At 64.8% G+C, this 115,343-nt stretch carries 99 protein-coding genes, 1 tRNA gene and 1 other RNA gene (2 of these 101 only partly in view); 30 read left to right on the forward strand and 71 right to left on the reverse strand.

Translation table 11 applies throughout. The annotated features are described in order from the left end of the window. Window positions 1-859, reverse strand: the 5' portion of a protein-coding gene (gene selD, locus VGK27_02100) for a selenide, water dikinase SelD (GenBank protein HEY3488897.1). Its footprint begins 203 nt before the window's first position; 859 of the gene's 1,062 nt are visible here — the first part of the coding sequence; the start codon lies at window positions 857-859; its stop codon lies beyond the left edge, outside the window. Between the two features lie 325 nt (window positions 860-1,184). Here selD and VGK27_02105 point away from each other — a divergent pair, with 325 nt between their 5' ends. Together VGK27_02105 and VGK27_02110 are read left to right on the forward strand one after the other, a co-directional pair. After that, the gene (locus tag VGK27_02105; GenBank protein ID HEY3488898.1) at window positions 1,185-1,493 is read left to right on the forward strand and encodes a DUF485 domain-containing protein; all 309 of its coding nucleotides are present in this window, start codon (window positions 1,185-1,187) and stop codon (window positions 1,491-1,493) included. Between the two features lie 6 nt (window positions 1,494-1,499). Further along, complete coding sequence (locus VGK27_02110; GenBank protein ID HEY3488899.1) at window positions 1,500-3,365, forward strand: sodium/solute symporter; 1,866 nt, start codon at window positions 1,500-1,502, stop codon at window positions 3,363-3,365. Window positions 3,366-4,012: 647 nt separating this feature from the next. Here the strand turns inward: VGK27_02110 and VGK27_02115 are convergent. From VGK27_02115 to VGK27_02130, 4 genes are read right to left on the reverse strand one after another with little or no spacing between them, the layout of a single operon-like run. Continuing rightward, window positions 4,013-4,726, reverse strand: coding sequence for a 3'-5' exonuclease (locus VGK27_02115; GenBank protein ID HEY3488900.1), 714 nt, complete (start codon window positions 4,724-4,726; stop codon window positions 4,013-4,015). Window positions 4,727-4,737: 11 nt separating this feature from the next. Then, window positions 4,738-6,639, reverse strand: coding sequence for a DUF294 nucleotidyltransferase-like domain-containing protein (locus VGK27_02120; GenBank protein ID HEY3488901.1), 1,902 nt, complete (start codon window positions 6,637-6,639; stop codon window positions 4,738-4,740). Between the two features lie 53 nt (window positions 6,640-6,692). Continuing rightward, the gene (locus VGK27_02125; GenBank protein HEY3488902.1) at window positions 6,693-7,283 is read right to left on the reverse strand and encodes a GTPase domain-containing protein; all 591 of its coding nucleotides are present in this window, start codon (window positions 7,281-7,283) and stop codon (window positions 6,693-6,695) included. Then, window positions 7,283-7,765, reverse strand: coding sequence for a roadblock/LC7 domain-containing protein (locus VGK27_02130; GenBank protein ID HEY3488903.1), 483 nt, complete (start codon window positions 7,763-7,765; stop codon window positions 7,283-7,285). The genes VGK27_02125 and VGK27_02130 overlap by 1 nt, the downstream gene beginning before the upstream one ends. An 84-nt stretch (window positions 7,766-7,849) precedes the next feature. On the opposite strand from VGK27_02130, the gene VGK27_02135 reads away from it, so the two are divergent. From VGK27_02135 to VGK27_02155, 5 genes are all read left to right on the forward strand, one after another. After that, entirely contained in the window at window positions 7,850-8,761 is a 912-nt protein-coding gene (locus VGK27_02135; GenBank protein HEY3488904.1) for a GGDEF domain-containing protein, read from the forward strand. Beyond that, window positions 8,758-9,894 carry a Re/Si-specific NAD(P)(+) transhydrogenase subunit alpha gene (locus tag VGK27_02140; protein HEY3488905.1) on the forward strand — a complete coding sequence of 379 codons (1,137 nt, stop codon included), beginning with the start codon at window positions 8,758-8,760 and terminating at the stop codon, window positions 9,892-9,894. The genes VGK27_02135 and VGK27_02140 overlap by 4 nt, the downstream gene beginning before the upstream one ends. 301 nt (window positions 9,895-10,195) lie before the next feature. After that, on the forward strand, window positions 10,196-10,492 hold the full coding sequence (locus VGK27_02145) for an NAD(P) transhydrogenase subunit alpha (GenBank protein ID HEY3488906.1): 297 nt from the start codon (window positions 10,196-10,198) through the stop codon (window positions 10,490-10,492). After that, window positions 10,489-11,868 (forward strand): NAD(P)(+) transhydrogenase (Re/Si-specific) subunit beta, encoded by a 1,380-nt coding sequence (locus VGK27_02150; GenBank protein ID HEY3488907.1) that lies wholly within the window; start codon window positions 10,489-10,491, stop codon window positions 11,866-11,868. Before VGK27_02145 ends, VGK27_02150 begins: the two co-directional genes overlap by 4 nt. 28 nt (window positions 11,869-11,896) lie before the next feature. After that, the gene (locus VGK27_02155; protein HEY3488908.1) at window positions 11,897-12,805 is read left to right on the forward strand and encodes a pirin family protein; all 909 of its coding nucleotides are present in this window, start codon (window positions 11,897-11,899) and stop codon (window positions 12,803-12,805) included. A 60-nt stretch (window positions 12,806-12,865) separates the two neighbouring features. Here the strand turns inward: VGK27_02155 and VGK27_02160 are convergent, their stop codons facing one another. The 4 genes from VGK27_02160 to VGK27_02175 form a co-directional block, all read right to left on the reverse strand. Further along, complete coding sequence (locus tag VGK27_02160) at window positions 12,866-13,054, reverse strand: hypothetical protein (protein HEY3488909.1); 189 nt, start codon at window positions 13,052-13,054, stop codon at window positions 12,866-12,868. Between the two features lie 88 nt (window positions 13,055-13,142). Beyond that, window positions 13,143-15,572, reverse strand: coding sequence for a hypothetical protein (locus VGK27_02165; GenBank protein ID HEY3488910.1), 2,430 nt, complete (start codon window positions 15,570-15,572; stop codon window positions 13,143-13,145). A 13-nt stretch (window positions 15,573-15,585) separates the two neighbouring features. After that, the gene (locus VGK27_02170; GenBank protein ID HEY3488911.1) at window positions 15,586-16,227 is read right to left on the reverse strand and encodes a hypothetical protein; all 642 of its coding nucleotides are present in this window, start codon (window positions 16,225-16,227) and stop codon (window positions 15,586-15,588) included. Between the two features lie 61 nt (window positions 16,228-16,288). Beyond that, a complete protein-coding gene (locus tag VGK27_02175) occupies window positions 16,289-25,078 on the reverse strand; it encodes a putative Ig domain-containing protein (protein HEY3488912.1) in 8,790 nt (2,929 codons plus the stop codon). Between the two features lie 391 nt (window positions 25,079-25,469). Between VGK27_02175 and VGK27_02180 the strand changes: the two genes are divergently transcribed. Genes VGK27_02180 through VGK27_02190 form a run of 3 tightly spaced genes read left to right on the forward strand, consistent with a single transcriptional unit; the run spans window position 25,470 to window position 29,022 of the window. After that, complete coding sequence (locus VGK27_02180) at window positions 25,470-27,233, forward strand: thiamine pyrophosphate-dependent enzyme (protein ID HEY3488913.1); 1,764 nt, start codon at window positions 25,470-25,472, stop codon at window positions 27,231-27,233. Next, window positions 27,230-27,745 carry a 2-oxoacid:acceptor oxidoreductase family protein gene (locus VGK27_02185; GenBank protein HEY3488914.1) on the forward strand — a complete coding sequence of 172 codons (516 nt, stop codon included), beginning with the start codon at window positions 27,230-27,232 and terminating at the stop codon, window positions 27,743-27,745. Before VGK27_02180 ends, VGK27_02185 begins: the two co-directional genes overlap by 4 nt. Before the next feature lie 5 nt (window positions 27,746-27,750). Continuing rightward, window positions 27,751-29,022 (forward strand): AMP-binding protein, encoded by a 1,272-nt coding sequence (locus VGK27_02190; GenBank protein HEY3488915.1) that lies wholly within the window; start codon window positions 27,751-27,753, stop codon window positions 29,020-29,022. Between the two features lie 7 nt (window positions 29,023-29,029). Here the strand turns inward: VGK27_02190 and nifA are convergent, their stop codons facing one another. From nifA to VGK27_02205, 3 genes are read right to left on the reverse strand one after another with little or no spacing between them, the layout of a single operon-like run. Further along, window positions 29,030-30,664, reverse strand: a complete 1,635-nt coding sequence (nifA, locus tag VGK27_02195; protein ID HEY3488916.1) for a nif-specific transcriptional activator NifA — start codon at window positions 30,662-30,664, stop codon at window positions 29,030-29,032. Next, window positions 30,661-31,605, reverse strand: a complete 945-nt coding sequence (draG, locus tag VGK27_02200; GenBank protein HEY3488917.1) for an ADP-ribosyl-[dinitrogen reductase] hydrolase — start codon at window positions 31,603-31,605, stop codon at window positions 30,661-30,663. The genes nifA and draG overlap by 4 nt, the downstream gene beginning before the upstream one ends. Continuing rightward, window positions 31,583-32,371, reverse strand: a complete 789-nt coding sequence (locus VGK27_02205) for an NAD(+)--dinitrogen-reductase ADP-D-ribosyltransferase (GenBank protein ID HEY3488918.1) — start codon at window positions 32,369-32,371, stop codon at window positions 31,583-31,585. Before VGK27_02205 ends, draG begins: the two co-directional genes overlap by 23 nt. Before the next feature lie 231 nt (window positions 32,372-32,602). Between VGK27_02205 and nifH the strand changes: the two genes are divergently transcribed. From nifH to VGK27_02250, 9 genes are all read left to right on the forward strand, one after another. Further along, window positions 32,603-33,478 carry a nitrogenase iron protein gene (gene nifH / locus VGK27_02210; protein HEY3488919.1) on the forward strand — a complete coding sequence of 292 codons (876 nt, stop codon included), beginning with the start codon at window positions 32,603-32,605 and terminating at the stop codon, window positions 33,476-33,478. Between the two features lie 34 nt (window positions 33,479-33,512). After that, entirely contained in the window at window positions 33,513-34,955 is a 1,443-nt protein-coding gene (nifD, locus tag VGK27_02215; protein ID HEY3488920.1) for a nitrogenase molybdenum-iron protein alpha chain, read from the forward strand. Window positions 34,956-35,342: 387 nt separating this feature from the next. Beyond that, window positions 35,343-36,812, forward strand: a complete 1,470-nt coding sequence (gene nifK / locus VGK27_02220) for a nitrogenase molybdenum-iron protein subunit beta (GenBank protein ID HEY3488921.1) — start codon at window positions 35,343-35,345, stop codon at window positions 36,810-36,812. Window positions 36,813-37,307: 495 nt separating this feature from the next. Next, the gene (locus tag VGK27_02225) at window positions 37,308-40,067 is read left to right on the forward strand and encodes a bifunctional nitrogenase iron-molybdenum cofactor biosynthesis protein NifEN (protein ID HEY3488922.1); all 2,760 of its coding nucleotides are present in this window, start codon (window positions 37,308-37,310) and stop codon (window positions 40,065-40,067) included. 24 nt (window positions 40,068-40,091) lie between these two features. Further along, window positions 40,092-40,484 (forward strand): nitrogen fixation protein NifX, encoded by a 393-nt coding sequence (nifX, locus tag VGK27_02230; GenBank protein HEY3488923.1) that lies wholly within the window; start codon window positions 40,092-40,094, stop codon window positions 40,482-40,484. A gap of 392 nt (window positions 40,485-40,876) precedes the next feature. Beyond that, entirely contained in the window at window positions 40,877-41,140 is a 264-nt protein-coding gene (gene fdxB / locus VGK27_02235) for a ferredoxin III, nif-specific (GenBank protein HEY3488924.1), read from the forward strand. A 44-nt stretch (window positions 41,141-41,184) separates the two neighbouring features. Next, window positions 41,185-42,456, forward strand: a complete 1,272-nt coding sequence (gene nifB, locus VGK27_02240; protein ID HEY3488925.1) for a nitrogenase cofactor biosynthesis protein NifB — start codon at window positions 41,185-41,187, stop codon at window positions 42,454-42,456. A 30-nt stretch (window positions 42,457-42,486) separates the two neighbouring features. After that, window positions 42,487-43,560, forward strand: coding sequence for a homocitrate synthase (gene nifV, locus VGK27_02245; GenBank protein HEY3488926.1), 1,074 nt, complete (start codon window positions 42,487-42,489; stop codon window positions 43,558-43,560). Next, the gene (locus VGK27_02250; protein ID HEY3488927.1) at window positions 43,557-44,039 is read left to right on the forward strand and encodes a GNAT family N-acetyltransferase; all 483 of its coding nucleotides are present in this window, start codon (window positions 43,557-43,559) and stop codon (window positions 44,037-44,039) included. Before nifV ends, VGK27_02250 begins: the two co-directional genes overlap by 4 nt. Here VGK27_02250 and VGK27_02255 read toward each other — a convergent pair. The 7 genes from VGK27_02255 to VGK27_02285 all read right to left on the reverse strand — a co-directional run bounded on the left by VGK27_02255 (window position 44,011) and on the right by VGK27_02285 (window position 52,067). Continuing rightward, on the reverse strand, window positions 44,011-44,598 hold the full coding sequence (locus VGK27_02255) for a hypothetical protein (GenBank protein ID HEY3488928.1): 588 nt from the start codon (window positions 44,596-44,598) through the stop codon (window positions 44,011-44,013). The two genes, VGK27_02250 and VGK27_02255, sit on opposite strands and share 29 nt — an antisense overlap. A 111-nt stretch (window positions 44,599-44,709) precedes the next feature. After that, the gene (gene nifJ / locus VGK27_02260) at window positions 44,710-48,288 is read right to left on the reverse strand and encodes a pyruvate:ferredoxin (flavodoxin) oxidoreductase (protein HEY3488929.1); all 3,579 of its coding nucleotides are present in this window, start codon (window positions 48,286-48,288) and stop codon (window positions 44,710-44,712) included. A gap of 116 nt (window positions 48,289-48,404) precedes the next feature. Continuing rightward, window positions 48,405-49,028, reverse strand: a complete 624-nt coding sequence (gene recR, locus VGK27_02265; GenBank protein ID HEY3488930.1) for a recombination mediator RecR — start codon at window positions 49,026-49,028, stop codon at window positions 48,405-48,407. A 22-nt stretch (window positions 49,029-49,050) separates the two neighbouring features. Beyond that, window positions 49,051-49,362, reverse strand: a complete 312-nt coding sequence (locus tag VGK27_02270) for a YbaB/EbfC family nucleoid-associated protein (protein ID HEY3488931.1) — start codon at window positions 49,360-49,362, stop codon at window positions 49,051-49,053. After that, window positions 49,359-51,134 (reverse strand): DNA polymerase III subunit gamma/tau, encoded by a 1,776-nt coding sequence (gene dnaX, locus VGK27_02275; protein HEY3488932.1) that lies wholly within the window; start codon window positions 51,132-51,134, stop codon window positions 49,359-49,361. The genes VGK27_02270 and dnaX overlap by 4 nt, the downstream gene beginning before the upstream one ends. Before the next feature lie 48 nt (window positions 51,135-51,182). Beyond that, an RNA gene (ffs, locus tag VGK27_02280) (signal recognition particle sRNA small type) lies at window positions 51,183-51,282 on the reverse strand. 696 nt (window positions 51,283-51,978) lie between these two features. Then, window positions 51,979-52,067, reverse strand: a tRNA-Ser gene (locus VGK27_02285). A gap of 51 nt (window positions 52,068-52,118) precedes the next feature. On the opposite strand from VGK27_02285, the gene VGK27_02290 reads away from it, so the two are divergent. Beyond that, on the forward strand, window positions 52,119-52,847 hold the full coding sequence (locus VGK27_02290) for a TVP38/TMEM64 family protein (GenBank protein HEY3488933.1): 729 nt from the start codon (window positions 52,119-52,121) through the stop codon (window positions 52,845-52,847). On the opposite strand, the gene tadA is transcribed toward VGK27_02290, so the two are convergent. From tadA to gspE, 15 genes are read right to left on the reverse strand one after another with little or no spacing between them, the layout of a single operon-like run. Continuing rightward, complete coding sequence (gene tadA, locus VGK27_02295) at window positions 52,844-53,287, reverse strand: tRNA adenosine(34) deaminase TadA (protein ID HEY3488934.1); 444 nt, start codon at window positions 53,285-53,287, stop codon at window positions 52,844-52,846. The two genes, VGK27_02290 and tadA, sit on opposite strands and share 4 nt — an antisense overlap. 38 nt (window positions 53,288-53,325) lie before the next feature. Beyond that, window positions 53,326-54,174, reverse strand: a complete 849-nt coding sequence (locus VGK27_02300) for a DUF3106 domain-containing protein (protein HEY3488935.1) — start codon at window positions 54,172-54,174, stop codon at window positions 53,326-53,328. 14 nt (window positions 54,175-54,188) lie between these two features. After that, window positions 54,189-54,812, reverse strand: coding sequence for a zf-HC2 domain-containing protein (locus VGK27_02305; GenBank protein HEY3488936.1), 624 nt, complete (start codon window positions 54,810-54,812; stop codon window positions 54,189-54,191). 46 nt (window positions 54,813-54,858) lie between these two features. Further along, entirely contained in the window at window positions 54,859-55,431 is a 573-nt protein-coding gene (locus tag VGK27_02310) for an RNA polymerase sigma factor (GenBank protein HEY3488937.1), read from the reverse strand. Between the two features lie 3 nt (window positions 55,432-55,434). Next, window positions 55,435-55,965 (reverse strand): ferritin family protein, encoded by a 531-nt coding sequence (locus VGK27_02315; GenBank protein ID HEY3488938.1) that lies wholly within the window; start codon window positions 55,963-55,965, stop codon window positions 55,435-55,437. Further along, entirely contained in the window at window positions 55,962-58,127 is a 2,166-nt protein-coding gene (gspD, locus tag VGK27_02320) for a type II secretion system secretin GspD (GenBank protein HEY3488939.1), read from the reverse strand. The genes VGK27_02315 and gspD overlap by 4 nt, the downstream gene beginning before the upstream one ends. A gap of 21 nt (window positions 58,128-58,148) precedes the next feature. Beyond that, window positions 58,149-58,919, reverse strand: coding sequence for a hypothetical protein (locus VGK27_02325; protein HEY3488940.1), 771 nt, complete (start codon window positions 58,917-58,919; stop codon window positions 58,149-58,151). Next, a complete protein-coding gene (gene gspM, locus VGK27_02330; protein HEY3488941.1) occupies window positions 58,916-59,545 on the reverse strand; it encodes a type II secretion system protein GspM in 630 nt (209 codons plus the stop codon). The genes VGK27_02325 and gspM overlap by 4 nt, the downstream gene beginning before the upstream one ends. Then, window positions 59,542-61,011: a PilN domain-containing protein gene (locus VGK27_02335; GenBank protein HEY3488942.1), complete on the reverse strand. Its 1,470-nt coding sequence runs from the start codon at window positions 61,009-61,011 to the stop codon at window positions 59,542-59,544. The genes gspM and VGK27_02335 overlap by 4 nt, the downstream gene beginning before the upstream one ends. A gap of 3 nt (window positions 61,012-61,014) precedes the next feature. Continuing rightward, complete coding sequence (locus tag VGK27_02340; GenBank protein ID HEY3488943.1) at window positions 61,015-61,923, reverse strand: type II secretion system protein GspK; 909 nt, start codon at window positions 61,921-61,923, stop codon at window positions 61,015-61,017. Further along, entirely contained in the window at window positions 61,920-62,588 is a 669-nt protein-coding gene (locus VGK27_02345) for a prepilin-type N-terminal cleavage/methylation domain-containing protein (protein HEY3488944.1), read from the reverse strand. The genes VGK27_02340 and VGK27_02345 overlap by 4 nt, the downstream gene beginning before the upstream one ends. Then, on the reverse strand, window positions 62,581-62,976 hold the full coding sequence (locus VGK27_02350; GenBank protein ID HEY3488945.1) for a prepilin-type N-terminal cleavage/methylation domain-containing protein: 396 nt from the start codon (window positions 62,974-62,976) through the stop codon (window positions 62,581-62,583). The genes VGK27_02345 and VGK27_02350 overlap by 8 nt, the downstream gene beginning before the upstream one ends. Then, window positions 62,973-63,422, reverse strand: a complete 450-nt coding sequence (locus tag VGK27_02355) for a GspH/FimT family pseudopilin (GenBank protein HEY3488946.1) — start codon at window positions 63,420-63,422, stop codon at window positions 62,973-62,975. The genes VGK27_02350 and VGK27_02355 overlap by 4 nt, the downstream gene beginning before the upstream one ends. Then, window positions 63,419-64,642 carry a type II secretion system F family protein gene (locus VGK27_02360; GenBank protein HEY3488947.1) on the reverse strand — a complete coding sequence of 408 codons (1,224 nt, stop codon included), beginning with the start codon at window positions 64,640-64,642 and terminating at the stop codon, window positions 63,419-63,421. Before VGK27_02360 ends, VGK27_02355 begins: the two co-directional genes overlap by 4 nt. Window positions 64,643-64,664: 22 nt before the next feature. Further along, window positions 64,665-66,356 carry a type II secretion system ATPase GspE gene (gspE, locus tag VGK27_02365; GenBank protein ID HEY3488948.1) on the reverse strand — a complete coding sequence of 564 codons (1,692 nt, stop codon included), beginning with the start codon at window positions 66,354-66,356 and terminating at the stop codon, window positions 64,665-64,667. Window positions 66,357-66,468: 112 nt separating this feature from the next. On the opposite strand from gspE, the gene folE reads away from it, so the two are divergent. Beyond that, on the forward strand, window positions 66,469-67,029 hold the full coding sequence (folE, locus tag VGK27_02370) for a GTP cyclohydrolase I FolE (GenBank protein HEY3488949.1): 561 nt from the start codon (window positions 66,469-66,471) through the stop codon (window positions 67,027-67,029). 29 nt (window positions 67,030-67,058) lie between these two features. On the opposite strand, the gene VGK27_02375 is transcribed toward folE, so the two are convergent. The 8 genes from VGK27_02375 to VGK27_02410 all read right to left on the reverse strand — a co-directional run bounded on the left by VGK27_02375 (window position 67,059) and on the right by VGK27_02410 (window position 77,055). After that, window positions 67,059-67,502, reverse strand: a complete 444-nt coding sequence (locus VGK27_02375) for a hypothetical protein (protein HEY3488950.1) — start codon at window positions 67,500-67,502, stop codon at window positions 67,059-67,061. Window positions 67,503-67,640: 138 nt separating this feature from the next. Further along, window positions 67,641-68,504 (reverse strand): serine protease, encoded by an 864-nt coding sequence (locus VGK27_02380; GenBank protein ID HEY3488951.1) that lies wholly within the window; start codon window positions 68,502-68,504, stop codon window positions 67,641-67,643. 26 nt (window positions 68,505-68,530) lie between these two features. Beyond that, window positions 68,531-70,546, reverse strand: a complete 2,016-nt coding sequence (locus tag VGK27_02385; protein ID HEY3488952.1) for a PDZ domain-containing protein — start codon at window positions 70,544-70,546, stop codon at window positions 68,531-68,533. Between the two features lie 53 nt (window positions 70,547-70,599). Beyond that, window positions 70,600-71,991, reverse strand: coding sequence for a hypothetical protein (locus VGK27_02390; protein HEY3488953.1), 1,392 nt, complete (start codon window positions 71,989-71,991; stop codon window positions 70,600-70,602). After that, complete coding sequence (locus tag VGK27_02395; protein HEY3488954.1) at window positions 71,988-73,502, reverse strand: methyl-accepting chemotaxis protein; 1,515 nt, start codon at window positions 73,500-73,502, stop codon at window positions 71,988-71,990. Before VGK27_02395 ends, VGK27_02390 begins: the two co-directional genes overlap by 4 nt. Before the next feature lie 193 nt (window positions 73,503-73,695). Next, window positions 73,696-75,075 carry a hypothetical protein gene (locus VGK27_02400; protein ID HEY3488955.1) on the reverse strand — a complete coding sequence of 460 codons (1,380 nt, stop codon included), beginning with the start codon at window positions 75,073-75,075 and terminating at the stop codon, window positions 73,696-73,698. 36 nt (window positions 75,076-75,111) lie between these two features. Next, the gene (locus VGK27_02405) at window positions 75,112-75,423 is read right to left on the reverse strand and encodes a hypothetical protein (GenBank protein ID HEY3488956.1); all 312 of its coding nucleotides are present in this window, start codon (window positions 75,421-75,423) and stop codon (window positions 75,112-75,114) included. Window positions 75,424-75,666: 243 nt separating this feature from the next. Continuing rightward, complete coding sequence (locus tag VGK27_02410) at window positions 75,667-77,055, reverse strand: DUF3373 family protein (GenBank protein ID HEY3488957.1); 1,389 nt, start codon at window positions 77,053-77,055, stop codon at window positions 75,667-75,669. 50 nt (window positions 77,056-77,105) lie between these two features. Here VGK27_02410 and VGK27_02415 point away from each other — a divergent pair, with 50 nt between their 5' ends. Next, entirely contained in the window at window positions 77,106-77,720 is a 615-nt protein-coding gene (locus VGK27_02415) for a hypothetical protein (protein HEY3488958.1), read from the forward strand. 10 nt (window positions 77,721-77,730) lie between these two features. Here the strand turns inward: VGK27_02415 and VGK27_02420 are convergent, their stop codons facing one another. The 4 genes from VGK27_02420 to VGK27_02435 all read right to left on the reverse strand — a co-directional run bounded on the left by VGK27_02420 (window position 77,731) and on the right by VGK27_02435 (window position 83,377). Then, on the reverse strand, window positions 77,731-77,922 hold the full coding sequence (locus VGK27_02420) for a DUF2892 domain-containing protein (GenBank protein HEY3488959.1): 192 nt from the start codon (window positions 77,920-77,922) through the stop codon (window positions 77,731-77,733). 209 nt (window positions 77,923-78,131) lie between these two features. After that, the gene (locus tag VGK27_02425) at window positions 78,132-79,547 is read right to left on the reverse strand and encodes a sigma 54-interacting transcriptional regulator (protein ID HEY3488960.1); all 1,416 of its coding nucleotides are present in this window, start codon (window positions 79,545-79,547) and stop codon (window positions 78,132-78,134) included. Window positions 79,548-79,790: 243 nt separating this feature from the next. Continuing rightward, window positions 79,791-80,969: an acetyl-CoA C-acyltransferase gene (locus tag VGK27_02430; GenBank protein ID HEY3488961.1), complete on the reverse strand. Its 1,179-nt coding sequence runs from the start codon at window positions 80,967-80,969 to the stop codon at window positions 79,791-79,793. Window positions 80,970-81,004: 35 nt separating this feature from the next. After that, window positions 81,005-83,377, reverse strand: a complete 2,373-nt coding sequence (locus tag VGK27_02435; GenBank protein HEY3488962.1) for a 3-hydroxyacyl-CoA dehydrogenase NAD-binding domain-containing protein — start codon at window positions 83,375-83,377, stop codon at window positions 81,005-81,007. A 111-nt stretch (window positions 83,378-83,488) separates the two neighbouring features. Between VGK27_02435 and hemW the strand changes: the two genes are divergently transcribed. Genes hemW through VGK27_02450 form a run of 3 tightly spaced genes read left to right on the forward strand, consistent with a single transcriptional unit; the run spans window position 83,489 to window position 85,953 of the window. Continuing rightward, window positions 83,489-84,646, forward strand: a complete 1,158-nt coding sequence (hemW, locus tag VGK27_02440) for a radical SAM family heme chaperone HemW (protein HEY3488963.1) — start codon at window positions 83,489-83,491, stop codon at window positions 84,644-84,646. Between the two features lie 16 nt (window positions 84,647-84,662). Next, complete coding sequence (locus tag VGK27_02445) at window positions 84,663-85,169, forward strand: O-acetyl-ADP-ribose deacetylase (protein ID HEY3488964.1); 507 nt, start codon at window positions 84,663-84,665, stop codon at window positions 85,167-85,169. A 4-nt stretch (window positions 85,170-85,173) separates the two neighbouring features. Next, the gene (locus VGK27_02450; GenBank protein HEY3488965.1) at window positions 85,174-85,953 is read left to right on the forward strand and encodes a phosphatase PAP2 family protein; all 780 of its coding nucleotides are present in this window, start codon (window positions 85,174-85,176) and stop codon (window positions 85,951-85,953) included. Between the two features lie 69 nt (window positions 85,954-86,022). Here VGK27_02450 and VGK27_02455 read toward each other — a convergent pair whose 3' ends face one another. After that, window positions 86,023-86,640 carry a hypothetical protein gene (locus VGK27_02455; GenBank protein ID HEY3488966.1) on the reverse strand — a complete coding sequence of 206 codons (618 nt, stop codon included), beginning with the start codon at window positions 86,638-86,640 and terminating at the stop codon, window positions 86,023-86,025. 165 nt (window positions 86,641-86,805) lie between these two features. Here VGK27_02455 and VGK27_02460 point away from each other — a divergent pair, with 165 nt between their 5' ends. Next, the gene (locus VGK27_02460) at window positions 86,806-88,206 is read left to right on the forward strand and encodes an HD domain-containing phosphohydrolase (GenBank protein HEY3488967.1); all 1,401 of its coding nucleotides are present in this window, start codon (window positions 86,806-86,808) and stop codon (window positions 88,204-88,206) included. An 81-nt stretch (window positions 88,207-88,287) separates the two neighbouring features. On the opposite strand, the gene VGK27_02465 is transcribed toward VGK27_02460, so the two are convergent. The 5 genes from VGK27_02465 to VGK27_02485 form a co-directional block, all read right to left on the reverse strand. Continuing rightward, window positions 88,288-90,738 (reverse strand): CARDB domain-containing protein, encoded by a 2,451-nt coding sequence (locus VGK27_02465; protein ID HEY3488968.1) that lies wholly within the window; start codon window positions 90,736-90,738, stop codon window positions 88,288-88,290. Window positions 90,739-90,989: 251 nt separating this feature from the next. Beyond that, the gene (locus VGK27_02470; protein ID HEY3488969.1) at window positions 90,990-92,879 is read right to left on the reverse strand and encodes an ABC-F family ATP-binding cassette domain-containing protein; all 1,890 of its coding nucleotides are present in this window, start codon (window positions 92,877-92,879) and stop codon (window positions 90,990-90,992) included. 57 nt (window positions 92,880-92,936) lie between these two features. Continuing rightward, entirely contained in the window at window positions 92,937-94,142 is a 1,206-nt protein-coding gene (locus tag VGK27_02475) for an FAD-dependent oxidoreductase (protein ID HEY3488970.1), read from the reverse strand. A gap of 101 nt (window positions 94,143-94,243) precedes the next feature. Next, window positions 94,244-95,137, reverse strand: coding sequence for a DMT family transporter (locus VGK27_02480; GenBank protein HEY3488971.1), 894 nt, complete (start codon window positions 95,135-95,137; stop codon window positions 94,244-94,246). Between the two features lie 14 nt (window positions 95,138-95,151). Further along, complete coding sequence (locus VGK27_02485; GenBank protein HEY3488972.1) at window positions 95,152-95,895, reverse strand: hypothetical protein; 744 nt, start codon at window positions 95,893-95,895, stop codon at window positions 95,152-95,154. Between the two features lie 209 nt (window positions 95,896-96,104). On the opposite strand from VGK27_02485, the gene VGK27_02490 reads away from it, so the two are divergent. After that, window positions 96,105-97,766: an FAD-dependent oxidoreductase gene (locus VGK27_02490; protein HEY3488973.1), complete on the forward strand. Its 1,662-nt coding sequence runs from the start codon at window positions 96,105-96,107 to the stop codon at window positions 97,764-97,766. On the opposite strand, the gene VGK27_02495 is transcribed toward VGK27_02490, so the two are convergent. Genes VGK27_02495 through VGK27_02530 form a run of 8 tightly spaced genes read right to left on the reverse strand, consistent with a single transcriptional unit; the run spans window position 97,750 to window position 103,090 of the window. After that, window positions 97,750-98,469 carry an LrgB family protein gene (locus tag VGK27_02495; GenBank protein HEY3488974.1) on the reverse strand — a complete coding sequence of 240 codons (720 nt, stop codon included), beginning with the start codon at window positions 98,467-98,469 and terminating at the stop codon, window positions 97,750-97,752. The two genes, VGK27_02490 and VGK27_02495, sit on opposite strands and share 17 nt — an antisense overlap. Further along, window positions 98,466-98,834: a CidA/LrgA family protein gene (locus VGK27_02500; protein HEY3488975.1), complete on the reverse strand. Its 369-nt coding sequence runs from the start codon at window positions 98,832-98,834 to the stop codon at window positions 98,466-98,468. Before VGK27_02500 ends, VGK27_02495 begins: the two co-directional genes overlap by 4 nt. Before the next feature lie 22 nt (window positions 98,835-98,856). Next, window positions 98,857-99,291, reverse strand: a complete 435-nt coding sequence (locus tag VGK27_02505; protein ID HEY3488976.1) for a universal stress protein — start codon at window positions 99,289-99,291, stop codon at window positions 98,857-98,859. After that, a complete protein-coding gene (locus tag VGK27_02510; protein ID HEY3488977.1) occupies window positions 99,263-100,672 on the reverse strand; it encodes a DHA2 family efflux MFS transporter permease subunit in 1,410 nt (469 codons plus the stop codon). The genes VGK27_02505 and VGK27_02510 overlap by 29 nt, the downstream gene beginning before the upstream one ends. Then, complete coding sequence (locus tag VGK27_02515; GenBank protein ID HEY3488978.1) at window positions 100,669-101,133, reverse strand: DUF1003 domain-containing protein; 465 nt, start codon at window positions 101,131-101,133, stop codon at window positions 100,669-100,671. Before VGK27_02515 ends, VGK27_02510 begins: the two co-directional genes overlap by 4 nt. Before the next feature lie 10 nt (window positions 101,134-101,143). Continuing rightward, entirely contained in the window at window positions 101,144-101,941 is a 798-nt protein-coding gene (locus tag VGK27_02520) for a hypothetical protein (GenBank protein HEY3488979.1), read from the reverse strand. 23 nt (window positions 101,942-101,964) lie between these two features. Then, the gene (locus tag VGK27_02525; protein HEY3488980.1) at window positions 101,965-102,654 is read right to left on the reverse strand and encodes an SOS response-associated peptidase; all 690 of its coding nucleotides are present in this window, start codon (window positions 102,652-102,654) and stop codon (window positions 101,965-101,967) included. A 1-nt stretch (window position 102,655) separates the two neighbouring features. Further along, the gene (locus VGK27_02530) at window positions 102,656-103,090 is read right to left on the reverse strand and encodes a hypothetical protein (protein ID HEY3488981.1); all 435 of its coding nucleotides are present in this window, start codon (window positions 103,088-103,090) and stop codon (window positions 102,656-102,658) included. A 206-nt stretch (window positions 103,091-103,296) separates the two neighbouring features. On the opposite strand from VGK27_02530, the gene ilvA reads away from it, so the two are divergent. After that, window positions 103,297-104,505 (forward strand): threonine ammonia-lyase, encoded by a 1,209-nt coding sequence (gene ilvA / locus VGK27_02535; GenBank protein HEY3488982.1) that lies wholly within the window; start codon window positions 103,297-103,299, stop codon window positions 104,503-104,505. Between the two features lie 3 nt (window positions 104,506-104,508). Here the strand turns inward: ilvA and VGK27_02540 are convergent, their stop codons facing one another. The 5 genes from VGK27_02540 to VGK27_02560 all read right to left on the reverse strand — a co-directional run bounded on the left by VGK27_02540 (window position 104,509) and on the right by VGK27_02560 (window position 106,032). Further along, entirely contained in the window at window positions 104,509-104,817 is a 309-nt protein-coding gene (locus VGK27_02540) for a glutaredoxin domain-containing protein (protein ID HEY3488983.1), read from the reverse strand. Window positions 104,818-104,823: 6 nt separating this feature from the next. Further along, window positions 104,824-104,958 carry a hypothetical protein gene (locus VGK27_02545; protein ID HEY3488984.1) on the reverse strand — a complete coding sequence of 45 codons (135 nt, stop codon included), beginning with the start codon at window positions 104,956-104,958 and terminating at the stop codon, window positions 104,824-104,826. Between the two features lie 18 nt (window positions 104,959-104,976). Beyond that, on the reverse strand, window positions 104,977-105,408 hold the full coding sequence (locus VGK27_02550) for a putative toxin-antitoxin system toxin component, PIN family (protein ID HEY3488985.1): 432 nt from the start codon (window positions 105,406-105,408) through the stop codon (window positions 104,977-104,979). Beyond that, window positions 105,401-105,652 carry a type II toxin-antitoxin system prevent-host-death family antitoxin gene (locus tag VGK27_02555; GenBank protein ID HEY3488986.1) on the reverse strand — a complete coding sequence of 84 codons (252 nt, stop codon included), beginning with the start codon at window positions 105,650-105,652 and terminating at the stop codon, window positions 105,401-105,403. The genes VGK27_02550 and VGK27_02555 overlap by 8 nt, the downstream gene beginning before the upstream one ends. Window positions 105,653-105,855: 203 nt before the next feature. Beyond that, window positions 105,856-106,032 (reverse strand): hypothetical protein, encoded by a 177-nt coding sequence (locus VGK27_02560; protein HEY3488987.1) that lies wholly within the window; start codon window positions 106,030-106,032, stop codon window positions 105,856-105,858. A gap of 107 nt (window positions 106,033-106,139) precedes the next feature. Here VGK27_02560 and VGK27_02565 point away from each other — a divergent pair, with 107 nt between their 5' ends. After that, the gene (locus tag VGK27_02565; protein ID HEY3488988.1) at window positions 106,140-106,748 is read left to right on the forward strand and encodes an ORF6N domain-containing protein; all 609 of its coding nucleotides are present in this window, start codon (window positions 106,140-106,142) and stop codon (window positions 106,746-106,748) included. Here VGK27_02565 and VGK27_02570 read toward each other — a convergent pair. From VGK27_02570 to VGK27_02590, 5 genes are all read right to left on the reverse strand, one after another. Next, window positions 106,711-107,226, reverse strand: a complete 516-nt coding sequence (locus tag VGK27_02570) for a VOC family protein (protein ID HEY3488989.1) — start codon at window positions 107,224-107,226, stop codon at window positions 106,711-106,713. The genes VGK27_02565 and VGK27_02570 overlap by 38 nt on opposite strands. Window positions 107,227-107,382: 156 nt before the next feature. Beyond that, entirely contained in the window at window positions 107,383-107,802 is a 420-nt protein-coding gene (locus VGK27_02575) for a DUF393 domain-containing protein (GenBank protein ID HEY3488990.1), read from the reverse strand. A gap of 29 nt (window positions 107,803-107,831) precedes the next feature. After that, a complete protein-coding gene (locus VGK27_02580; protein HEY3488991.1) occupies window positions 107,832-111,029 on the reverse strand; it encodes an efflux RND transporter permease subunit in 3,198 nt (1,065 codons plus the stop codon). Beyond that, entirely contained in the window at window positions 111,026-112,198 is a 1,173-nt protein-coding gene (locus tag VGK27_02585) for an efflux RND transporter periplasmic adaptor subunit (GenBank protein ID HEY3488992.1), read from the reverse strand. The genes VGK27_02580 and VGK27_02585 overlap by 4 nt, the downstream gene beginning before the upstream one ends. Then, the gene (locus VGK27_02590) at window positions 112,195-113,610 is read right to left on the reverse strand and encodes a TolC family protein (protein ID HEY3488993.1); all 1,416 of its coding nucleotides are present in this window, start codon (window positions 113,608-113,610) and stop codon (window positions 112,195-112,197) included. Before VGK27_02590 ends, VGK27_02585 begins: the two co-directional genes overlap by 4 nt. A gap of 299 nt (window positions 113,611-113,909) precedes the next feature. On the opposite strand from VGK27_02590, the gene VGK27_02595 reads away from it, so the two are divergent. Further along, window positions 113,910-114,878, forward strand: coding sequence for a M48 family metallopeptidase (locus VGK27_02595; GenBank protein HEY3488994.1), 969 nt, complete (start codon window positions 113,910-113,912; stop codon window positions 114,876-114,878). Here the strand turns inward: VGK27_02595 and VGK27_02600 are convergent. Beyond that, window positions 114,865-115,343: the 3' end of a pitrilysin family protein gene (locus VGK27_02600; GenBank protein HEY3488995.1), read on the reverse strand. The gene runs 2,200 nt beyond the window's last position; the window shows 479 of its 2,679 coding nt (coding positions 2,201-2,679); its start codon lies beyond the right edge, outside the window; it ends in the stop codon at window positions 114,865-114,867. The genes VGK27_02595 and VGK27_02600 overlap by 14 nt on opposite strands.

The raw sequence follows: 115,343 nt of genomic DNA on the forward strand, positions 1-115,343 counted from the left end.
CCTTTCCGCCGAATCCGGCCAGCATCTCGCGCACCCCGCCCGGGATCGGCCGAAAGCCGAACCGACGATGCAGATAATCGGCCCCGGGGAAACGGCGGCCTGAAATCCTCGGCAGCGTCCGGGTCGGAAGAAGCTCCGGGACGCCGGGCAGCACGGGCACCGATCGCAGGTCGATCTCGGCCCGGAGCCCGCTGGCCTCGAGCACCTCGACCAGGTGCCCCAGCAATCCGTAGCCGGTGATGTCCGTCGCCGTGTCGATTCCCGCCTCGCGTCCTGCCTTCCCGGCGGCGGCGTTCAGCCGGAGCATCGACCGGACGGCCGCATCGGCGACCGCCTGCGACGCAATCCCCCACTTGATGCACGTCGTCACGATCCCCGTCCCGAGCGGCTTGGTCAGCACCATGGCGTCCCCCGCCTTCGCGCCGCTGTTGCGCCAGACGGCCTGCGGGTGGATGCGTCCCGTCACCGCCAGCCCGAACTTGGGCTCGGCGTCGCGCACCGTGTGGCCGCCGGCGATGCAGATGCCCGCCTCCCGCGCCTTGTCGGCTGCCCCGGCCATGACGTCGGCCAAAAGCGGAAACGTCTTTTTATCGCCGGGAAATGCCGCGATCGCTAGCGCATAAAGCGGTTCGCCCCCCATCGCGTAGATATCGGACAGGGAATTGGCCGCCGCGATGGCGCCATAGGTGTACGGATCGTCGACGATCGGCGTGAAGAAGTCGAGCGTCGACACCAGCGCCAGGTCGTCCGAAAGCCGGAAGACGGCGGCATCGTCGGCCTGCGCGTTGCCCACCAGAAGGCGCGGATCATCGGCGGGCGGCACGGCGGAAAGTATTCGGGCAAGGTCCCCCTGCCCCACTTTCGACGCTCAGCCGGCGCAGGAAGAGAGATGGGTCAAAAAGATTCGCTCCCGATCGCTCAAAATGCTTCCTCCTACGGAACATCGTTACATAGAGGGTACCACCGAACGGGACCCGTGGGGGACCCTATCGGAAAAGGCCAATGAAAACGGGATTATCTCCGCATACTGTATACAATAAAACCACGTTACTTTTCCACTTGACACCCCCCTTGCCTTCCGGTAAAAATGGTGCCATAGTTTTAAAGAGTAAAACCTCATTTCCCCGAAAGGAGGAACGGATGAACTCGAACACGCACCAACATTTCGATAGAGGAGGGAACCAATGAGCAAGAATGCCCACCAAATCCTCGAAGATCCCGAATTCCAGAAGCTGAAGTCACAGAAGGACACCATCTCGATCATTCTGACCATCCTCGAGCTGGTGCTCTACTTCGGGTTTATCGCCATCATCGCCTACAACAAGCCGTTCCTGGCGCAGAAGCTGTCACCCGACGCGGCCATGACCATCGGCATCCCGATCGCGATCGGCGTGATCATCCTGTCCTGGGTGTTGACCGGCGTCTACATCTACTGGGCGAACACCAGCTACGATGTCATGGTCAAGCGTGTAAAAGATCGGGTCGGGGGGTGACCAACTATGCAGCCTGAAGTCCAATCCGTCATCGGAACACTGAGCCCGATCGCTGTTGCCTGCTTCCTGATCTTCGTCGCGATCACGCTCGGAATCACCTACTGGGCCGCCAAGCAGACCAAGACCGCCAGCCAGTTCTACGCGGCGGGCGGCGGCATCACCGGCTTCCAGAACGGCCTCGCGCTTGCCGGCGACTACATGAGCGCGGCGTCGTTCCTCGGCATCGCCGGCCTCGTGTCCACCAAGGGCTACGACGGCCTCATCTACTCGGTGGGCTGGCTCGTCGGCTGGCCGATCGTCATGTTCCTCATCTCCGAGCCGCTGCGCAATCTCGGCAAGTACACCTTCTCCGACGTCGTCGCCTTCCGGCTGCAGCACCGCCCGATCAAGGCCGCGGCCGCCCTGGGCTCGCTGATCACGGTCATCTTCTACCTGATCGCCCAGATGGTCGGCGCCGGCACCCTTATCAAGCTGATGTTCAACCTGCCGTACGAGCTGGCGCTCGTTCTCGTCGGCACCCTGATGATCTGCTACGTCCTCTTCGGCGGCATGCTCGCCACCACCTGGGTCCAGATCATCAAGGCGTGCCTGCTGCTCGGCGGCGCCACGCTGCTGGTGTTCCTGGCCATGAGCAAGCTCGGGTTCAGCTACCCTGCGCTGTTCGACAAGGCCGCGTCCCTCTACGACACCCCCAGCCAGGGCTTCCTGGCGCCGGGCGGTCTCGTCACCAGCCCGATCGAGGCCTTCTCTCTGGGCCTCGCCCTCATGTTCGGCACCGCCGGCCTGCCGCATATCCTCATGCGCTTCTTCACCGTCCCCGACGCCAAGCAGGCGCGCAAGTCGGTGTTCGTCGCGACGGGCTTCATCGGCTACTTCTACATCCTCACGGTCACCATCGGCTTCTCCGCCGCGGTCCTTTGCGGCACGGATACCATGACCGGCAGAGACTTCATCATGTCGATCGACAAGGGCGGCAACATGGCGGCGCTCGCGCTGGCCGAAAACATCGGCGGCGGGCTGTTCCTCGGCTTCCTCGCCGCGGTCGCCTTCGCGACCATCCTCGCGGTCGTCGCCGGCCTGACGCTCTCGGGCGCCTCGGCGCTGTCGCACGACCTCTACGTCGGCGTCTTCCGCCACGGAGTCTCGAGCGAGAAGGAAGAGATGAAGGTCGCCAAGGGCGCCACGGTCTGCCTCGGCATCGTCGCAGTGCTCCTCGCGCTCGCGTTCAAGGGGCAAAACGTCGCCTTCATGGTCGGTCTCGCATTCGTCGTCGCCGCCAGCGCCAACTTCCCGGCGCTGGTCATGTCGATCATGTGGAAGCGCTTCACCACGGCCGGCGCGATCGCCAGCATCTACACCGGCCTCATCCTCGCCGTCGTCCTGATCGCCTTCTCGCCGACGGTCTACGAAGAAGTGTTCCAGGGCACCGCATCCAAGGCCGTCGTCGCCGCCAAGGCGCGCGTCGACGTGGTCGAGAAGATCGCCAAGGATCCCGCAAAGGCGCTGGCGGGCCTCCAGCCCAAGGTCGACAAGCTCCGGATCAAGGTCGCCAACCCGGCCCTCGCTCCCGACAAGCTGAAGGAAGCCCAGAAGGAGCTCAAGACCGCCGAAGGCGACATCCAGATGATCACCTCCAACGCGGTCGCCGCGGGCGTCGATGCCGCGAAGGCCAAGAAGGCCGAGGCCGACCTGGGCCTCAAGAAGGCCCCCTACAAGATGAAGAACCCGGGCGTCTACTCGATGGGCGGCGCGTTCCTCATGGGCATCCTCGTCTCCCTGTTCAAGCGTGAAGAGGAAGCCGAGATCAAGTTCGAGGCCGAGAAGGTCCGTACCTACATCGGCATCGGCGCCGAAGGAGCCGCAAGCCACTAAGCGCCGCCGCACCAACAGCAAGAAACGCCAACGGCCGGGAGGGCAACCTCCCGGCCGTTTCGTTTGCGCCCGCATCCGTATCCGTTCCCGGCTCCGCGCGCCCCGCGAGGGTGTCCTCCTCCGGGGTACGGCTTGTCGGCGCATCCCTGCGCCTCCTGCGCCTCGGGTCCACCTTGCGCCGCCATCCATGGCGGCTAAAACCGCAAGGTGGACATGCCCCCATCGGAGGTCACCCATCCCGGGGCGGCTGCGCCGGGGTTCGCATTCCGCGCGAACCACCTGCGGGGAACCTTTCCCGCAACCTCCGTTCGCCGCCCATCCATGGGCGGTTTCTCTGCCGTGCCCCTTGCTCCCGCCATCCAGGCTTCGCAAGGGGTACATGGCCGCTCAAGCGGAAAAGCTTCCCCGAAGGCTCAACCCAAGTTGCGAAATGCCGTGACGATGATCTGAGGGTACCGAGGCATCATGCTCCCGGGCATATGCCGAAGCGGGGGTCCCTGGACGGGGGCCTCTCTCGGCTCGCCGGGAGACAGGGATGCCGGAGGCGAGCCGAAGGGAGGGAGCCCCCGCGTGGCACTAGCCGGGGAGCATTGGGCCGAGCCATGGAAGTTCAAGCAAGGCGACGCCGCTCCGTGAGGATCAGGAAATCAGAAATTGGCGCGGCCGCCGGGGGAGAAGAGGTTTTCGCCCTGCATGCCCGGGTTGCCGATGCGCAGCAGGTCGTCGAGATCGCGGATGCCGAAGCCCTCGAGGATCGGGATGAAGCGCTGGAAGAGTTGCGCGGTGATGAAGGCGTCCGCCAGGGCGTCGTGCGCCCCTTCGCACGAGATCCCGAACCCCTTCGCCATGTCGTAGAGCCGAAGCCCGTTCAGGGGAGAGGAAAAGATGGGGTGCCCGGCCTGCCGGTTCCGCAGCCACCCATAGATCGAGAGCGTATCGACGACGGGATTGTGCAGGGGCCCGCCGAACAACCGCCGCGCCTCCCGGTTGAGGAAAGACAGGTCGATCGACAGGCAGTGGCCGACGAGGACGTCGTTGCCGCAGTAGCCGGTGAACGCCGCGAGCACCGAATCGATCGGCGGCTTCCCGGCAACCTGGGTCGGCGTGATGCCGTGGATGACGATGCTTTTCCCGTCGAGCGTGGCGCTCGGGCGGACGAGCTCGTAGAACGATCCGCCGATCTCGAGCCGCCCGCCGCTCATCCGGAGCGCGCCGATCGACACGATATCGTCCTTGCGCGGGTCGAGCCCCGTCAGCTCGGTGTCGACGACGACGTAGCGCGTGCCGGACACCAGCGCGGCCGTCGGCTGCGCGCCGCCCGGAGGCGCCTCCCTTCCCAGGAACCAGTCGAGGAATCCCACCTTCCCTGCCCCTAGATGATGAACGCCTTGTAGCGTTCCATCACCAGCTCCTGCACCTTGAGGATCACGCGGAAGGCGTTCTTGAGCGTCTGTTTCTCGAGGTTGGAGAGCGTTTCGAGATTGATGAAGTTGTCGATGGGCTTTCCCGCCTCGAGCTGCCGGAACTGGTTGTGGATCCGCAGGATCGTGATGAACTCGAAGGCGTACTCGAGCTCGTCGGCGTATTCGGACACGATCGTGTGCGAAGCACGGAGCGCCTTGATCCGCTCCAGCGTGGAGGAGACGCGGACCCCCTTCTCGAGCGCGAACAGGCGGGCGATGTCGACCAGCGGGGCGATCCCCTTGATCTTGAGGTTCAGCTCGTCCTTGTGCTCGCCTCCGCGCTCGACGACGACCGTGCCGAAGAAGCCGATCGGCGGCCGGTTCTTGACCAGCATGTTCGCGAGGAAGCCGAGGAAGGAGGCGTGGTCGGGCACCTCGAGGTTCAGGTGGTCGCGCAGCGATCGCGCCAGCGACTCGTCTCCGTAGAGCGGACGGAAGTCGAAGAAGATGAGCGACTTGAGCACCGCCTCGGGCGTCGGCTCGGAGACCCAGTTCGAGAAGTAGCGAAGCCACGTGGAGAGTGGCTGACACCACTCGGGATTGCTGGCCATGTAGTTGGCCGGGCACGCCTCGAAGCCGCACTGGATGAGCCCGTCACGTACGCGCCCGGCGAGCATGGTGAAATATCCGGCTGCGGCTGCGGCAAGCTCTGGGGTTTCGCAGTCGGCGTAGATGATCGCATTGTCCTGGTCGGTCCGGAACGTCTGCTCCTTGCGCCCCTCGCTGCCCAGGGCGAGCCAGCAGAACGGCACCGGGGGAGGCCCCAGCTCGGCCTCGACGATCTCGAGCACCTTCCGCACGATCCGGTCGTTGAGCTCGGAGATGATCCGGATGATGTTGGCCGCCCGGGCGCCCTCCCGCAGGAGGACGCCGATGATGTTGAGGAGCTTGCCCGAGACCGGCGCGAGCGCCTCGATGGTCTTCTGCTGCTCGATGTCCTCGGAGAACGCCAGCGGGCTGCGCCCCTGCAGGAGCATGAAGTCGTGGTTCGTGATCACGCCCTGGAGGACGCCGTCGCGCGTGACTGCGACGTGGTGGATGTTGTGCTGGAGCATCTTGAGGATGACCTCGAAGCAGTGGTCCTTGTCCTCGACCGTGACGACGAACGCGCTCATGATCGTCGTGATGGGCGAGTCGACCGGGTGCCCCTTCGCCACCACTTTCTTGCGGAGGTCGGTGTCGGTGACGATGCCCGCGGGTATGCCCTTCTCGTCGAGGACGATGACCGCGCTCTGCTTCTCGTCGACCATCCTCTGCGCCGCCTCGCGGACCGTCGCCGTCTTCTCGACCGTCGCGGCCGTCCGCGTGCAGATCTCGCCGACCTGCGTCGTGAACAGGACGTGGTCGCTGCTGCCGAGGAACAGGCTCTTGCCCTGGATCTCGCGCGAGGTCATGTCGGCATACTTGGTGAGGTGGAACTGGAGCAGATACTCCATGATGGTGGGGTTCGTGCCGAGCAGCTCGTTGAAGCGCTCCTTCGGGAGCAGGTAGCAGATCGTGTCCTGCACCGCCACGATCGTCGTCTTCTGCCGCTTGCCCATGAGAGAGACCAGTCCGAACGTCTCGCCCGGCTCCCGGTAATCGATCACGACCTCGTCCCCGCCCCCCTTTGGCCGGAGGGAGATCTTGACGACGCCCTTCTTGACGATCCGGAGCGCGTCGCTGACCGTCCCGTCCTGCTGCAGGATCACGGTTCCCTTCGGATAGAACTCGAGCGCGAGGCTGCCGGCCACCTGGCGCAGCAGGGCATCCTCGAGGAACTGGAAAGGGGGGATCTTCGACAGGAAGCGGATTGCTTCATCGACCATCATGGCATCACCCGGACGAACGCGAATTGAGATGGACTTGCCGCCCCGCGCGGGCGCTACTTTCCGCCCTTCTTGAGGTCTACCAGGATGAGGCGAATGATGGATTTGAGCGTCTCGAAGACACCGGCGCCCGTGATCGCGGCCGCCTCGAACTCGGGGACGTTCCGGTTGTTGAGCAGCGCGTGCAGCTCGGAGACGGAGGCGATATTGGGAAGGTCGCGCTTGTTGTACTGCAGCGTGAGCGGGAGCTTGTCGGGATCATACCCCTGCTCGCGCAAGTTGACGTGCAGGTTCTCGAGCGACTCGACGTTGGCGTCCATGCGCGTGAGCTGCGAATCGGCGCAGAACACGACGCCGTCGACGCCGCGTAGGATGAGCCGCCGGCTCGCGTCGTAGAACACCTGCCCCGGGACCGTGTAGAGGTGGAAGCGCGTCTTGAAGCCCCGGATCTCGCCGAGGGAAACCGGAAGAAAGTCGAAGAAGAGGGTGCGCTCGGTCTCGGTGGCGAGGGAGATCATCTTCCCGCGCGCCTCGGGGTTCATCCGCTTGAAGATGTACTGGAGGTTGGCGGTCTTCCCGCACAACCCGGGCCCGTAGTAGACGACCTTGCAGTTGATTTCGCGGGAGGAATAGTTGATGAACGACATTACTTGAAGAGGCTCTCGATGTCGGCTTCGGTCAATTCCTCGAGGGAATCGCCCTCGAGGTTGGCCTCGGACCCCGCCGCATCGGCCTGCGCGAGGATGCGCACCATCTCGTCGTTCGCCTTGCGCACCCGCAGCCGGACGAGCCCGACCGACGAGCGCTTGTCGAAGACGACGACGAGGATGAGCCGGTTGGCGATCACCGAGATGTGCATGTTGTCTTTCTCGCCCTCGTGGAAGAGGATCGAGAATTCCTTCTCGCCGATGAGGTTGGCCAGCCCCCCGGTCGCGGCGATGTTTCCGGCGGCCAGCGAGGCGATCGACGTCGAATCGAACTCGTCCGTCTCGCCCGCGGAAGCCAGCATGGACCCGTTCTTGTCGATCAGGAAGATGACCTTGGCGCAGGACTCGGCCAGGAGCCGCTTGAGCAGCGCGTGAAACGCCTCGTATTCCTTCTCGCGAAGAATGAAGTGACCCTGGGCCATAAGGAGAAAAGATATCATATAATCCCGGGGGCTTAAGCCGGAAAAGCAACGGCGGTCCGGCTTGAACTTCGATAGGATAGAGGCATGAGCTCGAACGGCGGCATCAGGTTCCCCGAAGACCCGGACGGCGGCTGGATCCACCGCGCCTTCGTCGCGATCGTCGACCGCCTCAACCGCGTGCCCGCGCCGGTCATTCTCGCGAGCGGTTATCTCTTCGTGGCAGTGCTGGGCGTCATCGACTATTTCACCTCGTCGGACCTGTCCTTCCTGATCTTCTACCTGGTCCCCGTCTTCGTCGTCACCTTCTTCGTCGGCAGCTGGGCCGGCACGATCCTGTCGGTCGCCTGCACCGCGGTCTGGTTCGGGGTCAACACCCGCGAGCTGATGGCGGACGCGGCCACGGTCATCCCCTTCTGGAACATCGCGCAGAAGCTGGCGTTTTTCTTCCTGATGACCTGGCTCCTGGGTGCCCTCAAGAAAGCCATGATGCACGTGCAGGCGCAGGCGCGGATCGACCCGCTGACGGGATTGCCGAACCGGCGCACTTTCCAGGAAGTGGCCGCCGCCGAGATCCACCGCTCCCGGCGATACAAACGGCCCTTCACATTCGCCTACATCGACCTCGACCGGTTCAAGTCCGTCAACGACACGCGGGGGCACGCGGAAGGCGACCGCCTCCTGTGCGCCGTCTCCGACACGCTCCGCGAGGCGTTGCGGGAGGTCGACCTGGCCGTGCGCCTGGGCGGCGACGAGTTCGCCCTCCTGTTGCCGGAGACCGATTACGCCTCGGCGCAGACCGCCGTGTCCAACCTCAGGGACCGGCTGATCCTGGTCATGGAAGCGCACGGATGGCCCGTCACGTTCACCATCGGGGTCGTGACCTATGAGGAGGCCGTCCACTCCGTCGACGAGATGATCGGCCTGGGCGACCAGCTGATGTACAAGGGGAAGCAGACCGGGAAGAACGTGATCATCCATCGCAGGATCGACGCATGAAGATCGTCGTCGTCCGCGAGATCGCTCCGTCGGAGCGGCGTGTCGCCCTCGTTCCCGAAAGCTGCGCCAAGCTGGTCAAGGCCGGCCTGCAGGTCGACGTCCAGGCCGGCGCAGGCGAAGCGGCCTTCTTCCCCGACGACGCCTATCGGAATTCCGGCGCAAAAATCGTCCCCGACGCCGCGTCGCTCCTGGCCTCCTCCGACCTGCTTCTCAAGGTTCAGCCTCCCGCCCTCGATCCCTCGACCGGGCTCCATGAATCCGACCTGATCCGCGAAGGGTCGATGCTCCTGGGCATGTTGCTGCCCGCGCGCCACCCCGACCTGGCGGGCAAGCTGGCCGCCCGGCGGATCACGGCGTTCGCCACTGACCGCATCCCGCGGATTTCGCGCGCCCAGTCGATGGACACCCTTTCCTCGATGGCCAACATCGCCGGCTACAAGGCGGTGCTGATCGCCGCCAACGCCCTGCCCCGCTTCTTCCCCATGCTCATGACCGCGGCGGGCACCGTGACGCCCGCTCGAGTCTTCGTGATCGGCGCCGGGGTCGCCGGCCTGCAGGCCGTCGCAACGGCGCGGCGCCTGGGCGCCGTCGTCGAAGCCACCGACACCCGCCCCGTCGCGAAAGAGCAGGTCGAAAGCCTCGGCGCGCGCTTCGTCGGCGTCGAGGCGGGCGCCGAGGCGCAGGATGCGGGCGGCTATGCCCGCGAGTTGTCGCCCGAGTTCTACCGGCGGCAAGGCGAGTTGATCGCCGAGCGGTGCGCCGCGGCCGACGTCGTCATCACCACGGCGCTGATCGGGGGCGTCAAGGCGCCGTGCCTGATCACCGCCGACATGGTGGCCGGGATGAAGCCCGGCTCGGTGGTCGTCGACCTCGCGGCCGAGGGGGGCGGCAACTGCGCGCTCACCCGCCCGGGCGAGACGGTCGTCAGGAACGGCGTCACGATTTTCGGTCCGGCGAACCTGCCCTCCGAATTGCCGTGGCACGCGAGCACCCTCTACTCCCGGAACCTCGCGGCGTTCGTCCTGGCGTTCTGGAGGGACGGCGCGTTCAACCTCGACCTCGAAGACGAGATCCTCCGGTCCGCGACGATCACCCACAACGGCAAGGTGCTGCTCCCTGGAGGCGACAGGTGATCGGGCGGAATCTTTCCTCGGGAACGATTCATCCCTCCCGGCGCATCGACTCGACGGCACATGACCAAACGCGATTTCCGGGGCGCAATTGCCCGGCCCCCTCCGTATCACCGGCGCGCAGCGGCTTGGGTGTCCTCGGACGGGGGCCTATGCTCCGAGCGGGTGTAGCCGCCAGGGATGGCGGCGCGAGGGGTATGGAGTCGCAGCGATGCCATGGATGGCTGAGCAAGACGTCCCCCGGGAGGGGATACCCGAGACGCGGAGTCGAAGGTGTCCAACTAATCCGGGAGGAACGCCCGACATGATCGCCGACCTCGAGACCGGATTGTACGTGTTCGTGCTCGCGACGTTCCTCGGGCTCGAGGTGATCCGCCGGGTGTCGCCGCTGCTGCACACGCCGCTCATGTCGCTGACCAACGCGATCTCGGCGATCACGATCGTGGGATCGATCCTCGTGGCGGGCAAGCAGGAAACGACGCTGTCGACCGTGCTCGGCACGCTGGCGGTCACCTGCTCGGCGATCAACCTCGTCGGCGGCTACCTCATCACATGGCGGATGCTCCGGATGTTCCGGAGAAGCGGGAAGGCGCCGAAATGATCGACCGCGCCCTTCCGCTCGTCTACCTCGCCGCCGCCGCTTCCTTCATCCTCGCGCTCAAATGGCTTTCGGCGGTGCCGACGGCGCGCCGCGGCGTGCTCGTCGGCGCGGGCGGCATGCTGCTGGCGGTCGGCGCGACGCTGCTCGAACCGGCGATCGTCGGCTACCGGTACATCGCGATCGCCTTCGCGGTCGGCGCCGCGATCGGCATCCCGATGGCGATGATGCCGATGACCGCCGTCCCGCAGCGGACGGCGCTATCGCACGCCTTCGGCGCCCTCGCCGCAGCGCTCGTCGGAACCGCCGAATTCTACCTGCGCGCGCCGGGCATCGGCCGCTTCGCGATGGGCGCCCTCGCGCTCGAGGTGTTGCTCGGAAGCCTCACCGTGACCGCGTCGCTGATGGCGTTCGGGAAATTGCAGGAGCTGCTGCCGACCCGCCCGATCGTCTGGCGCGGGCAGAACTGGCTCAACCTCTCGATCTTCGCGCTGGCCGCAGGCCTCGGCGTTTGGCTGGTGGCGCACCCGGAGGCGGCTTTATTGTTCCCCGCTTTCATCGGCCTCTCCCTGCTCTTCGGCATCCTCCTCATCCTGCCGATCGGCGGCGCCGACATGCCGACGGTGATCTCGCTGCTCAACGCCTACGCGGGGCTCTCCGCCGCGGCGATGGGATTCGTCCTGAACAACAAGCTGCTCATCGTCGCGGGATCGCTCGACGGCTCCTCGGGCCTCGTCCTGTCGATCATCATGTGCCGGGCGATGAACCGGTCGTTCGCCAACGTGCTGTTCGGCGGCTTCGGGCAGATCCGGGCGGCGAAGGCCGGGGTCGAGACGCGCATCGCGCGCAGCGCCGCTCCCGAGGACGCGGCCGAGATCCTCAAGGCGGCCGCCCGCGTCGTCGTGGTGCCCGGCTACGGCATGGCGGTGGCGCAGGCGCAGCACAAGGTGCGCGAGCTCTACGATCTCCTGACGAAGGCGGGCGTCACGGTCACCTTCGCGATCCACCCCGTCGCGGGCCGGATGCCGGGCCACATGAACGTGCTGCTCGCCGAGGCCAACATCCCCTACGACCGGCTGCTCGAGATGGACGACGCCAATGCCGAGCTTCCGCAGGCCGATGTCGCCCTCGTCCTCGGCGCCAACGACGTCACCAACCCCGCCGCGCGCACCGACAAGACAAGCCCGATCTACGGCATGCCGATCCTCGACGTCGACAAGGCGCGCACCGTGCTCGTGGTCAAGCGCGGCATGAGCCCCGGCTTCGCGGGGATCGACAACCCGCTCTACTATCTCGACAACACGTTGATGGTCTTCGGCGACGCCAAGGCGGTGGTCGGCGACATCGTCAAGGCGCTGGCCGGGGATGCCGGCCGCTGATATCCCGGGAACAAGGAGGAGGCAGACGATGACGACGATTCGCAGGATCGCGAAGGTCTGGAAAAGCAAGCCCACCATCGAGGGCGCGGGCGTTCATCTGAGGCGGGCGTTCGGCAACGAACAGGTGCCGCAGCTCGACCCGTTCCTTCTGCTCGACGACTTTCGGGGGGACGACCCCTCGAAATTCCTCCCGGGATTCCCGTGGCACCCGCACCGGGGCATCGAGACGATCACCTACGTGCTCGAGGGGAACGTCGAGCACGGCGACAGCATGGGCAACAAGGGCAACATCGCGCCCGGCGACGTCCAGTGGATGACGGCCGGCAGCGGCATCATCCATCAGGAGATGCCCAAGGGTAACGCACAAGGTCGGATGGGCGGATTTCAGCTCTGGGCCAACCTCCCGCGCGCCCACAAGATGATGGATCCGCGCTACCGGGGGATCACGAAGGCCGAGATCCCCGAGGCGGTTCTCGACGGGGGCGTCCGGGTGAAGGTGATCGCCGGGAAGATCGACGGCGTCCAGGGGCCCGTCCGGGACATCGTCACCGACCCCGAGTATCTCGACGTGTCCGTGCCCGGAGGCGCGACCTTCCGCCACGGCGTCAAGCGGGGGCACACCGTACTGGCCTACGTGATCGAGGGGGAAGGGTATTTCGACCCGGGCCGGGATCCTTACGACCGCGAGGCCGAGGGAGCCAACTGGTCGGATATGGAGCGAAAATGCCGCTGCGGGAACGGAACGCTGGTCCTATATGACGACGGCGACGAGATCGTCGTGACGGCCGACCAGGGACCGGTCCGCTTCCTGCTCGTCTCTGGAAAGCCGATCAGGGAGCCGGTGGCGTGGTATGGCCCGATCGTCATGAACACGCGGGAGGAACTGCGCGTCGCGTTCGAGGAGTTCTCGAACGGAACCTTCATCAAGCACAAGTGACGCACCGCCGCTGAATCCCCCCACCCGGAGCCCCGGCGTGCGATTGCGCCGGGGTCTTCCCTAGGAGGCCTTCCGAATCTGGCCGCCGAGGCGGTCCAGGATGCCTTCCAGGACGGCCTCTCCCCGCTTGAGCTCCTTGCGGGCCGTCCGGCTGTCGGTCCGGCCGATCTCGTGGATCAGGCGGGCCAGATCGTCGGTGAGGATGTCCCTCAGCAGTTCCACTTCGTGGTCGTACAGGTGAAGTTCCATGGCGTCCTCCTACCTCATTCGACGACGCGGGGGACAGGATCGTTTCTTCGGTCCGGGGGCACTGGAGTGTTGTTATTAACCCTTTTCCCTATTGCCCCGCGGGAGGCAAGACCGTGATGTCGCAAATGGAATTTACCGGATACGGTGCTTTCATAAATATGACTTCCGCCCCGCTCCACATCCGGTTGCCGCGAAGGATCGGAACCGGGTAGAAGAAACGGGTTTCGTCGTCAGCCAGCAACTGGTTTTTTATCGCGGTTCCGTCGTTGATGACACTGGGGCTGACACTGTATTTGAAAGCATAATCGGTCAGGATATAGCCGATCCGTCGATGGACTCCCGGCCCCAACAGGTTGGTATCGAAGAATGCGTAATTTGTCGGAGAGACTGGCTTCGGGTCCGTTACCGTCGAGACCGTGTAGTGATAGTTTGCAACAGTTTCCGGTTGGATGTCGACAGTTGCATTACGACCTGTGGCATCGAAGGCTGCCTGCGATCCTGAGTCGTACCACTGGCCAAATATGCAGATTTTGTCCGTATTGTTCAGGATATCCACCGGCGTCGGTTCCGAAATATCGCGGCGTCCGACAGCTAGCCATTTTGTTGCCGGATCGGTCGCACGGCGGTAGACCAAGTTGATGTAAACATCAGTTGCGTAAACCGGAATGGATAGTTCCGATAGATCGAATTGCAACTCGACCGATTGACCCCACGGCAAACTTTTTACCCCATTCTTTTCCGGCACCCGGAAATAGTAGGTCGATGCATCTGTCGGAAGGGTGTCCACGACCGGGGAAGCAAATGGATCGCTGGTCGCCTCGCGGTATTCCACCTCCAATTCGATAATCCCGTTCGGATCGACAAGGCCTCCGGGGATATTCGTCTTCGCGGCCAGTGTAAAGTTCGTGAAAATATTATCTGTAGCAATTGCGTAAACTCCGTTGGTCGGGGGAGAAATGTCGATATTGGTACCTAAGGTAGTCGCTATAGCATTTCCGACCGCCACAGCCGTGCCCTCGTTCCCGAGATATCCCTTGTAGACCAGTTGAAGGGTGACATCAGAGATACGAAACGGGAGCGGATTAGAGGAAAGGTCAAACGTTAAGGGTAAGGGATTGAGATTTGCGCCAGGGATGCTCGTCAGGTAAGGCAGTTGATAGACCCGGTACTGATAGTCGCCGGGAACGTAGCCGATCGTTCCATCCGGATTTTCCTGCAACTCGTGGTAGCGGACAACCAGATAAACATCCCCCCATGGCATTGCGTCTCCGTTTGAAGTCGTGTTTCTGGCTGTCACGCTGATACTTCGAAAGGAGGAAGTTTCCGGGACATACTGAACATCGATAGTGCCACGAAAGAAGTAACCAAGAAGTTGTGACGAATAAGCGATGGCTCTGGGTATAAGTACCTTAGCATAGTCATCATATACTCTATTGTCTAGATTATATTTCCAACTGCCAGGCTTGCCAACAAGTTTAGGATGGGGTGCCACGTAAGACTTGGCGGCCAATTTGTTGCTCTGCCCATTTATGTATACGTAATATGCATTGTCTATCTTGCCGTACCTGTTTGCAACCGGTTCTGCTCTTTCATATACATTGGATATATCCGGATAATTGAAAACAGATGACAATAGTGAACGATTACTATAGAAATTGGCATTGGAGAATTCTGAAAGCCCAACAGTATTAGATAGGGTGATCTCCGAATTATTCCCCGTATATTGATCCGCATCAAATAGACTTGCGATACCGTTGATAGTACCGGCAAAATATTGAGAATCTGCGGGGGAAAATTGAAGAGCTTTCGTAGCATTTGTTATTTTAGATGAAACGAAATCTTCATAATCGTGCGAATAAGGAGGATGAAAAGTATTCCGGGTATGATCCGGCACTGACATGTCTTCCAGAAGATGCATCACTTGGCCCAAGCCTTGAAAAGTGTAGGCAAAGTTAATGTCTCTGACTCCTTTATCTGTCGATATTAGGCCTGTAAAAAAATACTGGCGTGTTTTGGACCAGGACCAATCACCCCCTGGATTCAGGTCTAGAACATCATAATGTATTGGTCCCCAATTCAGATTATATATGAAATCTGAATTCTGCGGCCCTTGCGCCCAACGAATCGCGGATACAGGACAATGGCCTACGTCGCAAAACGAGAACCAGTCCGTAAAACCAGCATTGTCCAATGATGGTGGAATTGGATTGTGAAAATGATTCCGCGAACGTCTATAGGGAGGCCAACCTCCAACAAACGTGTCTGGCGGGTAGTCTTCCTCGCGGCCACCCTTTTTTAGCCAATCCTCAACCCGAACATTATTTAGTTGTTGTTTTACCCCGTCGCCAAACCCGAAACGGTCGCGCAAACAGTTATCCAAGGAAAATCCACCCAATGAGTTTTGGGCGATGTATTGATTTAAAAACTCATGCGTACCCATATTTAAAGCCATACATAACGACGTATTCAGCGATAACGACCAAAATAGAATGCACATAATTATTTTTTTTATAGGCATATGGATCGGCCCCCTATTTTTTCGGCAATTGGCTTTCTTCTTCCAGAAGGTATTTATTTAAAATTGGCGTCTTGTATCGGTATTTTTCATCAATCACCACTGCCGTCTCCCTTAGAATTTCTCCCCTCGTCCTCGTCTTAAGCCTAGGAAGTTTTATGACTCCAAAAACTACCTTGTAATATTTTTCTGTTGATCCAATTTTGCCCATATTGGGGTCCAACAAAACATTATCTTCTTTACCGAAACTTTCAGAAAAAAACCGCTCATGTTCGTCGCCACTAATGCCTGCATCCGACGAAAAGTTTCCCGGACGGAATTCATCCATATAACCCGGTTTGTTGAAGATAAACCTTACATAACTATTTATTGAAAACGGATCAATTATCGTCGTATAAGAAGGAATATAAAAAATACCATCCTTATCCGTAAACGTTTCCCTGACTTCAATCGTTTGGGTGATAGGCTCGAATCCTGCCGCTATCGTTTTTTGATATATAGCGACAACGGCGACCCCTTCCAGGGGCGCGTTTGTTTCCGCGTCAAAGATTTTTCCCTTGAAGGCGGGCTTGTGGTAATAGAGCCACGCATGCGACGGAACCGCCGCTATCAACATCAGGATCAGGAAAACGCCGAAGGCGGCTGCTCCACTTCGCATCTGGACTCCTTGTGGTGTGCCTATAACACTACGCGGGCAGCCCTTCGACTGCTCCGCCTATTTAGAACTGCTGGATCTTCCATACTCCGTCAGTGTAGTCTTTCACAATATATATGTAATAGGTCATCAAACTACCATTCTCCATCCTCCTGATTGCATATTCCGCCACATTGTTCTCTAGGGAGATCAGTTCGATATCCTGCATGTCTAGGGCGAATTGCGGCAGACTTTCTCCAATCGCCGTGAAAATATCCGTATATCGCCCCAGGCTATCGGTCACGAAAAAGCTTGCCGCCTTCATCGGATCGCTCAACGTCATCGCGGCCTTCATTCCATCCCACTTGCCGCGGAGCCGGGAATCCATCTGGAACGTCGAATACACCACGACGGTGATCGTGTCGCTATGCGGCTGTCCGTCCGGCCCCATTGCACTAGCGGTGACGGTGTAAGTTCCCTCCGCCGGGAGCAAGGCGCTGTATTCGCCTGAACTCCCGCCAGCGATCACCGGCACGGGAACCGGTCCCGAGACGTTGAAGGAACAGGCGTTGACGCTGAAGGAACCGTCCAGCGTCAACGTGACGTTTAGCGGCGCAAGACCCGACTGAGTGCTCGCCTTGATCCTGATGTAGTCTCCTTGCGTTGCGCTTACGTTGACCGTAGCGGTGGCCCTCAGGGCGATATTGTCGGACGCGATAATCTCGATAGTATTCGCCCCTGGCTGCAACGGCACATGGCTGGCGGTGAAGCGAGTGCCAACGATCGTGGCCGGCGTGCCGCCGATCATGACTCCCGTGTCGGCACCGGTGGAATTGATGACGGTCCCTGAAACGGTCACATCAGGCCCTACCACAGCAGAGTTGTCCGCGGGGGAATCGACCACAAGGTCGAGGGTGGGCGCCACGCCGCTGATGCTCCCCTTGCCCTGCGTCAGCTCCGCAAACCGGCCCGCGAACGCCTTGCGCAGCGTCTCGAGTGCCTGCACGCCGGCCACGGTGTTGTCTTCAGGTCGGGTCAGCAGGACAAACCCCACGTTGAACTGTTTCTGGGAAGTGGCCGCGCTCGGGATCCGGCCCCCTTCGGCCGCGATGATGTCGTCGATCGTGACGGTCTTCGCCGTGCCGGTCACCACGGCGCCCGGCTGCGGCAGGCGGGTCGGGTCGATGGCCGCGTTGTCGATCAGCAGCATCGGCGGCACCTGCTCCCTCGGAATCATCCCCATCAGGTACAGATCGAGCGAGCTGTAAACACTCATCGCGCCGGTAGACAGGAACGTGTTGTCCTTGTTGTCGCGCCATACATTGCCATACAGAAGCGATCCTTTGGTGTCGAACAGGTAACTCCAGTGCGTGTTATCCTTGCCGAGCAGTCCGGTGCTCAGGGGCCCGCCACCAACCGGCTGATAGCGGACATAGGCCCCAAAGCGGTGCATCAGCTCGTGGCTGACGACCGTTAAAGTTTCATCGAGTTTTGGCCCATAGGGCGCACCGGCCAATGCGGTTGCATTCCCGACCTCGATGATCCCCTGCAGTTTCCCGGGGCTCCCGTAAAAGACTGTGTTGTTGAAAGTCGGAAGGCCGATCCCCTGCGTGTCGTTCTTGACATCCAGGTAGAACCCTTTTGCCTCGGCCTCCGGCATGCCATAGTCGAAAGTTGAAAACACAACAAGAAAATCCTTGTCGCCTCGCGTCGAGAAATACTGTCGCGCGATGTCCTGGCGCGGAACATCGTTGATCGTGCCGTTGGGGTTTTTTGCATCGTAATTCCCCGCGAATTCCATCACCGCGACGTTGCCTGAATCGCCCAGGTCGAGGATCGTGGACTGCGTCCGGAACGTGCTGTCCGCGGTTGCGGAAGCGGCGCCGTAGGCGGTCGTGGATTTCACCTGGAAATGGTAGGTGGTCACCGGGGAAAGACCGGAAAGGTTCAGGACGTGGCTTGTAACCAATGAGCCTTCGGAAACCGAGCTGCCGTAGGAAACCGTCGTACCGTGATCGACACGACTATCGGCCGGCAGGTCGGTGGTCCAGGTGATCCGGGCGGAGTTCGAGGTCAGGTTAACCACTGCAACATTGCTGATGACCGGGAGGACCGGCTGAACCGACATCAGCGACACGTTCAGCGTCGTCGCATATCCTCCGGTGATGGTTCCCGAGATTGAAGCGGTAACATATCCGGGTTTCCCGACTATCCCGGTAAAGGGACCTTCTGGAAGATCGCTGATTAAAATATCTCCGTAGTAACTCGATAATACCGCCCGGACATGTCCCCCACTGTCCGTGATCCGAATGCCCGCTTCGGCAAGCGGGAAACCACCCTGGGTGCATATGACCGTCCCGGTCAAATATCCAAGGGAAGGTCTCAGTTGAGCGTTTAGGATGGTCGTGCGGCCGGTGGTTCCAACCCCGGAGAGGTTGCCTGCAAGAAAGTGTCGGTAGGCTTCGATCGCTACGGTAAACGGTCCGGGGGCGATAGGAACCCTGAAGACCCCGTATTGATCCGTCCAACCTAATGTTGTCAGGGTGGAATTGACATCCGCATAGATCACTGCATAGGGGATTGGCAATCCGGTTACCGAATCCGATACGGTCCCCGAAAGAATGGTCGTTTGCGGAACAAGAATTGCGTCGAGCATCGTCGTCACGTCCGAAACAACGGTTCCGGAAAGGGAGCCAGGAGAATACAAGGGGTCCTGGATCGTTCCGGTGAAAGCCCCGGGCGCAATATTGGGACAGGTATACCCCCCGGCGCTATCGGTCGTGGTCAAGCACCGGGATCCTGAAGCACCCTCTATGTAAATTGAAATACTGGATAATGGGAGGCATGTGGAATTGTCCGTAACGGTTCCTACGATTCTGCCGGGCTCTACCGCCATCTTGAGATTGGCTATGACTGTTTGACCGGATATGGCGTTTCCGGAAAAAACCACGACATAGTTGCCATTCAAGGAAACGGTTCCGGTGAATGCTCCCGCCGCTAGGTCGGATACGGCATAAGCTCCATTCACGTAGGCCATCGCCGTATGCGAAACCCCGGCGGAATCCGTAACCGTAACGACAGCCGAGATTACCGGCAAGCCCGTCGTCACTTCGGTAACTGTTCCGGCCACTACCCCCCCTGGGGCAAGATCCATATTTAGGTTGGTCACCTGCCCTGGGACAGAATTGCCGGAATAGAATTTGGTCCCATATCCGGACTTCGAGATGGTAACGGTGTACGGACCATAGAGAAACTCCCGAATATAGCCATCCGGTTCGCTACGAATCTCATCACGACAACCGTAGCCGTCATCGCAAACGATCACGGACACCCAAGCAAGCCCTATACCCGTTGTCGAGTCCCTGACGACACCTGTGATGCAATCCGGAATCGCCGAATTGGAATAGACATCGACTTCGAAGGAATCCATCGCGGTCAGGCCGCTGTTGTCCGTGACAGTGAGGGTGCCCATGAATGACCCCTCTGTGGCATAGACATGTGTGGGGGATATCCCGGTGCCCTTTCTGCCATCTCCGAAATCCCATGACCAGGATGTGATGGCGCCATCGGGATCATGGGAAAGGCTCCCGTCGAAGTTTGCAATAGTCCCGACCAGACCATAATCCGCGTATCCCGCATGTGCGATCGGGATTTGACTCGATATCATGGTCGGAACGATCGTCACCGTGGTGTTGTCCGTCTTCGACGCCCCGAAATAATCCGTTACGGTTAATTTCAGGGGATAGGTTCCCGTTGATGAATATGCATGGAACGGATTTTCGGAATCCGATGTGGCGCCATCGCCGAAATCCCACAGATAGGTCACCGGGTTGCTTTCCGGATCGTTCGTGCCGGCGCTGCTGAATGCGATCGGGCTGTTGATGGCATCTTTGTAAGGCCCGTTCGAGACAACGACCGGCGCCTGATTGGTGTTTCCGCCAGCCAAGGTCGTCGTTATGTCGGCGCCCAAGATGCCGGTGTAATTATTGCTGGTCGGAACCAGACGGATCTTTACGAAACCGAATCCTCTCATCGAAGGCAAGAGGCTGCTTGCATCGATCTGGTTCCATCCCATGGAAAGATTGACGGTCAGATAGCTGCCCGTTTGAAGGGTGTTCCCATTGGGACTATAGGCATACACGCGGAAAGCTTGTGGGGAAACCGATCTTTGATCGGACACATAGACTTTCAAGAAGAGCGAGGACAATTTTGATGCGTCTATGTTCGACTGGAAGTTCATGACCGCTTGGGTCGATGCGCATATTTTCAATTCGGCAGGCGCACTGATGAGGGCCGGGTTGGAATCGGGCATCGGATTTTTTAGGTATCGAGTCAGATCGCCGGGCATTTCAATGCCATCGCAATATCCGTACGGAATGGGCAGGCCATTATTATAAGTTTTCGCGGTATTGTCGGCGCTTGTGCCCGTCGGCACCGCGAGATTTATTGCGGTAGTCAGGAAATCGATCGATAGGCCGCAGGCATCGCCGACGCCATCATGATCCAGATCCTGTTGGTCGGGATTGTATACCGTCGGGCAATTGTCCCGGCTGTCGGGGATTCCGTCATGATCCGTATCGATTCCGATTTCAATATAATTTGACTTGCTCTTTGTATAAACCCCGCCCGTAGAATCGCTGACGGTGAACCCCACAGTGTATTTCCCTGGATTCTGGTACACGAAAACCGGATTCGGGGATGTATTATCCGTCGTCCCGTCCCCGTTGAAATCCCAGGCCCTGGAAACGATCGTTCCCGGCAGGACTGAAGCGTCGGTAAATTTCGCAGAAAAAGGCGCGACCCCGAAGACGGGCGTCCCAAAAAAGGTTGACGGGTTGTATTCGTAGGCGCCGATATCCACGGCACTTGAAATAATCCTGTTGTTTCCATCATAATCTTGGGTGGGAAGATTTGGGGTCAGATTGTAACCCCTATTGATCAAAGGCGAATTCTTGCTCAGCCGATAATCATGGCCCTTCTTGTTAGCAAATATCGCATCGCTATAATTGATATTCCCAACGATGTCGACATTGGCGTATGGCCAACAACTAATTTCAGCACTGCTTATCAGGTCAATGTTGTTATTATACCCCCTTAGCACTGATCCACATATATTATACAATAGACCAAGCCCCTTGTTGCCATTCAAATAATTATCAAATAAGTCTATGGACCCATTATTATCCTCATCCACGAGTATGCCGTTTGAGGAATTTTCACTAATTGTGTTGTTTATATATTTAATTTCGTGCGCAGATACGAATACGCCATTCCCTTCGTTCCCAACAATAATATTATTTGCAACGACGACATTATCCCAACCGTTCACAATAACCGCACCAGCACGGTTATTCCTATAGGATGGATAGGTATTATTATTTCTATTGTATGTATTATAACTGATCGTGTTGTTTGACAAACTAACGCGACCATTCCCTTCTTCCTCTATGTAAACACCTGGGCAAGTCATCGTAGAGTTAGATTTATTTCCTGTGATTGTATTGCCCGACACATCGATATTTCCGAATGCAAGCAAGTGAAGCGCACTATTCGGACTTCCTTCAATCATCGTAAAAACATTATTGTCAACTCGGATATTTCCGTTTTCTGCCCATAGAAGCCTGGATAGAACCGGACCGATGAATAAACCAGTCGAGTCGGAGTATACCGTCTCGTCAAGATGTGTCCCAATATCCATTATTGTATTATTGCGAAAATTAACATCTATTTTCGTTGGCAAAATGGAAACACCGGTCACATTCACGCCGTACCCTTTCTTTACGGTAATGCCTTCAATCGTAATTGAGTTGGCTGGAGAGGGAGTATCTGATGTGTTGGTAATCTTCAGCAGCCCAGTGTTGGACATCAATGTGTTCTGGCCGTCAATGACCGTATTTATCGGATTTAGATCCCTGGTTGAACACCCATTGTCATATCCTCCGAGGATCGACAGGCCATAATCGGAGGACGAGTCATAAGTAAATGGCTGATTCCCGTTGCTGGAAATGCGGTAAATTCCTGTTTTCATCCTGATTATATTGAATTTGTTGTTCGTTTCGGAGAGGGTGAGCGCCTGCTGAAATTCCGCACTGTTTGTCACGCAATGAAGCATTGTATAGACATCCAGGACCCCATCCCGGTCGCTGTCCTGCTGACCGGGATTGGGGTTGACGGTGAGTGTAAACGCTCGACTCGCCACCAAGCTATTACTATCGGATACCCGGACGCTGAAAGTGGCGGTGCCGACCATGATCGGGATGCCGCTGATGACACCGGTGCCGGAATCAAGATTTAGACCCGCCGGCATTGTTCCCGAAGCAATGCTCCAGACATAGGGGGCCAAACCGCCCGTGGTGACGATCAGGGGCTGGTTGTAGGCCGTATTGTCGTAGCCATCGGGCAAAACGGTTGTCGTGATGGAGAAAGACGGGTTGACGGTGAGTGTCAGCGACCGGCTCGCCGCGACGCTGTTATTGTCCACGACATGAACCGTGATGGTGCTACTTCCGGAACTGGCCGGCGTGCCGCTGATGATGCCGTCGCTACTCAACTCAAGTCCGGCGGGCAGAGTTCCCGAAGTGATGCTCCAGGAATACAGGAGCTTTCCTCCGTCCGCCGTAAGGCTCTTGGTGTAAGCGCTGCCGACATAACTGTCAGGAAGGCTGGCCGTGGTAACGACAAGCGCTGTCTTCACGCTGAGGATGTACGCCTTGTTCGCCGTGACGTTGTTGTTGTCCGCCACCTGAACGGTAATTATGGCTGTTCCAGCGGAGGTCGGCGTGCCGCTGATTGCCCCGGAACCGGCACTCAGGGAAAGCCCGTCGGGAAGGTTTCCGCTGGAGACGGACCAACGATAAGGCGTCTGCCCCCCGGTAACGGACAGCGTCTGGCCATAGGCTGTTCCGGCATATCCGTCCGGCAGATTTCCGGTAGTGATGGTCATCGGGTTGACATTGATCGTGATCGAGAGCGATTTTGTCGCCGCCTTGTTGTTCGCATCCTTGACCTGCACCGTGAATGTGCTTGATCCGGTCGTCGTCGGGGTGCCGCTGATGACGCCCGCGCCGCTCAACGAAAGACCGACCGGCAGCGACCCGCTGCTGATCGCCCATGAATAGGGTGCTTTGCCCCCTGTGGCCGCCAGTGTCTGGCCATACACGATGCCGACAGTCCCTGCAGACAAGCTGGCTATCGTGACGGAAGGGGCAGCGTAGATCATCACCGTCAACGACTGTGTGGCTTTCACACTGTTGTTGTCCGCGGCCTGCGCAATAAATGTGCTGCTGCCGGCTGTCGTCGGCGTGCCGCTGAGAACACCTGCGCTACTTAAGGTGATCCCCGCGGGAAATGAACCGCTGGTTTTGGACCAGACATACGGAGCCTTGCCGCCCGTGGCCGCCAGCGCCTGGCTGTACGCGGTGCTCAGGTAACCGTCCGGAAGCGACGAGGTTGTAACCGACGGCACGGCGTAGACCGTGATCGAGAGCGACTTTGTGTTCAGTGCGCTGTTATTGTCGGCGACCTGCACCGTGAAGGTGCTCGGCCCGGCTGTCGTCGGGTTTCCGCTGATGACGCCGGCGCTGTTCAACGAAAGCCCGGCCGGCAACGTGCCGAGGGTGACGCTCCATTTGTAGGGCGTCTTCCCGCCGGTGGCCGCCAGCGTCTGACTGTAGGCGGTACCCACGTAGCCATCCGCAAGGGTGGTCGTCGAAATCGTCGGGGCTGCGCTGATGACGATCGAAAGCGCCTTCGTCCCTTTCTTGCTGTTGTTATCGGCGACCTGGACGGTGAAACTGCTTGTCGCGACCGTCGTCGGAGTGCCGCTGATGATCCCCGTCGAAACCGCAAGCGTGAGTCCGGCGGGTAACGTGCCGACAGTGACGCTCCACACGTAGGGAGCCTTGCCGCCCGTGGCCGCCAGCGTCTGGTTGTAGGCGGTACCGGTGCTTCCCGACGGCAGACTCGATGTCGTAACCGAAGGCGCCGTGTAAACGGTGATCGTCAGCGACTTCGTCGCCTTCACGCTGTTGTTGTCGGCGACCTGCACCGTGAAGTTGCTTGGTCCGGCCGTCGTCGGCGTGCCGCTGATGACGCCCGCACTGCTCAACAAAAGGCCGGGCGGCAACGTGCCGGTGGTGACGCTCCACTTATAGGGGGTCTTCCCGCCGGTGGCTGCCAGCGTCTGGCTGTAGGCGGTGGCGATGTAGCCGTCCGGAAGCGACGATGTTGCGACGGACGGCACGGCGTAGATGGTGATCGAAAGCGACTTCGTCGTCGAGGCGCTGTTGTTGTCCAGGACCTTTACCGTGAAGGTGCTCGATCCGGCCGTCGTCGGCGCCCCGCTGATGACTCCGGTGCCGGTGCCCAGGGTGAGCCCGGCGGGCAACGTGCCAGTGGTGACGCTCCACTTATAGGGGGTCTTCCCGCCGGTGGCGGCCAGCGTTTGAGCATAGGCAGTGCCGATGTAGCCGTTGTCCAATGCAACCGTATTTATGGTCAGGGGCGGGGCGTTGACGACGATCGAAAGCGCCTTGGTCGCCGTGGTATTGTTGGCGGCTTTCACCTGGACGGTAAAACTGTTGGTGCCTGCGGTGGTCGGCGTGCCGCTGATGACTCCCGCACTGCTCAGGGTAAGCCCGGCCGGCAAGGTTCCCGCCTTGATGCTCCAGGTATATGGAGTCGTGCCGCCGGTGGCCGCCAGCGTCTTGCTGTACGCGGTTCCGACGGTGCCGGCAGCCAGACTGGTGGTTGTAACGCTCAGGGTGGCGGCGTATCCCGTTCCGGAAAGGAGAATGACCGAAAGGACCATCATAAGGATGAATCCGGTTCTTTGAATCCCCGGTTTGGTACGCAGGGGCCTGAGCGAACGCGTCATTTCAACCTCCAGCAGGTATCGGAAAATGAAAGGGGATTGTCAGGATGAAGGCATAGGCCCATGTTCGCTCCGTTACGGCTTCTGCAGGTTTACGGCATCAAACCAACGACCGACGGCGAATGGGACCAAACAGCTTTTACGGAAAGGATTGGTGACGGGAGGCTATCAAATACTTCATCTTTGTGTCAAATAACTTAGCGATTCTTGCTCGGGCATTCCCGGATGATCTCCGCGCAATGCGACCCATCCTGTACCCGGTTCCACGCCAAAGCGTATTTGACAGGTGCCTTCAAGTTCCTGGGCGGTGCCGCGGGTGCCGCGGGTGTTGGCAACCCGCGGGTCCGGGCGTATCATTGAAAGATCGTCCTGGCCGCAAAGGAATCCCGAAAACATGGCAGACTTTCTCTTGGGGAACGACCTCATCGCCCTCGCCGCGGTTCACGCCGGGGCCCATTCCGCCTATTCCTACCCGGGCACGCCCGCGAGCGAGATCCTCGGCGCCTTCCGCCGCTTCGCCCCCGACCGGTTCGCCCAGTGGTCCGTCAACGAGAAGGTCGCGCTCGAGCTGTCTACCGCCGAGGCAATCTCTGGCCGCAGCGTCCTGTGCGCGATGAAGCAGGTGGGGCTCAACGTCGCCGCCGACCCGCTCTTCAGCGTGGCCTACACCGGCGTCGCGGGCGCGCTCGTCCTCGTCTCCGCCGACGATCCGGGACCCCACAGCTCGCAGACCGAGCAGGACAGCCGCCTCTACGCCCTTTCCGCCCGCATCCCCGTCTTCGACCCGGCTAACCCGCGCGACGCCTGGGCGCTGACGCTGCGCGCCTTCGCGCTCTCGGCCCGGGAGAAGATCCCCGTGCTCCTGCGCCCCGTCATGCGCGTCTGCCACAGCCGCCAGGATTTCGACGTTCCCGCCGCCGCGGCGCCCGCGCCGGTCCCCGCCGCCTTCGTGCGCGATCCCGAGCGGTGGGCGGCGACGCCGAGGTTCCGCAGCGTCCTCCACGAGCGGCTGCTCGCAAAACTTTCGGCCATCGCCGCCGACGCATGGCGCGACGACGGCTTCGCCCCGAAGCACGACCTCGCCGTCGTCGCCTCGGGATACCCTTATGCCGTCCTGCGCGACGTCCTCGCAGCGCACCCGCTGCCGGTCGACCTGGTCAAGGTCGACATGCCGTTCCCGCTCTCGGGCGAATTCGCCGCGCGCCACCTCGCCGGCTACCGGCGGCTGCTCGTCGCCGAAGAGACGTTCCCGGTGATCGAAGACCAACTTCGCGACAGGGGAAAGGTATCCGGGAAGCACGACGGCGCGATGCCCGCCCGGGGCGAGCTCACCTTCGACATCCTGTCCGAACGGCTCCACGCCTTCGCCGGGAAGCCGGCGCCGAAGGCGGCCCGGGCCGAGCTTCCGGCGCCCCCGCCGCCCGCCAAGCCGCGCCTCTGCGCCGGCTGCGGCCACCGGCCGGCCTTCTACGCCATCCGCAAGAGCGCGCCTGACGGCATCTTCCCCGGCGACATCGGCTGCTACACGCTCGGCGTCAACCTCGGGGCGGTCGACAGCTGCATCTGCATGGGCGCCTCGATCACATTCGCTGAAGCGATGAAGCGGGCGAATCCCGACCGTCCGGTGATCGCGACGATCGGCGACTCCACCTTCTTCCACACCGGGCTCCCCGGGTTGCTCAACGCCCGCCTGTCGGGCGCGCCTGTCGTGCTCTGCATCCTCGACAACGGGACGACCGCGATGACCGGCTTCCAGCCCGTCCCCCACATGGCCGGGGCGGGCATCACGATCGAGGCCGCCGTGCGCGGGCTCGGCATCGATTTCGTCCGCGCGGCGGACCCGTACGACGTCCAGGGCGCAGTCGCGCTGCTGAAGGAAGCGCTCGCCCACGCGGAGGAAGCTTCCCATCCGGCCGTCGTGATCTTCCGGCGCGGCTGTGTGGCCCGCGAGCGGCCCGCCCCCCGCACCGCCCCCGTCCGCGTTACCGGAGCGTGCCGGAACTGCCGCATCTGCTACGAGCGGTTCGAGTGCCCCGCCCTTTCGGAGGATCCGGCCCTCGGCCGCGCCGTCGTCGATCGGCGGCTTTGCATCGACTGCGGGGTCTGCGTCGACATCTGCCCCTTCGGGGCGATCGCCGCCGGGGAGGACGCGCCATGAAGACGTTGACCGGGATCCTGTGCGGCCGGGGCGGACAGGGAATCGTCACGCTGAACCACCTGCTGGGAAACCTCGCCGCCCGGCTGGGGCATCGGGTCATCTCCGCCGAGACGCACGGGATGGCCATGCGCGGCGGCAGCGTCGCCACCTTCCTCAAGATCGGCCCCTTCGAATCGCCCTCCATCGCGCTCGGCAGCGCCGATTTCGTCCTCTCGACCGACGCCGGCGAGGCGCTGCGCAACGGCTCGTTCCTGGCGCCCGGCGGACTTTGCCTCGTCGACGACGCCGAGCCCGTCGCGCTGCCCCCGCAATATGCGTCCCGTTCGATCGACGCCGCCTCGCTGGCCGCCGAACGCTTCGGCAATCCGGTCCTCGCCGGCCAGATCCTGCTGGGCCGCCTGTTCGCCGCCTTTCCCGTGCTCTTCCCTCCGGAGCAGCTCCTCCCGCTCCTGTCGGGCGACCGGAAAATCAACGCCGACGCCATCCGGGTCGGCCTCGAAATGAAGGACTGACCGCCATGACCGATACCCTTTCCGCCCTGCCTCCGGGCCTCACCGACGCCCAGCTCGAAGGGCTCAACCGATCGCTCCACCGCATCGTCCGCCACAACGACTTCTACGCCCGCGCCATGCGGATCGAGGGCGAGATCCGCAGCTACGAGGATTTCGTCCGGCGCCCGTTCATGACCAAGGAGATCCTGCAGAAGGGCTACCCCTTTTCGTTCGCCTGCGCCGACCGGAAGGACTTCGCCCGGATGCACATGAGCAGCGGCACGACGGGCACCCCCGTGCTCAACCCGATGACCCGCCACGACGTCGACCAGTGGCGCGAGACGATGGGGCGCTGCTTCACGACCGCGACGTTGACCTCCGAGGACACGATCCAGATCACGCCCTCCTTCGGCCTGTTCAACGGCGGCTTCGGCTTCCACTACGGCGCCGAATCGATCCGCGCCTTCACCATCCCGATCGGGGCGGGCCGCAGCCACCTCCAGCTCCGCTTCATGGAGGAGCTCGGGACGACCGCGCTGGGCGCCATCGCCTCCTACCCGCTTCGCCTCATGGAGATCGCCCGGGAAGAAGGATTCGACTTCCGGAAAAGGACGCAGCTCCGCGTCGGCATCATCGGCGCCGAAGTGTGGTCCGACAGCATGCGGAAACGGATCGAGGATGTGATGGGGATCGAGACGTTCGACGTCATCGGGATGACCGAGACGGGCGGCGTGGGGCTGGGGATCGACTGCGTGCAGCACGACGGGATCCACGTCTGGGACGACCACTACATCGTCGAGATCATCGACCCGGAGAGCGGCGACGTCGTGCCCGACGGCGTCGAGGGCGAGATGGTGCTGACGACGCTCACCCGGGAAGGACTGCCGCTGGTCCGCTACCGGACGCGCGACGTCACCCGGATCGTCTCCCGAGGGCCTTGCCCTTGCGGCCTATCGACCGTCAAAGTCGCCCGGATCAAGGGGCGCAACGACGACATGCTGAAGGTCAAGGGCGTCAACTTCTACCCCTCCCAGCTCGAGGCCATCCTGATGTCGTTTACGGAGCTCTCGACCGAGTACCAGATCGTACTCGAGGAGAAGCACGGCAAGGGTATCGTCACGCTGATCGCCGAGACGCTCTCGGGCATCGACGAGGAAGTCGAGACCCGCATCCACACGCGGCTACGCGATTTCCTCGGCTTCCGGGTGACGCTTCAGTTCGTCCCGTTCGGCACGCTTCCCCGGTCCGACGGCAAGGCGCAGCGCGTCGTCGACCGGCGGGGCCCTTCCGGGAAGTAACCGACCGCTAGCCCGGAATCCCGAACTTCCGCATCCGGTAGCCGATCTGGCGCGGCGTGATGCCCAGCGCGCGCGCGGCCTTCGACCGGTTTCCCTCCGCCTTCGCGACCGCCTCTTCGATCATCTCCTTTTCCGAAAGCTCGAGCGCCGAGAGTCCCAGCGGATTCGCCGCAGGGACGGGGGCGCCCGGAGCGGGCAGCGGGCCGGGGCCGAACGCCGGCATGGGGAATCCGGCGCCCGCCACGGGTTGCGCGGCATAGCCGGGCCCGTTCAGGATGGACAGCGGCAGCTCGGCCTCCCCCGCCTCGTTTCCCGCCGCCATGACGACCAGATGCTCGATCGCGTGCTGCAGCTCCCGGATGTTGCCCGGCCACGGGTAGCGCAGAAGCCGGTCATAGACGGCGCGCGACAGCCGCACCGCCTTCCCGTTCTCCTGGTTGAAGCGGGCGAGGTAGAACTCGATCAGCGGCGGGACATCCTCGGGACGCTCCCGCAGCGGGGGCAAAAAAATCGGGATCACGTTCAGCCGGTAGTAGAGATCCTCGCGGAATTGCCCGGCGCGCACCGCTTCTTCCAATACCCGGTTCGTCGCGGTGATGAGGCGGACGTCGACCGAGATCGTCTCCGTCCCGCCAATCCGCTCGAACTGCCGCTCCTGGAGCACGCGCAGCAGCTTGATCTGGAAGGAGAGCGGCAGGTCGCCCACCTCGTCGAGGAAGAGGGTGCCGCCGTTCGCCAGCTCGAACCGCCCGCGCTTCTCGCCCACCGCCCCGGTGAACGCGCCGCGGGCGTGCCCGAACAGCTCGGTCTCGAGCAGCGTCTCCGGGAGCGCCGCGCAGTTGAGCTTGATGAACGGCCCCTGCGCACGCCCGCTGTTGTAGTGGATGAGCCCCGCGATCATCTCCTTGCCTGTCCCGCTTTCCCCCCGCAGGATCACGGTCGCGTTGCTCTTGCTGACCCGGTCCACCTGGCCGAAGACGGCCTGCATCCGGTCGCTTACGCCGACGATGTTGTCGAACCGGTAGCGCCCTTTCAGCTCCGACTTGAGGGAAAGGTTCTCGTCGAGCAGCCGCTGCTTCTCTTCGCGCACCATCTCGTTGATGCGGACCGCCTGCGCGATGCTGCCGGCGACGATTGTCAGGAACCTGAGGTCCCGGTCGAACGGGACGCGGTCCTCGAAGAGCCGGTCCGCGGAGAGGACGCCGACCACCTCACCGCCCACCTTGACGGGCACGCAGAGGAAGGTGATCGATCCGCGGTCGATCAGTTTGGCCCGCGCGCCTGTCCGGTCCAGGAACAGCGGCTCGTCGCCGATGGCGGGAATGACGATCGGGCTCCCGGTGGCCACGACGCGGCCGACGATCCCCTCCCCGACGGCGTAGCGGCCGCGGGCGATCTCCTCGGGCGCCAGTCCCTGCGCCGCGACGATCGACAGCTTCCCGCTCTCGGGCTCACGCATCAGGAAAGTGCCGCGCTCCATGCCCAGGAGTTGCGACAATAACTTGAGCACCCGGGAGCAGGTGACCTGCAGGTCGAGCGACTCGGTCAGCACCTTGCTGATCTCGTGGAGCGTCGTCAGCTCGAGCAGCTGCTGTTCGACGTCGCGCGGCGACCGCGTATGGTTGTTCGGAGACGCGCTCATCGCAAGGTCGCCTCGCGGAGCCCGGGCGACATCCGGAATAGCCGGGCAGCGCTGTCCTCGACCTCGGCACGTACCAACGGGTCGAGCGCCTTTCGCCAGCGGTCCGGGATCCCCTGCGTCCCGTAATAAGCGCCGGCGATCATCCCCGCGATCGCCCCCGTCGTGTCGGCGTCGCCCCCCTGGTTCACGACCCCCGTCAGGCAATCCTCGAACGCCCGCGTCGAAAAGAAGAAATGGAAGACGGTTTGCATCGTATGGACGACGTATCCGCTGGCTTCGCCCGAATAGCGCGAGAAGTCGAACTTCGGATGCGCGGCGACGAGTGCCTCCGCCTCCCGCTGCAACCGGCTCCGCCCTTCCCCCCGAAGAGCGAGGTGCACCATCCGGCCGGCGCAGAGGCAGGCGGCGTCGGAAAGCGGGTGGTTATGCGTCAGGTGCGCCTGCGCGATCACGGCCTGTTCGAGCAGCGCATCGTCGCCGAACGAAAGCAGCGCGGCCGGCGTCATCCGCATCAATGCCCCGTTGCCCGCGTCCCATTCGTTGAACGGCATCTCCGTCCAGCCCTTGAGCATGAAGTCGCGGATTCCCTTCCGGCAGGTGGCGCCGACGTCCGGCGGGTTGCCCCGCAGCCACGTCGCGAACCGCCCGGCGATTGCCTGCAGGTCGAACCCTCCCTTTTCCAGCACCGCCCGCGCGATGCAAAGCGACATCTCCGTGTCGTCGGTGATCGCTCCCGGCTTGAGCCGCAGCCAGCCGCCCCCGACGATCCGGTCGTGGACGCCATGCCTCTCGCGAATCTCCGCGGGCGTCATGAACTCGGTCGTCGCGCCGAGCGCGTCGCCGATCGCCACGCCGAGGAACGACGCGACGGCGCGATCGATCATGCCTTCCGGCCCGGCGGGAACGACCCGCCGACCCTCATCCCGTTCGGACAATGACATCGAAATCCCCTCCGATCACCATGACTTCTTCCTCGCCTTTCAGGAGCGCCCCCGGCAGCAGGTCGGCGCGGAAGAACACCTTGCACGACGGAACCTGAACCTCGAGCACCTTCGTGCCGAACTCGAACGCCCGCTCGAAATCCGGGGTGAACGAGTTGAGGTTGTTGAGCCGGAGACGCATTCGGTGCCGTTCTCCTTTATCGAGGACGCGATGCTCCGAGAAATCGTGGATCCCCCGGAACAGGATGCAGACGGGGGGCTCCTCCCGCCGCCGCAGCTCCTCCTGGACGAACTCGTAGAGCAGGTCGAACTGCGCCTGGATCGCGCTCGTCCGGGCGCTGCCGCGCATCCGGTCGGCGAGGTAGGCCGCGTACGTCGCGGAGTGGACGTCCCCGACCGCTTCCTTGTGGAATGTGGGCGGGATGCCGATCCGGCTCTCGACCCACCCCTTGAGCACCGCGCCCTCCAGCGAATTCGCGTCGAACATCCAGCCGCGCAGGAAGCGCAGGTAGCTGTTCTTCAGGCTTTTCCGCCCGAGGGCGGACGTCTCTTGCTCCCACTGGTGAAGCTGGAACGCGACGTCCATGTGGTCGAGGAACGCCTTCGCCCGCGCCTGCGGGTCCGGCATCGTCGCGAGCCGCTCGAAAAGGAAGCGGTGGGCGCGCCGCACCCCCTGGATCTCGATCGGCTTCGGGTTCGCGTTGAACTCCGGAGCGGCGATCACCCAGGGAGGCAGGTTGCACAGGTTCATCGTCAGCGGCTGCAATAGAATCCTCCGGCCCGGCGACCGCCGGGTATCGACCTTATTGTAGTCATTCCGGAACATATATGCGACCAAAGTGTCGCATTCCGAGAGACGCGGAATGGGGCGAATTCAGGGCAAGTCATTAATCACCCTACAAACAACATGTTACGTGCAGCCATAAAACATGGCACGCCCCTTGGAATGGAGAAGGCAAGAAAGAACATTTCCGACCACTCGACAAGGAGACTTCTCATGAGGCAGATCGCGATCTACGGCAAAGGCGGCATCGGCAAATCCACCACCACCCAGAACACCGTCGCGGGTCTCGCGTCGCTCGGCTTGAAGGTGATGATCGTCGGCTGCGACCCGAAGGCCGACTCGACCCGGCTCATCCTGCACGCCAAGGCGCAGAGCACCGTCATGGATCTCGTGCGCGAGCGCGGCACCGTCGAGGACCTCGAGGTCGACGACGTCCTGAAGGTCGGCTACGGCGGCATCCGCTGCGTCGAGTCGGGCGGCCCGGAACCCGGCGTCGGATGCGCCGGCCGCGGCGTCATCACGGCCATCAACTTCCTCGAGGAGAACGGCGCCTACGTCCCCGACCTCGACTTTGTCTTCTACGACGTCCTGGGCGACGTCGTCTGCGGCGGCTTCGCCATGCCGATCCGCGAAGGCAAGGCCGAGGAGATCTACATCGTCTGTTCCGGCGAGATGATGGCCATGTACGCCGCCAACAACATCGCCAAGGGCATCCTCAAGTACGCCACCTCCGGCAAGGTCCGCCTGGCCGGCCTCATCTGCAACGCGCGAAAGACCGACAAGGAGTTCGAGCTGGTCGATGCCCTCGCCAAGAAGCTCGGCACTCAGATGATCCACTTCGTTCCCCGCGACAACCAGGTCCAACGAGCCGAGATGCGCCGGATGACCGTCATCGAGTACTCCCCCGAGCACCCCCAGGCGCAGGAGTACCGGGAGCTCGCCCGGAAGATCAGCGAGAACAAGATGCTGGTCATCCCGACGCCATTGTCGATGGACGAGCTGGAGGAACTTCTCATGGAGTTCGGCGTCATGGAGGCCGAAGACGAAACGATCGTCGGCGTTGCCGAAGCGGCCACCGCCGCGAAATGACGAACCTTTCAAACTGGAGAACAGGAGTCGGGCCATGTCGGAAATAAAGAAGGTCGAAGGCATCACGAAGGAATCGACGCAGGAAATGATCGACGAAGTGCTTTCGATCTACCCCGAAAAAGCGCGCAAGAAGCGGGCGCCGCACCTGGCCCCCAACGATCCGACGAGCTGCAGCTCGTGCGTCAAGTCCAACCGGAAGACCGTTCCCGGCGTGATGAGCGCCCGCGGCTGCGCCTATGCCGGCGCCAAGGGCGTCGTGTGGGGCCCCATCCGCGACATGGTCCACGTCTCCCACGGGCCGGTCGGCTGCGGCTGGTACTCCTGGGGCACCCGCCGAAACCTGATGAGCGGGATCAACGGCGTCACGAACTTCGCGATGCAGTTCACCTCCGACTTCCAGGAAAAGGACATCGTCTACGGAGGCGACAAGAAGCTGAAGACGCTGCTTTCCGAAGCGCACGAGCTGTTCCCGCTGGCCAAGGGGATTTCGGTCCTCTCCGAGTGCCCGGTCGGCCTGATCGGCGACGACATCAACTCGGTCGCGAAAGCGTCGAGCAAGGAGCTCGACCTTCCAATCATCCCGTGCAACTGCGAAGGGTTCCGCGGCGTGTCCCAGTCGCTCGGCCACCACATCTCCAACGACACCATCCGCGACTACATCATCGAGACGCGCGAATTCGCCGAACCCGCGACGCCTTACGACATCGCCCTGATCGGCGATTACAACATCGGCGGCGACGTCTGGTCGGTGAAGCCGCTGCTCGAAGAGATCGGCCTCAACGTCAAGGCGACCTGGACCGGCGACGGCGAGATGGAGCGGATCGCGGCCACCCACCAGGTGAAGCTCAACATCATCCACTGCTACCGGTCGATGAACTACATGTGCAAGGTCATGGAAGAGAAGTACGGCATCCCCTGGATCGAGCTCAACTTCTTCGGGCCGACCAAGATCAAAAGCAGCCTGCGGGCGCTCGCGGAACGGTTCGACGACCGCATCAAGGAGAACGTCGAGAAGGCGATCGCGAAGTACGACCCGATGATGCAGGCGGTGATCGACGAGTATCGCCCCCGGCTGGAAGGCAAGACCGTGATGCTTTACGTCGGCGGCCTTCGCCCCCGCCACACGGTGAACGCCTACGAGGATCTCGGGATGACGGTCGTCGGTTCCGGCTACGAGTTCGCCCACGGCGACGACTACGAGCGGACCTCGCCCGAAATGCCCGAGGCCACCGTGATCTACGACGACGCCTCCGAGCTCGAGCTCGAGCACTTCGTGGAAACGCTCAAGCCCTCGCTGATCGGAAGCGGGATCAAGGAAAAGTACCTGTTCCAGAAGATGGGGATCCCGTTCCGGCAGATGCACAGCTGGGACTACTCGGGGCCGTACCACGCCTACAACGGCTTCCCGATCTTCGCCCGCGACGTCGACATGGCGGTGAACAGCCCGACCTGGTCGCTCGTCAAGTCACCGTTCTGATGGACACGGCCCGGCCAATGACTCCCCGGCTAAGCGCCACGCGGGGGCTCTTTTCGGCATCCATGCCTCCCGGCGAGTCTCAGAGGCCTCCGTCCAGGGACCCCCGCTTTGGCGTACGCCGGGGAGCGTGTGGCCGCGACACGCCTGACTGGGAGCCAACCCTGGAGCGAAGCGGCGCCGGGTGTCCCCGAACGGGGGCCTATGCCCCGAGCGGGTGTAGGCGCCATGGATGGCGCCGCGAGGGGTATGGAGTCGCAGGGAGGCCATGGATGGCCGATCAAGACGTCCCCCGGAAGGGGATACCCGGTGACGCGAAGCGCGTAACCGGCGACCACACGAATCGACACGGCGGCTGTTCAGCCGGTCGGACATGAGAGGAGTACGGAAATGGCGAACAACCTGGGACTGGAAGTGAAGCCGGTCACCGAATACACCGACGAGGAAATCTCGCGGGTCTCGGCCTGGATCAATACGGAAGAGTACAAGGAGAAGAACTTCGCCCGTCAGGCGCTGGTGATCAATCCGGCGCATGCCTGCCAACCGCTGGGCGCGCAGCTCGCAGCGCACGGCTTCGAGGGGACGCTGCCCTTCGTCCACGGGTCGCAAGGGTGCGCCTCTTACTACCGGTCGACCTTCAACCGGCACTTCCGCGAGCCGGCGCCTGCGGTCTCCGATTCGATGACCGAGGACGGCGCGGTGTTCGGCGGTCAGGCCAACCTCCACGAGGGGCTGGAAAACGCGCTCGCGCTCTACAAGCCGAAGATGATCGCCGTGTTCACATCCTGCATGCCGGAAGTTATCGGAGACGACCTGACCGCGTTCATCAAGAACGCGCGGAACAAGGGGACCCTGCCGGAGGACTTCCCTACTCCATATGCGAACACGCCCAGCTTCAGCGGTTCCCACGTCAACGGCTACGACGCGATGCTGTCGTCGATCCTGCAGACGCTCACGGAAGGCAAGTCGGTCGAGGGGCGCTGCACCGGCAAGCTCAACTTCATCGCCGGCTGCGACTTCAATACCGGCAATTACCGGGAGTACAAGCGGATCTTCAAGGAGTTCGGGATTCCGTATACCTTCCTGGCCGACATCTCGGAGACGTTCGACTCTCCCCTGGACGGCACCTACCGGATCTATCCCGGCGGGACAAAGCTCGACGAGGCCGCCGATGCGATCAACGGCAAGGCGACCCTTTCCGTCGCGCCGTACGCGACGACGAAGACGTTCGGGTGGATCAAGGATCACTTCGCGGGGAAGCACGCCGTCATCCCGACGCCGTTCGGCATCACCAAGACCGACGCGTTTCTCATGAAGCTGGCCGATCTGTTCGGCAAGCCGGTTCCCGAATCGCTCAAGGCCGACCGCGGCCGGGCGGTCGACGCGGTGACCGACGCGCACCAATACATCCATGGGAAGAAGTTCGCGCTTTACGGCGATCCCGACTACCTCGTCGGCTACGTCTCGTTCCTCCTCGAGATGGGCGCGGAACCGGTACACATCCTGTGCAGCAAGGGGAGCAAGAAACTCGAGAAGGAGCTCCAGGCGCTGCTCGACGCCTCCCCGTACGGGAAGAAGGGAAAGATCTACATCAACAAGGACCTGTGGCACCTGCGCAGCCTGCTGATGACGGAACCGGTCGACGCGATGATCGGCGACACGCACGGCAAGTTCGCCGCCCGCGACGCGAAGATCCCGCTCTTCCGCTTCGGCTTCCCGATCTTCGATCGCGTCAACAAGCCCCGCTACCCGCTGGTCGGCTATCAGGGCGTCCTGAACATGGTGACGGAGATCTGCAACAAGTTCATCGACATCAAGGACGACACATGCGACGAACGCTTCTTCGAAATGATGCGGTAGGCGGGCAGGCGGATCGGCCCATGGCTTCCCGGCTAGCGCCACGCGGGGGCTCCCTTCCCGGGGGACGTCTTGCCGCCCCATCCCTGGGTCGTCTGCGACTCCCTTCGGCTCGCCTCCGGCATCCATGCCTCCCGGCGAGCCGAGAGAGGCCCCCGTCCAGGGACCCCCGCTTTGGCCTACGCCTGGAAGCGTGAGGCCTCGGGATACGACCGAGGGCATTCGTAGGCGATTCAGACGAACAAGGTTCCGGTTTCCGGAAGCGCGACACAAGTACCGACCGCCTCCCATCAGGCGCGACACCCGGGTGGCCGACAGGCTCCGCGGTGTCCCCTGAAGGGGGCCTATGCCCCGAGCGGGTGTAGCCGCCAGGGATGGCGGCGCGAGGGGTATGGAGTCGCAGGGAGGCCATGGATGGCCGAGCAAGACGTCCCCCGAAAGGGGATACCGCGGAGCCCAAAGGACACACGGCGCTCTCGCGCTACGGAGGGTAGATAAATGGCGCGACCTGATTATTACGACGCTCCCGAGTGTGAGACGCAGGAAAAGGGCGCGCCCAAGTTCTGCAAAAAGTCGGAGCCGGGGGAAGGGACGGAGCGGTCGTGCGCGTACGACGGCGCCCGGGTCGTCCTGATGCCGATCACCGACGTCATCCACCTCGTCCACGGACCGATCGCCTGCGCGGGCAACTCCTGGGACAACCGGGGGGCGCGCTCGTCCGGCTCGCAGCTCTACCGCCGCGGCTTCACGACCGAGATGATGGAAAACGACGTCGTGTTCGGCGGCGAGAAGAAGCTGTACCGGGCGATCCTCGACCTGGCAGGCCGGTACGCGGGCCAGGTGAAGGCGATCTTCGTCTACGCGACGTGCGTCACCGCGATGACCGGGGACGATGTCGAGGCGGTGTGCGCAGCCGCGGCGGAAAAGGTCACGATCCCCATCATTCCCGTCAACACGCCCGGCTTCATCGGCGACAAGAACATCGGCAATCGGCTGGCGGGCGAGATCCTGTTCAAGCATGTCGTCGGGACGGCCGAGCCGGAATTCGTCACCCCCTACGACATCAACCTGATCGGCGAATACAACATCGCGGGCGACTTGTGGGGAATGTTGCCCCTGTTCGACGCGCTGGGCATCCGAGTCCTGTCGTGCGTCAGCGGCGATGCGAAGTTCGAGGAGCTCAGGTACGCCCACCGCGCGAAGCTCAACGTCATCATCTGCTCCAAGTCGCTCACCAACCTCGCACGGAAGATGAAGAAGCAATACGGAATGGACTACATCGAGGAATCGTTCTACGGGATGACCGACACCGCCAAGGCGCTGCGCGACATCGCGCGGGAACTCGATCTCGTCAACGGCGGCGAATCCGACACGACGATGCGCGACCGGGCCGAGGCGCTGATTGCCAAGGAAGAGGCGGCCTGCCGCGAGCGGATCGCACCCATCCGTGCCCGGCTTTCCGGCAAGCGCGCGGTGCTCTTTACCGGAGGCGTCAAGACCTGGTCGATGGTCAACGCGTTGCGCGAGTTGGGCGTCGAGATCCTGGCTGCCGGCACGCAGAATTCCACCCTCGAAGATTTCCACCGGATGAAGGCGCTGATGCACAAGGACGCCCGCATCATCGAGGACACTTCCACTGCCGGGCTTCTGGCCGTCATGGCCGAGAAGATGCCCGACCTGATCGTCGCCGGCGGCAAGACCAAGTTCCTGGCGCTCAAGACGAAGACGCCGTTCCTCGACATCAACCACGGCCGTTCCTATCCCTATGCGGGCTACGAAGGGATGGTCACGTTCGCGAAACAGCTCGAGCTGACCGTCAATAACCCGATCTGGCGCACGCTCAACGCCCCGGCGCCTTGGGAAAAAGGCACGGATCAATCCGGGGCCGAGGTGGCGATGGCCGCGAACCATGCCGAGACGCTGCTGGCCGAAGACCTCTCCCTTTCCCGCGTGAAAGTCTCGACCAAGGCGGCGACCGTCAACCCGCAAAAGAATTCTCCCGCGCTGGGCGCGACGCTCGCCTACCTCGGGATCGACGGAATGCTCGGGCTGCTCCACGGGGCGCAGGGCTGCTCGACCTTCATCCGGCTGCAGCTATCCCGGCACTTCAAGGAGTCGATCGCGCTCAATTCGACCGCGATGAGCGAGGATACGGCGATCTTCGGGGGATGGGAGAACCTCAAGAAAGGGATCGGCCGCGTCATCGAGAAGTTCAACCCGGGCGTGGTCGGCGTGATGACGTCCGGGCTGACCGAGACGATGGGCGACGACGTCCAGAGCGCGATCGTCCATTTCCGGAACGAGAATCCGCAATTCGCCGGGGTGCCGGTCATCTGGGCCGCGACCCCCGATTACTGCGGCTCCCTGCAGGAAGGGTACGCCGCCGCGGTCGAGGCGATCGTGTCCGCGCTTCCCGAGGGGGGCGAGACGATCCCGGGCCAGGTCACGCTGCTGCCGGGCTCCCAGCTCACGCCGGCCGACGTTGAGGAAGTGAAGGAGCTGATCGAGTCGTTCGGGCTGTCCGTGGTCGCCGTCCCCGATATATCGAATGCGCTCGACGGGCACATCGACGACATCGTGTCCCCCCTTTCGACGGGCGGCGTGACGGTCGATGCGATCAGGACGGCGGGACGCAGCGCGGCGACGGTCTACGTCGGCGACTCGCTGGCGAAGGCGTCGAAGAAGCTGTCGGATTCGTTCGGGACGCCGGCGTACGGCTTCTCATCGTTAACGGGCATGTCGGAAGTCGACCGGCTGATGGAGACGCTCTCCGCGATCAGCGGCAAGCCTGTTCCCGAAAAACATCGCCGGTGGAGAAGCCGCCTGTCGGACGCGATGGTGGATAGCCACTACCAGTTCGGCGCGAAGAAGATCGCGCTGGCGCTCGAGGCCGATCACCTCATGGGGATGACGCGCTTTCTGGCATCGATGGGCTGCGATATCCAGGCAGCGCTTTCGGCTACCCGGACACGCGGCCTCGACGGGCTTCCCTGCGACGCGGTCTCCGTGGGCGACCTGGAAGACCTGGAAACGGCCGCGATCGGCGCCGACCTGCTGGTGGCCAACTCCAACGGCCGCCAGGCCGCGGCGAAGCTGGGAATCAAGGCGCACCTGAGAACCGGCTACCCCGTGTTCGACCGGCTGGGCGCACACCAGAAGATGTGGGTCGGCTACCGGGGAACGCTCAACCTGCTGTTCGAGGTGGCGAACCTCTTCCAGGCGAATTCGTCCGAAGCTCAGAAGTTGGCGCACAACTGACAAAAAGGTCCCGAGGAGGACGCCATGAAAGTCGCATTCACGACCACAGATGGCTTCACGATCGATCAACATTTCGGACAGGCCGCGAAATTCCACATCTGGGAGGTCGGCCCGGACACGGCATCGTTCCTGCACGAAGTCGCAGTAATCCCGGTGGGCGACGACGAAGAAGATCGGATCACCGCACGGGCGAACGCAGTCGCCGGCTGTGCCATCGTCTACACGGTACAGATCGGTGGCCCCCCCGCGGCGAAACTGGTCGCGCGGAAGATCCAGCCGATGAAGACGGGCGAACCGGAGCCGATCGCCATGGTCGTCGCAAAATTGCAGGAAGTGCTCCGCGGCACCCCGCCCCCCTGGCTGCGCAAGGCGATGGCGGGCGCGACCGCCCCGTCGTTCCTCGAAGGCGAGGCGTAAGCGCGATGACAACCGTTGCGATCTATCGCTCGCCTCGCCCCACGTTTTCGTCCGGCCCTCTACCTCAAAGGGCCGAATCGCCGGTGACGGGGGAACAGCTCCCCTTCGGTACGAACGGGGGGCCTTCCGCGGCTGTTCCCGGCCGTTACCCGTTCGGCGCACGCCTCGGAACCGGGACCGTCTTCGCGACGCCCCGCGCAGGGATCGCGGCGGCGGAGCCGGAACTTCCCGGGAAGGGCGGCCGGGCCGACGCGCTTCCGGAAGCACCCGCGGCCATTTCTCCCCGATACCCGTGGGGGGCACGCCTCGGATCCGAAATATTGATCGGAAAGCGACATTCCCTCGTCGGCACTTGATATGCATCGGACAACGACAACCTGGAGGAATACGACATGGCTTACATCACGGGACTGACCAAGGACAAGAAAGAGTGGACGCCTCAATTCATCAAGAATATCGACGAGGAGCTGTGCATCGGCTGTGGCCGCTGCTTCAAGGTATGCGCGCATGACGTGCTCGGTTTCGAGGAAGTCGACGAAGACGACTCCGCGAAGATGTTCATGAAGGTCGAGAACGGCGGCAACTGCATCGGCTGCCAGGCGTGCGGCCGCACCTGCTCCAAGAAGGCGTTCACGTTCGAACCCGTCGTCGCATAGAAACGACGGAAAGATAACCGCAGCGGATTGAAAGGAGACATCTCATGGGCGGATTCGACAATAAAAAACATCCCTGCTTCTCGATGGATGCTGCGCACAAGTTCGCCCGGCTCCACCTTCCGGTGGCGCCCCGCTGCAACATCAAGTGCCTCTACTGCAACCGCAAGTTCGACTGCGTCAACGAGAGCCGCCCCGGCGTCACCAGCTCCGTGCTCACACCGCAGCAGGGGCTCGAGCGCTTCCTCGAGACGAAGCGGCTGATGCCGAACCTGGCGATCGTCGGCGTGGCGGGGCCGGGCGACGCGATGGCCAACCCCGACGAGACGTTCGAGACGTTTCGCCTGATCCGGGCGGCGGACGGTGAAGTCGATTTCTGCCTGTCCACCAACGGGGTTGGACTTGTCGAGCATCTGGAAAAGATCCGGGAGATCGGTATCCGTTACATCACGGTCACGATCAACACACGGAAACTCTCGACGGCGCGCACCCTCTACCCCTGGGCGCAGGACGGCGACGTCTACCTGAAAGGCGACCTCGCCGCACGTTTCATCCTCAACCGCCAGGAGGAGGCGCTCGAGGCGTTGAAGGACAGCGGCATCCACATCAAGGTCAACACGATCTGCATCCCCGGCGTCAATGACGGGGAGATCGCGTCGATCGCCCGCTACGTCCGGGACAAGGGCGCGGACATCCTCAACGTGATGCCGTTCATCCCGACGCCGGGGACGTGGTTCGAGAAGTTCCCGATGGTGAGCCGGGAGGCGCTCGACCGCATCCGCGACGAAATGAGCGAGATCCTCCCGCAGATGCGCCATTGCCGGCAGTGCCGTGCCGACGCGGTCGGGACCGTCCTCAACGAGAAGCCCGTGTTCTTCGACGCCGGCCAAACCATCCGGGAGATGCCGAAGGCCGGGCACGCGTCGGAAGGCGCTTCCGCGGCTACCGGAGAGGATACGGTCCGGGTCGCGGTCGCATCGGGCAACGGATACGTGGTCGACCTGCACTTCGGGCACGCGAACGAGCTGCTGATCTACGACGCGTCTCCCTCGGGCATCCGTTTCGTGGAACGTCGCAGCATCGACAAGTACTGCTCGGGCGAGACGTCGTGCGAGACGTCCGAGGACCGGTTGGAGCGGATGATGCGGGCGCTGGCCGATTGTCGCTGGGTGCTGGTCCTGCGGATCGGCGACGCTCCCCGGCGCACGCTCGAAGAGCGCGGGATCCGGGTCGCCATGACGTGCAACCGGATCGAGGACGCGATTCGCGAATCCTGTGGAATGGTCCCGGCGCAAGACGCGATCCGGGCAACCCCGTAGGCGCCGGGCAAGGACCGGGGAGGAATAGTCATGGATACGGATGGCGGACGGGTTTATCTCATCGACACGACATTGCGCGACGGGGAACAGGCGGCGGGAGTCGCGTTCTCCTTCGACGAAAAGATCCGGATCGCCCGCTTGCTCGATGCGGCAGGCGTGGACGAGATCGAGGCGGGCATCCCCGCGATGGGCGGGGGCGAGGCGAACGCCGTGGCGGCGATTGCCGCGATGGGACTCCGGGCGCGGGTTACGGCCTGGAACCGGGCGGTCGACGCCGACATCGACGCGTCGATATCCTGCGGCGTTTCCGCAGTGGCGATGGCGCTTCCCGTGTCCGACCGGCAGATCGCGGCAAAACTGGGCAAGGATCGGGGCTGGGTGCTGGCGCGCATCGGCGCGGCGGTCCGCTACGCGAAGCGGCGCGGGCTTTATGTGTCCGTGGGGGCCGAGGACGCCTCCCGCTCGGATCCCGCCTTTCTCATCGCGTTCGCCCTTGCGGCGCAGGAGGCCGGGGCCGACCGGCTGCGCTTCTGCGACACCGTCGGGATCCTCGACCCGTTCTCGATCCGCGAAAAGATCGCCGCACTCGTCGCGGTGCTGCGCATTCCGGTGGCAGCTCACACCCACGACGATTTCGGGCTGGCGACCGCGAACGCCCTGGCCGCGGTGCGCGGAGGCGCGACCTTTGTCGACGTCACGGTCAACGGAATCGGAGAGCGCGCCGGGAACGCGGCGCTCGAGGAAGTCGCGATGGGCCTGACTCGCCTTCTCGGGAAGTCTTCCGGAATCGAGACGACGAAGCTGGGATCGCTTTCCCATTACCTGACCCGCGTGTCGCATCAACCGATGCCGCCCTGGAAAGCGATCGTCGGAGAAAACGCATTCCGCCACGAGGCGGGAATCCACGCGGACGGGGTGATCAAGGACCCGGAAACTTACGAACCCTTTCCGCCCGAGTCGGTCGGGACCTCACGGCGAATCGTGCTCGGCAAGCATTCCGGGCGAAGTGCCGTGCATTACGTGTTCGGGGAGCTGGGCCACATTATAACGAACGTGGAAGCGGAGGAGATCCTGTCGATGCTGCGGAAGGAAAAGGTCGCATGAGCGGGAACATCCGTTTCGCGTCCCCGGGCGACGTTCCGGCAATCGTCTCCCTTCTCGGCGCGCTGTTTGCGCAGGAAGCCGATTTCACTCCGGACCCTGCAAGGCAGGGACGGGGCGTGAACCGGATTTTGGCGGACCCGTCGATCGGGAGAATCCTCGTGTGCGACCGGGGAGGAACGGTGGCCGGGATGGTCAGTCTCCTGTTCACCGTCAGCACTTCGGAGGGTGCCCCCGCCGCCTGGCTCGAGGACATGTTTGTGGCGCCCGAACACCGCGGGGCCGGCGTGGGCCAAGAGCTGCTGGAAGCCGCGCTCCTCTTCGCCGGGGCCGCTGGGATGGCGCGGGTCACCCTGCTGACCGATCGTTCGAATACGCGGGCGCAGCGGTTCTACGCCCGGAACGGATTCCGGGAATCGTCGATGGTCCCCATGCGCAGGGAAATACCGACCGTCAGCGGACAGGATCCCGGTAGCCGATGAACCGGTAGGATCTTTTCCCGAAGAACGACGGCCTGGAAGCCACGAGCAGGAGGCTGGCATTCTCCTTGTAGTCGGCCCTTCCGCTCACCCGCACCTGAACGCGGTCGCCATCGGCGAGCCGCACGGTCATGTAGTAGACGTCCCCGACGTCGTCAGGGGCGGAATGCAATCCGACGGCCATCCCCGCGACGGATTCCCCCTCGCCCCCCGGCCGGTCGACGGCCGACACCACCAGCAGAATGTAGAGCGCCAGCGCGGCCGACACCGCGAAGAAGGCCCACCAAGCGCGGCGTCCTGCGACCGGCATCGGCGCCGTCGGTACCGGCGCTCCACCCAGGATGTTCCGCTCTGCGTACTTCCCGGGCTCGCGATGGATTCGGTGCGCCATCGTCACGACGAAATGCTCGCCCCACTCGCGGTAGCGGTCAAGTTCATCGTCGTCGAGAACGACCGCAATATCGTGCCGGGGCACCCCGACCCCGGCGACGCGCAGGACGTAGTCGCCGTCGTGGTCGATCTCGAGCGTCGCGTAGTCTTCCTTGTAGTAAAGGACCGGCATCCGCCACCCCGTTTCGTGATCACGACGTGGGGCTATATGAAAAGGGCGCCCCCGGTTTCCCGGGGACGCCCTTTCGTCGTGTCAGCCTGCCTTGCAGCCCCTCATCGCAGGCTATTTGTTCTCTTCCCCGCCGTAGGTCAGCGCTGAGAGCTTCTGGTAATACTCGAAGCGGTGGGCGGCCCACTGGGTGGCCTTGCCCATCAGCTTCGCGGCCGCCTCGGGGTTGGACTTCCGGAGCACTTTCCACCGGTTTTCCCCATAAGCGAAGTCCTCGAAGGTGGTGCTCGGGGCACGGCTGTCGAGCTGGAGCGGGTTCTTGCCCTGGGCCGCCATCGCCGGGTTATAGCGGTACAGCGGCAGGTAGCCGGAGGAGACCGCCTTGCGCTGCTCGTCGACGGCGCGCGTCATGTCGATGCCGTGGGCGATGCAGTGCGCGTAGGCGACGATGAGCGACGGACCGTCGTACGCTTCGGCTTCGAGGAACGCCTTGACGCACTGGGCCGGATTGGAGAGCGAGACGGAAGCGACGTAGACCGTGCCGTAGGCCATCCCCATCATGCCCAGATCCTTCTTGGCGATCGGCTTGCCCGCGGCGGCGAACTGCGCCACCGCGCCCAGCGGCGTGGACTTGGACGCCTGCCCGCCGGTGTTCGAATACACTTCGGTGTCGAGCACGAGCACGTTGACGTTCTTGCCCGAGGCGATGACGTGGTCGAGCCCGCCGTAGCCGATGTCATAAGCCCAGCCGTCGCCGCCGATGCACCAGACCGACTTCTTGACCAGGTAGTCGACGATCGGCTGCAACTTCTTCGACAGGACGCTGTTGCTCTTGGCGAGGGCGTCCGCAAGCTTCGCTACCCGAAGGCGCTGCGCCTCGATGCCCGCCTGGGCGGACTGGTCGGCCGACTTGATCTCGGCGAGCAGCGGATGGATCGTCTTGAACGCCTTGTCGGCCGCCAGGGCGTCGACGAGCTCGAACGCCTGCTGGCTGAACTTGTCGACCGCCAGCCGCATGCCGTAGCCGAACTCGGCGTTGTCCTCGAACAGGGAGTTGGACCAGGCCGGCCCGCGCCCGTCGGCGCGCTTGGCCCACGGCGTGGTCGGCAGGTTGCCGCCGTAGATCGAGGTGCAGCCGGTCGCGTTGGCGATCAGAGCCCGGTCGCCGAACAGCTGGGAGAGCAGCTTGAGGTACGGCGTCTCGCCGCAACCGGCGCAGGCGCCCGAGAACTCGAAGATCGGGCGGACGAGCTGGCTGCCGCGCAACGTGTCGAGCCGCAACGTGGAGGCGTCGTTGTCGGGCAGCGACAGGAAGAAGTCGAAGTTGGCGGCCTCGGTCGCGCGAAGCGGCGGCTGGAAGTGCATGTCGAGCGCCTTGTGCTTCGGGTTCTCCTTGTCTTTCGCCGGGCAGTTGTACGCGCAGGCGCCGCAGCCCGTGCAGTCCTCGGGGGCGACCTGGATCGTGAGCTTCATCCCCTTGACCTCGGGGATCTTCGCGTCGACCGACTTGAAGGTGGCGGGGGCGCCCTTGAGCAGCTCGGGCGCGTAGGCCTTCATGCGGATCGTGGCATGAGGGCAGACGAAGGAGCAGATGCCGCACTGGATGCAGAGCTGCTCGTCCCAGACCGGGATGTCGACCGCGATGTTGCGCTTCTCGTACTGCGACGTGGCGGTCGGGAAGGTGCCGTCCTTCGGCATCGCGGAAACCGGGACCAGGTCGCCGTTGCCGGCGATAATCACTCCGGTCACGTCTTTCACGAACTTGGGGGCGGTCTTCGAGACGGCCGGCGGCATCTTGAGTCTGCTGGTCGCCTTGGCGGGGACCGTGACCTCGTGGATGTTCCCGAGCGCCGCGTCGACGGCCGCGTAGTTCATCGCGACGACCTTGTCGCCCGATTTGCCGTAGCTCTTCTTGATGGCATCCTTGATCTCGGCGACCGCCTGCTTGAGCGGGATGATGTTGGAGATCTTGAAGAAGGCGGTCTGCATGATCACGTTGATACGCGCGCCGAGCCCCAGCTCCTCGCCCAGCTTGACGGCGTTGATCACGTAGAACTTGAGCTTCTTGTCGATGATCTGCTTCTGGACCTCGACCGGCATCTTGTCCCACACTTCGGCCTGCTCGTAGGGCGAGCAGAGCAGGAACGTGGCGCCCGGCTTCGCCTTGCCGAGCATGTCGTACTTCTCGAGGAAGGTGAAGTTGTGGCACGCGATGAAATCGGCGTGGTCGATGAGGTAGGGCGAGGGGATCGGCTTCTTCCCGAAGCGCAGGTGCGACGTGGTGATCGTGCCCGCCTTTTTGGAGTCGTACACGAAGTACGCCTGGGCGTAGTTGTTCGTCGCCTCGCCGATGATCTTGATCGAGTTCTTGTTGGCGCCGACGGTGCCGTCGGAGCCCAGCCCGTAGAACATGGCCTCATAGGTACCGGGCGACGGGTTGCGGAAGGACGGATCGTAGACCAGGCTCGACTTGGTCACGTCCTCGTTGATGCCCACGACGAAGTGGTTCTTCGGCTTGGCGGCCTTGAGGTTGTCGAAGACGGCCTTGGCCATCGCCGGGGTGAACTCCTTGGAACCCAGCCCGTAGCGGCCGCCCACGATGGTGGGGTAGCCCTTGAAGACGAACTTGCCGTCGGCCATCGCCTCGCCGATCGCGGTGCGGACGTCGAGGTAGAGCGGCTCGCCCAGCGACCCCGGCTCCTTGGTGCGGTCGAGCACGGCGATCTTCTTGACCGTCTTGGGCAGCGCCTTGATGAAGGCGTCGATCGGGAACGGACGGTAGAGGTGGATCTTGACGACGCCGACCTTCTCGCCCTTCTTGGCGAGCGTCTCGACCGTCTCCTGGACCGTCTCGGCCCCGGAGCCCATGATGACGACCACGCGGTCGGCATCCTTCGCGCCGGAGTAATCGACGAGCTTGTACTTGCGGCCGGTCAGCTTGGCGAACTTGTTCATCTCTTCCTGGACGATGCCGATGGCCTTCGGGTAGAACGCGTTGACCGTCTCGCGGCCCTGGAAGTAGACGTCGGGGTTCTGCGCCGTGCCGCGCATCACCGGGCGGTCGGGCGACAGGGCGCGGGCGCGGTGCGCGTTGACCAGGTCGTCGTCGATCATGGCGCGCATATCGTCGTAGGTCAGTTCCTCGACCTTCTGCACTTCATGGGAGGTGCGGAAGCCGTCGAAGAAGTGCAGGAACGGCAGGCGGGCGCGCAGGGTGGACGCCTGGGCGATGAGCGCGAAGTCCATCACCTCCTGGACGTTGTTGGAGCAGAGCATCACCCAGCCCGTAGACCGGCACGACATGACGTCGGAGTGGTCACCGAAGATGGAGAGCGCCTGGGTAGCGATGGCGCGCGCCGCGATGTGGAAGACCGTGGAGGTCAGCTCGCCGGCGATCTTGTACATATTGGGGATCATCAGCAGAAGACCCTGGCTGGACGTGAAGGTTGCCGTCAGCGCCCCCGCCTGCAGCGCGCCGTGCACGGCGCCCGAAGCGCCCCCCTCGGACTGGAGCTCGGCGACCAGCGGCACGGTGCCCCAGATGTTCTTCACGCCTGCCGCGCTCTTGGCATCGGAGATCTCGCCCATCACCGACGAGGGGGTGATCGGATAGATCGCGATGACCTCGTTCGTGGCGTGGGCCACGTGGGCGGCAGCGGTATTGCCGTCGATCGTTACCATCTTTCTGCTCATTTCGGATCTCTCCTCCACGTTGCTGATGTCGGGAAACGGTCTTTGACACCGTCGCCGAATCCGGCAAGGATGCCACCCCCCCAGATCCCGTAAAAAAAACGTTGCGCCCGGCCGCGTCAGCTCCGGTCGTCGCCGGAGCGCGGGGACAGCTCGCGTCGGCCTCTCATGGCGCGGCCGACGGTGACTTCGTCGGTGTACTCGAGATCGGCGCCCACGGGCATGCCGTAGGCGATCCGGCTGACGGACAGCGGCAGATCCTTGAGCGCCGCCCCGAGATAAGAAGCGGTCGCCTCGCCCTCGGACGTCAGGTTGGTCGCCAGGATGACTTCGGCCACCCCGCCCTTCGCCAGCCGGTCAAGCAGTTCCTGGATGTGCAAATGCTCGGGCATGACCCCGTCGATCGGGGAAATGGCCCCGCCTAAAACATGGTATCGCCCCTGGTAGGCGCCGCTCTTTTCGATCGGGATGATGTCGGTCGGCCCTTCAACGACGCAGATCTGATCGTTTCTGCGCTCGGGGTCGGTGCACAGGGAACAAGGGTCTTCATCCGCGATATTGAAACAACGCGAGCATCTTATCACAGTGGTTGAAATTGACGCAATAGCTTCGCCGAGCTCGCGGGTGAACGGCGCGGGCATGCGCAGCAGGAAGAGAGCGAGGCGGGTGGCGGTCTTTTCCCCGATCCCGGGGAGTCGGGAGAGGAGGGCGATGAGGCGACGGAGAGGCTTCGGGTAGCTCATGGGATATCGGTCGGCGGATGATCTAGGGGAACATGCCGGGCGGCAGGATGCCCCCGGTGGCCTTGGCCATCTCGCCTGCGACCAGCGCGCGACTGCGCGAAAGCGCCTCGTTGACGGCCCCCCGGACCAGGTCCTGGAGCAGGGGAATATCGCCGCCGTTGGCGATCTCGGGGTCGATCCGGATCGACATGATCTCCATCTTCCCGTTGGCGACGACGGTCACCATCCCCCCGCCGACGGAAGCCTCGACGCTCATTCCGCCCAGATCTTCCTGGATTTTAGCCATCCGTTCGCGAAGTTGACCCGCCTGCTTGATCATGTCCTGGATGTTCACGTGTCTTCCCCCCCATCCTCGGTCTCGTCGGCCGCCCCTTCCTCCGCATCGGCGCCGGGCGGCGGCACGGGGATGGCCGGCACGGGCGCCTTCGGCGGCGTCGGGCGCACTTCGATCAGGTTGCCGTCGAATTCCCGCAGGAAATCCCGGACGGCCGGATCCTCGAATGCCATCCGTTCGAGACGTTTCGTGTCAGAGATCAGCTCGGCCGGCTCAACGTTTTTTTTTTCGCCCTCGGCCCCGAACCGAAGCGTCAGTCGGGTGCCCGCCACTTCTTCGACCGCCTTTTCGATCAGCGCGAGCTTGTCGGGATCGCGCACCATCGAAAGCAGCGCCTCTGCCCCCTCGATCATCAGGGCGTCCCCGTCGCGGTGACCGGCGAGCGAGCTGAGCAGGGCGACCAAGGGGACCTTTTTCTTGCCCTCGAGGTTGCGCTTGACCGCCTCCCATAGGTCGCCGGCCTTTCCCCCTGCGGGGCCGCGTGCGCCAGGGGCGGCCGGTGCCGGAGCGTGAGCGTGATGCCCCCCGGACGAGGAAGTCGTCGTCCCGGATACGTGCGCCGCCTCGGGATGCGGCGCGCCGGACGGGGCCGGCGGGAGACCGGCGGACGACGGGGCGACAACCGCCCGGACCGTGCGCGGGGGGGCGGCCGGTTGCCCGTCGGCCATATTCTCGGCCAGGAGCAGCGATGGGGCGTTGACCAGCCGGAGCAGCAGCAATTCGAACCCCAGCCGCGGGAACTCGGTGGCCACGACGTCTTTTTCGGAGCGGAAGGCGATGTCGAGCAGGAACATCCATTCCTCGCGGGAGCGTTCGGCCACCAGCGATTTCATCTGGGCCAGCGACGACGGGGCATGGCGCGACAGCAACGCCTCCTGGCCTGTGAACGCCAGCACGGCGGCGTCGCGCAGCACGTCGACCAAAGAGAGGTAGAGGAACTTGAGATCGGCGCCGCGCGACTGGAGCAGCGCGAACCGGCCGAGCGCACCCTCGGCGCCCTCGACGACCACCGACCGCACCAGGTCGATCGCCGCCTCGACCCCCACCAGCCCGAGGATCTCCTCGACCAGCGCCGAGGTCACCTTGCCGTTGCCCGATACGGCCGCCTGCTCGAAGATCGATTGCCCGTCGCGCATCGAGCCGAAAGCGTAGCGCGCGAGCAGCCGCAGCGCGTCTTCCTCGCAGTCGATCTTCTCTTTTTCGGCCATCAGCTTGAAGCGGTCGAGGATCTCTTCCTCGGTCAGCATCCGGAAGTCGAAGCGCTGGACGCGCGACAGGATCGTGTCGGGCAGCTTGTTGGGCTCGGTCGTGGCGAAGATGAAGACGACGTGCGGGGGCGGCTCCTCGAGGATCTTGAGCAGCGCGTTGAACGCCTGCTTCGAGAGCATATGCACTTCGTCGATGATGAAGATCTTGTAGCGCATGGACGCCGGGGCGTACGCGGCGTTCTCGCGCAGCTGCCGGACGTCGTCGATGCCGTTGTTGGAGGCGCCGTCGATTTCCTGGACGTCGGTCGCGGAGCCCTGCTCGACCGCCAGGCAGGCCGGGCAGACGAGGCACGGCGTCGCCGTCGGGCCGTTCACGCAATTGAGGGCGCGGGAGAGAATCCGGGCGAACGTGGTCTTGCCGACGCCGCGGGTTCCCGAGAACAGGTAGGCGTGATGGATCTTGCCGAGCGAGATCGCGTTGGCAAGCGCCCGCGTGACGTGACCCTGCCCGACGATCTCGTCGAACGTCCGGGGGCGCCACTTTCTGGAGAGCGCCTCGTACACGGCAGTGACCTCGGCGTCGTTGATTGGGGGTATCCGCGGGGGTCCGCCGGCGACCAGGTAGACCACCGGCACACGGGGTAATGCGACTGCCGTTGCTTCCTTCCGGACCTGGCGGAGTTCGTCGCCTCCCGTTGCGGAGGGCCTGGCCGCCGGCGCACCCTCGCGGGTGGGGCGTTGCGAAACTGGAACCCCCTATTGTGATGGCATTCGGGCGGCGTGTCAACCGCGGCGGTCAGACCGCGGCGGTCAGATCGCGCCTCTTCCCGGCTTTTCGCTCGGCGGCGGGCTTCCTTCGAATCCAGATGGAGAGAGTTGTGTCAGGGGGGTTTGGTGCTGCGTAAGCGGAGGGGGTGGGATTCCTCTCCGTCCTTCGGCATCCTGCCTCAGTCCTCCGAGCCGCCTCGGCTCTCTTCCGCGGCCATCCATGGCCGCTCTTCCTCGCTATTCGCTCGGCGTTCGCCTCGGTTCGAATCCCACCTAGGCGCCATTTTTCTTCCCCAGGGGGAAAAATGGCGGAGGGGGTGGGATTCCCCTCCACAGCTCGACTTCCTGTCTCGCTGTTCCGGGCCGGTCAGCCCGTCTTCCGCGCGCATCCATGCGCGCTCTTCCTCGCTAAGCGCTCGGCGGCGGGCTTCCTTCGAATCCCACCGAGGCGCCATTTTTTCTCCCCTGAGGGGGAAAAAATGGCGGAGGGGGTGGGATTCCCCTCCACAGCTCGACTTCCTGTCTCGCTGTTCCGGGCCGGTCAGCCCGCCTGCCGCGCGCATCCATGCGCGCTCATCCTCGCTAATCGCTCGGCGGCGGGCTTCCTTCGAATCCCACCCCCTCCGCTGAGGAAGTTATATGGCGGAGGGGGTGGGATTCGAACCCACGTGGAGTTGCCCCCAAATCGATTTCGAGTCGATCCCGTTACGGCCACTTCGGTACCCCTCCGCACGAAAGAGCGATTATAACCGAAAGGCAAGACGGGCTACAATATCATTCATGAAAAAGGAACCGATTGAAAGACCGGTCCGACGGAAGCGAATCCTCCGCGGAGCCGCGCTCCTCCTCTTCCTGTCCGCCGCAGCCTGGGTTCTTTTGGCCACGCCGGTCGGCCGGGAGGCGATGTCGCCGGAGGGACGCGCGCGGATAGTCGCGTCGATCGACCGGTGGGTGCGCGACGCCGGGCCGGCCGGCCCGCTGCTGTTCATCCTGATCTACGCCGCCGGCGCGCTTGTGCTGCCCGCCACCGTGCTGACCATCGCCGGCGCCTTCATCTTCGGACCCTGGCTCGGCTTCCTCTACAACACCCTCGGCGCTTTGATCGCCGCCTCGGCCGCCTTCCTGATCGCGCGGCACCTGCTCCGGGAAGAAGCCGCCCGCTTCCTGAAGGGAAGGTTGAGGACGCTCGACGAGCAGTCGGAGCGGCACGGATTCTCGGCCGTCTTCTACATGAGGATCCTCTTCTTCCCGTTCCTCCCGCTCAACTACGCGGCAGGCGTAACCCGGATCCACTTCCGCGATTATTTTTTCGCCACTCTGCTCGGTCTGCCATTGGGCAGTTTCATCCTGTCGTATTTCTTCGGTAGCCTGAAAGGGATCGTCGCCGCTTACAGGACCCCGGCGGACCTGCTGAGGCTGGACGTGCTGCTGCCAGTCGGGCTCTTCGCCGCCTCGTTATTCATCCCGAAAATCGTGAGGAAATTTATTCCGGCCCCGCCCCGGGATTAGTTCTTCCGGCGTCTGCGATCCCGGAAGAACGCCTTGAGCATGGCGCCGCAATCGTCGGCGAGAACGCCGGGGACAAGGGCGCACCCGTGGTTCAGCCGCGGATCGGAGGCGATCTCGTAGAGGGACCGAACGGCGCCCGTCTTGGGATCGGCGGCGCCGTAGACGATCTCGGCGATGCGGGCGTGGACTGCGGCGCCCGCGCACATGGGGCACGGCTCGAGCGTGACGACGAGGCGGCAACCGGCAAGCCGGTAGTTGCCCAGCTTTTTGGCCGCCTTGCGCAACGCGAGGATCTCGGCGTGCGCGGTCGGGTCGACGGACGAAATCGGACGGTTGAATGCCCGGGACAGGATCGCGCCATCGGGCCCGACGACGACGGCGCCGACCGGCACCTCGCCCGCCGCAGCCCCGCGGGCGGCCAGCGCCAGTGCAACGCGCATCCACTTCTCGTAATCAGGCGGATTGTGGATCCGGGATTTCAGCGGCGGCCGCCAAACGACTCTTCGGCGGCGCCGCCCCGCGGCGAGGCGGCGCCCTGCCCGATCGGGGGCCGCTCGAACAGGAAGCGGCGGATCGCCTTCTGCTCGTTGGGCACCAACCCGCGATAGAACGGCCAGCCCTGCATCTGCGACTCGCGCTCGGCCGGCGGAAGCCCGCGCCACGCCCCGATGCTGTCCCGAAGCTGGTTGCGTCCTTCGGGCGGCAGCGCGTCCCAGCGGTTCAGCAGCTTGCGCAGCGTCTTGCGATCTTCCTGCGGGGCGCTGCGCCAGATCTCGCGGCGATCGCGGAGATATCGCCGGTCTTCCTCGGGAAGCGTCTTCCACTTGCGCCACCGCTCGACGGCACGGTCGCGCTGCTCGGGCGTCATGCTGCGCCACCGCTCGATCTTGTCGGGCGTTACTTGCCTTGGCTTGCTCTCCCACCGCGACGGCGACTCGGGCGCGGGCGATTTCCCGCGTCCGGGGCGCCACGTATCGCGGTCGCCCGACGGCGTCTCGGGGCGGGAATGCAAAGTGCGCCCGGGCGTCGTTTCGGAACGAGGAGACGCTTCGGGACGGACCGGCCGGTTCCAGCGGGGGGCCGCCCCGGACGAGGGCGGCGTCTGCCGTTCGGCGCGCCACCCCTCGCGGTCGCTCGACGGCCTCTCGGGACGGGGATACGTTTCGGGCCGGGTCGACCGCTCGGCCCGCCAACCATCGCCGGACCGGCCTGATGATTCGAAACGCTGCCCGGCATCGCCCATGTCGCCGCCATGCCCGCGCGCCTCGGCTGCCGCCGACGTCAGCAGCGCAACCACGGCCAGGAGGATCGCTGCGAGCGATCGCATGCGGAACACCGGGATCATCCCCTGCTCGTCGCCGGCGGGGTCAACATCTCGTCGAACCCTGCGGGGAGATCGTCGGGGGCGGACGGCGAATCGAGAAGGTCGAGGTTGGCAACGATATCGGCTTCCTCGGGAGAAAGCGCCGGGGGCGCGGCCGGCTTGGCCGGACGACCCGAAGCGGGCTTGGCCGACACGGTCGCCGGGGCGGATCCGGCGGGTGGCGCCGCGGAGCTGGAGGCGCCTGAGGCCGGGAGCGACACGGCCGGAGCCTCCTGCCGGGCCAGCTGGGGAACGGCGGTCTTGAGCTCGCCCGACTCGCGTCCGACGAGCAAAAACAGCGCCAGCCCCGCGGCGGCCGTCAACGGAACGGCGACCCAGCGCCAGGCCGGGAACGACAGGAGTCGCGCCCGACGGGCCGGCAACAGCGCTTCGTCTTCGAGCCGGGCGAACAACGTCGAGCGAAAATCGGGGGAGACGACCGGATCGACGGCCAGCCCCGCATGAATCGCGCGCATGGCCTGCTCGGCCCGGCGGCACGGCGCGCAGCCCGCCAAGTGGGCGTCGAGGGTGCGCACACCCTCGACCGTGATCCGGCCATCGAGGCGTTCACCGGCAAACCGCCTGTAATCGCTGCATTTCATGGTTCTGACCTCTCTTCCAGATAAACCCGGTTTGCCGGAAATGGTTTCATGGCCGCATCTCCGAGACCTTCGCGGCGAGCATCTCGCGCGCCCGGAAGACCCTGCTCTTGACCGCCTGCATCGTGATCCCCAGGATCTCGGCCACCTCCTGGTAGGCCAGCCCTTCGCCCGCGGCCAGCAGGAAGGCCGAACGGTACCCCTCCGGCAGCTCGGCCAGCGCTTGTTCGAGCCGTTCGCGCAGTTGGAGGTTCGAGACGATCCGCTCGGGTTCGAAGCCGGCTGGTCCCGCCAGCTGGAGCGGCGGGCCGTCGTCGTCTTCTTCCCCCAGCGGGAGCGACAGCGCGGTGCCGTCGTCCTTCGCGTCGCGGATGAAATTGAGCGTGGTGCGGCGGGCAATCGTGTACATCCAGGTCGTGAAGCGGGCGGTCGGCTCCCAGGTGGAAGCCGCCCGGGCGATGCGCAGGAAGATCTCCTGTGCCGCCTCCTCGCCGCGGCCGGGATCTCCGGTCATCCGCGCGGCAAAACGGATCACCTTGACATGGTGGCGGTCGAACAGCGTCTCGAACGCCTCCCGGTCGCCGCCCCGGAAGGCGGCCATCAGCTCTTCGTCAGTCCGCATGCATCAGAACGGCCAGAAGCGCGCCTCTTCCCAGTAGGCTTCGCGGAGGGCGTTGTATCGGGATTCCAGCAGGTCGAGATGGTCCTTCTCCCAGGCGACCAGGCCGGAGAAGACCGAGACCGCCGCCTCGTCCCCCGCCGCTTCGGCTTTTTTCCGGAGCGCTGCGAACTGGCGCATCGCACGCTGCTCGAGCGTCATCCCGATCGAGAGCGCCGCGATCTCGCCCTCGGCCTTCCGGGAATCGGCGACCATCCCCGGAGAGACGAGACCGCCGCGGAACTCGCCCAGCTTTTTCCGGCCGCTCGCGCTCCGCTTGAAGCGCAACGGCTTCCCGTCGGCCAGTCGGCCCGCCTGCGCGACCAACGCTTGATAGTGTTGATCCTCTTCGGCCATGAGGAACTCGAACATTTCGCGCACGCCCGCGGACCCCGCGTTCTGCGCGGCCATCCGGTAGAATTCGCGGCCGTCGATCTCGTTCATCAGCGCGGTCCGGAGACCCGGCCCCACCGCTTTCACCAAAGGAGTCGGCTTCATTTCCCGCCCTCCTGGTCGGGCGACGCCCCCTTCAGCCCCTTCGCCTCGCTGATCCGCTGCTTGAGCTCCTGGACCCGGTTCTCGAATTCCCGGGTCATCCGCGTCCCGTCCTCGTTGCTGGCCACCACGCGGGGCGTGATGAAGATCATCAGCTCGGTCCGGCTCGTCGCGTCGGCACGGGCGCCGAACAGCCATCCGAGCCCGGGGATCTTGTAGAACCAGGGGATCCCGTCCCGGTCGAGCGATTTCTTCTCCTTGACCAGCCCCCCCAGGACGATGCTGCGGTCTTCGCTCGCGATGAGCGTCGTCTGGATGTTGCGCTTGAAGAAGACGGGGTTGTTCGTCGAGCTCTTGATGGTCGTCGAGATGTCGCTGACCTCCTGCTCGATCTCGAGCGTGACGGCCCCCTGGTCGTTGATGAAAGGGGTGAAGGAGAGGATCACGCCGACGTCCTTGTATTCGACCGTCGTCGTAGTCACCGGCGGATTGGAGTTGGCGATGATCGAGGCCGTCGTGATCGGCACCTGGTCGGCGACCATGATCTTCCCCTTCTTCCCGTTGGCGGTCAGGATGCTGGGGGAGGATAGGATCGAGACCTTCCCGTCGGTGGCCAGTGCGCGAAAAGCCCCCGTGAGCCGGTCAGCCTTGTCGTAGGTGTACTTGAGCCCCGAGAGGACGCCCCCGGTGGGATCCGCCGCGCTTGAAACGTTGGACAGCGTTTGGGCGCCGCCGTTTCCGTTCCACATGTAGTTCCAGTCGACGCCCAGCCGAAGCGAATCGTTGAGCTGGACCTCGCCGATCATCACCTCGAGCAGCAACTGCTTTGGGTAGATGTCGATCGTCCTGAGGACGTCGAGGATCGCCGCGTATTCGGAGGCGCTGCCCCGGATGATCAGCGCGTTGGCGGGCTCGTTGACGATGATGTCGAAGCGGTCCGCTTCCTTCTCCTGCCCCTTGCCCGTTGCCGCATGCGCGCCCTCGGACACCGGCGCCGCCTTCGTGAGGACCTGCACGCCGGGCGCGACCTGGCTTTTCGGGGACGGCTCGCCGACCTGCGCCTTGAACTCGGTGGGCTTCCCGGCCGACGGGCTCGCCTGCCCGGGGTACAGTTTCTCGAGGACCGCCATGATGTCGGCGACCTTGCCGTTGCGGACCCGGTAGACGTGGACGCCCCGCGACGTGCCGGTCGCCTCGCGGTCGAGCTCGGCGATCCAGCGGCCGACCTCGTCGAGCGTTTTCGGAGACGCGCTGACCACGAGCAGCGCCCCCATCCGGGGCAGCGGGACGAAGTTGATCCCGGCCGGGTGATTCGCCTTCGCAGAGAAATCGAGCGCCCCGAAGACGGCGTCGAGGTTCTTCGCCATCTCGTCGGGATCGAGGAATTTCAGCGGGAACAGCTTGACCCCGGCCGACCGGAACGCGTCGGCGTCGAACAGCTCGACCAGCCGCGCGTGCTTGTCCATGTTGCCGGAGGTGTCGATCACGAGCAGCATGTTGGCGCGCGTCACCTCGACCGCTTCGCCGCCCGTCGACAGGAACGGCTTGATCACCTTGGCCATCTCGGCAGCGGCGATGTACTGGAGCGGAAAGGCGCGCATCACCGGCCGGTTAGGAAGGCTGCTCCCATCCGCGGTGCCGGGCCCGGGAACGGGCATCGGCTCCATCTTCGCCTCGGCCATCGGGACGATGTGGTAGATTTCGCCTTCGAGGACGGCGGTCGCGCCGTTGATCCGGAGGATCGAGAAGAGCAGCTCGAGCGCGTCCTCCTTCCGCATGTTGCCTTGCGTATGAACGTTGACCACGCCGCGGACGCGCGGGTCGATCAGGTAGCTGATGCCGGCGATCCGGCCCAGCGTGTGGATCACCTCGTAGACGTCGGCATTGTTGAACTTGACCAGGAAACCGCTCGAGGCCGGAACGCGCGGGGCCGGCACGGGAGTCACCGCAGGAGGAGCGGGCGCGCCGGCCATTCCCGGGAATGTCACCGGATCTTCAACCACGATTCCGGAGGGGGGAACCGGCAGGGATGGCGCCGCTTCGGGCGAGGCAGCCACCCCTGGAAAGGGCGAAGGAGGCGGCACGGAAGCGGAAAGGGCGGTTCCGGCGACAAGGGCGTTCAAGCCCGCCGCCAGCGCCAAGCCGAGTGGAATCCTTGTTCTCATCGAATCCTCCAACGCATGATTCTACTGGACCGGTGCAACGAACTGGGGACGGCTGGGCATGACCGGAGGCCGCCGGGTCCGGACGTGGCCCGGTGCCGGCACCCCGTACTGTCCGAGCGGCGCTGCCGACGGGGGCGGAACATACCCCTGCGGGAAAGCCGGGTTGATCGGAACCGCCCCGGGCAGCACGCCCCGGGGAACGACTGTCGCGCCTGGGACGCCGTGAGCCGGCTGCGCAGGCGGGATCGCGGGCCCCGCGGACACCTCGGTGCGCATCGGGCCGCTCCCCCCCGGCTTCGGCCCCCCGCCGTAGAGCGGCAACAGGAATTCCTTTCCGTCGGCTTCCAGGAGCACGCCATCCTGGCGGACCGCCTTGGCGACGAATCCGGGAAGCGATTCCCCCGGCGCCAGCTCCCAGCGCTCGTCGCCGGCGCCCGGTCCCTTCCGGACGATCAGCGCCCGTTCCTTCCCGTCGATCGGCAGGACGCCGAGGATGCTGAAGCGGCTTAGCTCCCCTTCGTAATTGCGCTGGGGAACCGCAGCGACGAAGAGCACTTCCTTGAAAGGCTGCCGGTCCGGCCGAAGCAGCGGCCGCGCCACCACCTCGGCGACCGCGGCGGCCAGCGCGGCGGCCGGCGCCGACGCCGACGCATTGTCGGCGGCCGTGACGCCCGAAGCGGCGGAAAGCGGAAGATCGGGCGTGGGCGGCGCGATCCAGGCCTGGTACGTCTCCCAGCCGAGGAAGGCCACGAGCAGCATCAGGAGTGGCGTCAGCCGGACCAACCGGTTCATTCGGGCCCCCGTGCGGACGATTCATCGGCGCCGGCGTCGGCCATCCCGGCCACTTCGACGGTGACCGTGAGGAGCTCGGGCCGGGCGGCCATGGCTTGAGAATACATGCCCGATGTGACCGAAAGCTTCCGGACGCGCAGTGTCTTCTTTTGGCGCGCGATCTCGGCCAGGAACGCCGCCATCCCTTCGGTCGTCCCCTGGAGGTCGACCTGGACCGCGACCTCGGCGTAGGGCCCCTTCACCACCGGCGCGAGGGCGCGAAGCGAGGTCAGCCGCAGTTTCGACCGCTCGATCCCCGGCTTGAGCATCCCCTGGAGCGCCGCCCCGGCCGCCGCAGGGCTGTCGCCGGGAAGCAGCCCCCCCTCGAGCGCGTCGAGTTTCCATGCCCGGTCTGACAGCAGTTCGTCGACCTTTTCCTCGCCCCCCGCTGCGACGCTGTATCGCGCGATCGTCGCCAGCCGCTGGGGGATCGAAGCTCTGGCCTTCCGGTAATCGTCGAGCTTCGGATAGACGAATTGCCTGACCGCAATGAAGATGATCACCGCGAGGATGCCAGCCGCCAGGAGGAATTTCTCCCGGTTGGAGAGGAAGCGCAGCTGCGACCGGAAGCGCCCCGCCCCGGTCATCGACGCCCCCCTTCGGCCTTCGCAGCTCCTCCGACGGCCTTTGCGGGCTCCCCGGCGGGCTTGGCGGGCTCTCCGGTGAACTCGGCCCGGATCTGGAACCGCTCCAGGTTGTCCGCCTGCCGGGTGATGGGTGAAGCGAACTCGACCTTACGGAAGCGGCCGTCGTGCGTCAGCAGCGGGAAGATCTCGTTGGCGGAAGGCGAGAAACCGTCCATCTCGACCTTGACGCCCTCGAAGCGCAAACCCGTCAGCCAGGTGCCCTGCGGCAGGCGCCCGGTCAGCTCGCGCAGGATCTCGAGCGGCTGGCCGGCGCCCGGAGACGCTTCCTGCAGGAGGGCGATCTTCTGCTCGAGATCCTCGATGGCCGTCATCGCGTCGGCGACCCGTTCGACCGCGGGGCGAAGCGCGGCCACGCGGGCGTCGAGCCGAGACAGCTCGGCCTTGGCCTTGTAGTAGCGGATCGACGGCCAGGCCACCGCCAGCAGCACGGCCGCGATGGCCAGCAATGCCGCCGCCCCCGCCGCGATCTGCGGCCAGGGCCCCTCGCTTTCGGTGGCGAGCAGGTCGAGTCCCCTCCGTCCGGCCGCCGCGCCGAAGGCCCCGAGCGTATCCCACGGGGAAGCGTTCCCCTCTCCCTCGCCCGCGACTTGCCCGGCCCGTGCCGCGAACCGGTCATCGACACGGGCCGCCCTTCCGGCGATGCCTTCGGGCAGCGCCGCCGGGAACCAGTCGGTGGGGGCGACCACAAGAAGTTCAGCCTGCTGCGGCGATGCGGGTGGATCGGGCATCCCCTCCTCGAGAAGCGCGCGCCCCGCCGCCGCCAGCCCATCGGGCGGGCAGCTCCGCGAGGCGCTGAAACAGGGCTCACCGCCCGACACGAGCGTGCACTCGACGGCGGCGCCCAGGCTGCGAAGGATCGCGACCTGCCCGGGCCATTTTCCGCCCCCCCCGATCTCGGCGTGCGCAGCGGAAACGGCCCATCCGGAAGGGATCGCGCCGACGAGCGTCAGCCCGGCGCGCGCGGCGATCTCGGCCCAGCGGTCGAGATAATCGGAAGGGACGGCGACGACCAGGTAGCGCCCGGCCCGGCCGGCGGCGCCGTCCCCGATGCGCCGCCATCGAAATCGGAGCTTTGTGGAAGGGAAGGGGAAGAGCCGCTCGAGTTCCATCGAGAGTGCGGCGCGCATGTCGCGGGCGCGCAGCGCGGGAAAATCGAGCCGGGCCGTGAAGACGCGATCGGCGGGGACGCAGAGGTTGGCATCGCACCCGGCAAGCCCGTTGCGCGCCACGAAATCGCGCAGCGCCTCCTCCGCCTCCTCGAGCCGGCCGGCCTCGCGCTCGGATCGAAGCTCGAAGCAGGCCGGCGGCGCAACCGACGCAGGGCTTCCCACGCCACCCTGAACCGCGGTCACGGCCAGTCGGCGCCCCGAAGGATCGATTCCCACCAATGTCCGGAACAGGCTCAAGCGTTAACGCTCCTCATCCCCAGCCACGAGATCTTTCCATCCGATCATTCTGACAGGATTTTCGCCCGTTCCACCGATTTCCGCGAGGCAGGAAATCGTGCGGGACGCTTTTCCGGCGACGGTCCCTTCCGCCCGGATGGTATATACGGGCGTCAGGTTCACCGTGGTGAACATCGCCGTCGCCGGTGGCGAAAAACCCGTCCCGCCGAGAAACTGCACGACGTCGGGAAGCCCGGAAAACGGCCTTTCGTCGCGGCGCGCCGCGATCGCCTGCGCCAGCTCCGCGGAAACGCCCGGAAGCGCCGCCAGCACGTCGACCGGCGCGACGTTGATGTTCACCGCCCCGCCGCCGTGGACGGTGAAGACCTTCGCGACAAAGCGGTCGTAGAAACGGGGCGTCATCCCCTTCACGTATTGGAGCTCCTCGAGGGCCGCCAGCTTCCCGTTCCGCGGGCGCACGGGCTCGGGGTCGTTCGCGTACGCGGAAGCTTCCGCGCCGCGCGCCAGGGGGATGTCGTCGGCGTCCCGCCAGTCGAGGATGGCGTCGCCGAGCGCTTCGGCCTGGTCGGTCGTAAGCCCCCCCTTTCCGAGAATTTCCTTCAGCATGGCCTCGCCCACGAGGTTGATGTCGACCTTCCCGCTTTCCGGCACCAGGCTGACCGCATAAGCCGCGTCGGCCTCCTCGCCTGCGATCTTCATCGCCATGACATTGTCGGGCGGCATCGACGACAGGAGCGCCAGCGCCCGGTCGATCCCGGATCGCGCCTGGTAATAGGCGCGCGTCGCGTCGAGCCCGTTGCGCGCGGCCTGCGCCTCGGTGCGCATGGCCAGCGAGAATCCGAGCGCCAGCGTGCCCAGCAGCAGCATCGCCCAGAGCACGACCAGCGTGGCGATCCCCCGGCGCCCGATCATCCGATCGGCCCCGCATCGAGCGGCGGGCGCTTGTCGGGCAGCTGGTTCATGCCGACCGGCAGAGGGATGACGATGCGCCGCCTGACGCTCTCCCCCTCGGGCGTGAACTCGATGCCGACCGCCACGGGAAACCGCTTTTGCTCCCCCGCGTCCCAGGCGTTTTCGGTCTCCATCGTCCCGTCGGCCGTGAAGCCGGAGACGTAGAAGAACGCCACCCTGGTCGCGCCCGGGAAGACGAGCTGCGCCCCCTCCTTCGATTCCCCGCCGACGGCGTCCGGCGAGAAGGGGGACCGCTCGGAAACCAACAGCCCCGCTTCGCCCGTCGGCAGCCGGCCTTCGCGAAAGCCGAGCACCCGGAAGCCGCCGCCGCGGCGCTGCCCGATCGGGGAAACCGAAAGGAAACTCACCCGGTCGGCTTCGCCCCGGAACCAGGGGCCCGAAGTCTCCCCGATCGGCACCGGGGCCGGGTTTGCGTCCCGGAACAACCGCTCGAGCGTGGCGAATCGCGCCCGTTGCCGCACGGAGGCGTGGACCGCGTCCTCGCCCTGCGCCATCGACCGGACCGTCATGCGGAACGCCAGCGAGATCGAGGCCGCCACGAGCGCCAGGATGGAGAGCGACACGATGACTTCGAGGAGCGTGAAGCCGCCCCTGCGGTCACCCACCGCTTCCCCCCTTCCGCCGCCAGCGGCTCGCCGACAACGCGACGGAGCGCGCCTCGGCGCCGTCGTCCCAGAGGACGGTGACCCGGAACAAGCGACCCTCGACCGGGACGTTATCTTCCGCGGGCAGCGTCTCGGCCGACAGATTCCAGCGGTACTTCGCATCGAAGTCTCCGTGCGTCTCGCTGTCCTGCGGCGCGGGCGACAACAGCGCCTCCTCGAGCCGCTGCGAGGCATAGAGCGTCGCGGTCGTGACGTCGCGCGCGCCGCCCGACAGCCGCAGCGACCCGCGCAACAGCGCCATCAGGCCGGCCATGCCGGCCGCAAGGATCGTCAGCGCCACGACGACCTCGATCAGCGTAAATCCGGACCGCGTCCCGCGCCCTTTCATGCGCCGGCCTCGACGAGACCGGTCAGCGGGTCGACCGTCAGCAGGATGCGCCCCCCGCCGCCGTCGGCCAGCACCACCTCTGCCGCTTCCGCGCTGCCGTCGGGGAAGAAGCGCAGCTCCGCGACACCCCGCTCGACCGTCTCGCCCGCCGCGGTCACGGACGACACCCGGACGCCTTCGGGCAGCACGCGGTCGACGTTGTCGGACGGGATTCCGTATTCGCCCGTCCCGAGATCGATGCGGACCACGCGGGTCCGTCCCGACGCCGCGGCGCGCGACCGCGCCTGCACCATCGCCGCCCGGAACTCGGCCCCGCCCTGCCGGAAGCGCGCCGATGCCAGCGGCCCAGACAGCGAAGGCAATACAAGCGCAACGCCCAGAGCCAAAATCGCCAGGACAAGCAGCAGCTCGAGCAGCGTGAAACCGCCCGTGGAGCGCCGTTTCAAAGCGGCATCTCGTTGAGACGGAAGATCGCGAGGAAGACGGAGGCGACGATAAAGGCGACCAGCCCGCCGAGCAGCAGGATCATCGCCGGCTCGAGCACCACGAGGAAGCGGGCCAGCGTCCGACGGGCGTCGGCCTCGTACGTGTCGGCGACCGAGGAGAGCATCTCCTCGAGCCGCCCCGTCTCTTCCCCCACCGAGATCATCCGGATGGCCATCTCGGGAAACGGAGTGCTCTCGGCCAGCGATCGCCCGACCTTTCCGCCGCCCTGGATCTTGAGGCGCGCCGACTCCATCCCTTCGCGGATCGCCGTGTTCCCGCTCACCTCGCGGGCGATGACGAACGCCGAGAGGATGGGAACGCCGCCGGAGAGCAGCGACGAGAGCGACCAGAGCGTCCGCGACGTCTCGAGCGCGGTGATGATGTCGCCGAGGAAGGGCCAGCGGAATTTCGACCGGTCCCAGTCGCGCCGGAAATCGGGGCGCGCGAGGAGCGTCGAGGCTGCGAACCAGGCGAGCGCGACGCCACCGACCAGCCAGAGGCCGTCGTTCTTCAGGAAATCGCTCGCGGCGATCACGATCCGGGTCGGCAGCGGCAGGACCACGCGCGAGGCGGCGAAAACGCCGGCGAATTTCGGGATGACGAACACCAGCATGAGCGCGACGGAGAGGATGCATGCGGCCAGCAGGATGAGGGGATAGATGAGCGCGCCAACGACGTTCGACCGGAACTCGCGCGACCGCTCGAGGAAGCGATAGGTCTGGTCGAGCGCCTCTTCCATCCGCCCCGTCGCCGCCCCTGCATTGACCATCTGGACCGTGAAGCGGTCGAAGGGCGCCCCCGGCGCCTTCTTCATCGCGTCGGCCAAAGAACTGCCCGCCCGCACCTCGCCCAAAAGCACGCCGGCGACCTCGCCCATGGGCTTCCCCCGGAATAGGTCGGCCAGCATCTCGAGCCCGCGGTCGACGGGGATGCCCGCCCGCAGCATCGTCCGCAGCCCTTGCAGGAACGGGAGGACATCGCGGCGGGTGCCGCCCCTGGACCCGCGAACCGCCTGCCCGCCGGCCGCGGCAAGCGCCGGCGCCGACGCGGGCCAGACGCGGATCGGCAGGAAGCCCATGTCGCGGAGACGGTCGCGGGCCGAACGTTCCTCGGCTGCCTCGACCACCCCCTCGGACACGCGGCCGTCCTTGTCCGTCGCCCGATATCCGAAAACCGCCATCCGCGTCCTCTCCTGAAATACGTCAGGCGCCGCGCGTGACGCGCAGCACTTCCTCGATCGTGGTCAGCCCGCTTCGGACCTTGTCCCAGCCGTCGTCGCGTAGAAGCCGCATGCCGCCCGCGACCGCCTTCTCGCGGATCGTGCCCGCGTCGGCACGCGCGAGGACCAGATCCTTGATCGTCTCGTCGAGGGCGAGCAGCTCGAGGATGGCCACCCTTCCCCGGTACCCGGTCTGGTTGCAGGCGCTGCAGCCCGTCCCCATCCGCAGGTCGCCCTCGGGGATGAACCCTGCCGTACTCAGGATCTCGTCGCGGAACGCCTGCGAGAGTTCCCGCGGCGTCGAGCAGTCGGGGCAGATCGTCCGCACCAGCCGCTGCGCCAGCACGCCCGAGAGCGACGAGGGAAGCAGGTATTCCGCAACCCCCATCTCGAGTAGGCGGGTGATTGCCCCCGCGGCGTCGTTGGTGTGCAGCGTCGAGAGCACCATGTGCCCCGTCAGCGCCGAATGGATGGCGATCTCGGCCGTCTCCTGGTCGCGGATCTCGCCCACGAGGATCACGTCGGGGTCCTGCCGGACGATCGAGCGGAGTCCCGCGGAAAAGGTCAGCCCGATCTGCGGCTTCACCTGGATCTGGTTGACGCCCGGCACCTGGTACTCGACCGGGTCCTCGATCGTGATGATCTTGCGCTCGGCGGAGCGGATTTCCTGGAGGGCGCCGTAGAGCGTGGTCGTCTTGCCCGACCCCGTGGGCCCGGTCACGAGGACCATGCCGTGCGGTGCGCCGACCATCTTGCGGAACCGGTCGAGGATGTCCGGCGAGAATCCCAGCGTCGCAAGGTTCAAGGGAACCGCCGACTGGTCGAGGATGCGGATGACGATGCTCTCGCCGTAGAGCGTGGGCACCGTGGAGACGCGGAAGTCGATCTCCTGCCCGCCGATCCGCAGCTTGACGCGACCGTCCTGCGGCAGCCGGCTCTCGGCGATGTTGATGCGCGCCATGATCTTGATACGGGAGATGATCGCGGTCTGGAGGCGGCGCGGCGGCGCCTCGGCCTCGACGAGGATGCCGTCGATCCGGTAGCGCACCTTGAGCGACTTCTCGAACGGCTCGATGTGGATGTCGCTCGCGCCCCGCTCGATCGCGCGGGCGATGATGAAGTTGACCAGCCGGATGATGGGCGCCTCGGACGCCGCGCCGATCAGCCGCTCGACCCGCTCGTCGCCGGAGGCGATCTCGTCGCCCTCCTCGCCGACCTGCTCGATCAGCCGTTCCATCGAGGACGCCGACTCGCCGTACCCCTTCTCGATCGCCTCGCGGATCTCCTCCTCGGTGCCCGCCTGCACCGCGACGGTCCGCCCGGTGGCCTTGGCGACCGAGTCGCGGGCTTCGGTGTCGAGCGGGTCCGCCATCGCCAGCACAAGCGTCCCGTTCTCGACGGAGACGGGAACGACCAGCCTCGCGCGGAGGAAAGGGAGCGGCAGGATGTCGGGGGGCACGGGACGGACTTCGGAGGCGTCGGGCTGGAACGGCGGCAACCCGCAGACGGACACGTACGCCTGGCGCAGCGCCTCGGAGGAGAGGAGCCCGCGGGCGACCAGCCCCCTCGGGAAGGCGGCCCCTTCGGTACGCGCCCGGCCGAGCAGGGCATCGCGTTCGCCGGGAGCCGGCGCGAGCGAGGTGACGAGCGCTTCATTGAAGGTTCGACGGTTCACGGAATCCCTCCGGCGTAATCCTACAATCTTATCCTAATTTATCCCGCAATCGCGCCCGGCGACGTTGCCCCCGTTTTTCCCAAGGCGTGAAATATGCGAAGATATCCGGATCATGCAGAATCTCATCCGCGACCTGTTGATCAAGATCGGCGAGGACCCCGAACGCGAGGGGTTGCTCAAGACGCCCGAACGCTTCGAGAAGTCGATGCGCTTCCTCATGCAGGGCTACGGCCAGGACCCGCGCGACGTGCTCCAGAAGGCGGTGTTCCACGAGCAGTACGACGAGATGGTGCTCGTCAAGGACATCGACATCTTCTCGATGTGCGAGCACCACATGCTGCCCTTCTTCGGCAAGTGCCACGTGGCCTACATCCCCAAGAACAAGATCGTCGGCCTCTCGAAGATCCCGCGCGTCGTCGAACTCTACGCCCGCCGCCTCCAGGTGCAGGAGCGGCTGACCCAGGAGATCGCCACCGCCATCATGGACACGTTGCAGCCGCACGGCGTCGGCGTCGTCATCGAGGCGTCGCACCTGTGCATGATGATGCGCGGCGTCGAGAAGCAGAACTCGAAGGCGGTCACGTCCTCCATGCTCGGCAGCTTCCGCACCCAGCAGAAGACCCGCATGGAATTCATGGAGCTGATCAAGCCCGGCTTCAACGTCCTGCGCTGACCCCGGGGTGGCCCCCGAGGTTTGCGTGGCTATCGTTTTTCGCGGTGACAGGTGGGGCAGGTGACCGGGACGCCGTTCTTCTCGTGGCACTCCTTGCAGGCGGCCATCTTCGGAAACGACGATTCCTTCTTGCCACCTTGGGGAAGCGCGTGGCAGCCGTCGCACGGGACGCCCGCGCCCGCGTGCGGGGCGTGGGAGAACAGGACGTCGGCATAGGCATTGGGGAGATGCGGGATGATCCGCGACGGGACCGGCAGCGCCTGGAACTCGGCGAAGAGCTGGGCGCCCTTCGCGTGGCAGGCGCCGCATTCCTTCCGGGTGGGACGCGTCGGTGCGGCGGGGTCGTTGCCGTGGCACGGGACGCACGATCCCTTCGCGATCGTCACGTGCCCCGTGTGCTTGAACTTTCCCGCGTCGTCCCCGGCATTGCAGGACGACAGGATTGCCAGTCCCATCAGGAGACAGCAGCGCAACAGAGCGGTATCCGCCCATCGGGTGGACGGTTTCAAGGTCGCCGGGGTCGTCGATGTGGGTACGGCATACATCTGGTTATCAGGATAAGCCGGAAGCCCGGGCGCGTGTCAATCGATTCGCGCGAACCGTTTCCAAATTTACTGCTTCCCCTCCGGCCGTTTTTCCGCAGCCTGCTTCGCGACCGCGGCGACGTCGGCGGAAGGCAGGATCACCGGGTAGAGCCCGAGCCGCCCGATGCCGCCGAACACCATCTCGAGCGGACCCGCAGCCGCGTCCTGCGTCTCCATCGCGCGCAACAGGAAGATGCCCGCCACCTTGCCGTCGAGCGTGAAGGCGGGTGATCCCAGCCGGCCGCTCACGGCGTTCTGGTCGACGAGATAGTAGCTGCGCGGCTTCCCGGCCACCGCCTCGATCCGGAAGATCGCCGCGGAAGGCGCGCGCCCCCCGATGGCGCCCAGGCGGCCGAGGATCAGCACATCGTCGAACATCGCCGGCTTCGCTGCTTTCGAGAGGTCGACCGCAACCAGCGGCCTGGCGGGCTTTTCCGTGGGGCGAATGAAGACGAGGTCGAGATCCTTGTCGCGCAATACCACCTGCGCCGGCAGCTCGCTCCCGTCGGGCAGGAACATCCGGACGTCGGCGAAGCTGCCCTCGATGTCGACGCTTCCCGCATCCTCGCCGCCGGACTTCGCTTTCTTGAGCATGTCGGCGTAGGCCTTCGTCGGATCGACGTTGATGTTCGAGAGCACCGTCAGCCCGGACGGGTCGATCACGGTCCCGAGCGCCTCGACCTCGTTCTCGCCCTTGCGCATCTCGCGTCCCTGGACGACCATCCGGTACCGCGTGACGACCTTGACCTGGATGACCGCATCACCGTAGGCCTTTGCGATCCCGGCCGCCTTCATCCCGCTCTCGTCGGCGCGCGCCGTCGATCCGACGCCCTCCGCGAGCAGGAGCGCGATCGCCGCGAGCAATATCCATCCCTTCGAACATCCGGGCACGTGCATCTTCCCTCCGGTTGCCGTCGTCATTTCAGGCCGGTCCAGTCCGGCGCGATCTCGATGAACAGGGTGTGGATCCCCCGGAGCACCTGCAGCATGATCCGCTCGGGCTTCTCCGCGCGGGCCTTCCGCATCGCCGCCTCGAACGCCGCCACGTCGGCCACCGGCCGCCCGTCGACCGAGGCGATGAGATCGCCCACCGCCAGCTCGGCCAGCGCGGCCCACCCCCCCTCGCCGACGGTTTCGACCAGGACGCCTTCCCGGCTGTCGGGCCAGTCTTCCTGCGCCCGGTCGATGAAGGCGATGTCGCGGACCCGGAAATCGAGGAAGGGCTCCCGATATCGCTTCATCTCGGCCGGCGGCGTGGGCGAGACCTCGAGCGTCACGGGGATGTCGAGCCCCCCTTCCCTCCGCTGGACCCCCAGCAGGACGACCGCACCGGTCCGGTATTGCCGGATGATCGCCGGCAGGGCGTCGGTCTCGTCCGCCGAAGTTGGTCGCACCTTCTCTCCGTCGAGGGCGACGACGACGTCGCCGACCCTCAGTCCGGCCGTATCGGCGCTGTGCCTCTTGTAGACCTGGGTCACGCGGAATCCGGCTCCTCCCGGCACGCCGAGCGCCGCGGCGGACTCCCGCGTCAGCGGCTGCGTGGCCGCGGGCAGCCAGGCCTTCCTGGCCTCGATCCCCTGATCCTGCGACTCCTTCTCCTCTTCGAGCCGGACCAGCGCGACGAGCCGTTCGCGCCTCCGTTCGAACGTGACCATGACCGGCAGCGGGTCCTTGCGCCCCGCGACCAGCGACCGGGTCATCTCGGCCAACGCCTCGACGCTCACCGCCTCGTTGTCGCCCAGCGCGACGATCACGTCGCCCTCGGCGATCCGGGGCCGCGCCTGCCAGGCCGGGCCACCCTGCCGGACGGTGGTGACGAGCACGCCCCGGGCATCGCGCTTCATCTCCCGGGCCGCGCCGCGCGACAGGTTCCGGGCCGTGACGCCCCACATCGGCAGCTCGACCGCTTTCTCGCGGGCGTTCTCCCGCTCCTCGGTCGTCATGCGCATCGTCGACTTTTTGCCGTTCCGGGCGACGACGACCTCGACCTCCTTGCCGACCGGGATGTCCATCACCTGCCGGTTGAAGATCGGGATCTCCTCCCGGAAGCGCACCGAGACCGGATGCCCGTCGAACGACAGCAGCACGTCGCCCGGCAGGAGCCCAGCCTTCCCCGCGGGGGAGCCATCGATCGTACCGCTGACGAGCGCCCCCGGCTGCGTCCCGGTCCCGTCGGGCAGCGGTTGGATGTCGAGCCCGATCCAGCTGCGCATCACCTTGCCCGCGCGGATCAGTTTCTCCGCGACCTCTTTCGCGAGGTTGCCCGGGATGGCGCCGCTCAGACCCAGGTCGACCTCGTTGATCCCGACGATCTCGCCCGCAAGATTGACCAGCGGCCCCCCGGAATTGCCTCCGAAGATCGCGGCGTCGTGCCCGATCCAGCGGACGATCGAGCCGACGTCTTCGCCGTCGAGCGTCATCCGGCTCATGAACCGTGGAAACACGATCTCGGTGTTGCTGACGATGCCCATCGTGACGGACTGCGAGAGCGCGAGCGGGCTCCCCATCGCCAGCACCCGGGTTCCGACGCGCAGGGCGGCGGAATCTCCGAACGCCGCCGCAGGGAATGTCCTCTTGTCGGGATTGCGCAGCTTGATGATCGCGATGTCGGTGAGCGTGTCGGTCGCGACGAGGTCGGCCTCGACCTCCTCCCGGCTCGAAAGCGTGCAGAAGATCTGGCGGGCGTTCCCGGCGACGTGGTGGTTCGTGACGACGTGCCCCTCGGGGCTGATGATCGCGCCGCTCCCGAACGACTCGAACTTGACCTCGCGCCCGCCCCTCTGGCTGACGGCGACGACGTGAATGCGCACCAGCGCCGGCTTGACGCGGGCGATGGCGGCCTCGACGGCCTCGAGCGAGATATCGGCGGCCTGCGCCGCTCCGGACAGGAGCAGCGTCGCGATGCAGGCGATGGCGGACAGGAACCGCTTCACTTGAACCCTTTCGGAGCGGAATGTCGGAGCCACCTACTATATCGCGTCCGGCGTCACCACGCCTCTTTCAGCCGCTCCGCAGCCCGGTCGAAATAGAGTGCCGCGCTGGACAACCGCTCGGTCTCCTTCGCCGTGTAACCGAGCGCCCGGAAGTCGAGGACTCCGTTGCGCGCATGGCAGTTCTCGCAGGAAAGCGCCTTCTCCTTCGGGGCAACCAGGTGGTTGCTGCCGAAGTAGGCCGCCTGCCAGCCGGGCACGGGGTCATACGATTTCAGACCCTGGATCTTCGCGGCGGAGGCGAGCCCCGCCTTGGCGTCGCCGTTGACCATCGGCGGCCCCATGTCCATGACGAGCAGCCGGCCCGTCTTCCGATCGAAGAAGGCGCGCCCCTCGAAGATCTTGAACGGGTAGATCCGGCTCTTCCCGTCCCTGCGGCTCCCCAGGGGAGTGATGAGCTTCGGGGAGTACCGGACGGTCTTGTTGTACCAGGCGTAGGCGGGCGACGTTTCGTTGGCGTCCTTGCGCAGCGTCGTGGGCTCCCAGAACCCGGAGGACAGCTTCGTCCAGTTCACGAAATCCTTGGCGAAGGCGCCGCCGGTCCGCGGGATGTGGCAGGTCTGGCAGGCGATCTTCGCGGTGTGGGCGTTCAGGTCGCGGTCCTTGTGCGGCGCGCCGCTGTGGCATTTGCCGTCGTCGCAGCCGATCCGGGCGCCGTCGGTTGCCCATATGTTCGGGTCATGCCCGGTCGGGATCCTGTGGTCCTTCGTCCCGTGGCAGTCGACGCACACCATGCCCTTGGCCGCGTGTGCATCGTTCGATGCGTTGAAGGCGAAGCCTTTCTTGACCAGCGCCCCGCCGCCCGCGGACTCATGGCACGCCATGCAGTTCTTGATGCCCGGCCGGCCCACGGACAGCGCCGCTTCGACGCGGCGATCCTGCCCGATGACGATGCGCCCCTCGGCATCCTTCTCCGGGTGCCTGCGGCTGAAGTCGTATTTCGCCGCGTGACAGAGCAGGCAGTCGATCGCGGCTTCCGCATCGGGCCCAGTGCTGTTCACGCCCTGGAGGTTGTTGCCCGGATGGCAGCTGTCGCAGCCGGTGTACTTCACTTTCCCGGTCTCGGCGCTTTTCACTTCCTTGAGCGCGCTGACGGTGTCGTTGCCGTTGCACATGGTGTAGGCCCGGTTCTTCATGCCGTAGGCCTTCCGCGGGTTGTCGAGCCCCGTCACGTTCACGGGGACGCCGGCGTGCGTCCAGTGGACGGTGGACAGGAATTGCTTCGCCACGCCCGGGTGGCACCCCTTCGATTCGCATGTCGCCGGACCCGCATACCCGTTCTTCTCGATGAAAGCGCGCCCCGGGTGCTCGCCGGCGCCCGCGGCTCCGGCCATGGCGGCGGCGACCAGGAAGACGAACCAGGCAGCCGCTGCCCCTCGCCGGCTCAAAACCGCTCCTCGTTCCCGGGCAGCATCAGCCGCGACTCGCGCACGGCCGCGCCCTCGTACTCGTCCGAGGCCTTGCGTCCCGCGACGATCGCCCGGATTTCCGTCACGACCTCCTGCAGCGTGAAGGATTGAGCGGACAACTCCTCGGCCGCCGCCGCGATCTCCTCGGACTGGGCGGCCGTGGCCTGCGTGACCTTGTCGACGTCCTGGACGGCCTGGTTGATCCCCTTGATCCCCTTCGACTGCTCTGAGGAAGCCGCGGAGATCTCGGCCACGAGCGCGGTGACCTTGTTCATGGAGGCGGCAACCTGCTGGAACTCCGCATCGGTTCTTCGGACCAGCGCCGTTCCCTCCTTGATCTTCGAAACGGTCCCTTCGATCAGGTCGGAGGTGTTCCTGGCCGCCCCCGCCGCCCGCTGGGCCAGGTTGCGCACCTCGTCGGCCACCACCGCGAATCCGGCGCCGGCCTCCCCGGCCCGCGCCGCCTCGACCGCGGCGTTGAGCGCCAGCAGGTTGGTCTGGAACGAGATCTCGTCGATCGTCTTGACGATCTTCCCGGTTTCCTCGCCCATCCGGGAGATCTCGTCCATCGCCCCGACGAGCGAACTCATCGAGAGATTGGCCCGCTGCACATTTTCGCCGGTCTGGCCTGCCAGCTGGTTCGCGAGACCGGCGTTCTGGGCATTCTGGCCAGTCATCGCCGACATCTCCTCCATCGCGGAGGAGGTCTCCTCCAGGGCGGCGGCCTGCTGGCTCGCACCCGCGGAAAGATGCTGGGACGCGTCGGACATCTCGGTCGCGGCGGTGGATACCTGCCCCGCCCCTTCGGAGAGCGTGCCCATGGCATGGTCCAGGGAGCGGGAGACGGAATAAGCCATGAGGAGACCGACCGAGACGCTCAGGCAGATGCCGGCCGCCCCCGCGAGCACCAGGAATATCAGGACCGATCGGGCCCGACTCCGGAACTGGGACCGCACGTCTTCCGCCTGCCGGGTCTCGATCGCGATCAGCTTGAACAGGTCGTCCCGCATCTTCGTGTAGTACTCGCTGGCGTCCATCGAAATCTCGCCGGCGTTTTCCTTCTCTGCGGGCGAACCGCCGCCCAGCCCAACCATGAACTGCTCCTCGGTCTTCCGGTACTTGTCGTAAAGCACCTCGACCTCTTTCCAGAGCGCCCGCTTCTCGGCGGTCTCGACGAAATCCGCGTACCGGCGTTTCCCGTCGTCGGACCGTTCCCATGCTTCCTTGAGGCGCATCTTCTGGAATTCGATCGCCTTGGGCGTCGTGGTCGAGAGCATCATCGTCCGCTCGTCCTTCAGCCCTTCGACGAGCGCCTCTTTCATCTGCCAGAGTCCCTGGATCGCTGGAAGACGCCGGTCCGCCACCTCTCCGGTGGCGCGGGTTCCGAACTCCAGCGCGGCGTATCCGATCAGCACCATGGCCAGCATGACCAAGCCGACGAAGCCGGACGTCGCGATCATCCGCGTTTTAAGGGAATATCGATCGAGCATGCCTGCCTCCCGAAATGGTGTTCCTGGTCCAACTTACCTTTTCGTCGAGATTCGTCGAAAACTTCATTCGCCCGATTTCGGCGCATTCCAGGATTGCGGAAAAGGGAACGGGCAGAGTTTCCCCTGCCCGCTCCCGAACCCATCTATTTCTCCCTTTTCGGGATGCCGTCCGGCAAGGATGCCGACGCCGGGGCTACCACTCCTCTTTCATTTTTTCCGCGGCCTTGTCGAAGTAGAGCGCGGCGCTGGTCAGCCGCTCCGTTTCCTTTTCGCTGTAGCCGAGCGCCCGGAAGTTGAGCACCCCGTTGCGCGCGTGGCAGTTCTGGCAGGAGAGCGCCTTGTCCTTCGGCGCCACCAGGTGGTTGCTGCCGAAGTAGATCGTCTGCCAGCCCGGAACCGGTTCGTACGATTTGATCCCCATCGTCTTCGCGGCGGATGCCACGCCCTTGAGCGTGTCGCCGTTCGACATCGGGGGCGCGAAATCCATCGAGAGCAGGTTGCCGGTCTTCTTGTCGAAGTACCCCTTCCCTTCGAACACCTTGAAAGGGAATATCCGGGCCGCCTTGTCCTTGCTATTTCCCTTCGGCCCGATGAAATGCGGCGTATTCGCCACTTTCCCACCGTACCAGGCGTAGGCGGGCGCGGTCTCGTTGGCTTCCTTGCGCAGCGTGGTCGGCTCGTAAAACTTGTCGCTGCCCTGCGTCCACTTCGTGAAGTCCTTGGCGAAAGCGCCGCCGGTCCGCGGGATGTGGCATGTCTGGCACGCCACCCGCGCCGTGTGGCGGTTGAGCTCGGCATCCTTGTGGGGCGCCTGCTTGTGGCATTCGCCGCCCGCGCACGTCAGCCGGAGGCCGTCGCTGGCCCAGTTGTTGGGATCGAGCCCGGTCGGGATCCGGTGGTTTTTCGTCTTGTGGCAGTCGACGCACACCATGCCCTTCGACGCATGGACGTCGGTGTCGGCCGTGAACTGGAAGCCGCGCTTGACCAGCACGCCTCCGCCAGCCGACTCGTGGCACGTCATGCAATTCTTGACGGTCGGCTTGCCGATGGCGAGCGCCGCCGCGGTGCTGCGGTCCTGCCCCATGACGACGTTGCCCTTGTCGTCCTTGAACGGCTTGCGCTTGCTGAAGTCGTACTTTGTCGAGTGGCACACGAGGCAGTCGATCGCCGCTTCCGCCTCGGGTCCCGTGCTGCCGACGTCCTGGATATGGTTGCCGGGATGGCAGGTGTTGCAGCCGGTGAATTTCGTCTTGCCCGTCTCGGGGCTCGGCGGAATCTCCTTGAGGTTGTTGACCTGGTCGTTGCCGTTGCACATGGTGTAGATCCGGTTCTTCATCCCGTAGATCTGGTTCGGATTCGTGTGCTCGACGTTGGATACCTTCGACCCGTGCGTCCAGTGGACCGTGCCGAGAAATTCCTTTGCCTTGCCGGGATGGCACTCTTCACAGGTTGCCGGTCCCTTGTAGCCGTTCTTCTCGATCGTCTCCCGGCCTTCATGTTCACCGGCGAAGGCGAACGAGGCGGCCAGCCCCAGCACGGCGAAAGCCGCCATGATCACCGATATCTTTTTCACGTTGTTCCCCTGCCCCCTGTCATACGGCTGCAACGATCAGCAGCCGGCCGTCTTCCGGAAATATTTGCTCTGGTTCTTCCCGTCCTTGACTTCGTACTTCACCCGGATTTCGTCGCCCACGACGATCCGGTGGTCCTTGAACTTGTCGAGCGTGAGATCGTCGGTGACAACGACAGTGATTTCCTTGCCGCCCTTGTTGTCCTTGAGCGTGGCGGTGGCGGACTTCCCGTCGGGCGCGACGGACATCTTGGTGATGACGCCGACCAACTTCTCTTCGGCGAACGCCGCCGTGGCGAACGCCGCCAGCGCGAACACCATCACGAGCATCAGCGATACGGTGCGCTTCATGACTCTACTTCTCCTTTTTTGCCCGGAAGGGCATCTATGATTCATCTATTTCGGGGCGGATGCCCCTGGATTCCTTCGCTCCGGGGCGGGGGCCGTTCACTTCGTAGGCAGCCGCAACCTTCCTATCCATCGGCACTCCGTTCAGACCCCCATCCCTCTTCTGCGCTACGGAAGCAGTGGGCAGCCGCGCCGGGGGCGCGGGACGAAACTACCGCCCCGCACCCCTTTGACGCGATCAGTGCCTTAGAACTTCACTTCGAGCGTGGCGTAGATGTCCTGCGCGTTCTTGACCGGCGCGAACATCTGGGCGTCCAACGGGTTCGAAGCGCTGATCTCCGAGATCTTCTCGGATCCACCGACCCAGTTGTTGGAACCGGTGTAATCGAACTTGTAGTACTGGTAGCCGACCCGAATGAAGGTCTTCGCCTTCTCGGACGAGATCGGGGCGTAGTTCAGCTCCTGGATCACGTAGCCCTCATACACGTTGCCGCGAGTCCCGAGCTTGCTGGTCCAGATGTCGTCGGCTGCAGGAACGAAGGCGATCCAGTTCTTGGAGCCGTGATTGAACTCGAAGCCGATCTTGGTCTTGGAGGGGAGGTCGTAGCGGGCGCCGACGTAGATTGCCTCGCCGGTCTTGTTTTCCTTCGTGCCCGTAAACATCAAGCCCACCGGCATTCCGCCGAAGGTCTGGTCATTCGGTTTGCTCTGATCAACCGCGGCGGAGGCAAACATGTTCAGCGTGCCGGGGCCAATGTTCTTCAACCCGCTCATCACGGTGGCGCCGTACTGGTTGATCGCGCCGAGGTTCACCGAAGGGCCGTTCGGGTTGTCGATGACGTTCATGCCGCGGTTGACCTGAAGGTGGAACGAGAGGCGATCGGTATCGTACGGAACCACCACGATGCCGGCCATGTCCATGTTCTTGACCGAAGCCTGGGCGTTGGAGTGGATCTTTTCCTGGAAGCCGCGGCCATAGCACAGCTTGGCGTAAGCGCCGGGCAGCGCGTCGATGTCGGGCGCGTAGCCGAGCGTCATGCCGTCGTAGGCGTAGTCGACCAGCAGGCCGGAGACGCCGCCGACGCCCGGCTTGTCGCCGTTCTGGCGGTAGTGCGTGGGCAGACCGCCCGTGGAGGGCCGGCGGCCGACCGAGAACCAGATCGGCTGGTCGAGGATGTTGTTGATCGTCACGTACGCCTGGTCGACGGTGACCTGGCCGTCACCGGGCACATGACCTGCCGTGCCGTCCATCAGCTGGCTGCGATCGGCGAAGTAGGAGGGGTTCTGGGGGGTCGTCGCTTCGCCCGTCTGGGAGCCGAAATTCTTGTACATCAGCAGACGGCTGTTGAAAGTGACGTTCTGCATCACCTTGGCCTTGAGGTTCAGGCCGAACCGGTTCGTATAGAGCGTGTCGTCCTTCACGTCATGAGCGCCGACGGCAACAGGCGCCGAGGCCGGCCCGGTGAACTGCTGGTAGGCAGGAACTTCCGCCTTCAGCGAATCGACTCGGAACCGGTAGTCGCCGCTGATCGTCAGCCAGTCGCTGATGTTCTTCTCGGCCGCGAACGCGCCGGCCGGCAGCAGCATCGCGCCCAGCGCGAGCCCTGCCAATACTCTACGTACTGCCTTCATCATGAATCCTCCCTGGGAGTGGGTTTGGGCGGGTGGCCCGGAGGCGTCCGCCTGTGCAGGTAGTACACGATCGCCGCAATGACGCCTGCGACGACAAAAAAACACACAACATCAAGCTTATCGGTCAATTGCCGCCAGACTTTAAAACAGATCGCGGACGGACCGCCCGCACGGAGATATTCGATCGCTCAGAACATCCGTGTTTTTCCCTTGTCGATTTTGGACTGCTTGCAAAATTTGCCCGGCGCACGGCCGGACGCGCCTTTCAGCACGACCCTCAACCACCGCCGCGGCCGAAGAAGAGCACCGCAACGACCGCGATCACGGCCAATGGAATCCAGTCATACCACATTGATCGAAACCTCCCCCACCCCCACAAACCATTGCCCGATCCCGGCGACCGCCGGGACTTGGATTACGTTCAACTGAACGGGAAGCGCCGCGAACCGCTCCCGCACGAGGAAGTCCCGGACGAGGAAGTCGTCCCGCTTCCGGCCGAACTCACGTGCGAGATCTCGACCTTGGCCGCCCTGCCCCCGCAGGCCGGACACTTCTCGACCGACGCGTCCTCGAACGGACGCTTGTACGACTCGAACGTCTGTCGGCACTGGCTGCACTCGTACTCGAACAACGGCATGAATCCCCCCTTTACCCCCGGCTTGCATTAACTCCCCGGCGCTACTTCTCCGGGACCCCCAGTTTCTTGAGAATATCGGACATGAGACACCAGCCCGACAGGCCCGACTGGAACAGGTTGAGCCCGACGAACACGGTGAACAGATACCAGTAAGGGTTGACGAAATAGCCCAGCGCGAGGCTGGCGAGCACGAATGTCCCTGCGATCGTCCGTACGGTGCGTTCAACGGTCATGATGCCACCCCCTATCGACCCGTGTTTCAGGCGCTAGCACACCCGGGATTGTATACAGCATATCGGATGCCAACAGGGGGAAGGGACGCGGTTGAAACGCAACTACCCGTTATTACTGGATTTTAACGCGATACGACCCGGGAGGGATTCGAGGCAACGCGATCAGATGAATCATCCTGTTGCAATCGATTCGTGCAACATGGGGGGGATCAGGCGAGTCCGTGCCGTTTCATCCGGCGCCAAAGCGTCGTCCGGTCGACGCCGAGCGCGGCGGCAGTTTCGCCCCGGTTCCAGCGATGCGATTCGAGCACCCGGGCCAGCTGTTGCTTCTCGTCCTCGCCTTGCGGCGTCGCTGCGGGCGCAGTCCCGGGATCGGCGGAGATCGGCGGCGGGGGTTGGGCGTGCAGGCGGTGCGGCCCCCGGCACAGCTCGCGCACCTCCTCGGCCAACGCATCGCACGACAGGATCGGCCCCCGCGCGCAGACGACGCCGCGCTCGAGAACGTTCTCGAGCTCGCGGACATTGCCGGGCCACCGGTAATCCATCAGGCAGCGCATGGCTTCGGGCGAGACGTTGCGCACGCGGACGAGACCCCGGCGACGCAGATCCTTCAGCACGTGGTCGACGAGCAGCGGGATGTCCTCCTTGCGCTCCCGGAGCGGGGGCACCGTGATCGGGATGACGTGGAGACGGTAGAAGAGGTCTTCCCGGAAGCGCCCTTCCCGCATGGCCGCCTTGAGATCGCGGTTGGTGGCCGCGATGACGCGGACATTGACCTTCATCGTCTTGCTGCTCCCCACCCGCTGGAACGCGTGGTCCTGGAGCACGTGGAGCAGCTTGACCTGAAGCGCGGGCGAGATCTCGCCGATCTCGTCGAGGAAGATGGTGCCGTCGTTGGCGGCCTCGAAGCGGCCCACCTTGTCGGACACCGCGCCCGTGAAGGCGCCCTTGACGTGTCCGAACAGCTCGGACTCGAGCAGCGTCTCGGTGAGCGCTGCGCAGTTGACCTTGACGAACGGCCCTTCCCGCCGGGGCGACAGGTCGTGGATGGCGCGGGCGAACAGTCCCTTCCCGGTGCCGCTTTCGCCCATGATGAGCACGGTCGAGTCGGTCTCCTTGACCACGTCGACCAGTTCGAAGATCTCTTTGAACCGCTGCGTCTTCCCGACGATCTCGCGGAACGGGAAACGCGACCGATGCTCCTCTACCAGCCGCTCGATCTCTTCGAAGCTGCGGAACGAGACGACGAAGCCGAGAATGTGCCCGGGCTCGGCTTCAAGGAAACCCCAGCTCGCGCTGACCGGGATGATCCGGCCGTCGGCGCGCACGAGCGTGCCCATGACCTCGGTCCGCGGCTTGCCGCCCTTGGTGATGTCTCCCATCGGACAGTCGGCCTGCGCCGGCCCGAAGTTCGCGTGCAGGATGGTGCGGCAGTCCTTGCCCAACGCCTCGGCCTCGCGAATCCCGACCATCCGCTCCGCGGCCCGGTTGAACGAGGCGATCCGGTGGTCGCGCCCGACGGTGATCACCGCCTCCCAGACGCTGTTGAGGATGGCGGCCAGCTTCTTCTCGCCCGTCAGCGGCGCGTCGGGAGCCGGCTGCAACATTTCATTGCGATCGGTCATGGGGTTCAGTATATCAACCCGGGGAGAATTGCCTAGCGAACAACGATCGGGGCAGAGGAATTTCGTTGACAGGAAGGAGCGGCCACCCTATTATCGTGTATACAGTATACGGAACGAGGCCCCCTCCTCTTTCCGTATATGATCTCCTTCCTTATCCCTTTCGCATGCATGGGCTTCGCCGTCGGGTCCCCCCCTGGCGGCGAAGCCCGCGAACGGGGCCTTTACCCGGCAGTACTTGCGCGCCTACTCCCTCGAAAACAGCCCCGCGGCGCCCATCCCGCCGCCGACGCACATCGTCACGAGCCCGGTCGACGCGCCCCGCCGCTTCATCTCGTGGAGCAGCGTCGCCGTCAGCTTCGCCCCCGTACATCCCAGCGGGTGCCCCAGCGCGATTGCGCCGCCGTTCACGTTGACCTTGTCGGGATCGATGTTCAGCTCCCGGATGACCGGCAGCGCCTGCGCCGCGAACGCCTCGTTGAGCTCGATCAGGTCGACACGGGTCACCTTCATCCGGAGCCGGCCCATCAGCTTCGGCACCGCCTCGATCGGGCCGATCCCCATGAGGTCGGGCGCCACGCCCGCCACCGCGAAGCCGAGGAAGCGGCCCAGCGGCTCGACGCCCAACTCCTTCAGCCCCTTCTCGGAAACCACCACGCATGCCGCCGCCCCATCGCTGACCTGCGACGTGTTCCCTGCCGTCACCGTGCCGCGCGCGTCGAAAGCCGGCTTGAGCTTCGCGAGCGCCTCGAGCGTCGTGTCGGCGCGCGGCCCCTCGTCCTCTGCGAACACGATCGGCTTCAGGACCGGGCGTCCCCCGTTGGACGCCAGCGAGACCGTCGTCTCGACCGGGATGATCTCATCGCGGAACCGTCCTTCGGCGATCGCCGCGAGCGCCTTCCGGTGGCTGTCGTACGCGAAGCGGTCCTGGTCCTCGCGCGTCACCTGATACCTTGCGGCGACCCGTTCTGCAGTCAGCCCCATCGGCAGGTAGATCTCGGGCCGATGCTCGAGGAGGTCGGGATTGAACGACGGGCGAGCGCCCCCCATCGGCACCATCGTCATCGACTCGGTTCCGCCCGCGACGATGATGTCGGCCGCCCCGGCCAGGATCCGCTCGGCGGCCATCGCGATCGCCTGGAGCCCGGAAGCGCAGAGCCGGTTGATCGTGGCCGCGGGCACCGAATCGGGCAGACCCGCCTTGAGAGCGGCGATGCGGGCGACGTTCATCCCCTGCTCGCCCTCGGGCATCGCGCAACCCAGGATCACGTCGTCGATCCTTTCCGGATCGAGCCCGGGTACCCGCGCAATCGCCCCCCGGATGGCAAGCGCGCCCAGGTCGTCCGGCCGCGTGTCCTTCAGCGCGCCCCGAGTTGCCCGAGCCACCGCCGTCCGGACCGCGGAAACGATGAATACCTTCGACATGGCCTGAACCCTCCCGTGCCGTCCGCCTTGCGTTCCTAGTTCCGGAGCGGCTTGCCGTTCATCAGCATGTGCGAGATCCGGTCGCGCGACTTCTCCTCGCCGCACAGCGACAGGAATCCTTCGAGTTCGAGGTCGAGCAGATCCTGCTCCGACACGCGTGTCCCGCGAACGACATCTCCGCCCGTGAGCACCCGGGCGATCTTCCGCCCGATCAATTCGTCGTGGGCGCTGATCTGGTGCGCTTCCTTCATCGCGTAGAGCCCGTAGCAGAACGAGGCGTACGCGTCGCGCCCCGCCGCGACGATGTCGGCCCGCGGCGCTTCCGGCTCGTAGCCGTCGAGGTTCATCGCCAGCACCGTGTCCTTCGCCGCCTTGAGCAGGAAGTCGCGCTGGATCGTCACCCGGTCCCACGGCCGCAGGAAGCCGAGCGTTCGCGCGTCTTCCGCCGAACTCGACACCTTCGCCATCCCGATCGTCTCGAACGCGCGCCGCAGGAAGGGCAGCGGGTCGGCCGCGACGCCCTCCGGGATCGCATCGGTGGCGCGCAGCACCATCTCCTTGCAGCCGCCCCCGGCGGGAAGGAGCCCCACGCCCGCCTCGACCAGCCCCATGTAGCTTTCGGCCGCCGCGCGGATCCGGTCGGCGCCCAGGCAGATCTCGGTCCCGCCGCCCAACGCGAGCCCGGCCAACGCCGCCACGACGGGGCGCCCGGAATGGCGCAGCCGCATGCACGCTTCCTGGAAGCCGCGCACCAGCTTCTCGATGTTCCCGAAGTTGCCCGCTTGCGCCTCCATGAAGACAAGCATCAGGTTGGCGCCCGCGCTGAAGGTGTCGGAATGGTTCCCGATGACGAGCCCCGCGTGCGATTCCTCCGCGAGCGACACCGCCTCGTGCATCATCGCCACGACGTCGGCGTCGACCGTGTTCATCTTGGTGCGGAACTCGAGGCACAGGACGTCGGCGCCCATGTCGTAGAGCGTCGCCCCGGCATTTTCGCGGACCACCTTGTTCCGCTCCTTCAGCGCCGGGAGGAATATGACGTCGTGCGAGACCGGCGAGCGCACATACCGGACCGCGGCAAAATCGTAGTGCTCGAGCACACCGTCGACGCGGCGATAGAAGGTCGACGCCCCCGACGCCAGCATGTCCTCGACGTTCTTCGGCACCGACTTCTTGTCGGCGTGCATCCGCGCAACCGACTCGGCGACGCCGATCGCGTCCCACGTCTCGAAGGGCCCGAGCGTCCAGTTGAAGCCCCACTTCATCGCGTTGTCGATGTTGAAGACATCGTCTGCGATCTCGGGAATTTTCTTCGCCGCGTAGCACAGCGTCGCGGAGATGACCTTCCATGCGAACTTCGCCGCCGCGTCGTCCCCGGAGATCACTCCCCGGATGCGCGCGCCGACGTCGTCCTCGTTTTTCGCCGCGGAGAGCGACGGGTATTCGACCTTCTCCGGGATCCGGTAGTCGAGCGTGCCGGGATCGAGGACGAGCTTCTGCTTCTTCCCGCCCTTGCCCTCGAGCCGGAAGAAGCCGCCCCCGCTCTTGCGGCCCAGCATCCCGCGCGAGACCATCTCGCGCAGGAAGGGAGGCGCGGCGAACAGCTTGCGCGCCGGGTCGTCCGGGAGGCTGTCGTGGCAATGATCGGCGACGCGAAGGAGCGTGTCGACCCCGACGAGGTCGGCCGTGCCGAAAACCGCCGACTTCGGACGCCCGGTCGCCGGGCCCAGGATCTTGTCGACCGCCTCGACCGTCAAGCCGTCCTCGATCATCGAGTGCATCGCGTGCATCACGGCGAAGATGCCGATCCGGTTTCCGATGAAATTGGGCGTGTCCTTCCCGTAGACGATCCCCTTTCCCAGCTTCCGCTCGCCGCACTCGGCGACGTCTCGCAGCGCATCGGGGTCGGTGTCGGGGCCGGCGACCAGCTCGAGAAGCTTCATGTAGCGGACGGGGTTGAAGAAGTGGGAGACAAGGAACCGGCGGCGGAACGCCTCGCTTCGCCCTTCGGTCAGTTGGGCAAGCGGGAGGCCGGAGGTGTTCGAGGTGACGATCGTGTCGGGCGCCAGGAGCGGCTCGATCCGCGCGTAGAGCGCGCGCTTCACCGCAACCTCTTCGGTGACCGCCTCGATCACCCAGTCGCAGAGCGCCGCCTGCTCGAGGTCGTCCTCGAAGTTCCCGATCGAGATGAGCCCGATTCGTTTCGGGGCGTAGAGCTGGGGCGGGCTGCCTTGCCGGATGCCATCGAGGCCGCGTGCCGCGAGGCGGTTGCGGTCGGCGCCCTCCGCGCCGGCAGGGACGACGTCGAGCATGAGGCACGGGATTCCAGCGTTGGCCAGGTGCGCGGCGATGCCGGAGCCCATGACGCCGGCGCCCAGAACGGCCGCGGTACGGATCTTCGGGACCATGCTGCTCACCTCCCCGGACAAAGATCATGCTTCCTGGATGATACCGGTATTCCGCTTTCGGGGAAACGGCGTTTCGCCCCGTGTTGTAAGATGGCGGCTGGAGGGGAATCGATGTTCGGAATCTACGTCCACGTCCCGTTCTGTCTCCGCAAGTGCGGCTACTGCGACTTTTACTCCGAGGCCGGATGCGGGGAGCCGGAGATGGACCGTTACGTCGACCGGCTCCTCCGCGAGGCTGAACTGCTGTGCTCCGCCTATCCGCACCTGAAGGACTCGGCGGCGGACACGATCTTCTTCGGCGGCGGGACGCCGACGGCGCTGGGGGCCGATCGGCTCCTCGTGCTGCTTGCCTCCCTGCGGCGCACTTTCCGCGTCACGGGCAGCGCCGAGGTGACGGTCGAGGCGAACCCGGGCACGGTCACGCTCGAGTCGCTGACGGTGCTCCGACGGGGGGGCTTCAACCGGCTGAGCCTGGGCGTCCAGTCGTTTCACCCCGAAACGCTCGAGCTGCTGGGGCGGATACACGGCGCCGGCGAGATCCGGGATGCGATCCGCGACGCCCGCCGCGCCGGCATCCGGAACGTCGGCATCGACCTTATCTTCGGCATCCCGTCGCAGACGGTCGTCGAGTGGGGATACGACCTCCACATGGCCGAGACGTTCCTGCCTGAGCATCTTTCCGCCTACGCGCTCACGCCGGAGGCCGGGACGCCGCTGGGCGACGCGCTTGCCGCCGGGGCGCTCACGATGCCCGACGAAACGACGATCGCCGAGATGTACGAGCTGGCCCGCCGCACCTTGTCGACCGCCGGGTACGTGCAATACGAGACGTCCAATTTCGCGCGGCCGGGCCGGGAATCGCGTCACAACCGGAAATACTGGCGCCGCGATGAGGTCGCAGCGCTGGGCCCCGCCGCCCACGGCCTGCTCTTTCCGCCCGGCGGACGCGCGCCGTACGGCATCGCGACGGAAAGCCCGCGAAGCACGGCCGATTGGGGGCGGAACATCGACGCGGACAAGGCGCCCTGGCGGGAGACGGTCCGCAGCGCCGACGATGCCTGGGTCGAGGCGTTGATCGCGGGGCTGCGGGAAATCGAGGGCGTCGACCTCTCGGAGATCATCCGTCGAGACGGCCCGATGCCCGCGGCGCAACGGAACGCCGTCGACCGGCTTGTCGCCGCCGGGAAGCTGCACCGAGACGTGGACCGAATCCGGATTCCGGAGAACATGCTGTTTTTGGCGAACGAGCTTCTCGCGGATCTGGTCTAGAAAAGGGGGGATAACCATGGCGACATTCGAGTTGGTCCAGGGAGATATCACGAAGATTGCCGTCGATGCGATCGTCAATGCGGCGAACAGCGGGCTCAAGGGGGGCGGAGGCGTCGACGGTGCGATCCACCGGGCCGCGGGGCCCGGGCTTCTCGCCGAATGCTTCCAGATGAACGGCTGCCCGACGGGCGAAGCGCGGTTGACGGCGGGGTACGACCTCCCGGCGAAGTTCGTGATCCACGCGGTGGGGCCGCGATGGCGCGGCGGGGAGCACGGCGAGGCGGGACTGCTCGCGTCGGCCTACAAGTCGTCGATGGCGCTAGCGAAAGAAAACGGCGTGCGATCGATCGCCTTTCCGGCGATCAGCTGCGGCATCTACGGCTACCCGCTCGACGCGGCGGCCCGCCTCGCAGTCGACATGGTGCGACGGTGCGCCGCCGGGATGCCGACGCTGGAAAAGGCCGTGTTCGTATGCTTCGACGATAAAACCATGGAAGCCTACCGGAACGCACTGGAGGGATAATCCGATGATCGCCCGATGTCGATGCGTCGTTTTGTGCCTGGCACTGATGGTCCCCTTCGGGACGTTACCGTCCCTCGCCGACGACTCCGGGTTCGCCACGCGCGTGGCCGGGGCGGTCCGGTCCGATTTCGAAGGCTTCTATCTCGAGAAGGAAAACCTGACGCGCCTGGGAATCGGCCTCGCGGCCGGTGCCGTCCTCGCCAACACCAGCGCCGACCGGGAGATCCGCGAGTTCGACCAGGAACGACTCCGGGGGCACGCTACCAACAGCGCCTCGAAGATCGCCAAGATCCCCGGGACGGCGCTCGTCACCGGCCCGGTGTACATCGGCGCCTACGGCGCAGGGTACCTGCTCGGCAACAAGACGGTGGAAACGTGGGCCATGCGCTCGGCGCGCGCCACGCTGGTCGGGGCGCCTGCCGGCCTGGTGCTGCAGCCGTTACTGGGCGGCGACCGCCCCGAATCCGGCGAATCGCATTGGCGGCCGTTCAAGGCGGACCACGGCGTGTCGGGGCACGCGTTCATCGGGGGGGTTCCGCTGATCACCGCGGCGCGCATGACGGACGACCCTTACCTGAAAACGGCATTCTACGGGCTGTCCGCGCTGCCCGGACTGTCCCGCATCAACGACGATGCCCACTATTTCTCGCAGGCGGCGCTGGGCTGGTTTTTGGCTTATCTGAGCTGCGACGTGGTCGCTAATGGTAAGGATGTCGAGGACGGGAGGGTCGCCTACGCCTTGGTGCCATTTCCGGGAGGCATCGGAGTGACCGCCCGATATTGAACCCGGGGGGGGCGGAGGAGGGCGCACCCGCGCCCCTCCCGCCCCCCGCCGGGCATGATCTTTCGGAGACTAGTCGCGGCCGTGCCCGTGGCCGCCACGGTCATCGCCGCGATCGCCCCGGTCGTCGCCCCGGTCTTTCCCCTTGTTCCCTTTCCGATCTTCCTTCATCTCGCGCTTCATCTCTTTCTTGAACTCCTTGCGGTCGCGCTTGTCTTCCTTCCAGTCGCGCCACTCGCCGCGGTGCTCGCGCCGGTCGATCTCGCGGTCGCGCCAGTGCTTCTTGAGCTGGCCGTAGGGAATGTGGCCTTCCCGCCCGTAGAAGTTGCGGTAGTCGGGCCGCATCTCCCGGAACTCGCGCGGGATGCGGGGCTGCGGGACGAATCCCCAGGGGCCGCGATATTCGTGCGAACGATACCAGCGGTCGTGATCGCGGGTCCACCACCAGCCGTTGTTGAAGAACAGGTCGACGCTCAGGCCCGGCGCGAAATAGACCGTGCTGCGCGGAATGACCACCATTTCGGGCGGCTGATCGACGACGATGCGCGGCGGAGGGCTTTCGACGACCACAGGAGGGTTCCCGAGGTTGACGTTGACGTTGAAGTCGGTCTTCGCGGAAGCGGGCGCCGGCACGGACAGGATCGTGAGCGCCGACAACAGACAGAGTGCAGGCAGATAAATCTTTTTCATGGTTCCTCCTGCGGCGACGAGCGCCGTGATCAGCGTGATGACCTGAGATGATTCGATTCTATCCGTTCAAACCCGGTCCCGCACAAAAGGTTCCCGGAAACGTTGTGGTATCATCCGAACGATAGCTGCAATTCCGGCAGTCCGCCTCAATGAGGACGGCAGGCCATGAGCCAACCGATCGATCGACATCCGGCCTCACCCTCTCCATTTTTCCGACCGCCCGGCATCCGGGTCAAGCTGGTCGGCTTCCTCATGCCGTTGATCGTCCTGCTGGTCGCCGGGATGGCCGTAGCCGTCATGACGATCACCAACCACTCGGTCCGCGCAGACTTGCTCCAGCGCGGCGTCGCCGCCTCCCGCATCGTCGCGCTCTCGGCGCGCTGGTCGCTCATGTCCGGCGACAACGCGGCCGTCTACAACCTGGCCGTCGAGACCCGGCGCAGCGCGCCGGACATCGAATACGTCGCCATCATCGACACCGCGGGCAGGATCATCGGCCACAACGACCCACGGGAACTCGGCCATCCCTTCCGGCCCTCGACCCGCGTCGCCCAGCTGGGCGGGTTCGTCGAGACGCAGGCCGACGATGTCCAGCGCGACGGGAAGGATCTGATCGAGTTCTCGACAGCCATCCTCCATCGCGGGGTGAAGATCGGTCTCGTCTCCATCGGTTTCTCCAAGCAGACGCTCGTCGACGCACAGCGCAAAGTGCGCAATTCGATCACGGCCGTCGCCCTCGGCGTGCTGGCGCTCGCGCTGCTGGGCGCCATGGCGCTGTCCTCGCTCATCACGACCCCGATCAAGCGACTTACGGCGGCCATCAAAGTGATCTCGGTCGGGAAGACCTTCCACCGGATTCCCGTCACCAGTTCCGACGAGTTCGGCGAGCTGCTCCGCAGCTTCAACCGGATGGCCGTGACGATCCTGTCGCAACAGGACCGGCTCAAGGGATACGCGAGCCAGCTCGAGGCGGCCTACCTGGGGATGGTGCGCGTCGTGGCGGCATCCATCGAGGCGCGCGACCCATACACCATCGGCCACTCCACGCGCGTGGCGCAGCTGTCCTGCGCCCTCGGGAAACGGCTCGGGATGGGGGAAGAAGAGCTGGGGCACCTGGAGAAGGCGGCGCTGTTCCACGACGTGGGCAAGATCGGCATGCCCGACGAAGTCCTGCTGAAAGAGGAGCGGCTGTCGATGGGAGAGCTGGACGTGATGCGCCGCCATCCGATCGAGGGCGCCGCGATCCTGGGAATGGCGCCGTTCCTCGACCGCTACGTGGCCATCGTAGGCGCCCACCACGAATGGTACGACGGCACCGGCTATCCGTACGGGCGAAAGGATTCCGAGATCCCGGTCCACGCCCAGATCATTGCGCTTGCCGACGCCTACGACGCGATGACGACCACCCGTCCTTACCGTCAGGCGCTCACCAACGATCAGGCGATCGAGTCGCTCCGGGAGTACCGCGGCACGCAGTTCTCGCCCGTCCTGACCGACCTGTTCGTCAAGCTGCTGATCGAATCGCCCCCGGTTCCGGAGCCCGACTGGAAGGGAATGGCGCTATAGCGCTGCCCTCTGAAAACGACACGGCCCGCCGGGAATTCTCCCGGCGGGCCGTGTCGTTTCGAGCACGTTACTCCCGGGGAATCACTTCAAGACCCTGACCGGGATCGCCGATACCGCGCAGTTGTTGCCCTCGTTGCTCTCCGGTACGGCCCCGGACCCGTCGGCGCAGGCGATCAGGTAGTAGGACCCCGGAGCAAGGCCCGAGGGGATCTCGACCGAGACCGTTCCCGCAAATGCGGCTCCCGAAGCCAGCGCGGGCACCTTGAGGGAGGTCTTCGAGGCTTTGTCCGCGCCATCCCGGGTCGTATTGGCGGAGAAGTAGAAGCGGACGGCGGACGAGGCGGCGGGGAGGCTTCCTTGGTTCGAGACCGTGATCGTAACCGGGAGACTGGTCCCCCGGCGGGCCTGCGCCGACAGGGACCCGGCCATGCTCGCCACCAGGTCGATGCCTTCCGCCAGCACCTTGGTGCCGACGTCGGCCCGATCGTCATAGGGATTCGGATCGGGCTCGTTGCCGCTCACGACCACGTAGTTACCCAGGATCCCGCCGACGGGATAGGTGTCGAGGCGGACCTTGATGGTCACGATGATGCCCCGGCCCACCGGCATCTCGCCCGGGGAGCATGTCACGGTGGAGGAAGCGGGATCGAAGGCGCACGTCCCTTGCCCCGAGGAGACGGAGAGGAAGGACACCTCCGGGGGCAGCCGGTCCGTGACCTTCACGCCGGTCGCGGTCGAGGGACCGCGGTTTTCCACGGGAATGGTATAGGTCAGCGTCTCGCCCACCTTCACCGGATCGGGGGTCGCCGTGATCGAGCACCACCGCTCGGTTTCCGCGGGCAACACCTGGGACGTGACCGTGGCCGAGTTGTTCCAGGGATTCGGGTCCTGGAAGGATCCGGAGACGGATGCCGTGTTGGTCAGGGACCCGCCCGTGGCGGAGATCCGGACCTGTACGGACACGGAGGCTCCCGAACCGGCGGGAATGTCTCCGAAGACGCACGTGACGTCGGGCGATCCCGGCTGCCCGCTGCATATCCCCTGGCTCGGCCAGGCGGCGTCGAAAGTCGTACCTGCGGGGAGGGTATCCGAGAGTGTCACGCCGGAGGCGGAGGCGGGCCCGCTGTTGTTCACCATGGCGGTGTAGGTGAGGAAATCGCCGGTCCGGACCGGATCGGGCATGGCCCAGAGGAAAGATACCGAGAGGTCGGCGGGCTGGCCGGCAGCGTAGGCGACCAGCGCCCCGTCCGCAAGCTGGTACAGCGTCCCTGTATTGTCGAGGGAGAGCAGGCGAGTGTCGGAGTATCCCTTTCCAGGAGCGTAATGGTCGAAGAGCGGATCGCCCTGGGGAGAGAAGGCGTACAGGTGGGTCCCGATGTTGGCGCCCGGGCCGGAAACGCTGTTGTCGTAGACCGTCGTGCCCAGGTAGATCACCCCGTGCACGTCGACGAGCGGCTTGTTGGCATTGGGGACGGCGGACATGTCGCCGGGGATGCCGCCCTCGAGAGGCCGGATCCACTGGACCGGCCCCGGGTTGAATTGCGCGTCGAGCGCGATCGAATACAGCTCGCCGCGGCCGGAGAACATCGGGGTCCCCCACTCGTTTACGGTCACGTCGTACACCGTGGCCAGCATGTTGAAGGATGCCCCGGGGATGGCGGGCGGCAGGGGGTAGGAAAGCGCCATCGAGACCGCCTGCTTGCCGGAGCCGAGGGAAATCGCCTCGACCAGAATTCCGTCGGGGGACACCGAGAGGATCCGGTTGTCGGAAAGGACGTAGATGTTGCCGTTCGGCCCGACCGAGACGGACGCGCCGGCCGTGTTGCTGATCGGGTGATTCCAGCGAATCGCGCCCGTGGCGGCGTCGATCGCGTAAAGGCCGTTCCTCGTGGCCGCGTAAACCGTATCCCCGCCCGGGCTGACCGCGGGGCCTTCAAAGACCGGGCTGCCGTCGATAGGCGCGCTGTAGGCGTTGAAGATCCATCGGGCGGTGCCGTTGGGATTGACCGCGTGCAGCTCGCCGGTGCCGATGTAGAGCGTCCCGTCGGGGCCGACGGTCAGCGAGCCGCAGCACATGCCGACGGGATATCGCCACTTGACCGTTTTCAAGTCGGGGGTGAACGCCGTGGTGCCGTTCCCGCAGAAATAAACCGTCCCGTCGGGACCGATCGCAGGGGCGCCGCAACAGATGAAAACGTTGTCGACGGAGTGCTTGACCGTGCCGGTCACCGGATCGATCGCATAGGCCTTTCCGTCCATGCCGCCCGCGTAGATCGTCCCGTCAGGGCCGATCGCCGTGCCGGCGGTGAAGCCCGGGCCGGGCATATAGGGGTCCGGGATGCCCGGAGCCTGCAGGCGCCACTTCTCGACGGGCGCGTGCGGCCCGGCGACGCCGGCCTGGCCGGTGTGCTGGGCGTCGTGCTGGGGCATCGGCCACTGCGCGGCTGCAACGCCGGACAACGCGAGGAAAAACAGGCATGACGACAACGACAGAAGGCGAGTCTTTACGGCGCGAATCCTCGGAAAGATCAAATCTTCCTCCCTTCGGTTGTCGGCGCAGGCATCGTCATGCCCGTACCGGGTTGGCGACGGGATACGACTCGGACGTCTCCGAATTGCAATATGAGGGGACGCAGGAATATTACATGTTGCCGTGCGGGATTAACACAATATTCCGCATTCGATTGCCGCAAACGCAAGACGGCCGGCCGGGATGAATCCCGGCCGGCCGTCGTCTTCGTTCGCTGCGGGCGAATATCCGCTATTTCGCCCCTCGCGCCGGTCTATGCGCCGCCTGCGCCGATCTCGGTGTCGAGAGCCCGCTCGCGCTCGTTCATCTGCGCCTCGAGCTCCGACAGCTCCTCGAACCGCATCTCGATCCGTTCGCGCGCCGCGGAGTTCGAGGCCGACAGCGTGCGGACCGCGGGGCCGTCGTTCTTCATGGAAGCCGCGATCATCGCCTCGTCGTCGCGGGCGATCTGCGCCTCGAGCGCCTCGATCTCGTGCTCGATCGCCTCGATCGACTTGCGCAAGGGAGCCAACTCCTTCGCCCGGCGCGCCACGATCTCGGCCCGCTGCCGCCGCGCCTCCTTCGGGTTGCCCTGCGGCTCGCGCGGCGCCGCCTTGACTTCCTTGGCTTCCTTGACTCCCTTCTTCCCCTTCGCCAGTCCGACGGCATCGCGCTCTTCCACCCAGCCGACCCGATCGAGGAACTCGGCATAGCTTCCGTCGAACAGGTCGACCTTGCCGCCGTCGAACACCACCAGCTTCGTCGCGACCGCGGAAAGCACCCGCTCGACGTGGGTGACGATGACGACCGCCCCCTCGAACGCCATCACCGCCTCGATGAAGGCGTCGACCGTGTCCTGGTCGAGGTGGTTCGTCGGCTCGTCAAGGAGCAGCAGATTGACCGGCGTCGCGAGGATCCGCCCCAGCAGCACCCGGCTCTTCTCGCCGCCCGAGAGCACGGAGATCTTCTTCTCGGCCGAGTCGCGCTCGAACATCAGGCATCCGCAGAGCGTGCGCACCTGCGTCCGCGTGAGTGTCGGGTTCGCCTGACGGACCTCTTCCTCGACGGTGAGCTGCGGGGAAAGCCGGTCGACGTTGGTCTGCCCGAAGTAGCCCACCTTGAGGTTCTGCGACGGCCTCACCATGCCCGATAGCGGCGCCAGCTCGCCCTCGAGCAGCCGCAACAACGTCGTCTTGCCGCGCCCGTTGGGACCGACGACCGCGATCCGGTCACCCTTGGCCACGGGAAACGACAGCCCTTCGATCAGCGGATGCTTCGGGTCGTATCCGAAGGAGAGGTTGCTCACCTCCATCATGAACTTGCCCGTGAACGGCGCCTCGGTGAAGCGGAAATCGAGATCCCGGATATCCGCCAGCTTTTCGAGCCGCTCGTGCTTGGCCAGCAGCTTGATGCGCGACTGCACCTGCTTGGCCTTGGTCGCCTGCGCCCGGAAGCGGTTGATGAACGCCTCTTCCTGCGACCGCTTCTTCTCGTCGTTCTGCCGCGTCTGCTCGTGGATCTCTTCTTCCATCAGGATCTGCGCGTAAAGCTTCTCGGTGCCGCCCGGCAGCTTCCGGACGCGGCAGCGGTGGATCACCATCGTGTGCGTCGTCACGCTGTCCATGAAGTCGCGGTCGTGGGTGATGATCATGAGCGCGCCCTTCCAGGCGCACAGGAACCGTTTCAGCCAGCGGATCGAGAGGATGTCGAGGTAGTTGGTCGGCTCGTCCAGCAGCAGCAGGTTCGGGTCGGACAAAAGGACGCGGGCGAGGTTCAGCCGCACCTGGTAGCCGCCGGAGAATTCCTTCGGGGCGCGGTCGAAATCCTGCTCCGTGAATCCCAGGCCGTTAAGAATGGCCTTGGCCTTGTATGTCTCGTCGATGCCGAACTCGTTTGGCGGCAGGGCGGATGCCGCTTCGGCGAGGACCGTCTTGTGCTTGAAGTGCAGGTGCTGGGCCAGATGGCCGATCCGGTAGCCGGCCGGGAAGGTCACCTGCCCCTCGTCGGCTTCTTCCTGGTCGAGGATGATCTTGAACAGCGTGGACTTGCCGTGCCCGTTGCGGCCGACGAGCCCCACCCGTTCGCCGGGGGCGATCTGGAAGGATGCGGCTTCGAACAGGGTCTGGCGGCCATACGATTTGGACAGATTGGTAACAGTCAGCATGAGTGTGTCTTTGGGTACCCTTCGATGAATTGCCGGAGGAGCGGCCGGCGCCGGAGGTCAAGCCGCTTTTTTGGCGGGAAGACGGTTCAGGATCTGGCCGGCGCCGAACGGCCCCGGCTCTGCGATCAGTTTACGCGCTGCGGCGACCTGATTCCACACGTTCCACAGCAACACTCCCCGAACGCGGCGGTCCTGCATATAGTACACCACGCCCTTGCGATTCGGCTCGCGCCAGTCGGGCACCGTCTCGAGGGCGGAATCGACGATCCCGACCGCCTCGAACCCGAGCTCGAACAGGTCGGAATAGAAGAACGGAAGGTACGTGTACGGCTCGCCTTTTCCGGCCATCGCCCGGCCTGCGGCGGCCCCCATCTCGCGGGCGTTGTCCTCATGCTCGACCCGGATGCGCCGGTCGAGCGCCGGGTTGTAGAACTCGGCGACGTCGCCTGCTGCGTAAACGTCCGGATGGTTGGTCCGGAGGAACGCGTCGACCCGGATGCCGTTGCCGACCGCGATCCCGGCCGCCCGCGCCAGCTCGACGTTGGGCGTCACGCCGATTCCCGCGACGATGCCGTCCACCGGGAAGTCGCGAGGGATCGCCGATTTCGCGTTGCGCGTCCGGATATCGAGGCGCCCGCCTTCCGGCCGGATCCCCGTCACCTGCGTCCCCGGGTACACCTCGACGCCCTTGTGCCGGTAATAGTCGTTCAGGTAGTTTCCCAACGACTGCGGGAACACGCGGTTGCCGATCGTTTCGCCGGGGAAGAGCATCACGACTTCCTTGTCGTTCATCGACAACGCGGCGGCGATTTCCATGCCGATGAAGCCGGCCCCGACCACGGCGAACCGTTCCCCGCGCGCGGTCATCTCGCGAAGCCGGTTGTAGTCGGCGATGGTGCGGAAATAGATGATCCGGTCGTCCTCGAAGGGCAGCCGCCGGGGCGTTGCCCCTGTCGCGATCAGCAACTTGTCGTACCCGTAGACATTCCCCTGATCGTCGATCGCGCGCTTTCCCTGGAGGTCGAGCATCCGGACCGTGCGCCCCGAGTGGAACGTCACGCCCAGCGTCTCGGTCCAGTACCAGATGGTCTCGTCGGGGTCGCCCTTCCAGAGCCCCTTGCTCAACGGGGGCCGCTTGTAGGGCATTTCCGGCTCGGCCCCGATGATCGCGATCTCGCCGTCCGGATCCGATTCCCGGATTCCCCGGACGGCCGCGTCCGCCGCCATTCCTCCGCCGACGATCAGATAGGGAACCCGTTCCATCGCGCCCTCCCGTGCTGCCTCCGCTCGAACCCGTTATCGCCCATTAGACGAACGGAGCGCGGCGCACGGTTCGCGACGATTCCCGGGCGCGCCGGGGAGCGTCAGGCCTCGGGCGGCTCCTCGGGCGGCGAAACCGCCGTCCGGCGCTGGCCAAGCACGGTCGCCCAGGCGACACCGGCCACGCCGAGCAGCACGCCGGCCACAGCCGTTGCCGAGATGCGCTCGCCCAGCAGCAGCGACGCCAGGAACAACAGCGCGATCGGGGAAAGCTGGAGCCAGACCGCCGCCTCGGACACCGCGAGCGCGCCGTACGCCTCGGTCATCAGGAGCTGGGCGGCAAAGGCGGAGAGCCCCATGCCCACCGCGATCAACCAGGGGAGCCCGGCCATAGGCCACGGGGCGAGGGAAAAGGGCGCGACCACGGGAATCCCCATGAGGCAGAACCAGAAGAAGATCGTCGGGGCGTTGTCGGTACCGCGCATCCCGCGGATCATGTTCGCGCTGATCGCCGCGAAGATCGCCGAACCGAAAGCCGCGATCTCGCCGACTCCCACGCCCGAGGGCATGCCGCCCCGCCCGAGCATCAGACCTACCCCGGCGGTGGCCGCGAGCAGCCCCAGCAGCAGGTGGATCGTCGGGCGTTCCCGGAAGACGACGGTCGACAGCGCCGTCGCGAAGACCGGGTAGAGGTTGTAGATCAGCCCCGCCTCGGCGGCCGGGATCCGCGCCAGCGCGAAGAAGTAGAGGACCACCACGATGCCGCCGGAGATTCCGCGCATCGCGAGCAGGAACCGGTTATGCGGGCGATAGAGGGCGGGACGGATGCGGAATGCGGCTAGGGAGATGAGGACGCCCACGACGAAGCGGATCATCGAAAGCTGCCCTGCGGTGAATCCGCCCGCGTCGCGGGACAGGAGGCGCGACAGCACGGCCATCAGGGCGAAGGCGATCGCCGACCCGACCAGCGCCAGGCGCGACAATCCCCGGGATAGCACCCGCGCAGCCTCCCTTAAACGCCGAAGAACCCGTCGATCAGGATCTTCCGGATCCCCTCGTCGGAGATCTCGACAAGCACCTCCGCCAGGATCCCGCAGCCCTGCCAGCACCCAGACCGGTAGGTCATGTAGTGGCGGTCGTTCATCGTGAACAGGTTGCCGAGCGTCGCTTCGCTCGCGATCTCGCGGATCTCGCCGTTGATGGAGATGTAGACCGGCCCGTACTTGTCGTTTCCGTCCTTGGGCTTCCCGGTCGTGTATTGCGCGATGATCAGGTTGTCGTTCGACGGGATCGGGTAGAAGACGGTCGGCTTGCTGGAAAGCGTGTTCCCGAAATATTCGTTGGCGGTGGAATAGAACTTCAGCAGCTTGATCGCGTTGTCCACTTTTTCGATGACGTTCGGGTCGGTCACCCTGGTAGGGGCATACCGGCTGAACCGTTTCGGCGACTCTGCCCCGCAGGCCAGGAAATAGCTGCTCCGGTTCGGGCACCGGCTCGTGTCGATCTTGCTGATGACCTTTTCCCGCATCCGCTGCTGGAAATTGATCGTGCCGCCCGTTTCCCCCACGCAGACGTTCGACTTGGTCCCCAGGAGATGGAATTTCTGCCCGGAAGGGTACTTGGCCGTCAGGCACAGCTGGCTCTTCTTGACGTTGCACTGGAACACGAAGGCGAAGTCGTACTCGTCGGCGAAGGCCCATCCGGAAGACGCCGACAGCAACAGGAGGATCAGGATCACGCCTCTGCACCAACCCATGTTCACCCGCCTTTTCGAACGCTATTTGTCGGTGGCATGCCATCTACCCTACAAAATTACCCCATCGATGTCACCTTCCGCATCTCGTCCGCAGGAATGTCTCATCGACCTCCCGGCGAGACGATTGGCACGGATCGTGTGTATATTGCCCCTCAGGCGCCGGATCGGAGTCAGGTGCAACAACCTATTGTAGGGAGGGAAGGACAACCATGAAACTGGTCATCGTCGGGGGCGTGGCAGGGGGCGCAAGCGCAGCGGCACGGGCAAGGCGGGTCGACGAGCATGCCGAGATCGTGCTCTTCGAGCGGGGCGAAGACATCTCGTTCGCCAACTGCGGGCTTCCGTACCACGTCGGGAAGACCATCCCCAACCGCGATGCGCTTCTGATCATGACACCCGCCCGCTTCCGGGCCCGCACCGGCATCGACGTACGCGTCCGGCAGGAGATCACCGCCATCGACCCCGCCGCGCATACCGTTACGGTTTTCGACCGCGAGACCGAGCGGGTCTACACGGAATCGTACGACAAGCTGATCCTGTCGCCCGGCGCCAGCCCGATCCGGCCCGCGATCCCCGGCGTCGACGACCCGGCGGTCACGATGCTCTGGACGCTGGCCGACATGGACCGGGTCAAGGCGCGCGTCGACGACGGCATCCGACGCGTCGTCGTCGCGGGCGGCGGCTTCATCGGGCTCGAACTGGTCGAGGAGCTGCGTCGCCGCAACCTCGAGGTCACGCTGGTCGAGATGGCGCCGCAGCTCCTGCCGCCGTTCGACCCCGAGATGACCACGCCGCTGGCGGCCGAGCTGGCGGCGAACGGCGTCCGCCTGCTTCTCGAAAGCCCGGTCGCTGCCCTCCGGCGCGCGGCCCTGGGCGACGACACGCAGGCCGAAACGGTGCAGGTCGTGCTCGGCGACGGGCGTACGGTGTCGGCCGACCTCGTCGTGCTCGCGATCGGCGTCCGTCCCAATGCGACGCTCGCGCAGTCGGCGGGGCTCGCCGCCGGCGCGCGCGGCGGCATCCTGGTCGACGAGAAGATGCGAACGAGCGATCCAGACATCTACGCGGTTGGCGATGCCGTCCAGGTCACCGACGCCCTGGGGAACCCCGCCCAGATCCCGCTCGCGGGGCCGGCCAACCGGCAGGGGCGCATCGCGGCCGACAACGCGCTCGGCGGAAACGCGACCTACCGGGGCACCTTCGGCACCGCGGTCGTCAAGCTGTTCGCGCTGACGGCGGCCTCGACCGGCGCCTCCGAGAAGATGCTCAAGGCCGCCGCCGTCCCGTACGAGAAGATCTATCTCAACCCGTTCTCGCACGCGACCTACTACCCCGGCGCCCAGATGATGCACCTCAAGCTGCTCTTCTCGCAGGAAGGAAAGATCCTGGGGGCGCAGATCGTCGGGCGCGACGGCGTCGACAAGCGGATCGACGTCATTGCGACGGCGATGCAGGCGGGGCTGGGCGTACGCGACCTGGCGGCGCTCGAGCTGGCCTATGCGCCGCCGTACGGCTCGGCCAAGGATCCGGTCAACTTTGCCGGATTCGTCGCGGCGAACTTGCTCGACGGGAAAACCGACGTCGCGCACGCCGACGCCCTCCCCGAAGGCGCCTATCTGCTCGACGTGCGAGAGCCGGCCGAGCACGCCGCGGGCGCGATCCCCGGCTCGACGCTGATACCCCTGGGCACGCTGCGCGGTCGGCTGGGCGAGCTGCCGCGCGACCGCGAGATCGTCGCTTACTGCGCCGTGGGCATCCGCGGCTACCTTGCCGAGCGGATCCTGAAGCAGGAGGGGTTCAAGGCGAGCAACCTGAGCGGCGGCTTCACGACGTGGAAGCTGTTCCGGGCGGCGTCTACCCGAACAGCCTGACGAGGAGGGGCAAGAGGAGCGCCGTCAAGAGGCCGTTCAGCGCCATCGCCAGGGCGGCGAACGCGCCGGACGTCCGGCTCCACTGGAGCGCCCGCGCGGTGCCGATGCCGTGCGAAGCCACGCCCATCGCGAGGCCGCGGGCGGCTTCGTCCCTCACCCGGCACCGGTCTAGGACCCAGCCGCCGAAGACGGCGCCGCCGATGCCGGTCAGCACCACCGACACGGCGGTCAGCGACGGAAGGCCGCCGATCTGCTCCGAGACGCCCATGGCGATCGGCGTCGTGATCGATTTCGGCGCCAGCGACAGCAGGATGATCCGCTCGCCGCCGCATGCCCGCGCGATGCCGACCGCGCTCGCGACGGCGCCCAGCGACCCGATCGACAGCGAGACGAGGATGGGTGCGAAGGCATTTCGAATTCGCGCGACTTCCCGGTAGAGCGGGATCGCCAACGCGACGGTGGCCGGGCCCAGCATGAAGTGGATGAAGCGCGCCCCGCTGAAATAGGTCGAATAGTCGGCGCCGCTCGCCTTGAGCAGGGCGACGAGGAGGACCACCGCGGTCAGCACCGGGTTGAGCAGCGGGTGGCATCCGAACCGCTGGAAGAGCCACGAGCCCGCCTGGTAGGCGACCAGCGTCGCGGTCAGCCACAGGAGCGGCGTGCCCGAAAGCAGCGCCCAGAGTTGCGACAGCGCCACGCTCACGACTCCCCCGCCTCCTTGCCTCGGGTTCCGCGCCGCATCGCGCGCTGCATGACGACCCCGGTCAAGGCGATCGTCAATGCGGTCCCTATGACGATTGCGCCGGCGAAGGCGGCGAAGGAGCGGGCCAGCACGTCGAACTGAGTGACGATGCCGACGCCAGCGGGCACGAACAGCAGCGGCAGGGTCTTCAGCAGGAATCCGCCCGACGCCTCGAGCCCCTCCGGCAGCCGCCCCCGGATCAGCAGCCCGCAAAACAGGATCACCATCCCGATCACCGGCCCGGGCACCGGCAGCCGCGCCAGCTTCGCGACGATCTCGCCCGCAAGCTGGCAGAGGAGGATCAGCGTCAGGTAGCCCAAGGTCATCGACTCCTCTCCTCGGGAAACCTCATTTTCCGATGGCGATCAGCACGCTGCACGGCGCGCACTCGAGCAGCGACATGCCGACCGATCCCTTCCACCAGCGCGCCGCGAACGCGCTCTGCTTCCGATGGCCGAGCACGATCAGGTCCGTGCCTAACGATTCGGCCATTCGGCAGATCGCCTCGACCGGTTCCCCGAAGGCGAGGTGTCCCTGGGCGGCGTATCCGCCCCGGGTCAGCAGCGAGACGCCCTCGTCGACGATCTCCTGGAACCGCTGCCTTTCCGACGTCATCACGCTTTCGGGCACATACCCTTCCGACAGGAAAACGCCCGACGGGATGCGCATTACCGCGAGCAGGTGAAGCTCGGCATGGAGCAGCGGCGCGATCTCGCCGCACTCGAGCAGCGCCACGCGCCCCTCCCGAGTCCCGTCATACGCCAGCAGGATCTTCCGGACCATGGTGATTCCCTCCCCTTCGCATGAAAAAGGCCGGCAGCAGCGCCAGGCCAAAGATGAGCGCCGCCATCAGGAACGCGTCCCGGAACCCTGCGACACGGGCGCCTTCCCTCGAAGCGGCGTGATATGCGATGCGCCAATCCAGCACCGCGGAGAGCAGCGTGACACCGAACGCCCCGCCCAGCAGGCGAACAAAATTGATCGCGCCGGAGCCCTGGTTCAAAAGCTCCGGAGAAAGGGTCTGGACCGCCCCCGCGTTCAGCGCCGGGATGACCAATCCGAGGCCGATCCGGCCCAGGACGATCCACCAGGCCAGCGCCGCGAAGGACGTGGCCGCATCCACCCGCCCGAACAGGGCGAAGGAGACGCCGATGCCGGCAAGTCCCGATGAGACGATGAGCCAAGCCGGATACCGGTCGGTGAGATGACCCGCAATGAAGATGGCGACGGCCAGCACCAGCCCGCCCGGCAGGAGCAGCAGCCCCGATCGCATCGGGTCGTAGCCCGACACGGTCTGGACGAGGAGCGGGATCAGGTAGGTGGAGCCGTAGATCCCGACTCCGTAGACGAACGAGACAGCCGCCGCAGCGGCGAATTGCCGATTCGAGAAGATGCGCAGGTCGAGCAGCGGCTTCCTGCACCGGACCTCCCGCACGACGAACCCGGCCCCCGCGGCCAACGACGCGACAATCAGGAGAAGCGTCGCTCCGGACAGCCAGCCGGCGCTCCGGCCCGACCGCAGGGAGGCGAACAACGCCAGGATGAACCCCGAAAGGAGGGCAAAGCCGGGAGCGTCGAATGCCGGTCGCTCACCCCGCTCCTCCCGGCCCGGGAGATATTTCGCCGCCATCAACACGCCGACGAGACAAAAGGGGAGGACGGCGAAGAAGACCGACCGCCACCCGAAGGCCAGGGTCATCAGGCCGCCGGCAGCGGGACCGATCGCAGGGGACAGCACCACCGCGAGCCCGTAGAGCCCCATGGCGCGCCCCCGCTGGTCGTACGGGAATACCTGGAAGATGACGATCATCGCCAACGGCTGGACCACGCCGCCCGCCGCCCCCTGGACGATCCGTGCCAGTGTCACGGCGTTCGGGCCGCCGGCCGTGCCGCCTGCGATCGATGCCGCGAAGAAAACGGCCATGGTCGCGAGATAGGTTGCCCGAATCCCGAAAGCGCGAACGCACCAGGAAGTCAGAAGCATGGTGGCGGCCATGGCGCCGATGAAGCCGGTCGAAAGCCACTGGGCCTGGTCCTGCCCCATGCGGAACTCGGCCATGATCGCGGGAATCGACACGTTGATGATCGTCGTGGCGAGCACCATCGAGGAAGTGGCGAGCATGACCGCGGCCACGGCAAACCACCGCTCGCGCGCCGATTTCATTCCTGGTCCGCCTCCCCTTCCATCCGTTTCAAAATCCGCAGGATCAGGTCGTTCTGTTGCTCGAGGTGCAGGAGGATCGCCTCGATCTCCCGCTCGGCCTTCACGTTGACGTCGTAGTCGGATTCCGCCCGCTTTTCGGCGTGCCGGCCCTGCAGGTTCTGCCCGATCATGATCAGCGGCATGAGGAAGATCTGGATCATGTTCGACAGGAACAGCCACAGGACGAACGCCGGGAACGGGTCGAAGCGCCATTCCTTCGGGGCCAGCGTGTTCCATCCCAGCCACGCGAAGGTCCAGCCGAAAATGACGAGGAAGAAGCCCATCGACCCCACATGGTCCGTCACCTTGACCGCGATCCTCTCGAGAGCGCTCATGCTCTCCCGGTGCCGGACGTTCACGTTGGGGATCGGCGGCCGCAGTCGGCGAAGTTCTTCGATGGTCGGGATCGTTCGTTTTTCCATGATCAACCCTTCATCGGACGAGATGCATTTCCTTCAGGCATTTTTCGATCAACACAAATCCCATGCCGGAGAACTTGTCCTTGAAGACGGCCGCGTTGTCCGCGAACACGCGCTTCGGGTCTCCGACATTCACGTAGTCGTAGTTCCGGGTCCGGCCGATGACCTTCCCGGTCTTTCCGTCCACCAACTTCGTCGTGACCTGCAGCAACAGGTCGGTCCACATCAGCTCGTAATTGATGATCCCGATTTCCAGGAATGCATCGGGCTTCGCCCCCTCTTCACCAGGCGCCGCCTCCCGGGCATCCGCGTTGTACCAAGCGCGCAGCGGGGCATACCAGTTTTCCATCAGCGCCGTCGTTCTTCGGTCCACGATTCCCGGCAGCATCCGGACGCCAGGCCTCAACCGGGTTTCGCACCCGCCCTGCCCGTTCAACCGGTCTGTCGCGCGCTTCGCCAGGATCTCCGTAGGGATCCAGGCCTCCCCCTTCGCGAGGATCTCCTGGTAACTTTCCGACCGGGTCTTCGCCGTGTGCAGCTCCTCGGGCAGTTTCACCAGAATCACGATCCCGTAGAGGAGGCCGAGCCCCCCGCCCCCGGGACCGGAAGCGCCCGACAGGAGCGACAATCCCCCGGACTGGAAATAGTCCCCCGTGACGGTCAGCGGCGGAGGCTCGATGGCGACGACTTCGATCGAGCGGATTTGCGAGAGGCGTTCCTTCGGGGGTATCACCTGCAAGGAGACGCAGCCCGACAGCGAAAAGACGAGCCCCCCGATCAGCAGCGAAATCGACACGGCCCCAGCTCTCATCGCGCACCTCCTTCGGGATTTCGTCAGAACAGGCTTCCCACCACGGGATCCTGCCGCCGGACGCACTCCTCGCCCTCGGCCGCCGGACTGTTTACGAGCGTCGAGACGGGATAAGACTCCATCGCTTCGGCGGGGAACGGCGCCATCAGCGCGACCAGCTCCGCGGAAACGGCGGCGGTCGTGTCGAGCCAGAGGGCATAATCGGCGGAAGGGATGATCACGGGCATCCGGTCATGGATGGGCGCCATCAAGGCGTTCGCGCCTGTCGTGAGGATCGCGAACGATTCGATCTCGCTGCCGTCCGCCCCCATCCATCCGTCCCAGATCGCGGCCAGCCCGAACAGCCCGCCGCCCTTGGGACGCACGAAATACGGCCGCTTCCCGTTGCCTTGCTTTTTCCACTCGAAGAAGCCGCTGGACGGGATCAGGCAGCGGTGGTGACGGAAGGGGCCGCGGAACGACGGCTTCTCGGCGATGCTCTCGGCGCGCGCGTTGATCGGACGGTTGGCGTGCAGCGGGTCCTTCGTCCAGTAGGGGACGAGCCCCCAATCGAGATGGGTGAACTCCCGGACCCCGGCAAGCCCCCGGCGCAAGACGAGCACGGGCTGGGACGGAGCGATGTTGTAGCGCGGCGCCATCGGAAAGCCGATGGTCGCCTCGAACTGTTGTTCCAGGGCGTATTCGGAATCGAAGAGCGCGAATCGTCCGCACATGTCAAACGACCACCATGCAAATCCAGTCATTATTTTCATAGGCGTTTTCCATATAATCCGCCAAGCCCATCAGCATTTTGGAAATACTGCCCTTTGCCTTGATGAATTCATTGATGGTTTTTGGCGATCGGTCAAAATGAAAATCAATGACTTTCAAAATATCGTTGCCTGTGCACCCGAGGACATTTTCCGCTGCCTCTCGCAAATTATCCACAATGGTCCTGCCCTTGGTCCTTGAAATATGATTGATTTCGCTGCGGATATATTTCTTGAAATGTTTCTTGACGATTCCTTCGATGACGACGAATGAATCCTCGTTTATGAATATTGAACTTTTACCCCAATCCTTGTCCGAATATCTTCCCGTCCCGATTTCTATATAGTTGGTCTCTTGCAATTTGGGTCTGTCCGAGTGTATCGCGTAGTTCCGGTCCACGATTCGCTTTGTTCTCATAAGTGTCCCTTATTTAAAATGTCGTTGCCGTGAAAATCTGGTCCGGCATCTGATCCCCCACCAACCCATTCCTGACGATCCCTCTGGTCAAATTACCGAAGAATGCGGGCCATGTCACGCGACGGACAGCCGATTTGCTGGCGCGCTTCCCCGGCTCGTGCTGAAATAACCGGAGCGGAGGGCCCCCCATGGATTTCGATCGGAATGACGTCGACGCGGCAAGGGAACGGGTCTACAAGTTGGCGTACGCCACGCCGCTGGTCGAGGAGACCGCGCTGTCCGAACAATTCGGCGGCCAGGTGCTTTCGAAGCTCGAGAACCTGCAGAACACCGGCTCGTTCAAGATCCGCGGAGCGGCCAACAAGCTCTTGTCGATGGACAAGTCGAAGGTGAAGGGCGTCGTCGCCTTCAGCGCGGGAAACCACGCCCGCGGCGTCGCCCGGGCGGCGCGCGCCGCGGGGATCCCGGCCACCCTCGTGATGCCGCTCTTCGCCCCGATCGCCAAGTCGGCGGCCGCGCAGCGCGAAGGGGGCGAGAACGTCCGGATCATCCTTCACGGCAACTCGTTCGACGAAGCCATGGAATACGCGCTGGCCCGGTCGGAGGAGGCCGGACTGACGGTCGTCCACCCGTACGACGACCCGGCGGTCATCGCGGGGCAGGGCACGATCGGGCTGGAGATCCTCGAGCGGATCGGCGCGCCGGGATCGATCTACGTGCCGGTCGGCGGCGGAGGGCTGTTCGCGGGCATCGCCGCGGCGATCAAGGAAGCGCACCCGTCGGTCGAGATGGTCGCGGTGCAGGCGAAGGGCGCCGCGTCGCTGCCCGATTCGCTTTCGGCCGGCCACCCGATGCCAGGCCCGGGCGCGTTCACGATCGCCGACGGGATCGCGGTGAAGTCGCCCTCCGAACGCACCTTCGAGGCGCTGCAGCGTTACGCGGACGACGTCGCGGTCGTCGACGACGAGGAGATCGCCGCCGCCATGCTGTTCGCCCTCGAAGACATGAAGACCACGCTCGAGGGGGCGGGCGCCGCCGCGCTCGCCGCGCTGATGTATCGCCGGCCGCCGAAGAAATTTCCCGTGGTGCTGATCCACTCGGGCGGCAACATCGACGTCAACTTCCTCGCGCAGGTCGTCGAGCGGGGGCTGTTCCGCTCGGGCCGCCTGCTCCGGCTGCGCTTCCTTGTGCAGGACCGCCCGGGGTCGCTCGCCGGCCTGCTCGCGGCGGTCGCCCGCGAACGCTCGAGCGTCGTCAGCATCGAGCACGACCGGTTGCCCGCCGACTGCCCGCCCGGGTTTTCGATGGTGGTCTTGCTGCTCGAGACGCGCGACCGCGCCCACGGGGACGAGCTGATCGCCCGGTTGGCTCAGCAGGGGTATCCGGCGGTGTCGTAGCGCTCACTTCACGTAGTCGTCGAAGGAGTCCGGCGAGTACCCCTCGATCACCTCCCCGTTGATGATCACGATCGGCACGCCGAAATGCGCGGTGTACTCCTTCACCCGCTCGAAGGCGGCTTTGTCCTTCTCGATATCGTAGAGCTTGAAGGGGATCCTCTTCTTCCTGAAATACGCCTCGGCCTTCCGGCAGTTCGGGCACCAGGAGGTCCCGTAGATCTCCACTTTCGGGGTGGACTTTGCGGCCCCGTATCGTTCGGCCGCGACCAGGATCACTAACAGCACCGACAGGCAGAACATCGCTTTTCTCATGGCTCCCTACTCCACATCCTCGGCGATCAGCTGGTTGAACGGCGCCTTCGTCCGTTCGACGTAATCGCCGTAGCTCATCCCGTCATCGCGCAGGACGTTGCAGTAGTTCCAGAGCTTCTGGACGATCCCGGCCGGGGTCATCTTTGTCGCTCCTTGGTGCTATTCCGATTCCATGAACTGCCGGGGGGTATAGATCCGGAGCTGCCGCAGCGATCCGGGAAACGTTCGCGGGTCGATTTCGAGTAGGTCTTTATCGCCGGTCATAAGGATATCGGCGCCAACGGCTCCGCAAAGGGAAAGATACGCGTCGTCCTTCGGGTCGCGGCACAACGACAGCTTTTCCGGAACCTCGACCATCCGACAGTGTCCGAACAGCGCTTTCCACAAGCCGGCGAGCTTTCCGGCGCGTTCGTGGCCGAACCGGCCGACAAGCTTTTCGACCGTCTTTTCGATTTTGCGGGCCGTATCCACGGACAAATAGACGGTACCGATCGCAAACGCCTTCCGAACAGCATCCAGCGGTATACCCCCGTACGCGGCCGAAACGTAAACATTCGCGTCGAGAACAATCCGGAGACGGGATTCAGCCATAGATCGTCTTGCCGGCCCGCTTCAGAACCTTGAGCGCCTCGTCCTTCGTGATGCCGGATTCGCCCAGAATCATGCCGATGCCGAGCAGGAGATCTTCGGGCGACCCTTCCGGAACCGGAACGACGCGCGCGATCGGTTTGCCATGCCGCGTGACGACGACTTCCTCCTCGCTCGCCAGCACACCCGTCAACTGCTCCTTGAACTCCCTGACTCCCATGAACCGAATCCCGGCCGCTTTGCTCATCGTGTTCCCCCCATTGAGCCCACTTTACATGACAATGATCCCACATAAGAGGAACATCATCAACCGGGTTGCCGTGTTCGCAATTATCGGCCGATGTCTTCCAATATTTTCTTCATGTCCCGCAGGAAAACTTCGGCGTACTCTTCCCCGTGATAGGGGCTGTCGTCTTCCATCGCATATTGCGCACGATAAATAGCATTCCATCAGTTCGAGAGCGGATTTACCTGAATGTCGAATCGGAGGATGACGACGTCTTTCCCGTCGTTCGAAGCGACCAACTCATACTCGCCGGCCACATCGACCACGAACGGCGTCACGGTCAGATTGATGTAACCTTCGTCTTCCCCCATCGGCCGGGGGGTCGGCACGTCGCCGCCCATGAGCACCTTGCCTTCGACATGGCGGATCGACAGGTGAACCGCATCGGAGAATGGCCCGAATCTTGTCCTCCCTCTGTCGAAATCGAATACACGGAGAAGGGCAGAAAATGGAAACGGGAAACGACCTGGTTCTCATCATGCGAAAAATCGTGGTCATTCGCGGACATCGCGTCATGGTCGATGCCGATCTCGCCGAACTGTACGGTGTCCCGACATTCCGACTAAATGAAGCAGTCAAACGGAATCCGGACCGGTTTCCGGACGACTTCATGTTGCAGTTGACCATTGATGAACACGCGGCTTTGACATCGCAAATTGCGATGTCAAAGCCCGGGCGTGGAGGACGGAGAACATTGCCTTACGTTTTCACCGAGCAAGGTGTCGCGATGCTGTCGAGCGTCCTCAGGACCGACCGCGCCGTCCAGGTCAATATCGCCATCATGAGAGCATTCGTCGCGGTCCGTCAAACGTTGGCCACCAATCGTTCACTCGCGCGAAAACTCGAAGACCTCGAGCGAAAATACGATGCCCGGTTCAAGATTGTCTTCGACGCCATCCGCGCACTCATGACTTCGCCCGACCCGCCTTCCCGCAAGATCGGGTTTTCAATATCGCCGCGTCGGTCAACAGCCCGGTGTGTCACGCGACTTCGGAAATGCCGACCGGATCGTCGAATCGTCAGCCGCTGCTGCCGCCCTTCGTCGCCATCTCCTTGAAGAAGGCCTCGCCCCGCTTCGTCATCTCGGCCGGGGACACTTCCTCGACGTGCGTCGCCAGATCCCATTGATAGCCGAACGGATCCGCGAACGTTCCCGTCCGGTCGCCCCAGAAGGCGTCGTTCACCGGGTGGATCAGCTTCCCGCCCGCGCCGATCGCCTTGCGGAACGCCTTGTCGACATCCTCGACGTAAAGGTAGATCGAACTGGTGGCGCCCCCCAGCGACTCCGGCGAGCGGGCTCCCATCCCGGGGAACTCGTCGGAGAGGAAGATCCTCGAGTCGCCGATCTGGAGGATGGCGTGCGCGACGGCCTTGCCGTCCGGCGTGTCCATCCTCGACAGGAGCTTCGCCCCGAGCGCCTTCTTGTAGAACTCGATCGCCTTGCCGGCACCCTTGATCACAAGGCACGTCGTCACGGTGTGGTAGCCCTCCGGTACCGCAAGGACCGCCTCCCGCAGAACGCTCGCTGTTTTCATGGCCCTTCCCTCCACGCTGCGCGTCCGCGCGCAGGACTGCTGTTGTTCGTTGATCTCGTGGAATTGGATGAGAAACGGAGGGTGGGCGTTGCCGCGGACGGAGTAAATCCACGGCGATCGCCTTGCGCGGCGAGAACGTCGGAGCGACGGCTTCGTTCATCGGGAACTTCCCGGGGAACGGTCTTCAAGCGCGGACGGGAACAGGATATGGCCGATCAGCCGCCGGTTGGGGGCAAATGCGTTGTAGGCGAGGGAGACAAGGGAGCAAACGATCGGGAGGCGAAGCAGCGGTGCGGCCCACCGGTAGCGGGGAAGGCGGTCGAGCAACTCCGGCGCGGCGGCGCCGCCGGCCAGGATTCGCCCGTCGGGCAGGACGAGGTGGACGACCCGGAAACAGTCGGTTCGCGCGACCCTCGGGTAGCGGCGCGACGCCTCTTCCGAACCGCACGGCAGGTACTCGAAGGCGCCGGGGGCGCACGACGCCTCAACCGCCGCGATCGCCTTCCGGCAGACCGGGCAACCCGCATCGTAGATCAGGACGGCGCGCCCTGGGGGCGCGGCACGGGAAGCAGCCACCGGACCCTCCCCTCCCGCCTCTTACGACGCTATGAACCGCCCCGGTGTTTCGCCCTCTCGGTGATGAAGAACAGGATCGGCACGGTCATCCGCGACAGCAGCAGCGACGCCACCTCGCCCGCCATCAGCGAAATCGCCAGCCCCTGGAAGATCGGGTCGGCGAGCATCACCGAGGCGCCGACGATGACCGCGGCCGCCGTCAGCAGCATCGGCCGGAAACGGACCGCCCCCGCGTCGATCACCGCCTTGTCGAGCGGCATCCCCTGCTTGAGTCTCAGCTCGATGAAGTCGACCAGGATGATCGAGTTGCGCACCACGATGCCCGCGCCCGCGATGAAGCCGATCATCGAGGTGGCCGTGAAGAACGCGCCCATCAAACCGTGGGCAGGCAGGATGCCGACCAGCGAAAAGGGGATCGCGGCCATGATCGTCACCGGGATGACGAACGACTGGAACCAGCCGACCACGAGGATGTAGATCAGGATCATCACCGCGGCGAAGGCGAGCCCCATGTCGCGGAACACCTCGTAAGTGATGTGCCACTCGCCGTCCCACTTCATCGAGATCTTCTCGTCGGATTCCGGCTGCGCCAGGACGTGCCGCTCCATCTTGTACCCGCCGGGCAGCACCAGGTTGTCGAGCGCCTCGTTGATCTTGAGGATCGCGTAGACCGGGCTCTCGACCGCGCCCGCCACGTCGGCCGTGACGTAGACCACCGGCATCAGGTTCTTGTGGTAGATGCTCTTGTCCGCGACCTCCTCCTCGAGGCGCGTCACCTCGGACAGCGGCACGAGGTTCCCCTGCCGGCCCATCACCCGCAGCTGCTTCAAGCCCTCGATCCGCGACCGGTCGGCAATCGGAAGGCGGACCATGATCGGCACGTCCTCCTTTGCAGTCTGCGAATGCAGGAGGCCCGCCTCGACGCCGGCGGTCGCCAGCCGCAGCGTCCCGGCGATCTGCTCGGCGGTCACGCCCGAGAGCGCCGCCTTCTCCTGGTCGACGACGAAGCGGAACGACGGCTGGTCATCCTCGACGTACCAGTCGACGTCCACGACGCCGTTCGTTTCGGAGAGGATCTTCTTGATCCTGCGCGCCGTCTCGATCTGCCCCTGGTAATCGGGCCCGTAGACCTCGGCCACCAGCGTCTGGAGCACCGGCGGCCCGGGAGGCACTTCGGACACCTTGACGCGCGCGCCGTACTTCGCGGCCACCGCCTGCACGGACGGGCGCACCCGCTTGGCGATGTCGTGGCTCTGCGCCTTGCGATCGTCTTTCCCCACGAGGTTGACCTGGATGTCCGAGACGGTCGGCCCCTGCCGCAGGAAATAGTGGCGCACCAGCCCGTTGAAGTTGTAGGGCGACGCGGTGCCGACGTACGCCTGGAAATTGCGAACCTCGGGCACGCCCGACAGCGTGTCGCCGATCTCGCGCGTGACCGCGGCCGTCTTTTCGAGCGTCGAATCCGTGGGCATGTCGATGACGACCTGGAACTCGCTCTTGTTGTCGAACGGCAGCATCTTGACCTGGACGAACTTGAAATAGACGAGCGAGGCCGACCCGAGCAGCAGCAAAACGACCATCAGCAGGAAGCCGTACCGGTAGAGCGGCCGGTGCAGCAGCCGGTCCATCACTTTCCGGTAGAACCGCGTGGTGGCTCCCTCCCGGTCGTGCTCGTGCCCGTGCGCCTCGCTCTTGAGCAGGCGCACCGCCGCCCACGGCGTGACGATAAAGGCGACCATGAGCGAAAAAAGGATCGCCGCGCTCGCGCCCACCGGGATCGGACGCATGTACGGGCCCATCAGCCCCCGGACGAATGCCATCGGCAGGATCGCCGCGATGACGGTGAAGGTGGCGAGAATCGTCGGGTTGCCGACCTCGTCGACCGCCTCGACCGCGACCTGGGTCAGCGGGCGTCCGGAATTCTCCGGCATCCGGAAGTGGCGCACGATGTTCTCGACGACGACGATCGCGTCGTCGACCAGGATGCCGATCGAGAAGATGAGGGCGAAGAGCGTCACCCGGTTGAGCGTGTAGCCGAACAGGTAGAAGATGGCCAGCGTCAGCGCCAGCGTCACGGGGATGGCCGTGGCGACGACGCCCGACTCGCGACGCCCCAACGTAAGTCCGATGAGGATCGAGACCGACACGACGGCGATCAGCATGTGGAGCAGCAGCTCGTTGGATTTCTCGGCGGCCGTCTCGCCGTAGTTGCGGGTGACGGTCATCTGCACGCCCCCCGGGATCAGCTGTCCGCGCACGCCCGCGACCTTCTCGAGCACCTTGTCGGCGATGACGATCGCGTTCGTGCCCTTGCGCTTGGCGACCGAGAGCGTCACGGCTGGGACGAGCGAAGGGCCGCCCGACTTCCCGGCAGATCCGTTTCCGAAGAAGACATAGTCGGCCGGTTCCTCGGGGCCGTCGACGAGATCGGCGACTTCGCGCAGATAGACGGGCCTGCCACCGGATACTCCGACCACCACGCGCCCCGCCTCCTCGGCGTTGGCCAGGAATCCGCCGGTCTCGACTAGGAACTCGCGGTTGGACGTGGACGCGCTGCCGCTGCGAAGCTGCCGGTTGGCGGCGGAGAGCGCCTGCACGAGCGGCGACGGGGCGACGCCGCGCGACGCCATCCGGGCCGGATCGAGGAGGACGCGAAGCTGCCGCCGCTGCCCGCCGATGATCTTGACCTCGGAGACGTCGGGCACGGTCGTAATCTGGTCGTGGAGGGCGTCCGCCACCTTCCTCAGCGTGAACGGGTCGGACGACGCCCCGGACAGCGTCAGCGCGAGGATGGGAACGTCATCGATCGAACGCGGCTTGACCAGCGGCGGCGTGGCGCCCGGGGGGATAATGTCGAAATTGGCGTGCATCTTGTCGTTGAGGCGGACGATGCTTTTCTCCTCGTCCTGCCCCACCTGGAAGCGGACGATCGCCAGCGACATCCCCGGTGACGTGGTCGAGTAGATGTACTCGACGCCCGGAATCTCCCGGATCAGCTTTTCCATCGGGCGGGTGACCCGTTCCTCGACTTCCTTCGCCGAGGCGCCCGGCATCGAGACGAAGACGTCGATCATCGGGACGACGATCTGCGGCTCTTCCTCGCGCGGAAGCAGCACGACTGCGCCGAGCCCCAGCAGGATCGAGGCGACGATGATCAGCGGCGTAAGCCGGGAATCGATGAAGACGGCCGCAATCCGGCCGGCGATGCCGCGCGGATGGGAACTCAACGCGACACCCGCACCGGCACGCCGTCGGAAAGCCGGTCGACCTTCGAGACGGCCACTCGGGCGCCGGCGTCGACGCCCGAAAGGATCTCGACCCGGCCGCCGTCCGTCGCCCCGGCCTTGACCATCGAAAGGCGGGCGACGTTGTCCGGCGTCACGACGAACAGCGCGTCGAAGCCGCCGCGCGAGACGACCGCCGAGCGCGGGACGGAGAGCACCGACGCCTTGCCCATCGGCACCCGGACCCGCCCGAACAGGCCGGAGCGCAGGTCGGGTGCATTCAATGCCGCCTTGACGGTAAAGGTGCGGCTGCCGGGATCGACCGACGGGACGATCTCGGAAACCGTGGCGGGATATGTTTTCCCCGGCGCGGAATCGAGCGTCACGGAGACGCGGGTCCCGGGGTGCACCGACGCCAGCTGCGTCTCGGGCACCGCCGCCTCGATGCGGTAGCTTCGCGGATCCTCGATCACCACGAGCGGCACGCCCGGCATCGCCATACTCCCGACCTCGGCCTTCTTCTCGACCACGATCCCCGCGAACGGCGCCACGACCCGCGACCACGCCAGCTGCGCCTCGACCGAACGCACCTGCCCCTGCGCCTGGACGATCTTCGCGGCGACCTGGGCGCGCTTCTCGATCGATCGCTCGTGCTCCTTGACCGCCAGCGTGCGACGCGTGCCGACCTCGTCGAACTCCTGCGGCGTGATCACGCGATCGTCGTGCAGCTTCGAATAACGGGCATACGTCGTCTCGGCCAGCGCGCGCCCGGCCTCGGCCTGCGCGATCGCCCGCTCGACCTCTTCCTTCGCCGCCTTCGCCTCGACCACCGCCCCCTGCGCGGAGGCGAGCTGCGCCCGGAGCGGCGCGTCATCGAGCGTGGCGATCGTCGCGCCCTTGCCCAGCCGCATCCCCTCGGACACCGGCATCGACAGGATGCGCCCCATCGCCTGCGGCGCGACCACCGCGACGGTCTTCGCGCGGACCGTGCCGACGAGGTCGACGAACGTGTCGCGCGACTCGGCCGCGACGACGATCATCTCGACGCCCTCGACCGGAGGACGCGCCGCGGGCGTCCCGCCCGTCTTGTCTTTCCCGCCGCACGCGACGATCAGCGACAACACCGCCGCGAGAAGCGCCCCCCTGCCGGCCCACCGGAACCGCATCATCATTTCCTCTCCCCCTGCCCTTCGGGCCGAATGCCCTGCGTCGCCCACGGCAGCAGCGTCCCGGTCGCGTACTCGAGATCGGCCTGCGCCTGCCGCAGGTCGTTGCCCGCCCGCACCTGCCCGGCCCGCGCGCCGTCGAGCGCGGACTGCGCGTCGAGCAGGTCGATCATCTTCCCCAGCTGGTTCTCGTAGCGGGACCGGATCAGCCGAACCCCCTCCTCGGCCGCCGTTACCGCCTCGCGAGCGATCGCCACCCGGGACTCGGCGTCGGATACCGACAGGAATGCCGCCGAGACTTCGTATGCCGCCTGGTCGCCCGCCCCCCGGAGCTGCTCCTGCGCCTTGCGGCTCTCGAGGCGCGCGCGAGCGGTGGACGATTCCTTGCGCAGACCGTCGAACAGGTTCCAGTTGAGGCCGACGCCCACATTCCACGATCGGTTATCGGGATTGAACGGGCTTCCCCCGTCGAGCTGGTACCCTGCCTGGAATCCCACCGTGGGCAGCGACTCGGCGCGCTGGAGATCGATGTTCGCCGAGGCGTTCTTCACGCGCTCGGCGATGGCGGACAGGTCCGCACGCGCATCCCGAGCCGCGGCGATCCGCGTCTCGACCGAGCCGGCCGGCGGCATCGGCGGCATCACGCCCTGGGCGTCGATCGACGTCCCGCCGCGTTCGCCCATCGACAGCGCGAGCGCCTGGCGGGCCAGCGCGAGCCGATTCATTGACGTGACCGAGACGCTCTCGGCCTCGGCCATCGCCACACGCGCCCGAAGCACGTCGGACGCGAGCCCGACGCCTGCCTTCTCGATCTTGCCCGCGAGCGCATGGTGCTCCCGTGCTGCGGCAAGCGACGCGTCGGCGACCGACGCATATTCCCGGGCAGTCTGGACCCCGAGCCAGGCCAGGACGACACGCCGCACCGTTTCCTCGCGCGTCCGGGCGGCATCCATCCCGCGCGCGCCCGCCTCGCGCTGCGCCATGCGGTATCCGAGAAACGCCTTGGGGGCGAAGAGCGGCTGCCGGAGCGAGAGGGAAGTCGTGAAATCGCTCAAGGGGGCCGGATCGTTGAAACGCGCGACGGGGTCGGCGAAGTCGCCGGCCGTCAGCCGCTGGCGGTTCATCTTGAGGCCGAACACCTCGGCGGGCGCCGAGCTGCGGACGAATTTCTCTTCGAAGGAAAGACCGGGGAGGTTGAAGCTGCGCGCGATCTCGACGTCGCGCTTCGCCGCTTCGAGATCGAATCCGGCAACGGACACCGCCGCGTTGTGCAGGAACGCCCGGCGGACCGCCTCGGAAAAATCGACCGGCTCGGACGTCGTGTTGTCGGAAGCGAACGCAGGTGTGGCGGAAAGAAGGGCCGCGGCCGCGAGGACGGCAACGACGCCAAAACAACGGATGCGGTTCGGTCGGGCCATCTTCTTGGTCTCCCTTGGCTTGCCCGGGTGTTGCCCGGGTTGCAACAACTGCGATACGGCAGAGATGCAACGCAAGGAAAATGCCACAACCGCCTGAGGGCGGGTCGTTTGGATTCTTTCTATTAAATCACGTTGTTTCACCGGTTGGTAAAGCGTTCCGTTCGACTGAGTGCATCATCCCGATGCATTCTGCATCCGAAGCCCCCCCCCGGGGATGCCCCGGAAAATTCCGGAATAGCAAAACGGTTTCCCGATTGATACGCTATCGGCAACCCGGCCCTAAAAGGAGCCCTGCCCGCATGAATGCCGATCGCTTGCGCACCTCCCCCGAACGCACCCTTTTCGTCACGGCCGCTATCTTCTCGGCTCTCTGCTGGCTGATCCTCCTCATCACGATCGTCGGAGCCGTTTACGGCGTCCTGATCGGCGCCTTCGTCTTCTTCGCCCACGCGGTCTTCATCGCCCACATCAGGGGCAACGGCGTGAAGATCACCGGGGATCAATTCCCCGAACTTCACGCGAAAATCGCCCTCGCATCCGAGCGCCTCGGACTGGTCACGCCGACCGAGGCCTACGTCATCCAGTCGGGCGGCATGCTCAACGCCTTCGCCACGCGCTTCCTCTCCCGAAATTTCATCGTCCTCTACGCCGATCTCCTCGAAGCGTGCGGCGACGACGGGCACGAAACCGACATGATCATCGGGCACGAGGTCGGTCACCTTGCGTTGAAGCATCTGAAGCGGATGATTTTCCTGCTTCCGGCCCGAGTGGCGCCGTGGCTGGGCTCCGCCTATTCCAGGGCGTGCGAGTCTTCGTGCGATTTATGCGGGATGGAAGTTGCCGGCGACCTCGAAGGATCGATTCGCGGGCTGGCGATCCTGGCCACCGGCGGGAAGTATGCCCGGCGCCTCGACGTCGACGCCTATATGAAACAAGTCGGGGAAACCAACGGTTTCTGGATGTCGGTCTGCGAACTGAACGCCAGCCACCCGTTTCTCTCGAAGCGGATCGCCAGTCTGATCAACCATCGTAATCCCGGGACCATTCCGGTCCCGGGCCGCCACCCGCTGGCCTATCCGGTGGCCCCGTTCCTCGGAGTCGGTCCGGCCTCCGGTGGGTCGGGCGGTCTGGTGATGGTGATGATCCTCGGGATCCTCGCCGCGATCGCCATTCCGAATTACATGCAGTTCAAGGAGAAGGCGGAAAAAGCGGCAGCCGCCCGTCATGAATTGCGCCTTCCGCCGATCCCGGCGTCTACTTCCCCTTGATCACCGCGATCGTGTACTTCTCGGTGGAGAGCACCTTCTTCGCCATCGCATTGACCTGGTCGAGCGTGACCGCCTGGATCAGCTCGGGCGCCTTGAACGTCTCTTCGTAGCCGGTCCCGTACAACTCGTTGTACATCATCCGGTCGGCGTAGGCGCCGTTGCTCTGGAGACCGATCTCGTAGTTGCCGATCATCCATTTCTTCGCGCGGTCGAATTCTTCCTGCGTCACGCCGTGATCGCGGACGTCGGCGATCTCCTTCAGCGTATCGGCGATGGCCACGTCGAGCTTGTCGCTGCTCGTCCCCATGTAGAACGCGAAGAAGCCGGGGTCGACCTGCTCGGAGGAGAAGGAGGTCACCGAGTAGGCGAGCGATTTCTTGTCGCGCAGGTTGGTGAAGAGGCGGCCTCCCATTCCCGCAAGCGCCGAGCCCAGCACGTCGAGCGGGTACCGCTCGGAATCGGTGA

The organism is Candidatus Deferrimicrobiaceae bacterium (genome assembly GCA_036504035.1).
Taxonomy (GTDB): domain Bacteria; phylum Desulfobacterota; class Deferrimicrobia; order Deferrimicrobiales; family Deferrimicrobiaceae; genus JANXPS01.

Bases quoted from the DNA above. Each gene is read 5' to 3' on its own strand.
- VGK27_02290 (HEY3488933.1), top strand. From the start codon at position 52,119: ATGAAAAAGGAACCGATTGAAAGACCGGTCCGACGGAAGCGAATCCTC.
- fdxB (HEY3488924.1), top strand. From the start codon at position 40,877: ATGGCTTACATCACGGGACTGACCAAGGACAAGAAAGAGTGGACGCCT.
- folE (HEY3488949.1), top strand. From the start codon at position 66,469: ATGCAGAATCTCATCCGCGACCTGTTGATCAAGATCGGCGAGGACCCC.
- VGK27_02145 (HEY3488906.1), top strand. From the start codon at position 10,196: ATGATCGCCGACCTCGAGACCGGATTGTACGTGTTCGTGCTCGCGACG.
- VGK27_02300 (HEY3488935.1), bottom strand. From the start codon at position 54,174: ATGCGATCGCTCGCAGCGATCCTCCTGGCCGTGGTTGCGCTGCTGACG.
- VGK27_02570 (HEY3488989.1), bottom strand. From the start codon at position 107,226: ATGAAAACAGCGAGCGTTCTGCGGGAGGCGGTCCTTGCGGTACCGGAG.
- VGK27_02225 (HEY3488922.1), top strand. From the start codon at position 37,308: ATGGCGCGACCTGATTATTACGACGCTCCCGAGTGTGAGACGCAGGAA.
- VGK27_02160 (HEY3488909.1), bottom strand. From the start codon at position 13,054: ATGGAACTTCACCTGTACGACCACGAAGTGGAACTGCTGAGGGACATC.
- gspD (HEY3488939.1), bottom strand. From the start codon at position 58,127: ATGAGAACAAGGATTCCACTCGGCTTGGCGCTGGCGGCGGGCTTGAAC.
- tadA (HEY3488934.1), bottom strand. From the start codon at position 53,287: ATGCGCGTTGCACTGGCGCTGGCCGCCCGCGGGGCTGCGGCGGGCGAG.
- VGK27_02185 (HEY3488914.1), top strand. From the start codon at position 27,230: ATGAAGACGTTGACCGGGATCCTGTGCGGCCGGGGCGGACAGGGAATC.
- VGK27_02445 (HEY3488964.1), top strand. From the start codon at position 84,663: ATGGCGACATTCGAGTTGGTCCAGGGAGATATCACGAAGATTGCCGTC.
- VGK27_02250 (HEY3488927.1), top strand. From the start codon at position 43,557: ATGAGCGGGAACATCCGTTTCGCGTCCCCGGGCGACGTTCCGGCAATC.
- gspM (HEY3488941.1), bottom strand. From the start codon at position 59,545: ATGACCGGGGCGGGGCGCTTCCGGTCGCAGCTGCGCTTCCTCTCCAAC.
- VGK27_02540 (HEY3488983.1), bottom strand. From the start codon at position 104,817: ATGAGAAAAGCGATGTTCTGCCTGTCGGTGCTGTTAGTGATCCTGGTC.
- VGK27_02175 (HEY3488912.1), bottom strand. From the start codon at position 25,078: ATGACGCGTTCGCTCAGGCCCCTGCGTACCAAACCGGGGATTCAAAGA.
- ilvA (HEY3488982.1), top strand. From the start codon at position 103,297: ATGGATTTCGATCGGAATGACGTCGACGCGGCAAGGGAACGGGTCTAC.
- VGK27_02190 (HEY3488915.1), top strand. From the start codon at position 27,751: ATGACCGATACCCTTTCCGCCCTGCCTCCGGGCCTCACCGACGCCCAG.
- VGK27_02520 (HEY3488979.1), bottom strand. From the start codon at position 101,941: ATGAGAGCTGGGGCCGTGTCGATTTCGCTGCTGATCGGGGGGCTCGTC.
- recR (HEY3488930.1), bottom strand. From the start codon at position 49,028: ATGAGCTACCCGAAGCCTCTCCGTCGCCTCATCGCCCTCCTCTCCCGA.
- VGK27_02405 (HEY3488956.1), bottom strand. From the start codon at position 75,423: ATGAAGCGCACCGTATCGCTGATGCTCGTGATGGTGTTCGCGCTGGCG.
- VGK27_02470 (HEY3488969.1), bottom strand. From the start codon at position 92,879: ATGCTGACTGTTACCAATCTGTCCAAATCGTATGGCCGCCAGACCCTG.
- VGK27_02170 (HEY3488911.1), bottom strand. From the start codon at position 16,227: ATGCGAAGTGGAGCAGCCGCCTTCGGCGTTTTCCTGATCCTGATGTTG.
- VGK27_02130 (HEY3488903.1), bottom strand. From the start codon at position 7,765: ATGGCCCAGGGTCACTTCATTCTTCGCGAGAAGGAATACGAGGCGTTT.
- nifD (HEY3488920.1), top strand. From the start codon at position 33,513: ATGTCGGAAATAAAGAAGGTCGAAGGCATCACGAAGGAATCGACGCAG.
- VGK27_02545 (HEY3488984.1), bottom strand. From the start codon at position 104,958: ATGACCCCGGCCGGGATCGTCCAGAAGCTCTGGAACTACTGCAACGTC.
- hemW (HEY3488963.1), top strand. From the start codon at position 83,489: ATGTTCGGAATCTACGTCCACGTCCCGTTCTGTCTCCGCAAGTGCGGC.
- nifH (HEY3488919.1), top strand. From the start codon at position 32,603: ATGAGGCAGATCGCGATCTACGGCAAAGGCGGCATCGGCAAATCCACC.
- VGK27_02135 (HEY3488904.1), top strand. From the start codon at position 7,850: ATGAGCTCGAACGGCGGCATCAGGTTCCCCGAAGACCCGGACGGCGGC.
- VGK27_02435 (HEY3488962.1), bottom strand. From the start codon at position 83,377: ATGGTCCCGAAGATCCGTACCGCGGCCGTTCTGGGCGCCGGCGTCATG.
- nifX (HEY3488923.1), top strand. From the start codon at position 40,092: ATGAAAGTCGCATTCACGACCACAGATGGCTTCACGATCGATCAACAT.
- VGK27_02140 (HEY3488905.1), top strand. From the start codon at position 8,758: ATGAAGATCGTCGTCGTCCGCGAGATCGCTCCGTCGGAGCGGCGTGTC.
- VGK27_02510 (HEY3488977.1), bottom strand. From the start codon at position 100,672: ATGAAATCGGCGCGCGAGCGGTGGTTTGCCGTGGCCGCGGTCATGCTC.
- VGK27_02125 (HEY3488902.1), bottom strand. From the start codon at position 7,283: ATGTCGTTCATCAACTATTCCTCCCGCGAAATCAACTGCAAGGTCGTC.
- VGK27_02105 (HEY3488898.1), top strand. From the start codon at position 1,185: ATGAGCAAGAATGCCCACCAAATCCTCGAAGATCCCGAATTCCAGAAG.
- VGK27_02360 (HEY3488947.1), bottom strand. From the start codon at position 64,642: ATGGCGGTTTTCGGATATCGGGCGACGGACAAGGACGGCCGCGTGTCC.
- VGK27_02550 (HEY3488985.1), bottom strand. From the start codon at position 105,408: ATGGCTGAATCCCGTCTCCGGATTGTTCTCGACGCGAATGTTTACGTT.
- VGK27_02485 (HEY3488972.1), bottom strand. From the start codon at position 95,895: ATGGGTTGGTGCAGAGGCGTGATCCTGATCCTCCTGTTGCTGTCGGCG.
- VGK27_02305 (HEY3488936.1), bottom strand. From the start codon at position 54,812: ATGAAATGCAGCGATTACAGGCGGTTTGCCGGTGAACGCCTCGATGGC.
- VGK27_02505 (HEY3488976.1), bottom strand. From the start codon at position 99,291: ATGGTCCGGAAGATCCTGCTGGCGTATGACGGGACTCGGGAGGGGCGC.
- VGK27_02310 (HEY3488937.1), bottom strand. From the start codon at position 55,431: ATGCGGACTGACGAAGAGCTGATGGCCGCCTTCCGGGGCGGCGACCGG.
- draG (HEY3488917.1), bottom strand. From the start codon at position 31,605: ATGTCATTGTCCGAACGGGATGAGGGTCGGCGGGTCGTTCCCGCCGGG.
- VGK27_02110 (HEY3488899.1), top strand. From the start codon at position 1,500: ATGCAGCCTGAAGTCCAATCCGTCATCGGAACACTGAGCCCGATCGCT.
- VGK27_02450 (HEY3488965.1), top strand. From the start codon at position 85,174: ATGATCGCCCGATGTCGATGCGTCGTTTTGTGCCTGGCACTGATGGTC.
- VGK27_02165 (HEY3488910.1), bottom strand. From the start codon at position 15,572: ATGCCTATAAAAAAAATAATTATGTGCATTCTATTTTGGTCGTTATCG.
- VGK27_02500 (HEY3488975.1), bottom strand. From the start codon at position 98,834: ATGACCTTGGGCTACCTGACGCTGATCCTCCTCTGCCAGCTTGCGGGC.
- VGK27_02255 (HEY3488928.1), bottom strand. From the start codon at position 44,598: ATGCCGGTCCTTTACTACAAGGAAGACTACGCGACGCTCGAGATCGAC.
- nifK (HEY3488921.1), top strand. From the start codon at position 35,343: ATGGCGAACAACCTGGGACTGGAAGTGAAGCCGGTCACCGAATACACC.
- VGK27_02515 (HEY3488978.1), bottom strand. From the start codon at position 101,133: ATGGAAAAACGAACGATCCCGACCATCGAAGAACTTCGCCGACTGCGG.
- VGK27_02460 (HEY3488967.1), top strand. From the start codon at position 86,806: ATGAGCCAACCGATCGATCGACATCCGGCCTCACCCTCTCCATTTTTC.
- VGK27_02565 (HEY3488988.1), top strand. From the start codon at position 106,140: ATGGAAACGGGAAACGACCTGGTTCTCATCATGCGAAAAATCGTGGTC.
- VGK27_02410 (HEY3488957.1), bottom strand. From the start codon at position 77,055: ATGATGAAGGCAGTACGTAGAGTATTGGCAGGGCTCGCGCTGGGCGCG.
- VGK27_02475 (HEY3488970.1), bottom strand. From the start codon at position 94,142: ATGGAACGGGTTCCCTATCTGATCGTCGGCGGAGGAATGGCGGCGGAC.
- VGK27_02425 (HEY3488960.1), bottom strand. From the start codon at position 79,547: ATGACCGATCGCAATGAAATGTTGCAGCCGGCTCCCGACGCGCCGCTG.
- VGK27_02585 (HEY3488992.1), bottom strand. From the start codon at position 112,198: ATGATGATGCGGTTCCGGTGGGCCGGCAGGGGGGCGCTTCTCGCGGCG.
- VGK27_02350 (HEY3488945.1), bottom strand. From the start codon at position 62,976: ATGAAAGGGCGCGGGACGCGGTCCGGATTTACGCTGATCGAGGTCGTC.
- VGK27_02560 (HEY3488987.1), bottom strand. From the start codon at position 106,032: ATGGGCGGCGACGTGCCGACCCCCCGGCCGATGGGGGAAGACGAAGGT.
- VGK27_02430 (HEY3488961.1), bottom strand. From the start codon at position 80,969: ATGTCGAAGGTATTCATCGTTTCCGCGGTCCGGACGGCGGTGGCTCGG.
- nifA (HEY3488916.1), bottom strand. From the start codon at position 30,664: ATGAGCGCGTCTCCGAACAACCATACGCGGTCGCCGCGCGACGTCGAA.
- nifV (HEY3488926.1), top strand. From the start codon at position 42,487: ATGGATACGGATGGCGGACGGGTTTATCTCATCGACACGACATTGCGC.
- nifJ (HEY3488929.1), bottom strand. From the start codon at position 48,288: ATGAGCAGAAAGATGGTAACGATCGACGGCAATACCGCTGCCGCCCAC.
- VGK27_02180 (HEY3488913.1), top strand. From the start codon at position 25,470: ATGGCAGACTTTCTCTTGGGGAACGACCTCATCGCCCTCGCCGCGGTT.
- VGK27_02525 (HEY3488980.1), bottom strand. From the start codon at position 102,654: ATGTGCGGACGATTCGCGCTCTTCGATTCCGAATACGCCCTGGAACAA.
- VGK27_02325 (HEY3488940.1), bottom strand. From the start codon at position 58,919: ATGAACCGGTTGGTCCGGCTGACGCCACTCCTGATGCTGCTCGTGGCC.
- VGK27_02395 (HEY3488954.1), bottom strand. From the start codon at position 73,502: ATGCTCGATCGATATTCCCTTAAAACGCGGATGATCGCGACGTCCGGC.
- VGK27_02340 (HEY3488943.1), bottom strand. From the start codon at position 61,923: ATGATCGGGCGCCGGGGGATCGCCACGCTGGTCGTGCTCTGGGCGATG.
- VGK27_02315 (HEY3488938.1), bottom strand. From the start codon at position 55,965: ATGAAGCCGACTCCTTTGGTGAAAGCGGTGGGGCCGGGTCTCCGGACC.
- VGK27_02555 (HEY3488986.1), bottom strand. From the start codon at position 105,652: ATGAGCAAAGCGGCCGGGATTCGGTTCATGGGAGTCAGGGAGTTCAAG.
- VGK27_02420 (HEY3488959.1), bottom strand. From the start codon at position 77,922: ATGACCGTTGAACGCACCGTACGGACGATCGCAGGGACATTCGTGCTC.
- VGK27_02490 (HEY3488973.1), top strand. From the start codon at position 96,105: ATGAAACTGGTCATCGTCGGGGGCGTGGCAGGGGGCGCAAGCGCAGCG.
- VGK27_02590 (HEY3488993.1), bottom strand. From the start codon at position 113,610: ATGGCCCGACCGAACCGCATCCGTTGTTTTGGCGTCGTTGCCGTCCTC.
- VGK27_02595 (HEY3488994.1), top strand. From the start codon at position 113,910: ATGAATGCCGATCGCTTGCGCACCTCCCCCGAACGCACCCTTTTCGTC.
- VGK27_02120 (HEY3488901.1), bottom strand. From the start codon at position 6,639: ATGATGGTCGATGAAGCAATCCGCTTCCTGTCGAAGATCCCCCCTTTC.
- nifB (HEY3488925.1), top strand. From the start codon at position 41,185: ATGGGCGGATTCGACAATAAAAAACATCCCTGCTTCTCGATGGATGCT.
- VGK27_02455 (HEY3488966.1), bottom strand. From the start codon at position 86,640: ATGAAAAAGATTTATCTGCCTGCACTCTGTCTGTTGTCGGCGCTCACG.
- VGK27_02150 (HEY3488907.1), top strand. From the start codon at position 10,489: ATGATCGACCGCGCCCTTCCGCTCGTCTACCTCGCCGCCGCCGCTTCC.
- VGK27_02155 (HEY3488908.1), top strand. From the start codon at position 11,897: ATGACGACGATTCGCAGGATCGCGAAGGTCTGGAAAAGCAAGCCCACC.